Below are 115,343 nucleotides of genomic sequence, written 5' to 3' on the forward strand. Positions count from 1 at the left end.
GCACCGGATTGTGGTTCCGGCATTCGTGGGTTCGATTCCCATCAGTCGCCCCATTCTTTATCTAAAATCAAATAATATAATGGCGATTGTGGCGAAGTGGTTAACGCACCGGATTGTGGTTCCGGCATTCGTGGGTTCGATTCCCATCAGTCGCCCCATTATAAAATTAATTAGATTATCATATTTTTGGGGTATAGCCAAGCGGTAAGGCAACGGATTTTGATTCCGTCATGCCTAGGTTCGAATCCTAGTACCCCAGCCATACGCGGAAGTAGTTCAGTGGTAGAACACCACCTTGCCAAGGTGGGGGTCGCGAGTTCGAACCTCGTCTTCCGCTCCAATGTTTCGGCGGCATAGCCAAGTGGTAAGGCACAGGTCTGCAACACCTTTATCACCGGTTCAAATCCGGTTGCCGCCTCCAGATATTTATCAAAATCGGGTATCCGGTTTTTTTTATTTTAATTTGCGGAAGTAGTTCAGTGGTAGAACACCACCTTGCCAAGGTGGGGGTCGCGGGTTCGAACCCCGTCTTCCGCTCCAATTATACTATGCCGGTATGGCGGAATTGGCAGACGCGCACGACTCAAAATCGTGTTCCTCTGGAGTGTCGGTTCGACCCCGACTACCGGTATCATAAGGTTCTTTTGGGTTAAGATAAGAAAATTTTGAAGGTCCATAAACGTTGATATAACAACGTTTATGGACTTTTTCCATTTTAAGGGTTGCGATAGAAAACGATACGAATTGAATTTGTTTTACACAGATTTTACACAAGCTATTATTCAAAAGGATTTGTGAGATAGATTCATCTCTGGATAAGATTCCATGTGAATCCAGAATATTATCCAGGTAAGTTGATGGATACAGTAAATACAGAGGCTTGGTATTCTGGTTGTCTTCCTGGTGGATATATTTGGTGTGGTGAAGGATGTGGCGGTAGTACGGCATGTACGTCATCTAAAGCTGGCATTAATACATCAGATAATTACTGTAAAACTCATGATTGTTGTTACCATAGGAGAAATGTAAGTTATAAGGACTGCACATGTGATGCTCCATTATGTAATTGCGCTAAATCTGTGCTTGGTTCTCCATTTGCAAATAGTACAGTGCAATTGGCAAGGTGTAGTAGCTGTTAAATAACAAAAGGTCGATAATTCAAAATTATCGACCTTTTATTTTTATTGAAATAATTACCAGCTGAATATATAATCTCGATAAAAGAAGGGAGGTTTTACGATGGATTTGTTTATTATAATTTCTTTGGGCATTTTGCTTTTTGTTGTTACGAATGTCTTTGTATTTTTCTTTGCAAGAGGAAGAACTAAAAGAATGATAGCAACAGGTTTAATTATTTTACTACTCTCACCACTTATTTTATATGGATCTTTAGAATTCACAGGTATGTATGACAAGGGAAGTGGTTTTGGTGCGGCATTATTCGCATTAATTTATGGAGGACTTTACTTTCTTAATGGGATAGTAGTTATTTCATTATCATGGATGAAATCAAGCACATTATGAATTTCAATCCGCTTTTAAAAATTCCAATTTGTTTTTAAAAGCTTGTAAAAAAGGACATAACCCTTTCTTTATTCTATATAGAAAGAAAAATAAACCTTTCTATATTTCAACTAACTAGTATTAGGTTGAAAACCAAAAAGGAGGAAAAAGAAAATGGTTATTTCTAAGACAACATCGAAAAATTTCTATTGGGCAAGTATTTTGATGATGTTGATGGCACTTTTCATTGCAGGTACATCAACAGCAATTAAACAATCTGGTGTAGTTAAAGCAGATGGAAATAAACCCAATATTCACTGGGGTTCTGCCACAATGACAGTAACTCAAAACTCTGGTGCTGTAGATATTTATGGATACGCTAAAAAACACAGTTTATTAATTGGTACAACAGTACACGGCAGTTATGCAGCAAGAGGACAACGAGTTGTCACATCATTTAGTCCAGCTGCATCTACGTACTACGCTCAAGCTTATGGCGAGTATCAATCTATAGAAGTTACGGGGCGCGTTGAAATCAGCGGTTCTTAATTACACTAAATGGAGGTCTTTTATAGGTCCTCTATTTTTTAATTATGGGGGGACACGAATTGGGAGTGAACAATATATATATAACTATTTCATTTTATTTTTTAAACAAGTAATCAGGAATCCTATCTATATTCTTTCTTTCGGAGTGGGGATGTTTTACTTAGCATTAATCGTCTATTCATATTCATCGACTGATCTAATCCAGCCAATGTGCTACAGTTATCCACTTATTTAGTTCAGGGCGGGATGTTAGTCTTTATGTTTTTAGGTTTCTATGCCATAAATAATATTTATGCTAATCCGCTCTATGATCTTTATAAAAATAGGCATGGAAACACATATATGCAAATTGTCAGCTAGGAAATATAGAAAAAAGGCGCGAGTGTTGTTTAAACAATATTTTACTGCTATTTCTATGAACATTATTGCTACGGCTTATTACAATGTATACTATGATCATGCCCAGCCATTCTTATCGTAACTAGTTTCAAAACGCTATATTTTTTCATAGCATCTCGAAAAGAATTCGTATAAAATTAACACATACATGTCACGTTCAAGGAATCTATTAAAAGGTTGATATACCAGTAAATCTAAAGAGTTTATCTTGTATTGAAAATTGACAAATAAAAGGTAGGAAATTACATGACAAATATGAAATGGATTGAGGCAGCAAGCTACGAGGAAATGAGTATTATTGCAGCAAATATTTTTACAGCACAGTTAAAGCAAAATCCGACAAGTGTATTTGGAATGGCCACAGGTGGTACGCCTGAGGGTTTTTATAAGGAGCTTGTTAGTAGTTATCAAGCTGGGGAGATTTCGTTTGCTGAGGCTAAATCATTTAACTTAGATGAATATATTGGTATAGCTCCGGAAAATAAGGTAAGTTATCACTATTATATGGACGAGAATTTATTTAACCATATTGACATGAAACGTGAAAATATTCATGTACCGACTGGTGATAGTACAGATTTACAGGCTTCAGCAGTACAGTATGATGAAGCAATCGAGGGAGCAGGCGGGATAGATATTCAACTACTAGGAATTGGTGTGAATGGTCATATTGGTTTTAATGAACCTGGCTCTTCTTTTTCAGCGGGAACAAACATAGTTGAGTTAACAGAGTCTACACGTGAGGCAAATCAAATTTACTTTGATAAGCTTGAGGATGTGCCAAGTCATGCTATTACTATGGGGATTTCAACGATCCTTCAATCAAAGAAGATTGTATTACTAATTTCAGGAGCTTCAAAGCAGGAGGCAATGGATCGCTTACGTTCGGGTGAGATAACAGAAGATTTTCCTGCAAGTGCATTACATCAGCATAATGATGTAACGGTGATTTATACAGGTGTGAAATAAAATTGAGGAGCTGTTTGAAAACAGCTCCTTTATTTTTTTCTATTGGAGATTACAACGCCGCATATGACTGCAATGCCACCGATAATTTGTGAAAGAAGTAACTCCTCGTTTAGAAAAATAACGGCAAATATCGCAGAGAATAAAGGGATAAAGTTTAAGTAAATACTTGCTTTATTTGCACCTAATGCAACTACGCCGGTATTCCAGCTTAGGAAGGCAATAATCGAAGCTACAATTCCAACATACAAAATTGCACAGATTGTAGATGGTGACCATACAATAGCAACAGATGTCGTGAGGAGCTCATAAATTGTAAATGGTAGAAGCATCAAGGCTCCAAGTGCAATTGTTACAAGGAACGTAGAGTAGCCAGGAAGCTGTCCAGCAAACTGTTTGACAAGTAGGGAATAGACAGCCCAACAAAATACAGCAAACAACACGATTAAATCCCCTTTGTTGAAGGAGAAACTCAGGAGCGACTGTATTGAGCCCCCTGAAATAATAAAGAGCACACCAGTCAATGACAGCGCTGTACCGACAATTTGAAATTTTGATAAGCGCTCCTTTAAAAAGACAAAGGACAGTATGTAAATAATAATAGGTGTTGATGAGTTCATTAAGGACGCATTTATTGATGTCGTATAATGAAGACCGATATAAACAAGTGTATTAAAGCATGCAACGCCTGTGAGAGCCATTATAATGACAGCGGGCCAATTGTTCTTAATCATATGCCATTCACGCTTTGTTCGACTGTACGCAAGTGGTAAAAAGACAATAAAGGCAACACACCAACGAAGGAATGCTAGCGTAATTGGTGGGATATCGCCAGCAACAGCACGACCAATGACGAAGTTACCGCCCCAAAGAAGTGTGGCAAGTATAAGTAAAAACTGTGGAGGGAATTTCATAAGGAATCTCCTTTAATATTATTAGAAATAATGGCATCTAGATGGGGTGCAAGGTATAATACTTCCCAACCTTTACCTAATTAAGTTTCATACTATTATAGGTACATAATGTCTACTTTTGCAATGTGTGTTGTATGCTACAATAGCGTCAAGAAGAAATAGGGGGATGTAACCGATGAAAATTAGACCAAATCGATTGAAAAAAGGTGACTTAGTAGGGCTTGTTACGTTAAGTAGTGCACTAAACATGGAGCAGCTGGCACCAAAGCTTGATTTAATAGAGAGGCTCGGATTGCGCTATAAGCTAGGGCAAACAATTGGGCTGCCTGAGGGAATGCTTGCAGGATCAGATGAGCTTCGTGTTGAAGAGCTACATGCAATGGTGAAAGATCCAGAGGTAAAAGCAATACTATGTGTACGTGGTGGTTATGGCATAGGACGACTGGCAGATAAAATTGACTATGGGCTGCTAGAAGAAAATCCAAAAATCATATGGGGCTTCTCGGATGTGACCTATTTACATGTAGCCGTGAATGAATTTTCTAATTTAGTGACATTCCATGGCGCGATGCTTTCTAACCGAGAGGAACCGTTAGATGAGCTATCACAAAAAATGTTCCAACAGCTATTTACACCGATCGAAATCGAATATACCGAGGCGATTTCTCCTCTTACAACGATTACAAGGGGTGTTGTTCGAGGTGAGCTTACAGGGGGCAATATGAACCGTTTGGTAAGTACCCTTGGAACAAAATATGAGTTCGATGCACACGGGAAAATTATTCTATTCGAGGATGTAAATGAATCGATTGAACGTATTGATAATATGCTTAACCAGTTGAGACTCGCAAGAAAGCTAGAGCAGGCAGCTGGATTTGTGATAGGTAGCTTTACAGAATTAGGAGAAGAGTCAACATACGAGGATGTGCTAGCGGTGATGCGAGAATATCTAGAGCCACTAGGAAAGCCAGTGGTAGCAGGATTCAATATTGGACATTGTAGACCAAATATTAGTATTCCATTAGGCGTAGATGCGCTTTTAGATGGAAATGAAAAAGTGCTACGTATATTACCAGGCGTACAATAAGAAAGGGAGGTTGGCATAAAGCCAGCCTCCCTTTTAACGAGTGTGACAAATACTAATAAAAGTTTGGTTGCTTTAGCCATAGTTGGTCATTGGTTAAAGGTAACCGGAGTAACTAGTAATAGGTCATTGGATTGCAGTCCATGAAGTTAAATGCTTGTCAGGCACAGTTTTACACTCGTTAAGTCTCGGTTTGGAGTCTCACCGCCCCGAGCTTAGAAGTAATTTGAATCATCAAATTCGATTTGTACCTGATAGTTTTTAGCATTAATCGCATTTGATAGACGATGAGCTTCCTTTTCAAGCTCATTTGCCTGATTGCGGTATTCGGTCGGATCGTATAATGCAATACGATACAGAATGGCCTCTCCTGAGCTATGGTAAAATTCTTCTTTGTCTGAACGCCCTAAATCCTGATATAGGCTTACTTGAGAACGTAGCTGAATGGCTAACTCAATCGCCTCGACAAGTGTTAATTGCTCATCTTTAAATTGTATCGTATTTTCAATATTTGCTTTATAGATTAATTTATCAAGTAAGCGTGCATCCTTACGTACTCTAACTAGTTCAGCTTCAATGATTGAAAGCGTTCGGTCAGGCTGTTTTGGTTGCTCCCCTTTTTCTACAATAGAGTGTGAGTTACTGTGAATTTCAGAAATTAACTCCTGTGTTTTTTTATTTAAAATACTTTTTAGCTTTACTGCTTCTGCTAGTGAAATCATAAAAACCCCTCCTTATGAAATGGTTACTCTTGGATTGCTAGCTGTTAATAGTGCTACCTCAGAATCCCCACCATTTACTCTAGTAAACATTTTAGCGGCAGATTGAAGAAGTGCATGCCCATCATTTTCTGAGATGGAAGGACGTAAATAAAAGATGTGAAGCGCCTCAGTTGTCAGTTCCGATACAGCGGTCCTTGCTGAGTCGACGAATGGACTTCCAAATGCTCCGTTATCATCCTTTGAAACAATAATGTTATTAAGAGAATTATAGCGACCATTTATGCCAACATAGCCGGTCTCTTCATTGCCCTGTTCAATAATAACATCACCAGAAATATTTTCCAAATCATAAATCCCAATCGGAATCTCGTATTGAAGCGAGAAAAAATTGTTTAGATCCGCGGCTGAATGAATAGGTGTTAAATAATTTTGCTTAGCAATACGTCTCATTAAGCTTTCTGCAGAATGACGATAACGATTTGGATCTGATCCAAGCGCCTTCCAAATCTTACGCCATTCCTTAATTCCTTGACGTTCCGTTACAGGTACCTCCTGCATTTCAAAAAATAAGTTTTCCTGATATAGTCTCGTTCTTCCTTTAATCATTTGAGGAGAGTCTGATACAACAATTTTGGTATAATGGATAATGCCGATTTTTAATTCGGTGTAATTGAGTGATGGATGGAGAATGATATTCATAAAATCACCTACTATTTGTTTTGGATAATTGTATCATAAGGAGCGTGCAGAGATGAAAGTAGCCGAACTACAATCAGAATTAACGGAATATGCAAAGTCTATCGGTGTTGATAAAATCGGCTTTACAACTGCCTCGCCGTTTCACGAATTAAAAAATAGATTACGCCGTCAGCAGGAGCTCGGCTTTCAATCAGGCTTTGAGGAATCAGATGTTGAATTACGAACGGAGCCATTAAAGCTATTAGATGGTGCGGAAAGTATTATTGCTATCGCCCTTGCATACCCATCTCGTATGGAGAATGCTCCTATAGGTAAAAAAGGAGCACGTCGTGGCATTTTTTGTCGTGCGTCATGGGGTGTTGATTATCATGTAGCTGTTCGTGAGCGTTTACAGTTAATCGAGGAATGGTTAATCGCTCGAGTACCCGATGTGAAAATCAAATCTATGGTGGATACTGGAGAGCTTGTAGACCGAGCTGTTGCAGAGCGGGCTGGCATAGGCTGGAGTGGGAAAAATTGCTCCATTATTACGCCAGAATTTGGATCTTATATTTATTTAGGAGAGCTTATTACGAATATCCCATTTATCCCGGACGAGCCAATAGAGGATGAGTGTGGCGATTGTACCCTATGTATTGATGTTTGTCCAACAGGTGCAATTGTCGAGGCAGGGCAGTTAAATTCTCAGCGCTGTATTGCATTTTTGACACAAACGAAGGGCTTTTTGCCGGATGAGTTTCGGAGTAAAATAGGGAATAGAATATACGGGTGTGATACGTGCCAAACGGTGTGCCCGAAAAATAAAGGAAAGATCAACTGGCTTCATGAAGAATTTAAGCCTGATCCGGAGCTTGCAAAGCCGTTGCTACAGCCGTTACTAACGATTTCAAATAAGGAATTTAAAGCGAAATTTGGACATGTATCAGGCTCCTGGCGCGGCAAAAAGCCAATTCAACGAAATGCCATTTTAGCTCTTGCTCATTTTAAGGAAGAAGCGGCAGTGCCAGATTTGATTGATATTATGAAAAGGGATGAGCGGCCTGTTATTCGAGGCACAGCTGCATGGGCCCTTGGCAAAATTGGTGGGGATGAGGCTGCCCAAGCACTTCGAGCAGCAAAAGTTAGAGAGCAGGATCCCGAAGTACTTTTAGAAATCCAAAAAGGAATCGCATTATTATAAGAAAGAGGTCATTATTTTGCCTTTACATGTAGTTTTATATCAACCAGAAATTCCAGCAAATACAGGAAATATTGCACGTACTTGTGCAGGTACGAATACGAGCCTTCATTTAATTCGCCCACTAGGTTTTTCAACAGATGATAAGATGTTAAAGCGCGCGGGACTTGATTATTGGGAGCATGTAAATGTGGTATATCACGATTCGCTAGAGGATTTTGTAAAGTATTCTGAAGGCGGGGACGTTTATTTGATCGAAACGTATAGTGACGAGCCATTTACTACTCATGATTTTAGTGATTCAGAGCGTGATATTTACTTTATTTTTGGGAAGGAAACGACAGGTCTGCCAAAGGATTTTGCACATGAGCGCCGAGATATGTGCCTCCGTATTCCTCAAAGTGAGCACATTCGTTCATTGAATCTATCAAATACAGCAGCCATTGTTATTTATGAGGCATTACGACAGCAAAACTATCCTGGATTGAAATAGGATGAGTAGTTAATTAGATATAAATTTCCATTTAGTAGTGAATTCAAATATATACTGCGACGAGTAAGCGCAGGAGCAAACTATCCAGGGTTTTAATAGAACGAAAGAAAGTGTCTCATACGTGAGACACTTTTTTTATGGAAAGATTATTGTCGATATTAGAATGTTTTGTATAGATAATAGACTAAATTCTTGTATTAATAGAAAGTCTTCAAGACATAACAAAAACACAACTTATCAGAGAGTTGTGTTTTTAAATAGTATTATTCCCCTTCAACAGTGAAAACGATACGAATACCATTTGGATCGATTGTTGAAAATACTTGCTTGCCTCCATAACCAGGTGCTTCATCAAAGTACTCGACTACTGCTCCTGAGTTTTGCAAGGCTGCTTTCACTTCATCAGCGTAGTCTGTGTCTTTTAGAACAATTGTGTAGTATTTTAAGCCAACCGCTTCAGCAGGGGCAGGAGTGCCACCACCACTTTGCCAAGTATTTAAGCCGATATGATGATGATATTTGCCAGTAGAAATAAATAATGCTTGTGCACCGTAACGAGCAACAGCTTCATAATCCAATATATTTGTATAAAAAACTTCTGTTGCCCCTAAATCTCTTACCGATAAATGAATATGTCCCATGACAGTACCCTTAGGTAAGCCATTCCACTCCCCATCCGCTTCAGCTAAAATAGGCTGGAAATTTAGTTGCTCTGTCAACATATGCACATAGCCCTCTTTGCTCCAAGTCCATTCGTTTTCCGGGCGATCTACATAAATTTCGATTCCGTTTCCATCTGGATCGCTTAAATATAGCGCTTCACTTACATCATGGTTAGAGGCACCTAGACGAACATTATGTTGAACAAAATGCTGCACGATATTTCCTAAATCCTTTCGAGAAGGTAATAATAATGCAAAATGATAAAGACCGGTATGTCCCATACTTAGTGGCTGTGCATTTGTCACTTCGACTAATGAAACAAGACTCCTCTTTCCGTCCGTTGTTAAGTAAACCGTGTTATTTCTTTGCTCTAAAATATCAAAGCCGATAATCGTAGTATAGTATTCAATCGAGCGAGCTAAGTTAGACACCTTTAGTTGAACATGTGATGTATATAAATTTGGTTTTTGGTGAAAGTGAGTAGACAAATTAAAATCTCCTTTTTAAATTATTATTTATAAGCAACTTACTTTGTGTAACTTATTTTAATTTTTATAGCTAAAAAAGTCAAGAAAAAAAGACAACCGCCATTGGGACGATTGCCTTTTCTTAGCCGAAGCTAGTATTAGTTTTCTTTTGAAAATGGTTTACCTTCGTAACCAGCAGTGAAGATTGCAGTTAAGAATGCTGCACACACACCAAGAATTAATAATAATTTCATGGAAGCGCCCTCCTCAAGTATTAAAGAATCTCTTCTACAAGTATATCCTAAATATTAGTACTTTACTATAGATTTTTGTGGCAGAAATGGTTCAAATATAAGTTATCGGGAATACTATATAAAGGAGAAGGGGGATTGCTATGGCGAAAGATAAAGGGAAAATAATAAATGGGAACATGACGAATAATATGGAAGATGTAATTTGGCTAGGCAAGCAGATGGAAAATTTGCGAGATGGTCAAGAGCTAGCAGAGGATGATCGTATAGCAGATCCAGTACAGTTTGATCAATATGATTCCTCACCAATACAACAGGATAATCAATAAAAAAAGCCGTGATTGCTATAATTTGCAGTCACGGCTTTCAAAAATTAATTTGTTACTTTATATTCCTTTAAATCATCACGCAGCTTCGCCTTTAAAAACTTCCCTACAGAAGTTTTCGGTATTTCTTTGAGGAAAATAACATCATCTGGAATCCACCACTTAGCAAATTGTCCCTCAAGGGAAGAGATTAGATCCTCCTTCGTTGCATTTGCTCCTTCCTTTAACACAACGCATGCTAGAGGGCGCTCCTGCCACTTTTCATGTGGAATTGCGATAACAGCAGCCTCAAATACTGCAGGATGTGTCATTAATGCATTTTCTAAATCAACGGAAGAAATCCACTCACCACCAGATTTTATTAAGTCCTTCGTACGGTCAGTAATTTTTATATAACCTTCCTTTGTTAGCACCGCGATATCTCCGGTATAAAGCCAGCCATCTCGGAATGCTTCTGCAGTACGCTCATCTTTATAATACTCACTTGCAATCCACGGTCCACGTATACGCAGCTCGCCCATTGTTTTGCCATCCATAGGTACAAGACCGTTTTCATTAACGACTTCTGTTTCGATTAAAGAGACTGTTAGACCTTGTGAGGCACGTATATCAAGCAGCTCTTCTTTACTGTAATCGTCCATTTCGGTTGTATAGTTTGACATTGATACAAGTGGTGATGTTTCTGTCATACCGTAACCAACAATGTATGGTACACCTAATTTCTCTTCGTATGCTTGAATGAGTCCTTTTGGTGAAGCTGAGCCACCCGAAATAACTAAACGTAATGACGACAAGTCACGTGGGTTTTTCTCTTGCTCTGCAAGTACCCCAAGCCAAATAGTAGGAACACCAGCTGAAACTGTTACCTTTTCCTGTTCGACTAAATCTAGTAATAGCGATGGTGTAAACATCGGTCCTGGTAACACTATTTTTACACCATAATTAATAGCAGCAAATGGTAGACCCCAAGCATTTACATGGAACATTGGTACAATCGGCAGGCTAACATCACGTTCTGAAACACCGAATGATTCTGCAAGCCCAAGCCCTAGTGTATGCAATACAATACTACGATGATTATAAACAACACCTTTAGGCATGCCAGTCGTTGCGGATGTATAGCACATACCGGCTGGTAGAGTTTCTTCTAAGTCATCAGGGAATTCAAAATTTTCATCTGCCTCTGCTAATAATGCCTCATATGAATGAACATTTTCGAAGCTAGATTGCGGTGCAACCTTATCATCGTTCATCACAATAATATGCTTTACCGTTTTTAAATAGGGAATTGCAGGTTCTACTAATGGGAACAAATCACCATCAATTAATAGAATTTCATCTTCAGCATGATTAATAATATAGATAATATGTTCGGGCGCTAGACGAATATTAATCGTATGAAGGATAGCACCCGCACAAGGAATTGCAAAATATGCCTCTAAATGGCGGTGATGATTCCATGCAAAGGTACCTACTTTAGTGCCACGTGTCATCCCGAGGTTTGTTAAAGCGCTTCCAAGACGACGCGTACGCTTTGCATATTCTGCAAATGTAATGCGATGTGTCATTGTCTCACTTGTTCGAGAAACGATTAATTTATTAGGAAAATATCGCTCTGCTCGTTTTAAAAAACCGTTTAATACTAATTGTGTGTCCATCATTTCTACTCATCCCCTTTAGAAAAAATGCGTACAAGAGATAAATATTCTACATTTATTAGAATATTCCTTCTGGAAATGAGGGTTAAAAAATTAAATAATTGAAAAAGGGATGAGGCTGGGACATAAGTAAAGATTTTATAGAAATCGAGGAACACCTATAGTAAGAATTTGCTACTTCATAAATTGATTGTAGAGAAAGGGCGAGTGTAGCTGTCGGCTGCGCCTTTCGCTACAGAGCAATATTTTGTGCGACGTAAGCGTAGCGGCAGGAGCAGAGCTTCCTGGGGGAACAGCAATGTTTATTGCGACGAAAGCATAGCGACAGTCGCACGACGCCTGAGACTACAGGCTCAGGCCGTGCCCCCGGAAAGCGTCCCCGGAACGGAAATCAATTTTCTCCATACTAAGAAAACACCATTTTTCGTTGAGAAAAATGGTGTTTTCGGGTTTTGTCCCAGCCTCATCCCAAATAACCCTATATTAATGAGGTAAGTAAACAAGTTGAACGACAAATAATAGTGCAAATAAATAAAGTAACGGATGTACTTCACGTGCGCGTCCTTTTACAACCTTCATAATAGGATAAGAGATAAAACCTAACGCAATCCCGGTTGCAATGCTTGATGTTAATGGCATTGTAAGGATGATTAGAAACGCAGGGAACGCTTCATCAAACTTGTCCCATTCAATGTTTTTTACAGCTCCGATCATTAAGCTTCCAACGATAATCAGTGCTGGTGACGTAATCGCTGCAACACTTGATAGAGAAGCGACTAAAGGTCCGAAGAAGGATGCAACCAAAAATAATCCTGCAACTGTTAATGTTGTTAATCCCGTACGTCCGCCGGCAGCAACACCAGCAGAAGATTCAACAAATGCACTAGTAGGACTTGTACCAAACATAGAACCAACTGTAGTTGCTACAGAATCTGCTAAGAGCGCATGACGTGCTCTTGGTAATGTTTCACCCTTCATTAATCCAGCTTGTTTTGCTACGCCAATCATTGTTCCTGTCGTATCAAATAATGTAACTAAAATGAAGGAAAAAACGACACCATACAAGCCATAAGAAATAACATCTCCAATAGCAGTTATAGGATTCCATACTAAAATACCTTCAGGTAAGTGAGGTGGTGCAATAATACCTTCTATTTTTAGGTGCCCTGTAAGAATTGCAACAACCGATGTCGCAACCATTCCTAAAAATAATGCACCGTTCACATTTATTGCCATTAAAATAATTGTGATAGCTAATCCGAAAAGAGTTAATAGAACAGCTGGATCTGATAAATCCCCGAGCCCTACTAAGTTTGATTCATTTGCTACAACGATTTTTGACATACGTAAGCCGATAAAGGCAATGAAAAGACCAATACCAGATGTAATAGCTAGCTTTAGGTTTGTTGGAATAGCCAAAATTAATTTTTCACGGAAAGATGTTAGGCTTAGACAGATAAAAATCAAACCTGCAACAAATACAGCAGCAAATGCTGTCATATAATCAATCGTACCGTTTGAGCCTAAGACGACAGCATAGGTGAAATATGCATTCAGCCCCATCCCCGGTGCAATGGCAATTGGATAGTTTGCCATTAAGGCCATCCAAAGTGTACCGACGATTGCAGAAAGTATTGTTGCCATAAATACTTGATCGATGGGAACGCCAGCATCAGCTAAAATTATTGGATTTACTACAACAATATAAACCATCGTTAAAAAAGTTGTTAAACCTGCTAACATTTCAGTTTTTACTGTCGTATTATTTTCTTTAAGTTTAAACATAGGTGCCTCCTGTAAATACGAACATTTTTAAAAACATTTAATATAATATTCGTTTTTATGTTAGAATGCAATAGTTTTTGATAAATTTTTGCTGTTCAGTAAAAGTTGTTATAATAGAAATAGTTAGAAAAAAGGAGTGAGAGGTTTGAATTTACAATCAGTTAAAAAATTGGCTAATGGAGTAGAAATGCCTGTTTTCGGCCTTGGTGTTTATAAAATGACGGATAGCGAGGAAACGGTTAGAGCGATTACAAAGGCGCTTCAAGTAGGCTACCGTGCGATTGATACAGCATCTCTATATTATAATGAAAGAGAAGTTGGGGAGGCTATCCGCATTTCTGATATTCCACGAGAAGATATTTTCGTCACAACAAAGGTTTGGAATGCTGATCAGGGCTATGATGAAACGCTTCGAGCTTTTGAAACATCACTAAAAAAGCTTAGCATGGATTATGTGGATTTATATTTAACGCACTGGCCAGTAGAGGGGAAATATACGGAAACGTACCGAGCAATTGAACGTTTATACGACGAAAAGCTTATTCGTGTACCAGGTGTATCGAATCATCATGAGCAGCATTTACAGGAAGTACTGAAAATAGCTAATACGCCTCCAATGGTAAATCAAATTGAGGCGCATCCTTATTTATCTCAAGAGCCCTTACGTGAATTTTGTACTGAACAAGGTATAGCCTTTACAGCTTGGTCACCACTAGGGCGAGGAAATGTGCTAGCGGACTCAACATTACTGAATATCGGAGCCAAGTACGGAAAGTCAGCAGCGCAAGTGGTGCTACGATGGCATATACAAAATGATATTATCGTTATTCCAAAGTCGGTAACACCTTCTCGTATTGAAGAAAATGCAAATATTTTTGATTTTGAGCTAACAAATGAAGAAATGGAAACGATTAATGGATGTAATCGCAATCAACGCTTCGGTAAAAATCCGGATAATTTTCATTTTGATTTTTAATTCGATAGTCGAAATTTAAGGGGATAGTCGTTATAATAGTAGTCAGAAATTAGAAGGGAGATGGAATAATGACGGTATCAAAAACAATCTTATTAGAGAATGGAGTAGAAATGCCACGTATCGGATACGGTGTATTTCGTATGAAGGAGCATGAAGTTGCTTTCAACGGTGTAAAAGAAGCATTAAAGGCAGGCTACCGAGCAGTTGATACAGCAGCAATCTATCAAAATGAGGAAGCGGTAGGCGAGGCGATTAAAGCATCAGGCATCGCGCGTGAGGATCTTTTCATCACTACGAAGGTTTGGAATACGGACCAAGGCTACGATAATACATTACGAGCCTTTGAAACATCTTTAAAAAAGCTAGATTTAGATTATATCGATTTATATTTAACACATTGGCCAAAGCCAACTTTAGCCGATACATATAAGGCGATTGAACGCTTATATGACGAGAAATTAATTCGTGTGCCAGGTGTTTCGAATCATCATCAGCATCATTTAGAGGAAGTATTTGCGATAGCGAATGTGAAGCCAATGGTCAATCAAATTGAATGTCACCCGTCACTATCACAGGATTCCTTGCGTGCATTTTGTGCCGAGCATAAAATTAAATTGACAGCATGGGCTCCACTAGGAACGGGAATTGTATTTACACATCCGATTGTTCGTCAATTAGCCCAAAAATATGGCAAAACTCCAGCACAAATTGTCCTTCGTTGGCATTTAGAAATTGGTAATATCGCCATTCCAAAATCGGTAACGCCTGAACGTATAGCTGAAAACATAGATATTTATGATTTCAGCTTAGCATCTGATGAAGTAGCAGCAATTACAGCCTTAAATACATTCCACCGTACAAGCGCTGACCCTGATAATTTTGATTTTTAGGCGGGTACGCGAAGCAGGAAGAATCCAATGTGATTCTATCCTGCTTTTTTAAATATTTAAAAAGCATATGAAATCAACTGGTGATTTCATATGCTATAACGGTTACTGGTCTTTCACGACGATTTGTTTGTTTAAAAACGGATGTGTAAATGCGAGCTGAATGGCATGGAGCTCGTAGTCTCCACTTGGGGTTTGGCGTGCATTGTATAATGTATCGCCGACAATTGGATGCCCTAAATGTGCCATATGCACACGAATTTGATGCGTGCGTCCAGTTTCTAATACAAGATGTACGAGGCAAGTTCCTTTAAATCGCTTCACTACCTCGAAATGTGTCACGGCATGCTGACCGGAAGCCGACACAACTCGTCGTGTATTATGATGGCGGTCCTTGCCGATAGGTGCGTTGATCACACCGCTCTCCTGACGAATATTTCCTTGTACCTCTGCAGCATACGTACGAATAATCGATTTTTCTTCAATCATCCGGTCAAAAATCGATTTCGCGATAGGGTGCTTGGCAACTAACAGTAGCCCCTTTGTTCCTTGATCTAAACGATGGACGTGCTCTGCATATTGTCCGCCCTTCTCCTGAATATGAGCCATCACATGATTCATACATGTGTCACGGTCACCTGCTTCATTAGGATGTGTCGACATTCCTTTAGGCTTAGACACAATTAGGCAATGCTCGTCCTCGTAGCGGATTTCGACGCTACATTTGGCAGTTGGAGTATAGCTTGAAGAGGGAATAGCAAACGTAAATTGCAGCTTCGTACCAGCCGGGAGTGAATCCTTCCAATTAACTGGCGTGCCATCAAGAAGTGTAACAGCCTTCGCCATCCGTAGCTCGTGGACAATTTTCTTTCCAAGGCGCCAAGACTCCCGCAATAGCTCCTCTACAGTAATGCCCTCTTGAACAATTTCATATTGAAACATTGATAATTCCTCCATAAAATAATCGTGCCCACAATAGCGGAGCACGATTTTAAAATTAATCTAAGTTAAGACTTGCAAAAAATTGATGAATGGATTGTTTGTCGTAGTCACCAACTAATCGGTTTACTTCAGCCCCACCATTAAAATAAAGTAATGTAGGTGTTGCTTCAATACTATATTCATTAAAGCCTTGTTGATATTCTAGAACATTTAGTTGGTCGATTCTAATGTCCAGTTCCTTAGCAACAGACATTAATTTTGGTGTCATATTTTTGCAGTGTTCACATGTTGGGCTAAATAAATACGCGAATACTGGCTCACCTGATTCAATTTTTTCTTGAAGTGCGCCTGGTGTAATAATGTTTTGGTAGTTTTTATCCTCTAATAAATCAATTGTAGGCTGCTGCAAATTGTCCGTACCGTATGGGTTGTCCTTTAGTTTATCTTCATTTGACATATTTGTTAAAACAATAATAGCTACAAAAAGAACAACAACAATCCCACCGATAATTCCTAATTTCTTCAACTTACTTTTCCTCCTTTAAAACCTTTAGCATAGAAAAGCTAAAGCCCGCAATAATAATAAAAGCTGTTAACGCTAAAAATGGAATGGTAATAAAGCCGAGCCAATTAATATATTGACCAGTACATGGTACGATTCCACATGAGGGGGCACTGTCACTTAAAAAATCTAATTTTTGAATGCCATAATGATACAATGAAATGGAACCACCTATGCAAGCAAAAACCGCTGTCGTAAGTGCTATACGAGCATTTTTTTGTATGTATGCAACTGTAGACATAAGAACAATTGGATACATAAGAATCCGTTGATACCAACACATTTCACACGGTTCATATCCTCTTATCTCGGAAAAATAAAGGGAACCTAACGTTGCGATTAGGGAAACAACCCAAATAATAAGTAAACTGTTTTCGAGTTTTTTATTCATGTAATAACCCCTTGAATCCAAAGTAATTGTACTTTCTTGATTATAGAGGGTTATGAAAGATAAGTAAATTATTTAGATTAATCGGGTATAATAACAGATAATGCTAACGGAGGGAGTTTAGTATGAAGGATCATTCGAATATTACAATCTTAAAAGAAATTGCCGAGCTGTTAAATGAAGAAACAGAAATGATTCCAATGCTAAAGGGCGCATTAAGTAAATTTTTAAGCGGCACTAAATTCGATGCAGGCTGGATTTTTTTTATCGGTAAAAAGGGGAAGGCCGAGCTAGTCGTTCATGAAAATTTACCAGAGGCACTACGCTATAATCAATGTGATCATCTCCGTAAAGGTGGCTGCTGGTGTGTATCTCGTTATCGTAATGATGAATTGAAAAAGGCTTCTAATATTATAGAATGTCAGCGAATTGAAAGCGCCATTGAGGCCAATATCGGTGACCATGAGGGAATTACACATCATGCTACGGTCCCATTACAATCGGGACAAGAACGCTTTGGTCTATTAAATGTAGCATCAAAGCATACGATTCGTTTTACAGACGAAGAGCTTGAATTACTAGAATCTGTTGCATTTCAAATGGGCTCAGCGATAAAACGCATTCACTTAACGAACGAGCAGCAGGAAATCGCACTTGTGCAGGAGAGAAATAGACTAGCACGAGATTTGCATGACTCTGTGAATCAATTATTATTTTCTGTTACATTAACTTCACGGGCAGGTATTGAGATGAGTGAAGACCCTGATGTGAAGGAAACGTTCAAAGAAATTCAGCAGCTGACACAGGAAGCGTTGAATGAGATGAGGGCACTCATTTGGCAGCTTCGTCCTAGAGGTCTTGAAAGTGGACTAATGGAGGCAATCAAAGTGTATGCTGAAATGCTTGGGTTGAGGCTAACAGTAAATGTAGCGGGAGTCATTCAGTTTCCTTCTCGAATTGAGGAGACGCTATTTCGGATTGTTCAAGAGGCGCTCAATAATATTCGTCGCCATTCAGGTGTAATGGAGGCAGCTATTTATTTAACAATTACAGCAACAGGGGTGTTACTTGTCGTGAAGGATGAAGGGCGCGGCTTTGTTATTGATCACAATGTAGAAATTCCGTCCATTGGCTTACAGTCTATTAGGGACCGGGCAGAGTCGGTAGGTGGAACGGCAGATTGGGTAAGTGAGATCGGGAAAGGAACGGAACTGCTGATTCGTTTACCATACTAGGAGGGGTTATATTATATGATTCGAGTATTGATTGCTGATGATCATCATGTTGTGCGTAGAGGGTTATTATTCTTCTTAAAAACACAAAAGGATATAGAAGTAGTAGGTGAGGCGAAAAATGGTCTTGAAGCAATACAACTTGTAGAGACCTTAAAACCTGATATTGTTTTAATGGATTTAGTTATGCCGGAAATGGACGGTATTCAAGCTACGAAACGGATAAAAGAGCGATGGCCACATATTTTCGTGCTAATGCTTACAAGCTTTTCAGATCGAGATCATGTCATACCAGCTATAGAGGCAGGTGCTTCCGGCTATCAATTAAAGGATATCGAGCCTGATGAGCTAGTAGAATCCATTCGAACAATCATGCGTGGAGAAAATATGCTTCATCCAGATGCCACGTCCACGCTAGAGGAAGGACTTCGCGAGGAGGAAATGAAGCCACATATTCAAAATCCTTTAACTCCACGTGAGCAGGATGTTTTAGCAGAGTTAACAAAAGGGAAGAGTAATAGAGAAATTGCCTCTTCTTTATTTGTAACAGAAAAGACGGTTAAAACACATATTTCTAATATATTTACAAAACTAAGTGTACAAGACCGCACACAGGCAGCGCTCTATGCAGTGAAACATGGATTAACGGAAGGTAGTGGAAAGTAAACGGTGTACAGCATAGGGTAAATACTATGTATAATAGAGCTAGTATATAATTTTCATTGAGGTGTTAGAATGAGCTTAGTAATGGCAGGGATGCTTGTTTCTGTTTCTGGTATGGCTGTAATTGCAGCCGCAATTTTCGGTGTAATCCCACCTGAAAACAAATCGCTGCAATATGCATTTATTGCAATTGGCTGGGTGTTTGTCATAATCGGCATCATTATCCGCTATAAAGGTTTAAAACTAGAACGCGAGCAAGAAAAACGAAAATGAAGAAAGCATGCAAATCTTGAAAAAAGATTGCATGCTTTTATTTTCTTGGCAGATAAGATAGTTCAAAGCGAAATGTACTTTTCAAACTCACCTTAAAAATGATAATCATCCTCTACAGGTGTTGAAATTTCATGTGGTTCGATGTGAACGAGCACGGTACAGTAAGGATTAAAACGTTTGACGGTTGCTTCAATTTTTTCTGTAATACGGTGGCTCTCAATTACATTTAAATTAGGGTTGACTGTGACGGTTACATCAATAAAGCTCATATTACCATGAGTGCGACCCTTTAAATCCTCAAGCACGATAACCTCATCGACATTGGAAATTAGCTTTTTTAATGTCTCTGTCTCCTCCAAATTAAAGCCATCCGTTAATGTATGAACAGCTTCCCAAAAAATTTCGATTGCGGTTTTAATAATAATGATGCCGACAATTAATGCCGTAAGCGTATCGATAATCGGGTAGCCAAAAATAGCACCGAATATACCGATAGCTGTACCGATACTTACTAGTGCATCCGAACGGTTGTCATAGGCAGCAGCTCTTACAGCAGAGCTTTTAATTTTATTTGCTAGCGCTAAGTTATAGCGATATACAGCATACATAATGACTGCACTTACAATAGCAACGATAGCTGTTAATAAGGATGGTGTTTCGTGTACTGGATTAAAAATCCCTTTTATAGAAGTTGTTAGCACCTGTAATCCGACCACCATCATAATAAAGGAAGCAATTAGAGAAGCAACAGTTTCAGCTCGTAAATGACCGTACTGGTGATCAGAATCAGGTGGCTTTTGAGAAATTTTTAATCCAATAAGAACAGCTATAGAAGCAATAATATCAGTCGTATTATTAAGTCCATCTGCCTTTAGTGCAGCACTCATTCCGATATAACCAATAATGAGCTTCATCGCACTTAAAATTATGTACGTAATAATGGAAAGCCAAGCGCCTCTTTCCCCAGCACGTAAATTTGTATAAAGCTCCACAATGTTTCCCCCTTACAAAAGTTCTGAACATGATAAAACGACCCTCTACTTAGTAGAGAGTCGTCCTTCATATAAAAATTTATTCTTCTGTTGCTAGTTCTTCTTGTTTTTCAGTTTCAGTTAATTTTGTTACTTCGAGATACAGGATATGATGTCCTTCTACTTCTTTAATTTTAAACTCGTACCCATAAGCTCTAATTGAGTCACCTTCAACTGCATCGAAATGCTGTGTCATAAACCAGCCACCAATTGTATCGATATCCTCATCTTCGATATCAATACCTAAAAGGTCATTTATTTCTTGGAGTAGCATTTTTGCATCTAGAATGTAATGCTGACCTTCTTTGATTTCCTGTATTTCAGGAATTTCATCCTGATCAAATTCATCCTGGATATCTCCAACGATTTCTTCAATAATGTCCTCAATCGTCACTAAACCAGACGTACCGCCGTACTCATCCATTAAGATGGCCATATGAATACGTTCTTGCTGAATTTTTAAAAGTAGGTCACTAATTGGAATCGTTTCAATTACACGAATTATAGGCTGCATATAGTCAACGATAGATTTTTCACCATTTGCAGGATCTTTAATGTACGCTGTCAATAAATGCTTCATGTTTACTAAACCGATAACATGATCTTTATCTCCATCTGTAATAGGGTAACGTGTATATTGCTCTACACCCATTACTTCAAAGACTTCACGTAAAGTTAAGTCTTTATCAATACTAATAATTTCAGTTCGAGGTACCATAATCTCCTTCGCAATACGGTCAGAGAATTCGAAAATACTGTTTACATATTCGTATTCAGAGTGGTTAATTTCGCCACCCTTTAAACTGTCCGATAAAATCATGCGAAGCTCTTCTTCAGAGTGCGCTTCTTCAGATTCAGAAACCATTTTCAAACCAAAAAGTCCTGTTAATCCACGAGCTGCACCGTTTAAAATACGGATAAACGGATACATAATATTATGGAATAAAATAAGTGGACCTGCTAAGTGCAAAGTGACGGCTTCTGCCTTTTGAATTGCGAGAGTTTTCGGTGATAATTCCCCTACGACAACATGTAAAAACGTTACGAGTGCGAATGCAATAATGAATGAAAGAAGTGACGTAACACGACCTTCCAATCCGATCATATCAAATAATGGATGTAGGATTAGCTCAAACGTTGGTTCTCCTAACCACCCTAGTCCAAGCGCTGTAATGGTAATACCTAGCTGACAAGCAGATAAGTATTCATCCAAGTTTGAAATAACTTTTTTTGCTTTAATAGCTTTTTTGTTTCCTTCAGCTACAAGCTGGTCAATACGAGTCGTTCTTACTTTAACTATTGCAAACTCAGTTGCAACGAAAAATGCCGTAGCGGCAATTAATAGAGCAAATGCTCCAAACCTAATGGTTAGCTCAACTATGTCTACGTCCAAATATGTTCTTCACTTACGGCGCGAATGGGCGAGATAAGTAAAGAGTACACCTCCTATGAGAAAAATTGTTAGATGATATAATCATAAAATATTTTTTGAAAAAAAACAAATCATGTATTTTCTTTTTAACAGTAATATTTCTTTAGGGTTACAATATAGATAGTTTGTGTATCAAAAGTGTTTTTATGTAATATTTTTCAAAAAGTCACTGAAAAGATTTTTTGAAAAATATTGACAATTAAAAATTCATTGTGCTAATCTTAAGGGGCACTAAATAAATTAAAGGAAATGGAGGTAACGATTATGATGATTAACAAGAAAAATTCGCCAGTAATTAAAAATCCTAATCCGAGCCTACATAAATCTTTTATTTTATTTGCTTAAGAACGCGCATAAAATAAATAGTATTGGTGCAGGTGATGAATCTTTGCACCTTTTTTAGACACTTATTCTACAAAAGGGGATAGGTGTCTTTTTTTATTGTTCAAAAGTGAGTGCAATGAAAAAAAGGAGGATTTATTATGCTAATTCGATTTCAAACAAAAATTTTACAGAAGGAATCTATAGATAGTGGATAGTGAACTTAAACAGAGAGAAAGAAGGTTGAAATATGTTTAGTGTGTTATTTAAATTGAAATGGTTTTTTAAAGAATATAGGAGGCAATATACTGTTGCAATTGTATTATTAATCCTAGCGAGTATTATCGAAGTACTTCCGCCGTGGATTCTAGGCGAAGCAATTGACGATATGACAGATGGCAACTTCACGAGTGGGCTGCTATGGAAATATATCGGTGTTGTTTTACTGGCGCTCGTTGTCAGTTATGCCATGAATTTCGTTTGGCAGTATCGATTGTTTGGCGGAGCTATAACGCTTGACCGAATTTTAAGAAAACGTCTAATGCACCAATTTTTAAAAATGACGCCTACGTTTTACGAGAAAAACCGTACAGGTGATTTAATGGCGCGTGCAACAAATGATTTGAATGCTGTTTCCTTAACGGCTGGCTTCGGGATTATGACCCTTATTGATTCGACAGCGTATATGGCAGCGATCATTGTTGCAATGGGCTTTTTTATTTCATGGAAGCTCACGTTTTTTGCGATGCTACCTATCCCGTTTATGGCAATATTAATTCAGTACTTAGGAAAAATTGTGCACGAGCGCTATATGACTGCGCAAGAATCGTTTGGTGAATTAAATGACAGCGTGCTTGAATCGGTGGCGGGTGTACGTGTAATTCGAGCGTATGTACAAGAAAAGAAGGATGAAGAGCGCTTTGCAGATATGAGTGAGGATGTTTACGAGAAAAATATGCGTGTAGCATTTATTAATGGTCTATTTATGCCGATTACAAAAGCTGGTACGGCGATTTGTTATGTAGTGGCATTAGGCTACGGTGCAGTTCTCGTATCAAATGGTGAATTAACAGTAGGTCAGCTTGTATCGTTTAACGTTTATCTAGGCTTAGCTGTATGGCCAATGTTTGCCATTGGTGAATTGATTAATGTTATGCAGCAAGGAAGTGCTTCTCTAGATCGTGTGCAAGAAACATTAGAGTATGCACCAGATGTGCAAAATCCAGCATCCCCAAAAGCTGTGGAAGTGCCAAGCTCTATTGGCTTTGCTAACTTTACATTCCAATATCCGATGTCACAGGTGAAAAACCTGCAGCAAATTTCCTTGAACCTAAAAAAGGGGCAAACGTTAGGCATCGTAGGGAAAACGGGTGCTGGAAAAACGACATTTATTCGCCAGCTCTTAATGGAATATCCATTAGGTGAAGGGCAAATTGTTATAGGAGATGTGGATATATCCAAGCTAACAAAGGAGCAAGTGCTTGACTGGATTGGTTATGTGCCTCAGGATCACGTACTATTCTCTCGTACTATTCGTGAAAACATTTTATTCGGTAAAGAAGATGGTACAGAGGTAGATATAAGAGATGCTATTCGCTTAGCTTATTTTGAGAAGGATTTAGCACATTTACCGATGGGCTTAGAAACACTTGTGGGTGAAAAAGGTGTATCGCTATCAGGTGGTCAAAAGCAGCGTGTATCGATTGCTCGTGCACTAATAAAAAATCCAGAAGTTTTAATTTTAGATGATTCTCTTTCTGCTGTAGATGCAAAAACAGAATCAAAAATTATCGAAAATATTCAAACAGAGCGTGCTGGGAAGACAACGATTATTTCAACACACCGTTTGTCTGGCATTCAACATGCGGATGAAATACTTGTGCTTGATGAAGGGCTAATTGTGGAGCGCGGTACACATGAGGCATTACTTGCTTTAGGTGGCTGGTATAAAGAGCAATATGACCGCCAGCAGCTAGAGGAGGTGAGCGAATGAGTACATCAAAAAGACTGTACCGTTACGCTTTAAATTTTAAAAAACCAATATCTATTGGGTTGTTTTTATTAACGATAGCGGTATTTACAGATATTGCAGGACCGTTTATTGCGGCTCATATAATAGATAACTATATGGAGCCAGGGAATTTGCAAGCGAAGCCAATCATTTGGCTACTTGTACTGTTTTTTGTGTTATCACTACTAACAGCGATTTTCCGTTATTTTATGTTTTTAAAATTACAGGAAGGCTCAAATCGAGTCGTACAGCAAATGAGAAAGGATGTATTCGGTCATATTCAAAAGCTACCGATTCAATACTTTGATAATTTGCCTGCGGGTAAGGTTGTTGCCCGTGTAACAAATGATACAGAAGCGATTCGAAACCTTTATGTTACAGTGCTCTCGCAGTTTGCAACGAGTCTTATATCGATTGCCGGTGTATATGTTGCGCTATTTATTTTAAATTGGAAAATGGCTTCGGTTGCCCTGCTATTAATTCCGATTGTGTATATTTGGATGGTTTTATACCGTAAATATGCATCACAATACAATTATGTGATTCGTACAAAAATTGCCGATATTAATGCGATGATTAATGAATCAATTAATGGAATGACAATTATTCAGGCGTTCCGTCGTGAAGATCAAATGAAAAAAGAATTTGCCCAAATGAATGATGAGCATTATGAGTATAATCGTAAGTTACTTGTGTTAGACTCGGCTACCTCTCATAATTTAGTGAATGTTTTCCGTTTAATCATGTTTGCGATTTTTATATATTATTTTGGTACGCAATCAATGACAGTTCCTGATGCAATAACAGCAGGTACACTTTACGCTTTTGTTGATTATATTACGCGATTATTTAATCCGATAGTTAATATCGTTAACCAGTTTTCGCAGCTTGAGCGTTCATTAGTGGCAGGTTCTCGTGTGTTTGAGCTACTTGATCAGGCTGGAGAGCCGGTGAAAGAAGAACGAGTGAACCGTTACGACGGGAATGTGACGTTCAATGATGTTTCATTTGCCTATAAGGGCGAGGATTATGTGCTGAAAAACTTAAACTTTGAGGCGAAAAAAGGTGAAACAGTGGCACTGGTCGGTCACACAGGTTCTGGGAAAAGCTCGATTATGAATTTACTGTTCCGATTTTATGATCCTCAAAAAGGTCGTATTACGATTGATGGTCAGGATATTGTATCCCTACCTCGTCAGGCAATTCGGGAGCATATGGGCATCGTTCTACAGGATCCTTACTTATTTACCGGAACAATTGCCTCGAATGTCAGCTTAAATGATGAACGCATTTCAAGAAAAACGGTTGAAGATGCGTTAAAGGCAGTAGGCGGGGAACGTGTGCTGAAGAACCTCGAAAAAGGTATTGATGAGCCTGTGATCGAAAAGGGTAGCACGCTATCATCAGGACAGCGTCAGCTTATATCATTTGCACGTGCTTTAGCATTCGACCCGGCTATCTTAATTCTTGATGAAGCAACCTCGAATATTGATTCAGAAACAGAAGAAATTATTCAGCATGCAATGGATGTATTAAAGGAAGGGCGTACAACGTTCATCATCGCACACCGATTATCAACGATTAAAAATGCAGATAAAATCCTAGTGCTAGACCGTGGTGAAATTGTGGAGCAGGGTACACATGATGAGTTGATTGCTCTTGGTGGAAGATATGAAACAATGTATCGTCTACAAGCAAACTCGTTGAATGCATAATATTTTACAAAGCTGCTAGAAGTGGAGTTAATTCGCTTTTAGCAGTTTTTTTAAGGAGTGAATGGAAATGGAGTTAGTTGATATCACAAAGGATAATTGGCTTGATGTTGTTTTTTTATCAACGACTGATAAAATGCCGATGATTTGCGAGGAGTTTGTAGCATCAAACGCACTTTCGCTTGTGCAGGCACAGTATGAAAAGAACTGGATAACGAAAGCCATTGAAGTCGATACGGTTTTAGTCGGATTTACGATGTATGGAAAGGAGCCGGACGAAGAGCAATATACGATTTGCCGTTTAATGATTGATTATAAATATCAAGGGAAAGGTTACGGTCGCAAAGCAATGGAAATCATACTTGCTGCATTGAAAAGTAAACAGGATGGACTCGACATTTATTTATCAGTAGAGCCACAAAATATAGTTGCGAAAAAATTGTACGAAAGCTGTGGGTTTATAAGTACTAATAGGATTGTTGATGGTGAGGAAGAGTTTGTATTAAAGAACAACTAGTCGTTTACATGCAGGCGAAGGGTAATTTTCACCTGTTATTTATTTTTTACCGGAAGTAGTTGCTTATTTAATACGAAAAACTTATATTTAGTGTATCGAAATAAAAAGAAAGCGACGTGCACGCATTGTCTAAATTGCTTCGTGATTGGTTAAAAAATTTAAAATCATTTAATCGAAATATTAGGTTGTTCATAGTAGCAAATGTGCTTATTCAAATAGGCATGGGTGTTTTTAGTGTCATGTACAATTTGTATATTCGTGAACTGGGCTTACCAGAAGCAGTAAACGGCAGCGTAATTTCAGTTACTTCACTTGCAACAGCGATTATGTTAGTACCAGCTGGGATATTAAGTGATAGATTCGGTCGTAAATGGATTCTGATTCTAGGTACTTTACTTACAGCCTTCATGCTCCTTGGACGAAGCTTAGTCACAGCTGAGCAGCCTATGCTTGTATTAGGATTTGCGACAGGTATTGTCTGGGCGTTGACTCAAGTATCGGGTGTTCCTTTCTTGGCAGAAAATTCAAAGCCAAGCGAACGTATGCATTTATTTAGTATCCATTTTGCTCTTGTTACTGTAGCCAATGTAATTGGTAGTTTACTAGGTGGAGTTATTGCCGATGTGGCAATGTGGTTAGGGGCAAGTGGAGTTAGTAGTATCCAAATATCGTTAATTGCAGGTGTAGCAATTTTCATAGTAGGGATATTCCCACTCTTTTCCCTTAAGCCGGTGAGAAAGCTTGAAGAAGTAAAGACAAATTTAGCATTAGAAGAGGAAGAGGTTAAAACAGAAGCCGGTTTTAAAGCAAACCTCAAGATGATTGTATTATTTGGTTTTGCCAATCTTTTAATAGGTACGGGGTCAGGTCTTGTAATTCCATATTTGAACTTATATTTTGCGAATCGCTTCGATGCTTCAAACACCTATATTGGATTAATACTAGCTTTAGGCTCTGCTATGACAGCCATAGCGATGCTAATAGGCCCATTGCTTGTAAAGCGAGTAGGAAAAGTAAGGGCACTTGTGATATTTCAGCTCATGTCGATACCGTTTTTATTTTTAACTGCATATACGAATTCATTGTTTTTCGCTTCGGTAGGGTTTTTATTAAGGCAGGCATTAATGAATGCTGGAAACCCTATTCAAAGTGCGATTGCTATGGATGTTGTGCACGATAAGTATAAGGGGCTTGCGAATTCTGTAAACCAAATGGTATTTAATGTAGGATGGGCAACGATGGGCCTACCTGCAGCGTGGCTTGTGACAACGTTTGGCTCGTATTGGGGCTATGCCTATGCTTTTTCGATTACAGGCTGTTTATATTTAATTGCATCCACTTATTTTTACTTACTTTTTGGTCGACGATATACTCGAACGAAGTAAGTAACTCGTGTAAAAACCACCTTTTAAACAAGAGGGGTGGGACAAAACGAATCCTGAAAATGCAAAGCCTCGAAAAGTTTACAAATCGTAAATTTTTGAGGCTTTGCATGATTATCCACGAATAAAACGGTTAGTAGCACTTATCAATCATAAACATGGAATAGGATTAGCTCATGAATCATTTTTTCAACTTGGGCTAACTCATCGGCTGCTGGTGGTTCGCCAATGTATTGTATAGCTCCATCTTTTTTATACTCGGCTTGATATTTCCTTTGCTTATAAAAAAAAGAAAGTGTCCAGCCTGGTAGCTGTGTATTTTCGTATAACGGCTTAAAACTAAAATGTTGAATCATTTGAAACTCCCTCCCCTCTTTAATCGTACTAAATAGTGATTGTATATTGCAAACGAGAATAGGGAAGATATGTTAGAAACAATGTTATAATTTGAAGGAAAATGATTTGAAATAGAAATGAGAGGGTTCAATGGATAATTTCTTTATACTAATGTTATTTTTAGCAGGAGTGGGAGCTGTTATTGGGGCAACAACAAATTATATAGCCATTAAAATGCTATTCCGGCCATATAAGCCAATTTATTTTAAGAAATGGCGGCTGCCTTTTACACCGGGGCTTATACCGAAACGTCGAGATGTATTAGCTGTTCAATTAGGAAAAACGGTTTCAGAATATTTATTAACACCGGATACGATTAAAAAGAAATTTCTATCAAAAGAAATACAGAATAATGTATTATCCTTTGCACAAAGAAAAGTATCTGAGGAAATCTTTACGCCAAATAAGAGTATTAAGCACTGGCTTGATATTGCAGGGTTTAGTTCTTTACCTCAAACGGTTGAGGGGAAGATCGATGTAGTTATTTACAATCAGTTTGAATCGATGAAGCATGTGTTATCGACGAAAACGATTCAAGAAATATTGCCGCAGGATTTAGAGCTGGTGATAGATCAAAAAGTCGATGAGGCAGTACTTCAAATATTGAAAAAGGGGGAGGATTATTTTCTTTCTCCGGAGGGCTCATTAACGATAAAAAATATGATTGATGATTTTTTAAATTCCAAAGGCTCCTTTGGTGGCATGATTCAAATGTTTATGGGGGACTCGTTGTCGCTCGTTGATAAGGTACAACGAGAACTTATAAAGTTTCTACAGGCACCAGGTACAAGAGAATTACTACAGCGGATTTTTGCAACAGAATGGGAAAAAATCAAAAAGCGACAGGCAATGGACTTTATGAAAGATGTAAACTTTGATACGATTGTAGGAAGCATTCAAGCTTATACAAAGGAACAATTATCAATACATTCACGTATAGATAAAACGATAAGCGATTATTGGCCACAGGGTGAAGCATGGGCTAATGATGAGCTGCTACCGAAAATGATCGACAAAGTATTTTTAGCGGCAGAAGGCAAAATTGAAGATGTACTTAAGCGTTTGAATTTAGCAGAAGTCGTTCGTGAACAAGTAGACTCGTTCCCAATTGCTAAACTTGAAGAGCTTGTCCTTGGCATCATTAGCCGTGAATTACGTATGATTACATGGTTAGGCGGTATTATTGGTGGTCTAGTTGGTGTTATTCAAGCAGTTATCGTCTATATGACGAACTAAAAAAGAGAGTAGGCAAAATAATGATTAATATTTATGACGACATTAATAAGTTAGAAGCTACATTCCGTAAAACAAATGAGTACAAAGCATTACAGGAAGCTGTTGAAGCTGTTCGCAGTGACGAAGAAGCGAAAACTTTATTTACAAATTTCCGAGACATTCAATTAAAGCTACAGCAAAAGCAAGTGGCTGGTGAAGAGCTTCTAGAAGATGAGTACAATTATTTACAAAAAACTGCCCAGCTTGCACAGCAAAATGTAAAGATATTAGCGATGCTAGAAGCAGAAATGGCACTAAGCCAAATTATCGAAGAAGTGAATCGTATTATCGTAAAACCGATTCAATCTCTATACGACGGACTATAATAAAGTAAGGATCGCACAATGGTGTGGTCCTTTTTTATTTGAAAAATTTCGGTTGAACATATTTCGGATAGATGGAAGAATATTGTCTTAAACAACGGTTAAAATCATGCGACTGACTAATGATCTTAGCCAAGTTTTGTTCATCAGAGTATAGCAGGTTGTATCCAAAATGATTTTTAAAGAAGCTACGTGCAAAATCATATTTTTCATTCAATGAGATAGCGCCGTATAAATCACTTTTGTCGATTAAATAAATTAAGTCACAAATTACTTTTGTTCCATTGTAGGATAGTGAAATCGTGATGTAAAATGTACGTTCATCGCACCGATCCAAGCTAAATTCATAAAATTGCACATTCACCCGGTCTAACACTTCTCGAAATGATACTGTACTAAGCTCAATAGTTTTAACCATAAAGACACCTCCAAAATTCAGAATATTTATAAAATTATACTATATAAAATATTAGCAGTCTATAATAACTTGAAAATTGTATTACTAGAATAATATTTCTACTGTGTCCGTAGTGTAAAATTGTTATATTAGCTTTTCTAAATTAATTATATCAATTATTTTTAAACTGTCATTGGTATTTTTGTAAAAAAATATTAATTTTGATTAACGAAGCTTTACATATATTAAAATGCCCTTTTTTTGATACAATGAAAGGGATGTTTGGATCAATAACAGAGATAAATTGAATTAATTGAAAGTAGAGAAGAAAAATGAAAACGATACACATACATGAGCAATTTAAGGAAGACTGGAATCGTGTGTTAAACCATATTGCTAATTTATTTTATGAAGATTCGGTTATCCAATTTACGCAAGATGGTGCAGATATGTCGATTTCTTTTACTCATAAGATAGATCCCGACTTTACAATTCGAACTTCTGCAGAATTAATAGTAGAGGGTCAGCTTTACAGAAGTAACTATGCTATCGGCTATGGGACGGAAGGTACGGAAAAAGAACAAAGTATTCGAATGAAGCGCGCATTATCTCACGTAATGCTGGATGTTTTAGAGCAATATACAGGTATGACACAGCAATGGGGCATTTTAACAGGTGTTCGCCCGACAAAGCTATATCATAAGTTTCGAAAAGAGGGGCTTTCCGAGAAGCAAATTTTCGATAAGCTAAAAACGGATTTTCGATTGTCCGATGGGAAAATTCAACTATTGAAAGCGATAGTTGCACGCCAGTTACATGTAATTCCTGATTTAGATGAAATAGGTCGAGAAATTTCTATATATATTGGTGTACCGTTTTGTCCGACGATGTGTGCCTACTGTACGTTTCCGGCATATGCCATTCAGTCGAACCGAAAAGCAGGTCGTGTCGAGAAGTTTATCGATGGCCTTCATATAGAGCTAAGAGAACTAGGGAAATGGCTAACAGAGAAAAATATGCGCATAACGTCGATTTACTGGGGTGGAGGAACACCGACATCGATTGAAGCCGATGAAATGGATGCGCTCTATGCAACGATGTTCGAATCATTCCCAAATAAGGATTCAATCCGTGAAATTACGGTTGAAGCAGGACGTCCTGATACGATTACACCTGAAAAAATCGAAGTGCTAAAAAAATGGGGCATTGATCGGATTTCAGTTAATCCGCAAAGCTACACGCAGGAAACGTTAAAAGCGATTGGTCGTCACCATACTGTTCAAGAAACGATTGATAAGTTTTGGCTATCTCGCAATATGGGCATGAACAATATTAATATGGACTTAATTATCGGATTACCAAACGAGGGAATCGAGGAATTCCAGCATTCATTAGAGGAATCGGCGAAAATGCAGCCGGAGTCGTTAACCGTTCATACACTAAGCTTTAAACGTGCTTCAGAAATGACGCGTAATAGAGATAAATATAAAGTGGCGGACCGTGATACGGTATCAGAAATGATGAGAATGGCAAGTAATTGGACGGAAGAGAATGGCTATGTTCCATATTATTTATATCGACAAAAAAATATTTTAGGGAATTTAGAGAACGTAGGCTACTGTAAGCCAGGTGAAGAATCGATATACAATATCGTTATTATGGAAGAGGTACAAACGATCCTAGGTATTGGCTGTGGAGCATCTTCAAAATTTGTTCATCCTGAAACGGGTAAAATTACGCAATTCCATAATCCAAAAGATCCTGCGGCATATATTATGACATTCCAAGAAGCCATCCAAAAGAAAATAGAAATTTTAAACGAGTTATATCGTTAAATTATAGGAGGGGAGAATAGCGAGATGCGTTCTCCTTTCTTTTTATACAATAAAATGGTTCATCAACAAAACTTGGTGCTGATTACCTGGGAACGTTCGATGCGCCTTCTCACTGCCTGTGAGTGAGCTCGAATAAGTATACACTTGATTTTTCCGAAGGTGAGTATGCAATTTTTTAAGAGGGCAGATGAGATAGAGCAATTGTTCATGCATTGCTTAGCGTTAGGGGCGAACTTGAACAAGGTGATATTGTTGAAATAACTAACCACGACCATGGATATATGGTACAAGTTCTTCGGGAAGAAAAGTAGCAAGCAGAAGATCGAATAAAAGCATTAAGACAAAGGTTAAATAAAAAATAAGGATAAGAGTTTAGTCATAAATATTCTAAAAAATACGAGAACTTGTCATAAAGAGGGGCATGTTGGAGCGCCTAATATGCTAAAATAAATAGGTACATATTTTTAAATAGGAGCGAAACCGATGACGATTAAAACAATCATTTTCGATTTAGATGATACATTATTATGGGACCAAAAATCTGTTAAAACAGCATTTGAAAAAACTTGTGAATATGCATCGACAAAATATGAAGTAGAGCCTGAGCAATTTGAAGAAGCAGTACGTGCCGCTGCTCGTGAGCTGTATCAGAGCTATGAAACTTATGATTATACAGTAATGATCGGTATTAACCCATTTGAAGGCTTATGGGGGACATTCGACGACCCGACAGATTCCTTCCAAAAGATGAAGGGGCTTGTACCGGGGTATCGTGCAAATGCATGGACAAAAGCATTAGGGGCATTTGGTATTGATGATGTGGAATTCGGTAAGGAGCTAGGAGAACGCTTTGTTGAGGAGCGTAAAAAAGCGCCTTTCTTGTATGAGGATACTTTTGCCGTACTAGACGAGCTAAAAGGGAACTATCAGCTAGTGCTATTAACAAATGGTGCACCAAGCCTACAAAATTTAAAGCTTGAAATTACACCAGAAATTGCCCCGTATTTTGACCATATCATCATTTCTGGTGACTTTGGTAAAGGGAAGCCAGACCCATCGATTTTTGAGCATGTAATGGAAGTAGCGGGTGTGACGGCTGAAGATGGGATTATGGTTGGTGACAACCTTATGACAGATATATTAGGCTCGTCACGTGTAGGTATGCGTAATGTATGGATTAACCGTGAGAATAAACCGCAAAACCCAGATGTAATACCAACTTATGAAGTAACATCATTAACAGAGTTTTTAGAGCTTGTACAAAAGCTTTAAAATATAATTGCAGCTATAGTGTTGCAGCACAATATTCCACAGAAAAAGCATTTGAGACCCGAGCTCGAATGCTTTTTTCCATATTAGTGGCCAGTGAAACGATAGATTGGCGAGTAACTTAGGGATTTTGCTAGAATTTAAGACGTGAATTTTCACATTGGCTAGTAAATTTAAAAAAGTGGCTAGTATTTTTGAAAATGTGGCTAGTATTTCGAAAAAGTCGGCTAGTATTTTTGAATTTTTGGCTAGTAAATGATTTTTTGTAATGTATATACTATAATACATTGAAATAAGTGAATTATCAGATTATTAATGCTATGATAATATAATCACCCAAGTTGGAAAGGGGTTTACGTATGAACATGTGTCATTGTGAAAATTGTGGGCGTACCAATAGCGTTGCTGAAATTATCTGTATGTCGATTCAGGGTCATGTAGCTGAGCTATGTGTTACATGTACACATATTTTATCGCAAGCATCCAATCAGGATAGATTCCTTTCAATCGTTCGTCAAAAAACAGCACAGCAATCGAATGCTGAAATGAAGCGTGTGCATCGACTGTTAACAGGATTGATTGCTGTAGGTATGTTAGCGATAGTAGTTATTGCAGGGGTGGTAGGTGCTGCAGAAAATCTAGGAACAGTTGTAGATCAATCAAAAGATCACTCTAACATAGAGTACTTGTCATTTGCTATATTAAATCAATTTAAATAAAAGAGGCATTCCACTAAATGGAATGCCTCTTTATCTTTAAATACTCAGTGAAGTAAGAAAAGCTAAGGCTTAACTGCATTATAGCGTAATTGCTTTTACTTCGTCGATATTCTCAAGAGTAGCTACTACAGCTAAATCTTGCTGAGTTACATTATTATCAATTCCAAGCATCATAACAGCAGAACCGCCGATATTGTCGCGACCAACTTGCATCGTTGCGATATTGATTTGGCTTTCAGCTAATTTTGTAGCTACGCGGCCGATTGAGCCTGGCTTATCTTGGTTTTTAATGTATAGGAAGTTGCCAGTAGGAACAACGTCTACTACGAAGCCTTCTACTTTTACGATACGAGCGCCAAGACCGTTTAGTAATGTACCAGCTACAGAGTGAGTTTCCTTCTCTGTTTTCACTTCAACCGTTACTAAGTTTGTAAAGCCTTTTGCAGTCGTTGTTTTGTGCTCGTTGATTTTAATACCAACGCGCTCCGCTAAGTAACGAGCGTTTACGTCATTTACATGTGTACCATGGTTAGTTGATAATAACCCTTTAATTGCGTTCGCAGTTAATGGACGTACATCATAGTTTGCTACTTCACCAGCGTAAGAGATGTTTAATTCTTTTACAGTACCTTCAGAAACTTGGATTAAGAATTTACCAAGCTTTTCAGCTAGTGAGAAGAATGGTTCAACTTCAGCAAGCTTTTCTTTTGGAATAGAAGGCATGTTAACTGGGTTCGTAACTGTACCTGTTTTAAAGAATTTAATAATGTCATTAGATACGTCAACTGCTACAGACTCTTGCGCTTCTACAGTAGATGCACCTAAGTGAGGTGTTGCGATAACTTGTGGTAAAGTAAGTAGTTTGTGATCAGTTGCTGGCTCTTCCACGAATACGTCAAGAGCAGCACCTGCTACTTTACCTTCTACGATTGCATCATATAAATCGTCCTCGTTAATAATACCGCCACGTGCACAGTTGATAATGCGTACGCCGTCTTTCATCATCGCGAATTTTTCTTTGTTAAGTAGGTTACGTGTTTCTGGTAATAGTGGTGTGTGTACTGTGATGAAATCAGCTCCCTGGCAAATTTCTTCAACAGTTGCTTTTGTTACACCTAGCTCTTGTGCGCGTTCTTCAGATAAGAATGGGTCATATGCCATTACGTTCATACGAGAGCCTTTTGCACGGTACGCAACTTCAACACCGATACGCCCAAAGCCAACAACGCCTAAAGTTTTGTTTTTAAGCTCAACACCTACGTATGATTTACGGTCCCATTTCCCATTTTTTAAAGTGTTGAAGGCTTGTGGAATGTGACGTGCTAAAGATGTCATCATTGCAATTGTATGCTCTGCAGCAGAGTTTGTGTTACCGTCTGGTGCGTTAACAACGATAATACCGTGTTCTGTTGCAGCAGTTAGGTCGATGTTATCTACACCAACACCAGCGCGTCCAATTAATTTTAAGTTTTTAGCCGCTTCGATTACTTCGCGAGTAACAGTCGTTTGGCTTCGAACTAATAGTACATCAACGTCACCAATTTTTGAGATTAATTCCTCTGGTTGAAGACCAGTATCGATAATAATGTTTAAGTCTAAATCTGTTGCTTGACGCAGTGGTTGAATGCCGTCCTCGCTTAGTGGATCTGCGATGAATACGTTAATTGTAGCTGTTGCTTTTGTTTTTTCAATTGTTTCAGTTGCCATGGTTTTTTTCGCTCCTCTAAATTTAAAAGTAAAATAAAAAGCCTTCCATCCCTTACATATACATGTAAGGGACGAAAGGCTGTTAGATAACAAACTTCCGCGGTGCCACCCTTGTTCGTTACACGTACAGTTTTTCAATACATGCAACCTTAATTAAATGCGTAACGTGCATAGTACGGATAAGCTTACTAACAATTTCGGCCTATCTATTCGGGAGTTGAACTCTTTCGATCCATACGCTGATTCTCACCAACCATCAGCTCTCTTAAGTATAGAGGTCGAGGAGCATGTCTCCGTCGTTATATTTTGCAGTGATTAAATTTGTTAACATCATAATCCCGATTGTTCACTTTTGTCAACATATTTTATGAAAAAAATTAAAATTAAGTGGTGATTTACTTCTGTATATAAACAGTTTACGAATGAAAGATGTTGTTTTTATTGTTAATGTTCGTGTTTTGGTTAGTTTATTGAAAGCGTTACCGATTATTGCAATGATTGATATAGTTGAATTTTCTTTAAATTTAAATTGGGGAGTAGCGAAATATTATCTTTACTTTAATAAAGTAAAACGAACAATTTTTATGACACAGTTTTGTCAAGAATCCATCGTTATCAAATATTAGAATATCTATGAGTCAAAGGCAGGGGAATAAATACTAGTGCTCGAATGTAGAATGTTAAGAATACAAAGGGGGAGTTTGTATTGAAATACGATGTAATTATTGTTGGTGCAGGATTAGCAGGATTAACAGCCGTCTGTGAGTTGCTAGACAGTGGGAAGCGTGTACTCTTAGTCGATCAGGAGCCTGCCGATTCAATGGGGGGACAAGCATATTGGTCGTTTGGTGGATTATTCCTTGTAGACTCACCTGAACAGAGAAGGTTAGGTATTAAAGATAGCAAGGAGCTTGCTTGGCAGGATTGGTTAGGAACAGCAGGCTTTGATCGCCTAGAGGATGAGGACTCCTGGAGCTATAAATGGGCAAAGGCTTATGTTGATTTTGCGGCTGGGGAAAAATATGAATGGTTAAAATCAAAGGGAATTCGTTTCTTTCCAGTAGTTGGTTGGGCAGAGCGAGGTGGTAGCTTAGCAGGAGGACATGGTAATTCGGTTCCTCGTTTTCATATCGTCTGGGGAACAGGTCCTGGAATTGTGGAGCCGTTTGCTAACAAAGCACTTGAGGCAACCCGTGCTGGCAAGCTTGATTTTAAAGCGCGCCATAAAGTAACCGAACTCATTACAGAAAACGGTGCCGTCGTTGGTATTAGAGGTAAAGAGCTAGAGGATAGCTTTGTAGAGAGAGGACAGGAAAGCTCGCGTATTGCAATTGCTGATTTTGAATATTTTGCAGACGCGATTATTGTTGCAAGTGGTGGAATAGGGGCTAATTTGGAGCTTGTAAAGAAAAACTGGCCAGCAAGACTCGGGACACCACCGAATTTTATGGTACAAGGTGTTCCATCCTATGTTGACGGAAGCATGCTTGAAATTGCAGAGAGTGCTGGTGGAAGAATCGTGAATCGAGATCGGATGTGGCATTATGCGGAAGGCTTAAGAAATTGGAATCCGGTATGGAAAAATCACGGCATTCGTATTTTACCGGGCCCCTCCTCAATGTGGTTTGATGCTGAAGGCAACCGCTTTACTGCACCAAACTTTCCAGGCTTTGATACGCTAAGTACACTAGAAGCGATTCAAAGAACAGGGTACGACTATTCATGGTTTATATTGACGGAAAAAATTATCGAAAAGGAATTTGCTTTATCCGGTTCCGAGCAAAACCCGGATTTAACAAATAGAAGCATTAGGGAAGTATTGAAGCGTGCTTTACCTGGGCCACCTGCACCTGTACAAGCCTTTAAGGATAACGGAGCGGATTTTATTGTGTCAGATAATTTAATGGATTTAGTAGCTCGTATGAATAAATTAGCAGGTAATGAGCTACTTAACTTTTTGCATATAAAGGAGCAAATATTAGCTCGTGATCGAGAAATCGATAATAAGTTTACAAAGGATGCACAGGTGACAGCGATCCGTGGTGCACGGAATTTTGTAGGAGATAAATTGATAAGGGTAGCAAAGCCCCATAAGCTATTAGATCCAAAAAATGGACCACTTATTGCTGTGAAGCTCAATATTCTAACACGAAAAACATTAGGTGGACTACAAACAAATTTAAACGGGCAAGTATTAAATGAGCAGGGAGAGTCAGTAACGGGTCTATTTGCTGCTGGTGAAGTAAGTGGCTTCGGTGGTGGGGGTGTTCATGGTTATCGTTCGTTAGAAGGAACGTTTGTAGGTGGTTGTTTATTTTCTGGCTTACAAGTTGGAAAATATTTAAGTAAATAAAGGATTATTCGAGCAAATGTCGAAATTAATGAATGAATGTTCATTTTTGATAAAGGGGTGTTTGAATTGGCATACGAAACAATTGGGTTAGAGATTTTAGAAAGAAAAGCAACATTAACGCTTAACCGACCTAATGCTATGAATTCGATGGATTACACGATGATGCAGGAGCTTGCAAATTGCTTTGAGGCTTTGCATCAAGAAAAAGATGTTCAGTTATTAGTAATTAAAGGAGCAGGAAAGGTGTTTTCTGCTGGTGGCGATGTAAAGGCGATGGTTACTTCGGAAGAGTTTTCGGATTTTGGTAGCATTATGGCCGATATTACACGCCTTGTTCGTGCCTACTATACGCTGCCAATGATTACGGTGGCACAGGTGCATGGTGCAGCAGCAGGTCTGGGCTTTAGCTTAGCACTTGGTAGTGATATTATTGTGGCAGAGGAAGATAGTAAACTAGCAATGAACTTTATAGGAATTGGTTTAGTACCTGATGGCGGAGGGCATTTCTTTATGAAGGAACGCTTAGGTACGCAAAAGGCGAAGCAAATGATTTGGGAAGGCAAAGTAATAAACGGTCTAGAGGCTTTAAAGCTTGGATTAATCGATTATAATGTGCCAAATGGAATGGCTGCGGCAACAGTAGATCAAATTGTAGGGAAAATTTTAGCTTCACCTGTAGCTGCTATGCTTGCAACGAAAAAGATTTTGCATAAAGAGAAATTACCGGAGCTTGAACGCATTTTAGCTTCTGAAGCAGAGGCGCAGGCAGCAATGCGCGAAACAAAGGATCATCGCGAGGGTATTCGTGCATTTGTAGAAAAAAGAGTACCAGAATTTCAAGGGATTTAGTGTAGGTTCTTTGTAAGAATAGGGCTACTATACAAAAAAGGAGCAGTCTCGTCATGAGGCTGCCTTTTATCGTATAGTAGGATACTGATGTATGTAGCCTTATACGTGGAATAAAATTAATTTACCTGTTGTATTTACTAAGCGGTGTGTTTTTTCTGCAACACCTTTTTCTTCAATTTGCTTTTGTCCTTCGATTTTAGCCTTTTCATCACTTTCAAATGTCCATACTTCATCAAATAATGTTTCCCCAGTTTTCTCAAAAGCTGTAAATCTATAATTCTCCATACTAACCACCCTTTATATGAAAGATAATCTCATTATACATGAAATTGTTAGATAATTCACGAAACGGGTTGCTGTTAACGAGAATTTATGAAATTTTTTCGAGAATATGTATATTAATTCGAGATTTTTTCAAAATGCCACCCTTTGAAATAGTAGTAAGTCATTAAATTACTAGCCATTTCAATCGAAAGGAAAGTACTGACATGGTACAATAAATAAGAATAAATGTTTAACGACGAATATCGTTAGAAAAGGAGTGATTCTTTGTGAAGGGAATTACAAAACTCCAAGTTGGGGAACAGGTGGATCAATTTTTGCTTATTAAGCAAGCAACAAAAGGTGTAACCACAGTAGGGAAACCGTTTATGTCACTTATATTGCAAGATAGAAGCGGTGATATTGAAGCAAAGCTATGGGATACAAATGAAGAGCATGAAACAACTTATCGCGCAGAAGCAATTGTTCGTGTAGGCGGTGAAATACATGATTATCGAGGTAAAAATCAGCTTCGTATTAAGCAAATTCGTCTGGCACGAGGAGACGAAGGTATACAAATAAGCGATCTTTTGCCATCAGCGACTACACCAAAGGAAGAGCTTTTTGAGGAGCTAACACAGTTTTTCTTTGAGATAAAAAATCCAAATATTTCACGCATTACACGTCATTTAATAAAGAAGCATCAAGATCGATTACTCGTTTTTCCAGCGGCATCCAAAAATCATCATGATTATGCTTCTGGTTTAATTGACCATGTTGTTTCAATGCTTCGTTTAAGCAAGGCGATATGTGAGCTGTATCCAACGTTAAATAAAGATTTAATGTATTCGGGGATTATTTTACATGATATCGGTAAAGTAGTTGAATTAACAGGACCTGTTGGCACAGCCTACACAGTTGAGGGGAACTTGCTTGGGCATATTTCGATTATGGTGAATGAAATCGGGCAAGCAGCAACTGAGCTGAAAATTGAGGGTGAGGAAGTAATGCTGTTGCAACATTTGGTCTTATCTCACCATGGAAAAGAAGAATGGGGTAGCCCGAAAAAGCCAATGATTCAAGAAGCTGAAATGATTCACTATATCGATAACATTGATGCGAAAATGAATATGCTAACGCGAGCACTAGATAAAACGAAGCCAGGGGAATTTACAGAACGACTATTCCCGCTGGATAACCGTTCGTTTTATAAGCCGACGTTCTAAAGAAACAGAAGGTGTCCTAAATTTTGGAACACCTTCTGTTTTAGGTTCTTTGAGAGGCTAACTTGAATTTTTCAAAAACCGCTAAGGCATCCCAATATTCTTGTTGGCTCATAAACTTTTTTTGGAATTCAAGCTCTTCTAGCATTAGATCCGCTAGTTTAGCATACGAAAAGTTAGGTTGATTTAAAATGCTAACATATCCAGGCTCACCATGCCGGCGAACTCTCCAATGACCTTGTGCATCCTGATAGGCATTTGCTTTAATTTCCTGAATTAAATAGCCTGCAAATAAAGTGATTCGTTCTTTCATAGACATATTTTCATATGCATCAAGTACCTCTTGAGGAGCATCATTACCAGGAAAAGCAAAAACTTTAGCTTTACCAATATCGTACAATCCGTCCTTATTTATATCCACTTCATATCCTGGAGGTGTGAGTAAATTTCGCATGCCCTCTTCTGATAATCCATAAATATTCAACTCGACAAATTTATGTACAGCAATTAAACTGTCGATTTCCTCCTCGTTTAACGTAGAAAGAAATGCAGCATCATTTTGTTTAGATGCCATCCGCTTTTCTAAAATAGCGGCGAATGTATCCTGATCCTCCTTTGATACTTGTCTTGTTTCAAATATCTTCATTGTTCGGCTTGAAAATTCGATTCCTTTAGTAGTAATCATGACTATTTATCACTCCCTTTAAAAATACTATCGGAAAATATTGGATTATTTTTACTTGTAATACATAAAAAACCTCAAAGGATTAGTCCTTTGAGGCTTTGAGCGATAATTATTGATTTTCTTGTTGGAATTTTACCATGAAGTCTGCTAATGCTTGGCAAGCTTCGCGTGGCACTGCGTTGTATGCTGATGCACGGCAACCGCCTACAGAACGGTGTCCGTTTAAGCCAACGAAACCTGCTGCTTTTGCTTCAGCTAAGAATTTTTTCTCTAATTCTTCATTGGCAACGCGGAATGTAATATTCATTAAAGAACGAGAGTCTTTTTCAGCATGGCCGTAGTAGAAGCCATTAGAATTGTCAATTGCATCGTAAATTAGTGCCGCTTTTTCTTCGTTATTCTTCGCAATTTGCTCAAGACCACCTTGATTTTCAACCCATTTTAATACTTCACCTAACATATAAATGCCGAATGTTGGTGGTGTGTTGTATAAAGAGTTGTTATCAGCATGTGTTGTGTATTTTAACATTGTTGGAATGTCTGTATTTGCTTTTTCAAGTAAATCTTTACGAATAATAACAACTGTCACACCTGATGGACCAAGGTTTTTTTGAGCACCAGCATAAATAATGCCAAATTTTGATACATCAACAGGCTTTGATAGAATATCAGAAGACATATCTGCCACTAAAGGTACTTCGCCAGTGTTCGGGAATTCCTTCCACTGTGTACCATAAATCGTGTTGTTTGATGTGATGTGTAAGTATGCATCATCACCATTGAACGTAATATCCTCTAAGGCAGGGATATTTTTATATTTATTAGCTTTTGTCGAAGCTGCTTCAACAGGTGTACCGAAGAATTTTGCCTCTTTTATTGCTTTTTCAGACCAAGAACCTGTTTGAACATAGCTAGCCTTTGCACCTTCTTGTAAGAAGTTCATTGGAATCATTGTGAATTGAAGGCTTGCTCCTCCTTGAAGGAATAAGACCTCATAATTTTCTGGAATGTTATAAATTTTACGTAAACGAGCGATTGCACCGTTATGTACTTCTTCAAATGTTGCAGAACGATGACTCATTTCCATAAGTGACATGCCGTTATTTTGGAAATCTAATAATTCTTTTTGTGCAACCTCTAATACTTGGAGTGGTAAAGCAGATGGACCAGCGTTGAAATTGTAAGCTCGATTAACAGTTGTATTCAAAGTGAACACTCCTTAAAATTTTATTTAACCATTATAATATACTGTTTTATAAGATAAATGGCAAAATGATATTAATTTTTAGTGAAATAGACAAAATTGAGAAAAATCCGTACTAATAGCGCTTTCATATGCATGAACGTTCGTTTCTACATAGTTTTTTTCACATTTATAAACAAGAATGTTCACGTAATTGTTATAATTATAAAAGGAAAATAGTGAAAGGATGGATACAATGCACGAAACATTTCAGGCAATTAGCCTAGCCGCAAAAAATAAAATAACAACATATAACGAAAGTAAAATTAGTTACTTAATGCTTACATTACTTGGCGGCATATTTGTTGGCTTTGGTGTGTTAATTTTAGTTACCATTGGAGGATTACTAGATCCAGCAGGCGTACCGAGCATGAAAATTATTCAAGGTGTGGCTTTCGGTGTGGCGTTAAGCATGGTCATAATGGGCGGAGCAGATTTATTTACTGGGAATAATTTAGTGATGACGATAGGGGCGCTTGAGAAAAAAACTACATGGCTGGATTTGACGAAGGTGTGGACATTCAGCTGGGGAGGGAATTTCCTAGGCTCGCTCTTATGTGCTGCACTCTTTTTTATGTCAGGCTTAGCAATAGGGGACACGGCACAATATATTGAAAAATTAGCAGGTATTAAAATGAATGCAACCTTTATTGAACTAGTTATGAGAGGAATCCTATGTAATCTATTAGTTTGTACAGCCGTTTGGTGTGCATATAAGTTAAAGAATGAGTCTGCTAAACTAATTATGATTTTTTGCTGTATTTTTCCTTTTGTAACTTCAGGTTTTGAACATAGCGTAGCGAATATGACGTTATTTTCGCTGGCATTAATGATTCCCCATGGTGAACTCGTTTCATTTTCTGGAATGGTACATAATTTAGTTGCTGTTTCTATTGGTAATGCAATCGGCGGATCTGTTTTTGTAGGTGCAATTTTTTGGCATAGTAGTGTACAAAAACGAACGGACACTGTTTAAGTGAGCTGACTATGATATAATCAAGACATTTAAAATACCTTTGTTGAGGTGAAAATTTTGGCTAGGATTAGAAAGTTTTCGACGATGGAAATTTTCAGAGAAACAGAGAGGTTATTATTAACTGTTGGCTACGAGGCATATAATATCAGCTTATTAGCAGAAAGCTTAAATGTATCACGAGCGGCAATTTATAAGTACTATACAAATAAAGAAGATCTTGTCGTCGATTTTATGCTAGACAGGATGGCAAAGATGATTGACGCTTTTGAAGAAATTGACGAAACAAAGCCGTTTATTGAAGGGCTAGATGAACTGCTACAAGTTATCTTTGAATCAAAAGATATTCATCATATTTTGACGATGGTGCATTGGATTGATTTACGTGGGAAAGATGAAATTATTCAAAAAATGACAAAGCTAGATGTGTTGCATAAGGAAATGTACGCCCCATTACAGGCAATGATTCAAAAGGGAAAAGAGGAAGGGCTTTTAAATGAAGTGATTCCGAATGCATTAATTTTGGCCTTTATATTCCAAAGTATTGCCATCCCGAATCATACTAACATCCCTAAAGAAACATTTTTACAGTCCATTAAAATGTTAATAAGTACCGGTATTTATAAGCAAAAATAAAGGATCGATATGTAATGAATGCTATTTATTGCATATGGATTTTTTGCTATTTGTAACAAGGCTTGTCTTTCGTCATCGAATATGACAGTATAGTAGGGAATAATGCTAGGAGGTTGAACGATGGCAAACTTACCAAACTGCCCAAAATGTAATTCGGAATATACGTACGAGGATGGCATCAATTTTGTATGTCCAGAGTGTGCGCATGAATGGTCACAAGAAGAGGAAGTACAAGAGGATGGCATGATCATAAAGGATGCAAACGGTAATTTACTTCAGGATGGAGACACTGTTACGGTTATCAAAGATTTAAAGGTTAAAGGGAGTTCTTCGACTTTAAAGCAAGGTACGAAAGTAAAAGGTATTCGTTTAGTTGAAGGCGATCATAATATTGACTGCAAAATCGATGGCTTCGGTGCAATGAAGTTAAAATCTGAGTTCGTGAAAAAAATATAAGAAAAACCGCGCTTTTGCGCGGTTTTTATATTATTTGCTTGAGAAAGCGCCCTTGAAATCGTCGCCTTTTACTTCAACTTTTGCTTCTTTTACTAGGTCAGCAAACACTGTTTCCCATTGAGATTTTGTTGCAAAAATGGCATCTTCAATCTCTTGTTTTTTCTCTTCTAGCGTGCCGTAGCCTTCTACTTCACGCTTGTCTGTCACTTCAATAATATGGTAGCCGAAATCAGATTTTACAGGCTCAGAAACTTTATTTAGTTCTAATGCATACGCTGCATCATTAAATTCAGGTACCATTTGTCCTACTGTGAACCAGCCTAAATCTCCGCCATTTGCAGCTGAGCCATCTGATGATTCTTCTTTCGCTAATTCAGCAAAATCTGCACCATCTTTTAGCTTTTTTACTAGTTCTTTTGCTTTTTTCTCGTCTTTTACTAAAATATGACGAGCGTTTAATTCGTACTTCGCTTGATCATAGTAAGCTTGGATTTCTTTATCCGTCACTTTAATATCTTCTGTCGCTTTTTGTTTTAAAAGATCGAAACGAAGGTTTGTTTTAAAGTCCTCTTTTGTTACATTACTTTGAGCTAATAATGCTTCAAACTGCTTCTCGCCGCCGTATTGCGCTACATAATTATCATATTCTGCCTGAATATCTTCTTCTTTTAGAGAATATTTATCACTTAGAATTTTTTCAGCCATAATTTGCTCTAACAGCTGTATACCTGCTATGTCAACCATTTCGTTATAAACGTCCTCTTTTGTTAAATCACCTACAGATGACGATACAACGACCTCTTCACCAGGGTTACTACAAGCGGCAAGTCCAACTGATGCTGCTATTGTTAATGCTAAAAATGATTTTTTCATAAATTAATAACTCTCCTAACTTTCAAATATATGCCATTGATACTATAACATAAACGTTTGAAAAACTAAATGGTTCCATGCGTCAATTGCCTACCTTTTATAAACATGCATGCATAGCATAGAAAATAGTAAGGGAGGTGGCAATATGAGCGGTGGAGGTTACAATGGCGGAGGCTATGGTTCAGGCTTCGCATTGATTGTCGTTTTATTCATTCTTTTAATCATCGTGGGTGCAGCGTTCCTTTACTAATGTAAAATGAGCGTGCACGACTCATTTGTATGAAAAAAAAGACGAAATCCCGCCTTGAGCAGATTTCGTCTTTTATAATGCAAATAATACTTCTACATAAAATGACACTAATAAAATTGTAATAAGCACATTGATCGTACGAAAAATTTTAGGTTGCTTTTCTTCAGGGATTTCACGGCGTATACAAAGTGCATATGTCATACGATTAATTTGGAATAAATAAAATACTGAGAATAGCACTACGATTAAAAGTAGCATTTCTATTCCTCCCCTCTATCACTTCTTCAAGAATATCAAATGTCTCATCTCTGAGACAAGTTTGAAGAACTATTCATTATCGTTGGGACTAAAATTTCATAGCCCTTGGGTGTTTCTTCGATTATAGCATTTTTAGGTGCTTTCCATAAATTTTTCACAAATAAAATATCAAGTAAACAAATACTACAATGCAAAGCCAATAGTATGCAAAAATAATGTGAGAATTGTGGATAAGAAAAAGCTAGTCCGAGCAAAATGGAATTTAAAAAAAAGAAAGGTGCTAAAAGCGTAAAGATGTAACGGTTTTTAGGTATGGTTTCGTTTAGTCGCATTTGAATTATTGGAATAAACCTTTTTTTAATTTTGAAACGAAACGACAGCGCCTTCTTATAATTAAACAGTGCAATATAATGGGTTAGTTTATGAATCGGATAAATAATAGTCAAGACTAAGCAAAAATAAATAAATCCATCATCGTTATGTGGATACCCATAATTATAGCTTGTTGCAACATATGAAAAGCAAAAAACAATGATAAAAGTGATGCCTGTTAATAATGTAAGCCGAGTTGTTCCATATTCGTGTTCTACATTAATCGTTCTTAAACAATGCAATTGAGTGTCCCTCCAAAAAAAATAGAGTGTATTTCTACACTCTGTATTTCCCTTTTATTGTGAAATCGATGCGGGTGCATGTATATCATCGAATGTTTCTTTAAAGTTTTTGAATGAATGCTCGAAAATTTCGATAAAATCATCTCCGTAAATATTACGGATGACTGCCATGACATCTAAAAATTCAGGGAAGCGACCGTATAATTCTTTTAATGGTAGAGAGCCTTCTAAAATCGAATGCTCAGTATTGTGATAGTTTTCATTCATTAGTACGATCAATTCGCAGCCTTCCTCCGTAAGCTCAACATACGTATTACGCTTATCGTCATCGCGCTTTGAAAATTTCAATAAACCACGTTCTTCTAGCTTTTTTGAGAAGTTAAAGGCTGTGGAGACATGCATTACGCCAAACTTGGCAACATCAGAAATCGAAGCACCCTTTAAGTGATAGGAAATCCATAGTATATGATGCTCGTTTATGTTTAAATCATATGGTTTGATCCAAGTTTGCCAATCTTTTTCTACAGCTTTCCAAAGAGCTTTTGATAGTTGAGCAACTCGTTGGCTAAATAACATAGCTTCTTTCATCGTGTACAATCCCTCAGACATTGCAGTCACCTTCTTCTTTCATAGCGTTTTAAAAATATTATAGCAATAAAAGAAAAAAGTTTAAAGTTAGAAAAATTAAATAATTGAATTGTGATTTAATAATAATAAAAATTAGTATAAAAATAATAAGAAAATCAGATTTTTGCGTTCGGGTTAAGGTATAAATGCCTACAATAATTACTCTTCAAACTCTTGCTGTTTTTTAGGTTGAGGTAAATTTTTCTCGATTTCGCTTATAGATTTCTGTAAAGTTTCAATTTCTTGTTGTAGTTTTAAAGCGTCAGGCTCAATTTCTTGTTTGAAGCGTGAGATTGTCTCTTTTAATTCATTTGTTATTAGAGGTATATTATTTTTCGCTTCGTTTGTAGCAGTTAAAATGGATTGTTTAACCTTACTTAATTGAGACTGCACATCTGTAATTTGCTCTTTTGCAACCGCAGCATTTTGACCTAAATTTCTACGTAGCTGCTGACCTGATTGAGGAGCTGTGGCAATTGCTGCTACAATCCCTGCAACTAGTCCGACAGTTACTCCAGTAAAAAATGTTTTTGCCTTCATCTCAACATCCCCTTTATTCTTATGGTGACTATTATAGGAAGTTTTCAGGTGTAATTTATATCATTACCTACCTATACCTTCATTAAACCATGAATTATTAAAATACTAAACGAAAAAAGAAAAACCTTTAAATTCAAACCTACTCTTTTATTTCACATTATCAATTTGAGCAATTCTACCCGTAAGCTTCAAATAGTGAGGGAAATACTAAGAAAATATTAAGAATTGAAACCTTAGTTTGTTAAGATTTACATTGTATCATATCCTTATAAGAGTGTTATAGGAGTGATAGCATAGCCATCAATTCTTTAGGAGTGAAGATGATTGAACATTTTAATTTGTGATGATGATAAAGAAATTGTAAAAGCAATTAGCATTTACTTAGAAAATGAAGGTTATAAAGTATTCAAAGCATACAACGGTATCGAAGCGATCGAAATTGTTCAATATCAAACCGTTCATCTTATTATTATGGATATTATGATGCCTAAAATGGATGGAATTACAGCGACGATGAAAATTCGACAAGATCATATGATTCCATTAATTATGTTATCTGCTAAATCAGAGGATCACGATAAAATACTTGGATTAAATATTGGGGCAGATGATTATTTGGCTAAACCATTTAATCCGTTGGAGCTAGTGGCCCGTGTTAAATCACAATTAAGACGATATACAACATTTGGGAGCTCTGTAGTGAACAAGAGTGTATTTCAAACTGGAGGGCTTATGATCGATGACGAGCAACGGCAAATTACAGTAGACAAAGAAGTGGTTCATTTAACACCTGTTCAGTATAAAATACTACATCTTCTAACAGTGAATGCTGGGAGGGTGTTCACAATTGAAGATATTTATGAAAGGGTATGGAACGAAAGAGCTGTGAATCCAGAAAATACGATTGCAGTACATATTCGAAAAATCCGAGAAAAAATCGAAATTAACCCGAAAGAGCCGAAGTATTTAAAAGTAGTATGGGGAGTTGGATATAAAGTTGAAAAATATTAGTCATTCAATGATCACGAAAGTAGTTGCTTTATTTATAGCAATTGTATGTTTAACAGGTGCAATAAAAGCAATTGTCGATACTGTCATCGTCTATGAGGCGGATTTTAGTAATATAAATAAAGATCATTATTTTCAGAGCTTGGATTTTGCTGACGAGAGTGCAAGCCTAGTTAGTGATTTGGCTCAATTAATAGGTCATTATAAAAATGAAGAGAATATTTTGAAGGGCCATACACTGACTGCACAGGATATAAGAAATATTGAGCAAGATTTATATTATAGGATTAAATATTCCTCTGATAGCTATAATCCAAATTTGAATGAGTCAGAAAATAGTCTTATTTTTAATGAACGATATAAGGACGAAATTAAGCTTGAAAAAGAGAAAATGATTAGAAGCCATGTAAGAGAATATTATAGAATACTTGAGAAGCTCAAACAAACAAACGGAATTATCTATTGGGCAAGCAATGGAGAAAATATATTTTCTAATAGTGAGTTCACGAAGAAAGAGCAATTTGAATCATATCCTAGCTATATGTTATTTGATAATTATCAACAAAAGGTTTACCCAAATGAAGTGAACGACAGTAATTATTTGGAGCACATTACTGTTTATGCAGAGCAGCTAAACCCTGAAAAGGATGTAATATACATTGGTTTTACAGATTCCTTCTTAAATGAAAAAAAGGCGGCCTGGGCAAAGGAAAAAGAAATTGTATCAAATAATTTATATAGATTCATTGGTTTCTTTATAGCATTCCTCGTAGCCTTTGTGTATTTAGTGAGTGTCATTGGAAGAAAATCCTTTAAGGATTCAGAGATTGGTTTCCATTTTATAGATAAACTATATACCGATATTAATCTTGCCCTAGTTATTTTTGTAATTGCTTTTTGGGCTGCATTTACTGATTCGGTGATTAATGAAGGCATGAATGATCTGTTTTTATTAGTTACGGTACCTATTATGTTTGTAAGTATACTGTTAATCTTATCGCTGATTAAGCATTTTAAAAACAAAACACTACTAAAACATACATTCATTTTTAATGTTTTCTATGTAATTTATCGAGTTGTGAAACATATTTTTGATAGTGGAAGTACAGGAGTTAAGGTTGTTGTGCTTGTTATTGGTTATCCATTACTAGTAGCCTCTACGTTTTTTATGTTTCCGGTCACAATTGGTTTAGTGGTTTGGTTTGCTATGAAAAAGGTTAAATCGTTTAATCGTATTAAAGAAGGTGTGGAACAAATTAAAGATGGTCACTTGCACCATCGAATTGAAGTAGCTGGAAAAGGTGAGTTTGGGCAACTAGCAGAAAATATTAATCGAATTACGGAAGGTTTAGAAAAATCGGTAGATAGTGAGATAAAGAGTGAACGTTTAAAAACGGAGCTTATTACGAATGTTTCTCATGATATAAGAACCCCGTTAACATCCATTATCACGTATATCGATTTGTTGAAAATAGAAAAAGATCCAGAAAAGATTGAAGAATATGTGGAAATATTAGATCAAAAATCTAAAAGATTAAAGTTATTGACAGATGATTTATTTGAAGCGGCAAAAGCTACGAGTGGCAATATTCCTGTGCAGTTAGAGCGAATCGATGTTCTCTCATTACTTACGCAGGGAATCGGTGAAATGGATGAAAAAATTGAGGCGTCCGCATTAGAGATGAAGCTAAGCTATCCTGAAGAAAAGGTTTATGTGAAGGCGGATGGGAAATTATTATGGAGAGCAATTGAAAACTTATTTTCTAATATTTTTAAATATGCCCTACCCTCATCAAGGGTATATATTGATATCGAGGATTTAGAGAATGAAGTAAAGGTTACATTTAAAAATATTTCCGCATACGAGTTAAATATTTCAGCCGATGAATTATTAGAACGCTTTAAACGAGGCGATGAATCTAGAGCAACTCAAGGTAGTGGATTAGGTTTATCAATTGCAGAAAGCCTTGTTCATATTCAACACGGGAAGTTCATTGTAGAAGTGGATGGAGATTTATTTAAAGTCACAATAACCTTACCCAAATTTGCTAATGATGTTATGGGCAAGAGCTAACAAAGAAAAAAGGCGCTTTTCAGTCAATTATGATTGAAAGTGCCTTGTTCTCTTTTAAGTGATATTTACTTTTTTAGTGCGAGTTTTCCATCGCGCAAAGAATGTTGCGTTTATGTTAATGAAGTTTTAAAGTTAGAACGCTTTACTAAACCAGTGATTATTGGATAAATAAGCATGAATGCTACTGCATTTAATGCAACGGCAGGTAATACGACTGTTACAAAAAGAAATTTAAAATCGATAGGAACCTCTGTTAGGAGTAATGCCATCGATAAAAATACTGATCCTGATAACAATGTACCTAATCCAACAAGAACAGTAGATACTGCAAGTTTTTGTGCAAAGTGACGAATTGCCACCGCGATAGCTAAAAAGACAAAGGCTGATACTGCCTTATCGATAATATTTGGAACAAACCCTCCTGGGAAGGTTGAAAATAGACCAGATATTACGCCGGTAGAAACTGCGAGTAAAAATGTATCTTTTACAGTCGGGAATAATAGAATACCAATAAACATCATTGTAAGCATGAAGTCAATTTTCATACCACCACTAAATCCAGGGATTACTAAATAAAGAGCAGCCCCTACACCAACTAAAAGCGCCATTAAAACTAAATTTTTCGTATTCATTTGTCTCGTCTCCTCTAACTTTACTAATCTTTGTTCTCCTAATGTGCTCTCATTGCCATTAGCGAAAACTTATTCATGATTGTACGCCCACATTACGTAAAAAGCAATAACTAATAATTGTATATTGTTTTTTTACAGGTTTGCTTTAATTTGCTCTGCTGTTTCTGCTAACTCAGACATTTCGAAATTTTTCGTTTCCCAGCCAACCTTTAAACCATCCGTCTCGTCATAGCGAGGGATTAAATGCAGGTGGTAGTGGAATACTGTTTGACCAGCGGCTGCACCGTTATTATTTACTGTATTTAATCCAACTGGTTCGAATGCAGCTTTAATGGCATTTGCAACTTTTGGTGCTGCCCTATAAAGATTACTTGCAACATCCTCAGACATTTCGAATAAATCTTTGCAATGCTTCTTTGGGATAAGCAGTGTATGACCTTTCGTTAGTGGCATAATGTCCATGAATGCATACACATGCTCGTCCTCATATACCTTTGTGCTCGGAATATCTCCGTTAATAATTTTACAAAATAGGCAATCGTTCATTCTAAACCATCCTCTCTATTCTATTTATTTATATTTTAGCATATACGGACTGAATATTTTGCCACTTTTTGATAAACTAAGGACAAGAATAGGAGTGACAGTATGACAATTTTACAGTTAACAAATGTGACAGGCGGCTACACACGTAAGCCTGTTATTAAAAACTTATCTTTTTCCATTGGGAAGGGAGAACTTGTAGGGTTAATTGGACTTAACGGGGCAGGGAAAAGTACGACGATTAAGCATATTATTGGCACACTATTACATCGTGAAGGTGAAATTCGTTTAAATGGTGTAACGTTGCAGGAGGATATCGATACGTATCGATCTGCCTTTTCATACATTCCAGAAACACCGGTTTTATACGATGAATTAACATTAAAGGAGCATCTGGAGCTAACAGCTATGGCATACGGCTTAGATGAAGCAACTTTAGCGCAGCGTTCGGAAATGTTATTGAAGGAATTTCGGATGGAGAAGCGTTTAAACTGGTTCCCTTCTCATTTTTCAAAGGGGATGCGTCAAAAGGTTATGATAATGTGTGCATTTCTTATTAATCCGAGTCTTTATATAATTGATGAGCCATTTGTTGGTTTAGACCCACTTGGTATTCAGTCCTTATTAGACCAAATGGCCGAAAAAAAACGTGATGGAGCGTCGATTTTAATGTCCACGCATATTTTATCAACAGCTGAAAAATATTGTGATCGTATAATTTTATTACATGAAGGAAAAGTCAGAGCACAAGGAACGATGGATGATTTACGAAAGAGCTTTAATATGCCCCATGCGACATTAGATGATTTATACATTGCGATGACGAAGGAGCAAGAGGGTGAGCAGCATGGGTAACATTTGGTCAAAGCGTTTTCTTCATTACATCAATGAAGTGCAAAAATATATGCGCTTTGTTTTTACAGGCCATATCGCTATCGTATTTGTATTTGTAATAGGTGCAGGTGGCTATCAATATAGCGAATGGCTAAAGGTAGCTCCGGCAAGCTTTCCAGCAGAATGGCTAGTAGCTATTATAGTTGGGCTTATTTTAGCTTTTAGCTCACCAACGACGTTAATTCGTGAACCCGACCAAGTGTACCTATTGCCATTAGAATCAAAAATGTCTCTTTATTTTAAAAAGGCATTAAATTGGACATTTTCTTCACAAATTGCATTACCCGCTATTGCGTATATTGTGGCGATTCCGTTACTAAGAGCAGTAACTGACCTTACAGGTAGTCAAATTTGGATGGGCTTTGGTGTAGTGGCGGTTATGAAATACTTCAATGTGCAAATAGAGTTCAACTATCGTTATGCAAACCGTGGGCGTTTAATTTGGATTGATCGACTTACAAGAATGCTTATTTCAATTTTAACAGTTCAGACTGTGTTAACGACTGGTCTAGGTATTGCGGCCATCTATGTAATTATTTTGATTGCCTACAATATGTCTCTTTCTAAGAGGGTAGTAGAGCAACCGGTACCGTATGAGCATTTTGTAAAGCTCGAGCAAAATCGAATGATGCGCTTTTATCGTTTTGCCAATTACTTTACAGATGTTCCGCATTTACGCGGTTCGATTCGTCGTCGTGCTTGGTTAGATTTTGTTTATCGCTGGATTCCGTTTAAAAAGGATAGTACGCAAGCCTATCTTGTATTTCGAACATTTATTCGTACAGATGATCATTTTTATTTATGGGTTCGGTTAACGGCCATATCTGCTGTCATTGCAGCTATTGTAAATATCCCTGTTGTGACATGGACAGTGTCTGGGGCATTGGCGTTTGCCACGACGATTCAATTAAAATATGCACTGCTCTCTTCAGGTGAGTTCCGAATGGACATGCTCTATCCAGTTTCGTCGGCTCAGCGTCCTCTAGCTGTGGCGACTTTGCTGCGATTTATGATGTTTGTACAGGCGATTATTGTGACAATTTGCAGCATTAAGCAGCCACAGTTCTTTATCATACCTATCATTATTATTGCAATTAGTGAATTAACATTACGAATGACAAAGAATCCTAGTACAAATTAATGTGCTAGGATTTTCTTTTCATCTCACATATTTTTGATTGATCATGAAAGACTATATAATAGTGTTAGGATAAAGAAAAGTGGTGAAAATTGATGAGTGGAAATCGATGGAATTTTGATAATAGTTATTTACAGCTTCCTTCTGTTTTTTATAGTACTGTGACCTTAAATAAAGTAAAGAATCCTCGGCTAGTCATTTTAAATGAGGCGTTAGCCAAAAGATTAAATCTAAATATAGAGGATTTAAAAACTTCTGCTGCAATCGCGATGTTTGCAGGAAACGAACTACCGGAGGAGGCAGCAAGGATTGCGCAAGCATATGCGGGGCATCAGTTTGGTCATTTTACAATGCTTGGTGATGGTAGAGCATTATTAATAGGAGAGCATGTGACGCCCCATAATGAACGCGTTGATATTCAATTAAAGGGCTCTGGTCGAACACCATTTTCCAGAGGTGGTGACGGACGTGCAGCTCTTGGACCAATGCTACGTGAGTATATTATTAGCGAAGCTATGTATGCATTGGGTATCCCAACAACGCGTAGCTTAGCTGTTGTAACGACAGGAGAAGAAGTTTACCGTCAAAAGGCACTGCAAGGCGCTATTTTAACACGTGTAGCCTCAAGTCATATCCGTGTAGGGACCTTTCAATATGGAGCAAGGTTTACGGAGTTAGAGGATTTAAAGGCTTTAGCGGATTATACAATTTTGCGCCATTATCCGCATGTAACGGATAAGGAAAATCCGTACCTATCCCTGCTAGAAGAAGTTATAAAAGCGCAGGCGAAGCTTATTGCAAGCTGGCAATCCATTGGCTTTATACATGGAGTTATGAATACAGATAACATGACGATTTCAGGGGAAACAATCGATTATGGTCCATGTGCATTTATGGATGTGTATGACCCAGATACCGTGTTTAGCTCGATCGACTCGGCAGGACGGTATGCTTATGGCAATCAACCAAGCATAGCGGGTTGGAATTTAGCTCGGTTTGCTGAGTGTTTACTGCCATTAATCCATGAAGATGCCGATAGTGCCATTGAAGAGGCGGAGAAGGTGCTTCAACAATTCCGAGGCTATTTTATGGACTACTTTTATGAAGGAATGCGGCGGAAGCTTGGTCTAGTAGAAGAGGAGGATATGGATAGAGAATTAATCCAAGAGTTACTTAGCTTAATGGAGCAATATCGAGTAGATTATACGAATACATTCCGTGCCCTTGCTGATAATCAATATCCGTGTGCACCATTATTCCAATCAACCGAATTTCAGAAGTGGGAGAAACGCTGGAAAGCTAGGCTGGCATCACAGTCGATATCGGTAGAAGCGGCATTGAAGCTTATGCAGGAAACGAATCCGGCAGTTATTCCAAGAAATCATCGTGTAGAAGAGGCAATTGAGGCTGCCCAGCGAGGAGATTTTAAGGTTATTCACGAGCTCCTTCGTGTCCTATCAACGCCATTTTCACTGGGCGAGGGAGACGTGAAATATGCAGAGCCGATGGAAGATGGGGATCGACCATATCAAACATATTGTGGGACTTAATTTAAAAAGAGTTATAAATAGTAGGTAGAGAGTGATGAACGTTTATTCTCTGCCTACTTTTTTTATTGATCGAAGGGATTTTTTATTAAATTACTCTATTTGCAAATTCTTGTATTCTAGTATTTCACTAATGGATAAGCGAGTTATAAAGTTTGCTAAATAATAAATCGAATATGGAGTATTCTTTGTTAACCATTCTAAAATTGTTCCAACAGATCCATATGCAATATGGTTTGTCATAATTCGAGGTAAGGCGTTGCCGTTATATATCATGTCAGAAATAAGATTCGCGAATTGTGCTTGAAAATCTTTTTGCTTTATAAGAATGGAATAAATGTCTGCATTTTCGTGAATATGCTCTAAAAATACAACCGCACTATCCAGTGGTTTATTCTGATGATAATAGTCGTTTAAAAGTGTTTTAAAGGGATACTTGTTAGCCTGCTCTAATGTTGTAGACAACTCTAATAAAATTTCCGTCACAATGGAATCATATAAATGATATTTATCCTTGTAATGAAGGTAAAAGGTTGAGCGGTTAATCATAGCTTTTTCAACAATTTCTTGCACCGTAATTTCTTCGATATTTTTCTCATCTAATAGAGAAATGAATGCAGTCCGGAGTAGTGGCTTTGTTATAGTCTTTTTCTGCATATTTTTTCTCGACATCAAATCCCCCCAAAACGTTTAAGTTTCTAGAATATATAAACATTAATATAAATTATGTCTATAAATAGACAGATATACACGTAATGTATTTCATATGAAAAATTATCGCTGAATATAATAATCGTAACGTAATAAATATGACATTTTATCTAACAACTGGAGGGATCAATATGTGGGATTTATCAGGGAAATATGCAATTGTCGGCGTAGGAGAGAGTGAGCGCTCTAAAAATTCAGGTACAACTCCACTTCATTTAGCCTTACATGCAGCGCGTAATGCGATTAATGATGCAGGGTTAGAAGCAAAAGATATCGATGCCTTTATGAGTTTCTCGGAGCATGATTCTTGTACATCTCATCAGCTATCCACTTATTTAGGTGTCAGACCTCGATATGTAAAAGATATTATTGGTGGCGGTAGTAGTACAGAGCTGTTAATAGGAGATGCCATTTCATTAATAGAGTCTGGTCAAGCGAATACAGTGTTGATTTTCCGCTCGATGAATGGTCGTTCTGGTATGCGTATGGGTGGTGGCGGATGGAGTACGGATCTTCTGCAAGCTGGCATTGACGGCGGGAGTTTTATTATTCCGTATGGGATGGGCAGTCCATCACAATGGTTTGGCATGTTTGCGACACGCCATATGCATGAAGCAGGTATTACACAAGAGCATTTAGGTCATGTTTGTGTGAGCTTCTATGAGCATGCACAACGTAATCCAAAAGCAATGCTACATGGGAAGCCGTTGACAATGGAGCATTATATGGAAACTCCGCTTTTAAGCTATCCATTTACAAAGCATGATTTTTGCCTAGAAACCGACGAGGCGAATGCTATTATTGTTACCTCTGCGGAACGAGCAAAGGATTGTAAAACGAAGCCAGTATATATTAAAGGGCTAGTCTCACGAGAAATGCACCCGAATTCACATTATTGGACAGATTTATCTCAAGTTGCAGCGGATTATGTTGGGGAGCGTATATACGAAAGCGCAGGTATACAACCAGAGGATCTAGATGTGGCTTCAATTTATGATTGCTATAGCTGGGTAGTCCTTCGACAGCTTGAAGCATATAAAATCGTACCGCGTGAAGAGATAGGGGAATTTGTAGCACAAGGGAATTTGAAAATGGGTGGCAAGCTTCCTACTAACACTGCAGGTGGTATGCTATCGGAAGGGTATACACATGGGATGAATAATGTATTAGAAATCGTTCGTCAACTGCGCCATGAATTTAAAGGGACAGATCGACAAGTAGAAGATTGCAAGGTAGGACTATGCACGGGCTGGTTAGGACCAGATGGCGCAGGTGCATTAATTTTAAATAATTAAGGGGGAAAAGCAATGAGTATTGAAAAAACAAGCATCAAATATGAAAAACCGATACCACTAAAAACAATTGATAATAAACCTTACTGGGATGCAGCTGATAATCATGAACTATCACTTCAAAACTGTGAAGCATGTAAAAAAGCCATTCATCCACCTGGACCTGCTTGTCCCCGTTGTGGCTCTCCCGAAATAGGTTGGGTTAATTATGGAAGTGAAATTACAGGGAAAATTTATTCTTTTGTAACAACTTATATACCAATGCTACCAGGTTTTCAGCATGATCTGCCGACAATTATTGCGCAAGTAGAGGTGGATGGAGTAGAAGGTGTACGGATTATGGCTAATATTATCAATGCGAAGCCTGAGGATATTGAAATCGGTAAGGCGGTAAAAATGACGTGGATAGATATTACAGAGGAACGAGCTCTACCACAATGGGAAGTTATTTAAGGGAGAGGGGGGTTTTTCATGGATTTTACTTTTACTGAAAAAGAAGAAGCATTCCGATTAGAAATTCGAACGTGGCTTAACAATAACTTGCCACAAGGGTGGCTTGATGGTACGTATCAACAACCAGAAACTGAAGAAGAGCGGATTCAATTTTTAAAGGATTGGCAGCGCAAACTTTATGAGGGTGGTTTAGCTGCTATTGCTTGGCCGGATCAATACGGTGGACGAAATGCAACATTAATGGAAGAAATTATTTTCCAACAAGAGATGGCAAGTGTAAAAGCCCCACCCATTATAAATTATGTAGGAACACATATGGTTGGGCCAACATTGATGGGGCTAGGTACAGAGCAGCAAAAGCAGGAGCATATTCAAAAAATCCTAACGGGTGAAACGATTTGGTGTCAGGGCTATTCTGAACCGAATGCGGGCTCTGATTTATCCGCCATTCAAACACGTGCAGTCAAACATGGAGATAAATGGCTCATTAATGGTCAAAAAATTTGGACGAGCTTTGGACATGTTGCAGATTATTGCTTCCTACTTGCTCGAACAAATACTATACCTGAGAAAAAACATAAAGGTATTACGGTCTTTTTAGTAGATATGCACCAGCCTGGTATAGAAGTAGTGCCTATCTTATCGATGAACGGAGAACATGATTTTAATGAAGTATTCTTTACAGATGTTGAAGCGTACGATCATCAAATAGTAGGTAATGTAGATGAAGGCTGGGGGGTAACCATGTCCCTTTTAATGCATGAGCGAACAGGTATTGGCGGACAGCTGTTCACTTTACAGCAACAATTTGAGGATTTTGTAAAGCTCGCAAAAACAAATGAAGAGATCCTTGGAAATCCGATTGTTCGTCAAAAAATGGTTGAACTATATGCAAAATCAAAGGGTGCCTTATTTGGCTACTATAAAAACTTAACGAAGCAATTAAAACAGGGGTATCCAGGAGCAGAGAGTTCGATTGACAAGCTAATGGTGGCAGAGTTAACAAAGGAATTGTTTAGCTTTATTCAATCAGTGCAAGGGCCGGAATCTATCCTATGGAAGGAAGATTCTCTCTATGATACGTACTGGCAAAATAATTACCTGACTTCGTTTGGACTAACAATAGGCGGCGGTACGAGTGAAATTCAGCGCAACACTATTGGAGAGCGAATTCTAGGTTTACCAAAAGATATAAGCAGAGAAAAATCGACCAATCAGGTTGGATAGGGGGGGCATCTACTATGGATTTTTCATTAACAGAGCAGCAAGAAGAATTTCGTAGCTATATTCGTAAGGTATTATCTCAAGATGGTGTAACCCGGATTGCACGTGAAACTGCCGTGGGAAATGAGTCAGAGCTTACAAAAGTGCATGAAAAATTAGCGGAGCTTGGTGTAACGGGCATATCAATTCCAGAGAAATACGGTGGGATCGAACTTGGTGAGATTGACTTAATCCCGATTATGGAGGAGTTTGGTCGTGCAGTAATGCCAGATATATATGCAGAAACACTCGCTTTTGTCGTACCTATTTTACTAGAGCAGGGAAATGAGCAACAAAAGCAAGAGTATCTTTCAGCCATTGCATCGGGTGACAGCTTACTAGCTGTTGCATGGTGTGAGCCACACGGGGACTATTCCTATGATTCGATTGGAACTACAGCGACAAAAACAATAGATGGATACCTTTTAAATGGAACTAAGTCACTTGTTCGCCATACATCGCAAGTAACGCATTTCCTTCTACTTGCGAAGGATTCGAGTGGAGATTTGTGTTTGTTTATCGTTCCGAAAGACAAGGTGACAAAAATTGAAGAGCAAAAGAGTTTTGATGCAACACAACCGTTTGGTCTGTTATCCCTTGAAAATGTGGAGGTTACATCAGAATGCCGATTGGCAGTAAATGATATAGAAGAAGTTCTTGAAAGGGCGATGCTGAAATTAATTGTAGCACTTAATTCCACAATGATTGGGAGTATGGATCGATTAGTAGAAATGTCTACGGAGTACGCTAAGATTCGTGAGCAATTTGGCCAACCAATTGGCCGCTTCCAAGCGATAAAACATCGGCTAGCGGATTTAAAAGTCACACTGGAAACAGCGCGCGCACTTAGTCACTATGCTACATGGACTGTGCAACATAAAAGCAATGACCTTATTGAAACGGTTTATAGTGCAAAGGCACTTTTAGTAGATAGCTATATTAAAATTGCAGCTGAAAGTGTGCAAATACATGGCGGTATAGGCTTTACAGAAGAGCTTGATTGTCATTTGTATGTAAAGCGCTCGCGTGTGTATGAAAATTATTTCGGTTCTCCCTACGATGTCAGAGAACGCGCGGCAATCGCTATGGGCTGGTAGGTCGGATATACATTTTGCTTCATCTGTTTTTTAGAAAAATTTCTAATGAAAATGGAGTGGATATAATGGTTGATCAAAAAAATCCGAAGTTCTTTAATAATGCACTTCCAGAAAAAATTGATATACCCCAAGTACCGATTGGTAACATGTTAAAAGGAGCTGCTAATAAATATCCTAATAATAGTGCCCTAATTTTTCATGATTTACGAATTTCCTATAAAAATCTATATGAAGAGTCGTTAAAACTAGCGAACGCTTTACATGATTTAGGTTATGGGAAAGGGGACGTTATTTCGACATATTTACCAAATAGTATTCAATATGTCATTGCATATTACGGAATATTGCTTTCGGGTGCAACTTATTCTGCCATAAATCCATTTAGTCCAGTAAACGAAGTAGTATATCAAATACAAAATACGAATACAGTAGCGGTGATTGCACATGAGACTTGCGCGAAAAACCTGCTAGATAAATCAGGAGAATTAGAATTAAAAGATGTGATTGTCACGGGAATTGATGAAATAGATGGTGTGAATGGTCGGACAGATAGTAGTCAATTCTGTTCTAATTGGTACAGCTTAAATACATTAAAATCTCAGTACGAGCCACGTGAATTATCAATTGAAATTAATCCAAAAGAAGATATTGCCCATATATCGTTTACAGGTGGAACGACAGGAAAATCAAAAGGAGTATTAAGTACGCACTACAACTTTGTGAGTAATTGCTTAGCATCAAGTGCGACAATGGGGATGCTACCGGATATTGATGAAGTAGGAGGAGTAACTGCAAAGGCGTATACCTCAGACGAACAGTTTTTAGAAGAGTATGCATTTTTACCAGGAACAGGCGTTATTATGAGCCCAGCTCCCCTATATCATATTTCAGGATTAATGGGTTCTGTCGGTGTTGGAACTGTGCAAGGTAATACTCTGTTATTAATCGACAAGTTTAATCCAGTAACATTTATAGAGAATATTGAAAAATATCAAGTTACTATGCTTGCAGGTGCTCCACAGCTTTATAGTTCATTATTATTTATGCCACAGCTACAAACTACAAATTTATCATCCATCAAAATTGTGGGTTCAGGTGCAGCGCCGATGTCTGCTGAGATGCAACGTAAACTACAAAAATTATTCCCAAATGCTATCGTCTCTGAGGGATATGGGTTAACAGAGGCTACTGGTGCTTGTGTTCAAACGGTGGCCTTTAAATCGGGTATTCGTAAACCGGGATCGATTGGTCTACCAATATATAATACTGAAGTAAAGCTTGTGTCAGTAGATGGAAGTAGTGAAGAAGAAGTGCCACTAGGAGAGAAAGGTGAGCTTTGGGTTCGGGGACCGCAAATCGCAAAAAGCTATTTGCAGGATCCTGAAGCAACGAGAGAAATGTTTAACAATGGCTGGCTGCGGACAGGTGATATTGCTGTTCGTGATGAGGACGGTATTTTGACAATTGTCGATCGGAAAAAAGATATGCTTATTTATAATGGCTACAATATTTATCCTCGCCAATTAGAAGAGTTACTGTACGAACATGAAGCGGTTCAAAGCTGCATAGTTATGGGAGTGCCAGATGATCAAGTCGGTGATCGTACTAAAGCATATGTTGTACTAAAGCCAGGTGCAACAGCTTCACTTATAGAAATCCAAGAATTTGTTAATAACCGTGTCGTCCACTATGCAAAAATCCGTGAAATTGAAAGATTAGATGAACTTCCGATGACAGCAGCTGGGAAAATTTCTCGAATTGCCCTACAAAAGCTAGAAGCGTCGAAGCCGAATTAAGGAGGAGCTAATATGGAAGTAACGAAGGAACACATTGGTCTGACAACTGATACTTTTAAAGTAGATGTTGAACAGGGTCATATTCGACGATTTTGTCAGGCAATTGGTGATACGAATCCATTGTTTTTAAATGAGGAGATAGCTTCACAAAGTACCTATGGTGGTACGATTGCACCTCTAACATTTCCGATTGCACTTAGTGATGAATCAGTAAAGTTTCCTCTCCAACTAGATATGCGCCGTATGCTCCACGGGGAACAAGAATTTATTTATTATAAACCTTTACGCCCTGGAAAATCATACATGGCCCAAATGAAAGTAGCGGATATTTATGACCGTGAAGGGAAAAGTGGAAACATGCAGTTTATCGTAATCGACACAGAATTGCGTGATGAAGACGGTGAACTGGCGGTTATATGCCGAATGAATATTATTTATCGCTAGGGTAAGGGGGAGAAGAAATGTCAGTTACAGATCAATTTATTCATGCTATTGAGTTTGAAGGTTTAGAAGTAAACCAAACGTTACCAAGTTATACAAAGCCGCCTATTACAAAGATTGGGCTTGTCAAATATGCAGGCGCTTCCGGTGATTTTAATCCCTTGCACACAGACGATGAGTTTGCGCAAAAAATAGGTATGAAGGGCGTGATTGCACACGGAATGCTTATTATGGGTTTTTTAGGCGAATATGTGATGAAACTTGCTGGAGATCTAGCAGGAGTAAAACAGTTTTCAATGCGCTTTGGTGCAATGACCTTTCCAGGAGATACTATTACATGTTGGGCTAAAATTAAGGAGATTCAAGGCTGTGAAGTCCAATTGGAGTTAACAGCCAAAAAGCAAGACGAGACCATCGTTGGATCAGGTAAAGCGATTCTCTGCTACACATAATTAAAAGAAGATGGAACATCGCGCGGTTGTGACTAATATTAAAATAATCACAACTGCGTTTTCTATTGAATACCTAATGAATTTTGCTGGAATAAATAATTACTTATTTTTAATTTCCTCTAATAGCGAAATAATTTTCTCGTTTTGTTCAATTATCTTTTCATTTTGTGATCTGAATTTCATAAAGTCGAATAGGAATACTATTAGAATGATAAATATAAAAATGCCCACAGGGATTCCTCCAAATAATTACATTTCTAATAAGTATAAAGGATGGGGAAACTAGTTTTCAATGAAATGTCTTGATAGATCAATTAGCAAGAGGCTGGGACAAAACCCGAAAACACCATTTTTCTCAACGAGAAAAATGGTGTTTTCTTAGTATGGAGAAAATTGATTTCCGTTCCGGGGACGCTTTCCGGGGGCACGGCCTGAGCCTGTAGTCTCAGGCGTCGTGCTGTTCCCCCAGGAGTCGCCCCTTCTCTACAATCAATTTATGAAGTAGCAAATTCTTACTATAGGTGTTCCTTGATTTCTATAAAATCTTTACTTATGTCCCAGCCTCTTCTTATGCTTCAGGTTGTGGCGCTGTGTATGTTGATAAATATGTTTTGGCATTAAATAGATTTTGTGTAGGAGAGCTTGAGGAATCTAACAGTGGTGCCAATCCATTAGTAAAGCTTTCAGATTTTGTCCAAACTTCAAAAGAAGCAGGTCCAGCCCATTGAGTAATCACGATATAAATTTCCGATTTAATTGGGCGTAGAACTCGGTAAGCAATGAGTGCATCATTCGATTTTAATGGTGCAATCGCTTGTTCGATCCGATTTTCGAATAGTGGACGAGACTCATCCATAACAGGCACATTATGAAACGCCCAAAATCCTCGCTGCTCGAAAGATCCCTCACCGTCAATAACCTCAAATTTTCGGGGTGTAGCGAAGACCGATTTTTTATTTGATTCATGTAGTGCAACAGAATTTCCTTGACCGTGTAATAAAAACATCGTTTCATTCTGATGTTTTCTCGTAAGTTTTTCCATAAACTCTGGTGTGCCAGATGTTAAATATAAATTCATATGGATTCCCTCCCTTGTATACTTTACTATTTCCATTTAAGCATAAGTAAAACGTATTTATTAAAAACGTTCAATAGAAAGAACAATTTTATGACATTTTGGTAAGAAAACTATACAATATGGGAGGGAAAGTTTATATTGAAAACGGATATCAATACGTTACAGAGAAAATACAATTATTTTTTGAGGGGAAGGTACTATTTTCATGAGAACGATTAACGATACATTGCTGCGTGCTGCACGTGGTGAAAGTACGGACTACACACCAGTTTGGTATATGCGTCAGGCAGGCCGTTCACAGCCTGAATACCGTGAAATTAAAGAAAAATATTCGCTAGAAGAAATTACAATGAGGCCAGAGCTATGTGCGTATGTTACTCGATTGCCAGTAGAGCAATATGATGTGGATGCAGCGATACTGTACAAGGATATCGTAACACCTCTTCCAGGAATCGGTGTAGATGTGAAAATTAAAGCAGGTGTAGGTCCTGTTATTTCTAATCCAATACGCTCAGCAGCAGATGTTGCCGCTTTAGGTGAATTTAATGCACAGGAGCATACACCTTATGTTTTGGAAACAATTAAAATCCTAACAGAAGAGCAATTAAATGTACCTTTAATCGGATTTGGTGGAGCACCATTTACATTAGCTAGCTATATGATTGAAGGCGGCCCTTCTCGCAACTATGCTAAAACAAAATCATTTATGGTATCACAGCCACAAGCATGGTTCGCATTAATGGACAAGCTTGCAGATATGATTATTGTTGATATTACAGCGCAAGTCGGGGCAGGAGCAAAGGCAATACAAATTTTTGACTCCTGGGTAGGCGCTTTAAATGTGGAAGACTATCGTATATTTATTAAACCTATAATGACTCGAATTTTTACAGAGCTTCGTCAATTAAACATCCCACTAATTCAGTTTGGTGTTGGGGCAAGCCATTTAGTAAATGAATGGCACGATTTACCGATTGATGTGGTTGGCTTAGACTGGCGCCTACCTATTCGTGAGGCGGGGGAGAAAGGAATTACGAAGCCCGTGCAAGGAAATCTAGATCCAACTCTTTTAATATCTGATTGGTCAGTGCTTGAGGCAAAAGCGAAGGATATTATTGACCAAGGCTTACAGCATTCAGGAGGTCATATTTTCAACTTAGGGCATGGTGTGTTCCCGGAGGTCGATCCTGCGGTATTAAAACGCTTAACAGCATTTATTCATGAATATAGTCGAGAACAAAAGGCGAAGCAGAAATAATTAATCGAACATTTAAATTATAATAACGATTAAATATTATTAGAGGTGATAGGGATGAAACCAGTACGTGGGTTATTAGTTATGGCATATGGAACGCCGTATAAAGAGGAAGATATTGAACGTTATTATACACATATTCGTCATGGACGTAAGCCATCTCAAGAGAGTATTGATGACTTAACAGAGCGTTATCGTGCAATTGGTGGCATTTCGCCGCTTGCTAAAATGACACAAGCTCAAGCAGAAGCGCTATGTGCACGTCTAAATGAAGTACAGGATGAAGTGGAGTACAAATTATTCATCGGCTTAAAGCATATTGAACCATTTGTAGAGGATGCAGTAGAGGCAATGGTAAATGAGGGAATTAAAGAAGCGGTATCAATCGTACTAGCTCCTCACTTCTCAACATTCTCAATCAAATCTTACAACGGTCGTGCACAAGCTCATATTGAAAAATTAGACGCTGAGCTTCAATTAACATCAGTAGAATCTTGGTATAAACAGCCGAAGTTTATTGAGTTCTGGAAAAATGCAGTGAACGGTGAATTAGCAAAAATGAGCGAGGAAGAACGCGCGGCAGCTTGCTTAATCGTTTCGAACCACTCATTACCAGAGAAGATTAAACTAGCAGGCGATCCGTATGAGGAGCAATTAGTTGAAACAGCACGTTTAATTGAGGAAGCTTCTGATATTGAAAACATAGAAATTGGTTGGCAATCCGCTGGTCAGACGCCAGAGCCTTGGCTAGGACCAGATGTACAGGATTTAACACGTGAATTATATGAGGAAAAAGGATATAAGGCATTTATTTATACACCAGTGGGCTTCGTTACAGAGCATTTAGAGGTCCTTTATGATAACGATATTGAGTGTAAGGTTGTTTGTGATGAAATTGGCGCTAGCTATTATCGTCCTGTAATGCCAAATGTCCATCCTTTATTCATTGATGCAATGGTAGATGCTATTAATGATAAATTAGTGAATTAATAAAGAGAGTGATGATGAGGGTGACATTAAAAAGACGAAAGGTCGTCGTGATTGGCGGTGGAATAACTGGCTTAACGGCAGCATTTTATTTACAACAAAATGCAAAAGAGCATAACTTGCCATTAGATGTAGTACTAGTAGAATCAACGCTACGTTTAGGTGGTAAAATTCAGACGCTACGTAAAAATGGTTTTATTATCGAGCGTGGTCCCGAATCGTTTTTCGATCAATGTGGGAGTGTTCGCCGTTTAGCTAGTGATCTAGGAATTGCGCACGAGTTAGTACACAATAATAGTGGACAAACCTATGTAGCAGTAGGTAGTGAGCTATATCCTCTACCGAACAATTTTATGTTTGGTGGATCGCCAAAAGTCTCCTCGATTATTACTACGGGTTTAATTTCTTTAAGTGGTAAAATTCGCGCTGCTGGTGATTTATTCTTACCAAAATCAACAGATGAAAAAGATGAGCCTATTGGTGATTTTTTTAGAAGGCGATTTGGCAAGGAAGTTGTGGAAAATCTAGTTGAGCCATTACTCGCTGGTACGTTTGCAGGTGATATCGATCATTTAAGCTTACGTGCAATGTTTCCACAGTTTTACCAGTTAGAGAAAGATTATCGTAGTTTAATTTTAGGGATGAAGAAAAAAGGAACAAGTATCTATGCATTTGATCAGTTAGATGGTGAGAGAATGTTTTACGGTACGTTCCATAATGGTCTTGAAACGTTAGTAGAATCGTTAGAGGAGCAGTTAGCCCCCAGTACGGTTTTAAAAGGCGCTAAAGTAGAGGGCATCGATAAATTGGCAGATGGCTCAATGAAAATTCATTTAAATAATGTATCACCGATTCAGGCTGATGCTGTTATCATGACGACACCATTTAATGTGGCAAAAGGAATACTTCATAAGTATGATGTTATGCAAAGTTTGCCCAATATGAATTCAGCCACAATTGCTACTGTTACGATGGCATTTAAAAAGCAGCAGATGAAAAAGTATAAGGATGCGATGAACTTCTTTGTATCTCGAAATAGTGATTTTGCTATTACATCCTGTACATGGAGCAATCGAAAATGGGATGATGTTGTACCAGATGGCTATGAATTACTACGTGTATATATTGGTCGTGTTGGAGACGAGGCAATTGTCGAGCTGTCAGATAGTGAAATCGAAAAAACGGTGCTACAAGATTTGCAAAAGGCAATTGGATTACAGGATGCACCGCTATTTACGGTCGTTACACGCTGGAAGCAATCTATGCCCCAATATACGGTAGGTCATGAAGAGCGTCTAGATCATCTAAAGCAAGAGCTAGAGAAGCAGTTCCCTCATATAAAGCTTAGCGGGAGCTCATATGAAGGTATTAGTGTGCCAGATTGTGTCGTGCAAGGGAAAAATGCTGCCTCTGAAGTTCTAGCAACCATTTTTGAAGAGCAATATGAAACTGTGTAGAGGATTAATTTGAAATCTTCTACACAGTTTTTTTATCATTTTTACGGTCTTGTAAACTTGTTCACAATATTTCCGTAGTAACTTCATTACAATTTCACAATTGTGAAGTACGATTAGGAGGGGGTGAAATCTATTGAAAAAGCTCTATATTACAGTGTTTGTATGTTGTTTATTGTTAGTAGGCTGCTCAGGTGATCGATTTACGGCAATTAATCCGCATCAGAATTTTATTGCGTCTATCAATATTTTACAACCCTCTATTACGTTCTTTGATCAGCAAGGGGAGGAACTAACAACTTGGAGCTTTGAACGTGCATATACAGGGGGAACATTAATTCAAAAGGATCGCATCTTACTGTATGGTCATCAATTGTCAGAAGCACATCTTTATGAACTATCCACTGGAAAGAAAGTCGCCACAATTGAGACAGGTATAGGAACAACTAATGCTTATTACGATAAGAGTGAGAAGAAGTTTTTTTTAACAAATAGCAAATCGAATAAAATTACGAGCTATGATTTGCAGGGCAACAAATTACATGATCAAAAACTACATAATTATCCAATGTCGATGACAGCCTCCAATGGACTTCTCTATGTAGTGAATTATAAAGATACTGTACTATCGGTTGTTTCGATGGAAGATTTGCAGGTAGTCGATGAATGGTCCATAGAAAAATCCTCCCATGGCATATTAATTCTTGAGGATAAAGGTGTAGCATGGATTGGTGGTCATGGAGAAGGAAATCGCCCAAATGAAACAATTGATGTGTATAATCTGGAAAGTGGAGAAAAGACGGTAGAAATTGCATTGCCTCTAATGCCCGTTGGAATCGCACAAAATGGTAAGGAAGTAGCTGTCATTAGTCACGGGGAAAATAAACTGTATGTGACAAACGAAGATGGTGATATACAGTGGCAAGCAAAAATAGGCGCAAATCCATTTTCCGTTGTCTATTTTCAGGAGTATATCGCTGTAGCTGGCTATGACGATGGAATGGTTTATTTTGTAAAGGATGGGAGAGTCGTGAAGAAAATGACTACAAGTGAAGGTCCGTTTCAACTGATTGTGAGGGAGGATTAAACATGACAACTGTATTAATTGTAGACGATGAGCAGGATATGCGAAATCTTATAGAAGTAATGCTAGTAAAATCGAATTTCCAAGCAATAACAGCGGGAAATGGTGCAGAGGCTTTTGCCCAATTAAGTAACCAATCCGTTGACCTTATTTTATTAGATGTGATGATGCCTGGCGAGGATGGGTTCCAAGTATGTAAAAAAATTAGAGAAACGTCATCGGTACCAATCATTTTTTTAACGGCAAGAGATGCCAATGAGGATAAAGTAAAGGGCCTTACAATTGGCGGAGATGATTATATTATTAAGCCATTTACAGTCAGTGAGCTAGTAGCGCGGATTAATGCGGTGCTACGTCGTACAGGTGCTATTACACTTGAGGTGGAGCAAAAGTTTTTAGTGCGCGGTCTTATTAAGCTAGATGAGGTGTCTCGCAAAGTACTCGTAAATGATGTACATGTACCGCTCACATTGAAGGAATTTGAGCTGCTTCATCTATTTATGCAAAATCCAGATAATGTATACTCTCGTGAGCAACTGCTAGAGCGTATTTGGGATATTGATTATGCAGGTGGTACACGAACAGTTGATACACATATAAAAACGTTGCGCTTAAAGCTAGGAAAGCCAGCAAAGGAAGTAAGCGATTATATTCAAACCGTCTGGGGCATAGGCTATCGCTTCGAGAAATGTAAATGAAAACATTTGGAAGTAAAATTTGGGCACTCATCTTATGTTTTTTAATACTTACAATTGCTTTTATGTATTTATTTACAGATTTTCTATACGATCAGCTCTATGTTGAAGACTCAGAAAGATCAATGATTGAAATAGGAGAAAAGCTCCAAACGATATATAAGGGTGGAGAAGTAACGGATGAGCTCATTGTAAAGATTGAGGATTATAACAGCTATTCAAATATCAATGTATTTGCAGTGCGTAATCCACGAGAGTTAAGTGCCTGTGTACCATTTGATATTGATTATGATTCATTAATCGGTCCGGATGAGCGGCATAAGTTACTAGCAGGCGAAGCAATAACGAAAATCGGATATGAGGAACGTTTTGGTCGCCAAATTATTTCTGTTATTTTACCTTTTACAGATGAAAATAGACTAGAGGGTATTTTATATTTGTACTATCCGCTTGCAAAAATAAGTGAACTTGCGAATAAAGAGGTCGTTCTTCTCATTGCGGGAGCATTTGTATTTATCCTAATTGCTGGCTATTTTGTTTTTAAAGGCTTACGTCATATTATGCGCCCGCTGCATTTATTGCAGGAGGCTGTTGAGCAAATGTCCAAGGGGGATTATAGCGCAAGGGTAGCCGTTGCGTCGAAAGATGAGATCGGTCAGCTATCAAATGCCTTTAATCGGATGGCCGAGGCGATTCAGCACGAGGATGAGGTTCAAAAAACATTTTTAGCAACCGTTTCACATGAGCTACGAACGCCGATTAGCTATGTAAAAGGCTATAGTGAGGCCATTCAAAATTCTTTTCTTGAAGAGGACAAAAAAGATGAGGCGATTGCGTTAATTGCGCGAGAGGCGAATCGAATGGAGCGTTTAACAAATGAACTGCTACAGCTTGTTCGAATTGATAATGAGCTTCAAGAGGTTGTACTCTATCCAATTGTTCTTGCAGAAACAATTCGAGATGTGACGAATTTATTGGCCGCTGAGGCATTGAAAAAGGAAATAACATTAAATACTAGGCTTGATGAAGAGTTAATTGTAGAAGCAGATGAGGAAAAGCTAAAACAAGTGTTTATTAATCTTATTGAAAATGCAATCCGATATTCTAATGATGGAACATGTATTACAATAGAAACGAGTAAGGTTGGCAAGTTTGCTCGGATACAGGTAATCGATAAAGGGATCGGGATACCTGCTGCCGATTTGCCGAAAATTACAGAGCGCTTTTATCGAGTGAATAAAGCAAGAAGCCGGGCAGATGGTGGAAGTGGACTCGGTCTTTCTATTGTCGATAAGCTAGTAAGGCAGCATTTCGGTCAATTAACAATTGAAAGTGAACTAGAGAAAGGGACGACTGTCACAGTACAGCTCCCATTAATGGAGGAATAGTGATGAAAAAGTGGTTATTAAGCTTAGCTGCAACAGCTGTTATTGCTGTCGGTTGTACACAGGAGCCTGAGGTTGATACGGTTGGTGCTGTACCTGAGGAGATCATTGTAGAAATTTTAACACCTACCGAGACGAATGCCAATGAAACGTTATCTCTAGAGGCACATGTAACTCAAGGTGGAGAAAATGTAAATGATGTAGATAGTGTGCAATTTGAGATATGGGAATCTGGCTTACGAGAAGAAGGGCAAATGCTTGATGGTGAGTTAACGAAGGATGGTGTTTATAAAGCTGATGTCGTATTAGATCGCGATGGAGTGTATTATATGTATGCGCATACGACTGCGCGCGGATTACATGTAATGCCAAAGCATAAAATTGTAGTCGGTCATCCTGACATGAGTAAGGTGCTGGAAGATAATAGCACAGATTCGATGAACCATTTTAATGAGGATGCTAGTGGTGAAGAGGAAGAAGAAGGCCATGACCAATAATTAGTTGAAGGGCACTCTCATAGAGTGTCTTTTTTCAATGAAGACAGAAAAAATCCCGAGTATTGAGCGTACTCGGGATTTTTTAAAGTTGTAAGCTTTATATAATTATAGTTCACCAAATTATAAGATGAAGTATTCGCTAGTAATAAAACGGAGTATTAAAGAGAGTTACATTTTTCACAATTGTTGCTGTAGCACTCACTTTGTTCTTCGATTTTGTCACCGCATTGAACACAAACTTTATCTGGTAAGTTCTTGAAAAATTCAACTACATTTTCTAACATTGTGGAAAGCCTCCTTTTCATAAACTGTTATATTACTGTTTCGATATTAGTCATTGTATTATAACAGTTTATTTTCGTCAACACAAAACGCCTAATTTAGGGTAAAATAATTATGGACATTTTGTGAAGGAGTGAAATGGATGTATTTCATCGACAATAAAGGTATTACAGATCCACGTATTAACCTAGCTATAGAAGAATACGTGCTGAAAAATATGGACATAGAAAAAGACGACTATTTACTTTTTTACATTAATCAGCCTTCCATTATTATCGGAAAAAATCAAAATACAATCGAAGAAATTAATACAGATTATGTTGAGGATAATGGAGTGATCGTTGTACGTCGCTTATCTGGTGGTGGGGCGGTGTATCATGATTTAGGAAACTTGAATTTTAGCTTTTTAACGAAGGATGACGGAAACAGCTTCCATAACTACAAAAAATTCACGCAGCCAGTAGTAGATGCACTTGCAAAATTAGGCGTCAATGCAGAATTATCGGGACGTAATGATATTTTAGCAGAAGGTCGTAAAGTTTCAGGAAATGCACAGTATGCAACTCGTGGACGTATGTTTAGTCATGGTACACTAATGTTTGATACAGAGATTGATGCGGTAGTATCTGCACTTAAAGTGAAAAAGGACAAGATTGAATCGAAAGGTATCAAATCTGTACGCTCACGTGTGGCAAATATTGCTGAATTTTTAACAGAGCCAATGACTGTGGAGCAATTCCGTATGGAAATATTAAAATCTATTTTTGGTGGCGAAGAAGAGATTCAATACTATGAGTTAACTGAACAGGATTGGGAAAATATTCATAAGCTTTCGAAAGAGCGTTATCAGCAGTGGGATTGGAACTATGGAAAATCTCCACGCTTTAATATTCAAAAAACACATCGCTTCCCATCTGGGTCCATCGATATTCGCCTTGAAGTCAATCGCGGGAAGATTGAAGAAGCGAAGATCTTTGGTGATTTCTTTGGAGTCGGTGAAGTAGCAGAGGTGGAGGAGCTGCTTGGTGGCTGTAAATATGATCGTAGTGCCATTGCAGAAGTGCTTCAATCCATCGACATTTCCAAGTATTTTGGCGGAGTAACGAAGGAAGAGTTCCTACAGTTAATTTATTAATACAGTTTGGAGTGTGCTCAAGAGGATTTTTTGAGCGTACTCCTTTTTTAGTGTAAAATTATTGACAGTATCAATTTAAATGGATTTGAGAGGTGATAGGAATGGAAAAGCACCGAATTTACATTGTTGAAGACGATATGAAAATCGCTTCGTTATTAGCAGAAACATTAAGAAAATATCAATATGAGGTTGCGACTGTACAATGCTTTGATAACATCATCGAAGAGTGCACAAGCTTCAATCCTCATCTTGTGTTATTAGATATTAATTTACCTACGTATGATGGTTACTATTGGTGCCGTCAGCTTCGTCAGCATACGACGTGTCCAATTTTATTTATTTCAGCACGGTCTGGCGAGATGGATCAAATTTTTGCACTTGAAAACGGTGGCGATGATTTTATTACAAAGCCGTTTAATTATGAGATCGTGTTAGCTAAAATTCGTAGTCACCTTCGCCGTACATATGGCGAATATTCAGCGCGGCAGGAAGAACGAACAATAAAGCAAGGACAGCTTACATTATATTTAGAAAGAATGGAGCTGCAATTAAAAGATTGTGTTATTCCGTTACAGAAAAAGGAGTGCATTATTTTAGATTTGCTTATGGGCAATGCACCAAAAGTTGTAACGCGTGACCAATTGCTAGAGCAGCTCTGGGATGACCAAGCGTTTGTCGATGAAAATACACTTAATGTGAATATGACACGTGTTCGGAAAAAGCTTAGCGATTACGGTGTCCTGTCGTTTATTGAAACGATGCGTGGGGCAGGCTATCGTTTCGTGCTCAGCGCGGAGGAAGCTTGATGGGCTTAAAATTATTTATAAAAGAACATTTTACATTATTACTGATGCAAGTTTTAATTACCTTAATCATGTTGTTTCTTTATTGGCTTGATGGTTTTCGAAATATAGAAACGGCCCTGTACTCAATTTTTATGAGTATAATGCTGATCACTTCTTATTTAGTTATTCGGTATATGTTGCGTCGCAGGTACTTAGAAAAAATCACCAGTCTACCGAAAGTGATGGATGATGCGCTACAAAAGAGTGCAAAAACAGCTGAATATTTTGAAACAGAAAAATACATGCACGAGCTGTATCGACTGTATCAGCAAGAAGTTCAATCGCTTTATGTAAGCCAAACGAGACAATACAAGTTTATGAACCAATGGATTCATCAAATGAAAACACCTATTTCAGTGCTAGAGCTCTTACTACAAGAAGAATCACTTGATAAAAAAAGTGTTCAGGAGGAGGTAGAGCGAATTAAGGGTGGCCTCGAAATGGTTTTAATGCAAGCAAGGCTAGAAAATTTCCAGGATGATTTACAAGTAGAACGAGTAAACCTAAAAGGGATTGTAACGTCTACTATTAATGAAAATAAGCGACTATTCATTACAAACCGTGTATTTCCAGAGATAAGTATTGACGAGGAGCTTGTTGTAATGAGTGATTCAAAGTGGCTGAAATTCGTAATTGTTCAGTTCATTACAAATGCTGTTAAATATACTTTTGAAGAAAATAAGAAAATATTTATAGAGGCGAATCTGATCGAGCAAGGTATTAGCTTGCGTGTAGTAGATGAAGGAATTGGCATACCGAAATCAGATTTATCCCGTGTGACGAAGGCATTCTTTACTGGGGAAAATGGACGTAAAACAGGTGAATCTACAGGGATGGGTCTTTATATAGCCCAAGAGATTTGTCGTAGGTTAGGTCACGAGCTACATATTTCATCTGAAATTGGCATCGGTACGACTGTAAGCATTATTTTTCATCAGTAACCATTAATGGGAGTGATTAGATTGGAGAGGCTTCAATTTGAAGAATGGGTTTTAAAGGTAGATATATCTAAAACAAAGGAAGTATATAGCACTATTCATTTCAATAATGAAGTGCTCGAATGGTTAAACTATATACAGGTTATTAGCTTGAGTGAACCAGAGTTGTTTGATTTTTTTAATCGGTTTGGCATGGATATGCTAAAGCCAAGCCAGCTTTCATACCATAGGGTGGATGAAAATACGATGATGATGTACTCAGGTAGCTACCATGTTTGTGGAGAACTACTAGTAGGAGAAATAGATGGCTGGGATGTTGTGATCGGCAACCATTGTTTTTCGATTACTGAGGACTTTGAAGCCATTCCAAATCAAATGCAAGGTTCTGTAGTGGAAATTAGCTTTGAAGCGGTTTTACCATGGATATTAGATATACCAATACACGCTAAATGAGGAGAACGCATGTCAATACTACAAATACATGAAGTAACGAAGGTTTATGAAGGAAAGGTAACAACTCGTGCCCTAAATCAATTAAGCTTTGAAGTAGAAAAGGGCGAATTTTTAGCGGTTATGGGTCCTTCTGGTAGCGGCAAAACGACATTGCTTAACTTAATTTCAACGATAGATATGCCAACAAGTGGGGATGTCGTTTTTGATGGAATACGGCCCCAGAGCTTAAACAGTACCGAGTTAGCGTATTTTAGGAGACGTCAGCTCGGTTTCGTCTTTCAGGACTTTAATCTGTTGCCCATGCTTACGGTCGAGGAAAATGTAATATTACCATTAACGTTAGATGAGCAACCGATAGCTGTTATGGAAGAGCGATTAAATAATTTAGTGGATAAGCTGGATTTAAGGCCCATTTTAAATAAACGACCAAATGAAATTTCTGGTGGACAAGCGCAGCGAACGGCTATTGCACGAGCCTTAATTCATGAGCCCTCAATCATATTAGCAGATGAACCGACAGGGAATTTAGACTCAAATGCTTCACGAGAGGTTCTGGAACTACTAGCTCAAATAAATAAGGAAAGACAAGCAACAATCGTGATGGTCACACATGATCCGATAGCTGCTAGCTATTGCAACCGTGTGCTGTTTATAAAAGACGGTGAATTTTTCAATGAAATATACAGGGATGATCGTAGGCAGACATTTTTCCAACGTATATTAAATGTTTTAAGTTTGTTAGGGGGACAAGTAGGTGACTTTTCAGCAATTCGCTTACCGTAATGTCTTTCGAAACTTCCGAAATTATGCGGCTTTTTTTATGGCAACTTTTTTTTCAGTATTTGTATTCTTCTTGTACTCTATGCTGATGTTTCATCCTGAGATAGAAGATGGATTCCTAGGAGAAATGTCGCTTGTAGGCATGGTGTTTGCAGAAATTGTTCTTGTATTGTTTTCATGGTTTTTTATTTTTTATTCAATGAAGGCTTTTTTAGAGGCTAGATCGAAGGAATTTGCCATCCTCCTTCATTTAGGAATGGAAAAGCGGCAGCTAGGCAAGCTGTTATTTTTAGAAACGATGATAATCGGTACGCTTTCCAGTGTAGTCGGTATCATATTTGGGTTTGCCTTTTCAAAATTATTTTTTATGATTGTGCGTGAAATTTTAAGCTTAGAGGATTTACCGTTATACATTTCATGGGAGCCGTTCGTACTGACGCTATCAGTATTTATGAGTGCATTCGTTATCATTTCAATCGGCAGTGTTATGTATCGACCAGAGCTGAAGCTAAATTATTTATTAAAAGGCCGACGCTATGTGGAGGTAACGGACAATTATTCACGGTTTAGTGCAATACTAGGCATTGTGTTGATTGTAGTGGGTTATATACTTGCGTTAATTACGACAAGAACAACCTTATTTACATTTACGCTGTTCATCCCGGTTTTGGTGACATTTGGAACCTATTACTTTTTTACAGATTCAATATTTTTTATACTATCGCTTTTAAAGGGCAGAAAAAAATTATATTGGCATAAGTCTCGAATGCTTTCAATAGCTGAACAAGCGTTTACCATGCGGCAAAACTCTAAAATGTTTTTTGTCGTTTCGATGGTTTCTACACTCGCTTTTTTATGTGTTGTGTTGTTATCAGCACTCTCTTCCTATACAACTCAATATGATAAGCTCAATCCTTTAGGCATCATATATAAAGGGCATGTTGATAACCCTTATGAGGCGACACATGTTTCTTCATTAATACAGGAGTTGGAGGAAAAGGGGTTTTCATATCATATCACGAGATTTGAAGTGAAAAAGCAAACATCGCTCCAAACATCAAACGAAGTAGAGGTTTTTCGTGAGACCGATATAAATCGCCTCTTATTTTCATATGGCTATCCACTTATTCGGATTGATTCTGGAGTTGGGTTATTTATTCCGTACTCTGAGGATTCTATAAAGTCACTCTCGGATATAGAAGTAGAAACCGTACTAGTAGAAAATGATGTGCCGATTACGATAGATGGTGTGTATCCAGAAATTATTTTCCCAGCGTCTATTATTAGCCGAAACTCGATCATTATTAGCGATGAGGATTTTGCACTTTTGACTGAACCACTCAATCCGGAAATGAAAGAAGTGCCAAGCTATCATTTATTTGCATTTGATATCCCCCATTGGGTGGAAGCAAAAAATATAGGAATTGAAATACAGCATGCAGTAACAGATGAGTATGTGTCGAGTGGACATTATTCACTACCGTTTTATTTTGAGAATGCAGGTTTAAATTATTCTTATATACTAGCAACATACTCGTTATTTACACTAGTAGGACTTTTAGTGGTGGCTGTATTTCTACTCGCTGCTGGGAGCTTTGTGTACTTTAAGCTCTATACGAATTTAGAGAGAGAGAAGAAGCAATTTGATGTATTAAAAAGAATGGGCTTAACAGATGTAGAGCAAAAACGCCTTATTAGTCGCCACTTATTTCCGCAGTTTTTCATGCCTTGGGTTGTAGCAATTAGTCATAGTGTGTTTGCGTTTATTGCCCTGCAGTCCATTTTGAAAGATATGATGAATTTATCAATTGTGAAAGAAATAGTATTCGCTTTTTGCTTTTTCTTTTTAGTGCAATTCGTCTATTATTATTTAATTCGTTGGCGTTATATCGCTCATGTACGTAATTAGTTCCTTGTGCATAAAGCAGATAAAAATATCATTTTCGAATGATAAAAAGTAATAAGTTACAATTCACCCATTGTTTTCTTAATATATTTAATTTATAATATTAAGAAAATGAATAGTAGTTCATTTTCATGCAAAGGGGATGGGTGTATTGAATTTAGTTGAAAAAGTAAGACAACAAGCTTTCGAACAACCAGAAAAAACTGCGTATCATTTTATGGGCAAGGACACGAGCTATGCTGAATTTGAAGGAACGGTGGGACGTTTCGCATCAGCTCTGCAAAATTTAGGTGTTCAAAAAGGGGATAATGTTGCGTTTTTACTCGGCAATACGCCACATTTTTTAATCTCACTGTACGCAACGATGCGAATTGGGGCAACAGCAGTCCCAATCAATCCGATTTATACGGCGGATGAAATTTCATACATCATTAAAAATGGTGATGTAAAGGCTGTAATAGCACTCGACATGCTATTGCCCCTTGTGGAAGCAGGCGTTAAAGTTTTCCCTCAGGTGGAGGCCTATATTGTTTGCGAAACGACACCGAATATTGGGGAGAAGTATGCGGCGTTAAGTGATGAAGCAAAAGCTAAAACAAAATTATTCTCGCATGTATTAGCAAGCACTGCTACATCGATTGAACCTGTTCCTGTTGAAACGGATGATACGGCAGTAATTTTGTATACATCCGGTACAACAGGACATCCGAAGGGCGCTATGTTAACACACGAGAACTTATATTCAAATGCTCGAGATGTAGGTGATTACCTACAAATGTCGTCGACAGATCGTGTCATTACAACGTTACCAGTATTCCATGTATTTGCACTAACAGTTGTAGTGAATGCACCGTTAACAAAAGGGGCAACATTATTGATTGCACCACGCTTTAGCCCTGCAGAAATTTATGAGCTAGCAGAGCAGCATAAGGCGACTGTATTCGCAGGTGTACCGACGATGTTTAACTTCCTGTATCAATTTGAAGAAGGCGACGCTAGCGCGTTTTCTCATTTACGTTTAGCAATTTCTGGCGGTGCATCACTCCCAGTGTCGTTGCTGCATAACTTTGAAAATAAGTTTAATGTACGAGTTTCAGAGGGGTACGGTTTATCAGAAGCTTCACCTGTTACTTGCTTCAACCCACTTGATCGTGATCGTAAGCCTGGCTCTATCGGTCAGTCAATTATTAACGTAGAAAATAAAGTAGTAGATGAAGAGGGTAATGAAGTTCCAATTGGTGAAGTTGGCGAGCTCATTGTTCGTGGGCCGAATGTAATGAAGGGTTATTATAAGCAGCCAGAGGAAACGGCAACTGCCATTCGTAATGGCTGGTTATATACGGGTGACCTGGCGAGAAAGGATGAGGAGGATTACTTCTATATCGTTGATCGCAAAAAGGATATGATTATTGTTGGTGGCTATAATGTGTATCCACGTGAAGTGGAGGAAGTATTATATGCACATCCGAACGTCATCGAAGCTGCAGTAATTGGATTACCAGATACTGATTTTGGTGAATCGATTCATGCTTACGTAGTATTGAAGGACAAGTCTATGGCACCTGAGGAATTACAGGCATATTGTGCCCAGCATATTGTAAAGTATAAAGTGCCAAAATCAATTGAGCTATTAGATGAGCTACCGAAAAATTCGACGGGCAAGATACTACGACGCTCATTAAAAGAATCTACACCAGTTAGTTAAATAGAATGAAAAGCGAGGCTGAGACATAAGTAAGGATTTTATAGAAATCGAGGAACACCTATAGTAAGAATTTGCTACTTCTTAAATTGATTGTAGAGAAGGGGCGACTCCTGGGGGAACAGCACGACGCCTGAGACTACAGGCTCAGGCCGTGCCCCCGGAAAGCGTCCCCGGAACGGAAATCAATTTTCTCCATACTAAGAAAACACCATTTTTCTCGTTGAGAAAAATGGTGTTTTCGGGTTTTGTCCCACCCTCGTTTTCTTATTTATTACGAATACTTAAAACATATTTTCCATTAATAATAAGTAAAATAATCGTCATAAGTGCAATGGAAAAGATTTGATTCGAGCCGGTAGCGATTGAATAGAAAAGTGCCAAAATAATCGCTACAAAAATATAGGCATTTGCACTATTGTACGCCTTGAATAATCCATGGAGGATAATATGACGTTCGCCCTCGTCTGACATATTTAATAGTTTATCTGCGTAATCTGGATCAGAGGTAGAGGGCATTTCACGATCTGGATATACTTGCTTCATTAGCGATGTATTTGAAATTGATATTAAGAAGGAACTAGCAAATCCAATGATAGCGGCGATTAAAATTTCATTCGGTAAATCCATAATAAGGACCATACAAACAACGAATAAGCTAATCGTTATTCCAGCAGTCGTAAAGTAAGAAAAGTCGTAAAACTTATTATTTATTAGTTCATCAACACGATCCTCTTCTTCCCCAGCAAAGGTTTGTTTGCTTAGTAGTTTAATTTGATTGCGGTATTGTAGACTGAATGCACATAAACCGAAAACGACAACTACTAATAATAACGCAATGCTATTTGCATAAAGGTCAAAATTTAAGCTTAAATTAAAATTTGATTTAAAATGATCCGTCCCTAATAGTACTCCATATGTAATTGCAAACCCAACTATAGCTCCGATTAAAAATTTCAATATAATTTTCATAATTCATCCTCCTCGAAAATAAATATGTTTTCTACTGATTCATTAAAAATATGAGCGATTCGAATGGCGATTAGTAATGAAGGAATAAATTCTTCCCGTTCGATTAAGCTAATCGTTTGCCGAGATACCTTTGCGAGCTTTGCGAGCTGCGTTTGATTTAAGCCATCTCTCGCACGTAATTCCTTTAAACGTGTTTTCAATTGCATCACCTCTTAAGATCAATATAAAGTATCTTAGTCAATTTGACAAGTATATTTGTCAAAAAGAAAAATAAAGTTGTCATACTTCTTTTCGTTTTGGCATATTGTCGTAAAGGTGCTACACTAATGCTACGAAACTCGAAATATTTACAAGAAATGAGGAATGAGTATGTCAACAGTCTTAACAACAGATCATTTATTGGCCTTACAGTCGGTGGCAAGTCCAGTATTGTCGCCATCAAATGAAGAAGCGGTATTTATTCGAACACTTATCGATAAAGAGGATAACAAATATTATGCGCATCTTTTCCATATTGAACTCGAATCCGATGCAATTACACAATGGACGTTTGGCAAGGAACGTGTTTCAAGTCCGAAATGGTCGCCAAATGGGAAGCAAGTTGCCTTCCTATCTGATCGTAAGGATAAGAAGCAATTATATGTTGTCAATGTGCGCGGAGGCGAAGCGAAGAGAATAACAGACTTTGCCTTTGGTGTAAGCAGCTTTGAGTGGTCACCATGTGGAGAAAAGCTTTGGGTGGCTGGTGCTGTAAAGGAAGGCAAAAAGATCACAGACAAAATAGAAGAGGAAGCTAATAAACAGCCTCAAGCGTATGTTGTACAAGGAATGAAATACAAAATGGACGGGCTTGGTGGAGGTGGCTTACGCTCACAAGATGTATTTACACAGATTGCCTCTATTAGTCTCGTAGATGAAGTAGTAGAGCAGTTTACAGAAGGGAATTACAATCATTCTTTAAGTGGTATTTCTCGAGATGGTAAGAGCCTAATCATAAGTGTAAATCGTGCGGAAAACTTAGATTTCGATTTCAGTCAGCCACTATTCATTGTCGATGTAGAAACGAAAAAAGAGACTGTTCTTGTTCATGAGGAAGGCTATTACGGTGGTGCAGCATTTTCTTTTGATAACCGTTATATCGCTTATGTTGGCAGTGATTCAGCTTATAAAAATGCATCACATGCTAATGTATATATCTATGATACGGAAACAGGAATAACGCAAAATGTAACGGAAGCGATTGATGCGCCAGTAGGAGATTATGCTGTAGCCGATGTACAACAAGGTGTAAATGCACCAGCTGTCGTTTGGACAGAAACAAATGCATTATATTTCCAACTGTCAACAATGGGAGATGTACGCCTTTATTATGGAGATTTAGAAGGAAGTATTTTCCCTGCATCAGCCGAGGGAGAGCATATTTACGACTACTCTATTGCAAATAACGGTAATTGGGCCCTCATTGCTGTGTCGAACTCAACCTTCCCAGGCGAACTATTTTATTTTGATATAACGACAAGCACTCGTCGTCCTTTAACAAGCTTCAATGAGGCTGTTGTACAAGAAGTGACATTCTCAGAGCCAGAGCCGATTGTCTATAAAACGTCAGCTGGAGATGTACACGGCTGGATTATGAAGCCTACCCAGTTTAAAGAGGGCGAAAAATACCCATTAATAGTAGAAGTGCATGGAGGACCACATACAATGTATGCGAACTCGTTTTTCCATGAGTTGCAGTTGCTTGCCTCACAAGGCTATGGGGTGCTGTATGTGAATCCTCGCGGTAGTCATAGCTATAGCCAAGCCTTTGTAGATGGTGTACGCGGTGATTACGGTGGTGGGGATTATGAGGATATTATGATAGGATTAGATTATGCATTAGCTCATTACGAGTGGATTGATGAAAGTAGATTAGGCGTAACAGGTGGAAGCTATGGCGGATTTATGACAAACTGGATTGTTGGTCATACAGATCGCTTTAAAGCGGCTGTGACGCAGCGTTCGATTTCGAACTGGATTAGCTTCTTTGGCGTATCGGACATTGGTTATTACTTTAGTGAGTGGCAAATTTTATCCGATATGAAATCACCTGATAAGCTTTGGGACCATTCTCCGTTAAAATATGCAGAAAATGTTAGTACGCCGCTGCTTATTTTGCATAGTGAAAAGGATTTCCGCTGTCCAATTGAGCAGGCAGAGCAGCTGTATATTACACTAAAATCGCAAGGGAAGGAAGTTGGCTTTGTTCGTTTCCCAGACAGTGATCATAACTTATCAAGAACAGGATTGCCGAATTTACGAATAGAGCGTCTAGAACAAATTGTAAGCTGGTTTAAAAAATTCCTTTAATATAGGGAACATGTGACAAAGGTGTGCGTCATATATATACATTGTTGCATTTAATATTGGTTTAAGAAAAAATATCAATAAAGATAGATAAGTGTTTTTCTTAATTCGGTTATGCTAAAATAATGTAGGGAATTTTAGTTGAAAGTGAGTACAGCTATGTCGATAATTCAAGGTTTGATTGATTTTATTTTGCATATTGATGAACATCTCGTCGAAATTATTGGGCGATTCGGTGCTTGGTCATACGGTATTTTATTTGCCATCGTCTTTGTAGAAACTGGCATTGTTATTATGCCATTCCTACCAGGAGATTCGCTGCTGTTTGCAGCTGGTACACTGGCAGCTTTGGGAGCATTTAATATTTATACTTTATTAATTGTGTTCTTTATTGCTGCTGTCATTGGAGATACAGTAAACTACCATATTGGGAAAAAGGTAGGTATGGCGATTCCACCACAAAGCTTTTTAGGTCGTGTAGTAAACAAAGAACGTATGGAAACTGCACAGGCGTTTTTCAATAAGCACGGTGGTAAAACGATTGTTATTGCACGTTTTATGCCGTTTATACGTACATTTATCCCATTCGTAGCTGGGGCAAGTCGTATGAATTATAAATATTTTATTTTTTATAATGTGGTTGGTGCTTTCCTATGGGTAATGAGCTGTACGCTTGCGGGTTATTTCTTTGGCAACATTCCGATTGTAAAAAATAACTTTTCAACAGTATTAATATTAATTATTGTAATCTCTGTACTACCAGCAATTATCGGTGCAATTCGAGCACGTAAAAAGTAAAGGGTGACGAGAAGTTCGGTTTTTCGACGATCTTCTTGTCACCTTTATTTTAATTTCCTTTAAAGTTAGGTTTTCTTTTTTCTGAAAATGCATGCAGTGCCTCGATACGATCCTTTGTAGGAATGGTCATTTCATATGCTTTTCGTTCGATTTGTAGACCAGTACTAATATCTACCTTCATGCCCTGCTTAATAGCAAATTTTGCTTGCTGCACAGCAATCGGGGCATTTTTTAAAAGCTCATTTGAAAATGCCTCAACAGTCTCTTGTAGTTCATCTGTAGGGGCAACTTTTGTGAGCAGACCACATTGGTTGGCTTCTGCTGCAGAAATACGTTTTGCAGTTAGTATATATTCGAGTGCCTTCGCTTCACCAATAAGTCGTGGTAATCGCTGTGTTCCCCCCGCTCCAGGAATAATCCCAAGTCCAGTTTCAGTTAAGCCAACAACGACATTGTCTGAGGCAATCCGAAAATCACAGGAGAGTGCTAATTCTAGCCCTCCACCAAAAGCATAGCCTTGTAATACACAAATCGTTGGCTGAGGCAATTGTTCTATAGCATTAAACACCTCACCGAATTTATTGAGGTTTCGTCGTACTAGAGACTCGGGTAAGGATATACGTTCCTTTAAATCAGCGCCAACCGAAAATGCTTTTTCCCCCGCACTAGAAATGACAACTAAACGTATGTCAGGATGAATTCGAATCGATTCAATAATTGTGCCTAGCTCACATAGCATGTCGTAGTTAAAGGCATTTAAAGATTCAGGTCTGTTTAATGTAATATGGGCAGTAAACTGTTTTTGTTCATACTTTACGGTATCCAAAAAATAACCCCCTTATTTCATTTTTCTCTATTATAGTACTATGTTATTAATTGTTGGTGCAAATTTTACAAGGATAAAGCTTGCTGTAATAAGAAAGTAACGTCGTTATGGTATAATATATAAAAAGTTAATCGTAAAGCGAGGCACTCCAAATGGAAGTTTTTATTGGAAGACAACCTATCTTCAATCTTCATGAACGGGTTGTTGCGTATGAGTTATTATATCGAAATAAAAATAATAATTCCTTCCCACTTGTTGATTCGGATGCTGCTACAGTGGATGTATTAGTGAATTCTTTTTTATCAATAGGTATAGATGAAGTAGGGAATGGACGACCGTGTTTTGTTAATTTTACTGAAAATCTATTAATGGGTCCGTTAACTGACTATTTAGATCCAGCGAATATTGTTATTGAAATACTAGAAGATGTTCCTATTACAAAAAAACTGATTAGTAAGGTGGCAGAATTAAAGGAAAAAGGCTTTAAAATTGCGCTAGATGATTTTATTCTTGATGAAAGTGTACAAATTTACGATGAATTATTCACGTACATTGATTATATAAAGGTCGACTTTTTATTCTCCCCTCTACTTGAGCGGATGGAAATCGAATCAAAGGTGAAGAGTAATTTTCCACATATTAAACTATTAGCAGAAAAGGTGGAAACGCGTAATCAATTTGACGTGGCAAAGCATTCAGGCTATTCCTTATTTCAAGGCTATTTCTTTGAACAACCTCAGATATTAAAATCTACGGACATACCGGCAAATACAATTCAATATTTTCAAATTATGTCGTTACTTCGGGATAATGAGCCGAATATTAATGAACTAGCAGAAAGTATTGAACGAGATATTTCTTTATCGTTAAAATTGTTACAGCTTATCAATAACTCAACAAAGCGCTCTAAATCAAAGGTTCGATCAATTAAGCAGGCGATACTAATGCTTGGACTGTCCGAATTGCGAAGATACATTTATTTATTAGCAATGAGAGATATGCAAAATAAGGATAATAATGATTTATTTATAGAGCTTATGCGTCGTTCCTTATTCAGAGCTAAAGTATGTGAAAAGCTAGCAAAGTTAAATTATAAGAAAAACTTTTCAGAATATTTTTTAGTTGGCCTTTTTTCTCTAATCGATTCATTATTAAATCGACCATTAAATTTAATCCTAAAGCAGCTCCCATTTTCAGAGGAAATTGCAGAAACAATTAGTGGTGGAAATACTGAAATGACACCTTATTTTAATTTTAGTATTGCTTTAAGTAAAGCAGATTGGGAAACTGTAGATCAGCTTGGAAGTCAGCTTAAATTATCGAAAGATGCCATTATGCAAATTTATAGTGATGCAAATGACTGGGTAGAAGAAACATTCCATACGTATTAATAGATTGTCCTATAAGTTATAAAAGCTTATGGGGCTTATTTTTTAGAACCTACTATCAATTTTCAGAAACTTCATCAAGATGAAGTTCTCTTTTAAAGGATCATTTGCTATAATCATGGCTGAAATAGGAGAAATCCAACAAATAAAGGAAGGTAAAAAAGTGAATAACGAACAAATTTCTGCAAAAGATACGATTATGGAATATTTACTTGTCATTGCAGGCGCCGCAGTTATTGCAATTGGCTTTAATGCATTCCTATTTCCAAATCAGGTCGCATCTGGTGGTGTAAGCGGCATAAGTACGATTTTGCACGGACTTTTTGGGTGGAATGCAGGGATTGTGCAATATGCCTTTAATATTCCATTATTTATAGCTGGTGTATTTATATTAGGAAAGAAGTTTGGTCTCAAATCATTTATCGGTACAATAGCGCTACCGTTTTTTGTTATTGTAACAGAGAAGTGGGATGCATGGACGCTTAATCCGCTACTCGGTGCTATTTTTGGCGGAATATTTGTAGGTTTCGGAATAGGTCTTGTTTTTAAAGGGAAGGCCTCTACAGGTGGAACAGATTTACTTGCGCAAATAATTACAAAATATTTAGGGTTTACACTCGGCACAAGCGTACTTTTAATTGATGGTATTATCGCAATAAGTGCAGCTATTGTGTTTGATTTAGAGAAGGGGTTATACGCCCTAATCGGTTTATATGTTACGACAAAAACGATCGATATTGTACAGCTCGGTTTAAGTCAATCCAAAATGGTTTATATTATTACTACTAAGCAGGACGAGCTCCGTGATGCGATTTATCAGGAAGTTAACCGTGGTGTCACAAAGATTCCAGCAGTCGGAGGCTATACTGGAACGGATAAGCCGGTCCTTATGGTAGTAGTCTATCAAACAGAGTTCACAAAGCTGAAACAAGTTGTCAAAAGAATTGATCCAACAGCGTTTGTAATTGTTTCGGATGCCTATGAGGTACTCGGTGAAGGTTTCAAACGTGCATAAATTTGCTATAATAGGTTTTGTAATACAATTCATTTTTGGAGGGGCAAGAAAATGAAAAAGAAATGGTTAGCAACATTCGTATTTGGTTCGGCGCTATTTTTAGTAGCATGTGGTGGCGGAGATAAAGAAGATAACAACGACAATGCAAATAATGAATCGCCATCGAACGAAACAACACAAGTTGAGATTGAAAAAGTAGCACAACAAAAATGTGGAACTTGTCACGGCGGTAATTTACAAGGTATGGGGAACTATCCAGCCTTAAATGATGTTGGCTCTCGCCTAAGTCAAGATGAAATTCTTGATATTATCGAGAATGGTAAGAATAATATGCCTGCTGGACTCGTTAAAGGTGAAGAAGCAGAGGCAATGGCTAAATGGTTAGCTGAACAGAAATAATGAAGATATAGAACGAGGATGGGGCTCTGTGCCCTGTCCTCGTTTCTTTATGAGGTAAATTCATAGCAAAATGATGTAGGCATGTTAAAATAGTACAATATGGGAGTCCAATGATTGGAGAGTATAACATGATTCAAGTTACAGTAAGAGATGTAATGGAAAAGTTTGATTTGCAGCTTGTCAGTGGGCATGAAGGAATTGGAAGGTACATTACAATGAGCGATATTTCTCGCCCAGGTTTAGAAATGGCAGGCTATTTTACACATTATCCTGCTGAGCGTGTACAGCTTCTTGGAAAGACAGAGTTATCCTTTTTTGAAATGTTACCAGCGGATGAAAAATTAGATCGGATGATGCGCCTATGCTCTCAAAATACCCCAGCCATCTTTATTTCAAGGGAGCTTGAAGTACCCCAGGAGTTAATACATGCATCAGAAGAAAATTCTGTGCCAGTACTGATTACGAAGCTTACAACAACACGCTTCTCAAGCCGACTTACAAACTTTTTAGAAAGTAAGCTAGCACCGAAAACGGCTATTCACGGAGTGCTAGTAGATGTCTATGGTATCGGTGTCCTTTTAATGGGGAAAAGTGGTGTCGGAAAAAGTGAAACGGCACTAGAGCTTGTAAAAAAAGGGCATCGACTAGTTGCGGATGATTGTGTAGAAATTCGTCAGGAGTCGGATAATTTATTAATTGGGAGTCCACCACCTTTACTTGAGCACTTGTTGGAAATTCGTGGAATAGGAATTATTGATATTATGACCCTTTTTGGTGCCAGTGCTGTTCGCCCATACAAGCGTATTACGTTGATTGTCGAACTTGAAACTTGGGATCCTGAGAAGGCGTATGATCGTCTAGGATTAGATGAAGAAAAAATGCGAATTATTGATACGGACGTGACGAAGCTAACAATTCCTGTTCAACCAGGGCGAAATGTGTCGGTAATTATTGAAGTAGCTGCCATGAATTATCGCCTCAAAAAAATGGGCGTAAATGCAGCTGAGGAGTTTTCACGTCGACTAGATGAAATGATTGCATCAAATGATGAGATGGATGATTTCTAAAAATTGAAGGGAGAAAAAGATGGATTTAACACTTTTAGCCATAGACCCTGTTGCCTTTCACTTAGGACCAATTCCAGTACGTTGGTATGGAATTTTGATAGCATCAGGGATTGTACTGGCATATTTATTAGCACAGCGTGAGGCAGTTCGATTAGGTATTCATGAAGATTTTTTAAGTGATATGCTGATTTGGGCTGTTCCTATTTCGATTTTAAGTGCTCGAATCTATTATGTAAGTATGCGCTGGGATTATTACGGCGAAAACCCAGGGAAAATTATTGAAATTTGGACGGGTGGTATTGCCATTCATGGTGCCTTAATAGGTGCCTTTATTACAGCCTATGTATTTACGAAAAAGCGAAATGTGAGCTTTTTACGTATTGCAGATATTGCAGCACCAAGTCTTTTAGTTGGACAAATTATTGGTCGCTGGGGGAACTTTATTAATCAGGAGGCTTATGGTGGTCCTGTTAGTAGAAGCTTTTTAGAAGGTTTAATGCTTCCGAATTGGATTATTGAGCAAATGTATATTGAAAAGGATGGGACGTATGTACATCCGACGTTTTTATATGAATCGGTATGGAATATTATCGGTTTAGTTATTTTACTCTTCGCTAGAAAGCTAAATTGGCGTCGAGGAGAAATGTTCTTCTTCTATATAATTTGGTATTCATTCGGTCGATTCTTCATTGAGGGGTTACGTACAGATAGCCTTTATTTAGTAGGAGATTTACGCTCTGCACAAGTTGTATCAATCATTGGAATTGTAGTCGGTATAGTAGCTATCGTATATCGTCGTATGAAGGTACGCCCAGTAGTTCATTATTTAGATAAGAAATAAGAGAGTAACTAAAAACTAAAGGGGTATCACAGTGATGATTAAAGCAATCTTATTTGATTTTGATGGAACTTTACTAGATACAAATGAGTTGATTATTGAAACATTCATGTATGTTCTTGGCGAAAGATTTCCTGGGCAATATTCGACAGAAGACTGCCTGAAATTCATTGGACCTTCCTTAAAGGAGACCTTTGAAGAGCTTGCGCCTGGTGAATCTGATAAGCTTGAATCGAAATATCGGGAATGGAATATTGCCCATCATGATACGCTTGTTAAGCAATATGACGCGGTTGTCGAAACTTTAGAAGAATTAAACAGTATCGGTATCCGTTTAGTAATTGTATCGACAAAGCAGCGTGCTGGTATTGAAAGAGGGCTACGTGTTTTAGGGGCAGAGCATTCTTTTGAGTTTTATATCGGCGAGGATGATGTAACGTACGTCAAGCCACATCCCGAGCCTATTCTACTTGCCTTAAATAAGCTGGGGCTAAAAAAACAAGAGGTGATTATGGTAGGAGATAACTCACATGATATTGAAGGGGGCAAAAACGCAGGTGTACGAACTGCCGGTGTTGCATGGTCAATAAAGGGTGAGGCATTCCTACAGAAATTCGAGCCGGATTATATGCTGCAGCATATGTCGGATTTACTCACTATTGTGAAAGGGTCGTAGCGATGAGAAAAACTGAGCGTTATCGTGTTGAAGGCGCAAACTCATTATGGAATATTTATAAAACAGTTTCCTTTTGGAAGGTGATGAAATGCTTTATCATTATTCAAATCGGGCGTTTTATGCCTTTTCTTCGTATTAAAAATTGGCTATACCGATCATTTTTAAAAATGAACATTGGTGAGCAAACATCCTTAGCCCTAATGGTGATGCCAGACACGATGTTTCCAGAGCGTATTACGATTGGAAATAACTCTGTTATCGGCTTTAATACGACAATTTTAGCGCATGAGTATTTAATAGACGAATACCGATTAGGTGATGTAATAATCGGGAGCAATGTAATGATCGGTGCCAATTCAACTATTTTACCTGGTGTAGAAATTGGTGATGGTGCTATTGTATCCGCTGCAACGCTAGTACATAAGGATGTGCCAGCTGGCTGTATGGCAGGAGGCAATCCAATGCAAATTATTTTTACGGCGGAAGAAATGGAAAAGCGAAAGGGTTTAGATAATCCTAAATGGCAAAATTAAAAAGGATCGACGAAACTCAAAGTGTTGAGTTTCGTCGATTTTTTTTCATGAAGCAGATCCTTACACCTTATTTTTTGCTCGGGATGTGTTTTTCTAATGTATTTTATTCGTGTATAATTGACAGAAAAGTCTGTTACAGAAAATTTGGAATGTTATTTTCTGTAGAAAGATTGACGAAGGAGCGTTATAAAGATAGAATAACTTTTATACATTAGTAATTTATCACTCTAGTACGTTAAAGTAAATTGTTTAGGATGTGTCAAAATGTCATCGATAAAATTGTTTGAAAAGCCGCTTGGGATGCGCGATACATTCCCTCAAATTTATGGGAAATTAGAAACAGTTCGTAAAATAGGAAGCGAGCTGCTTCGCAAGCGTGGATTTGAATTTATTAAAACTCCATCAGTCGAGTATTATGATACGGTAGGTAAAGCATCAGCCATTCATGATGCAACTTTATTTAAATTAGTTGATAGTCAAGGGAACACTTTAGTTTTACGACCAGATATGACAACACCGATTGCTCGCGTGGCTACGTCGAAATTATTAAAAGAAAAAATCCCACAACGCCTTGCTTATTTTGAAAATGTATTTCGTGCACAACAGCAAGAAGGAGGACGGCCAGCAGAGTTTGAGCAAATGGGCATCGAACTAATTGGAGATTTTTCGGTGTTTGCAGATGCAGAGGTTATTATTACTGCAATCGAATTAGTAAAGGCTTATAAGATCGAGTCCTTCAAGATTACGATTGGACATGCTGGTGTACTGAGCTGTATTTTGAAGGATTATACAGAAAGTGCCGAGCAAGCAGGGACATTAAATGAGCTCCTTGTACAACGAAATTATGTAGGATTTGAAGAAGCTGTGCTCACTTTCGATTTACCACAAACAAAGTCAGATGCATTGTTTACTTTTATTGAGGAAGCGATGAAGCTCTCTTCAATTGAAGGGATTGAGAAATATGTGCGTAAAAATGACGCATTAGAATATATGCGAAAGCTATGGGAGCTACTTGTTTTAGCAGGCTATGAGGAATATATTGCATACGATTTTACCCTATCTAGTCATATGAATTATTATACTGGCATGTTATTCGAAGTGTTTGCTTCAGGTAGCGGATTCCCATTAGGTAATGGTGGTCGCTATGATGGATTACTCGAGCATTTCGGATCAAATGTTGGGGCAACAGGGTTTGGTCTTCGTGTGGACCGTTTATTAGAAGCGATGCCTCGCCAAGAAGTCGAACAGGAAAATGTGTTAGTTTTATTTTCACAGGATCGATTCCAGGAGGCACTGTCACAAGCTCAGTTGTTACGAGAACAGCAAAAGCGAGTAACGTTCCAATCCATAGAAGGATTACAAAATGTTGCAGGGTTTAAAGCACAATTCCAACAAGTAAATGAATTTGTAGGCGAGGAGGCGTAAGCAATGAATGAATTAACAATTGCAATGCCAAAGGGACGGATTTTTGAAGAGGCTTACGAAATGCTACTTCAAGCTGGGTTTAATCTACCTGAGGAAGTTGAGATGTCTCGAAAGTTGATGATTGAAATTCCGGAAGAGAAAATCCGCTTTATTTTAGCGAAGCCAATGGATGTGCCGGTATATGTTGAGCATGGAGTAGCCGATATCGGCATCGCGGGCAAAGATGTATTGCTTGAGCAACGCCGTACTGTTCATGAGCTGTTAGATTTGAAAATTAGTGAGTGCTACATAGCCTCAGCTGGCTTACCTAATACAGCAATGGATGAAATTGCGCCTAGAATTGCTACGAAATATCCGAATATTGCAACGAAATATTATAAAGGAATTGGCGAGCAGGTAGAGATTATCGAATTGAATGGTTCGATCGAGCTGGCACCAATGATCGGCTTAGCGGATAGAATAGTAGATATTGTGTCCACAGGGCGTACATTAAAGGAAAACGGATTAGTGGAATATGAACATATTTCGGATGTTTCATCTCGATTGATCGCGAACCCTGTTAGCTATCGAATGAAGAGTGCTCGTATTCAGGATTTAGTATCTCGATTAAAAAAATGTGTACAGTAGAAGGAAGGTTGTTTAAATGAAAATCACAACATTAACGCAAGAAATTTCATTAAAACGTCCTTTAGATAGGGGCAATGAGGAGCAGCTGCGGGTCGTACGCCAAGTATTAGCGGATGTCCGTGAGCAAGGTGACGAGGCCCTTCGTAAGTATAGTGAGAAATGGGACGGCTTTTCACCAGATAGCTTTCGTGTAACGCAGGCTGAAATCGAGGAGGCAATAGCAGACTTTGATCCACAGGTATACAAGGATTTACAGGAGGCTGCTGCGAATATTCGTCTATACCATGAGCAACAAAAGCGTACAGGCTATAGAATGCCTCTTGATAACGGATCATGGCTAGCACAGCGTATTTTACCCCTCGAATCTGTTGGATTATATGTGCCAGGTGGTTTAGCTGCATATCCGTCCTCGGTGTTGATGAATGTTATTCCAGCACAGGAGGCTGGAGTTAAGCGCATTGTAGTGACTTCACCTGCAGGAAAAGACGGGAAATTACCAGCGGGAGTGCTTGCTGCAGTGCATATTTTAGGTGTTACTGAAATTTATAAAGTAGGTGGTGCTCAGGCTATTGCAGCACTTGCATATGGAACAGAAACAATCGCTCCGGTGGATAAAATCACAGGACCAGGTAATATTTTTGTTGCCCTAGCTAAACGTGAAGTGTTTGGAGAAGTAGCAATAGATATGATTGCAGGACCATCTGAAATTTGTGTACTTGCAGATGATACAGCTTATGCAGATGAAGTAGCAGCAGATCTTCTTTCTCAAGCAGAGCACGATACACTAGCTTGTGCCATTCTCATTACGACTAGTGATGCATTAGCGGAGGAAGTGGCGCTTGAAGTAGAGAAGCAATTAAATGAGCTGCCAAAAGAGGCTATTGCACGTAAATCAATTGAAAATTTTGGGCATATATATGTTGCGGAATCGTTAGAAGATGCCATTCTTGCAGTGAATTCACTAGCTCCTGAGCATTTAGAAATTGTCACTGAAAATGCAGTTGAGGTATCAGAACAAATCGAGCATGCTGGCGCCATTTTTATAGGTCGTTATAGCTCAGAGCCTGTTGGAGACTATTTTGCAGGCACAAATCATGTACTACCGACAAACAGTACAGCACGTTTTGCAAGTGGCCTTAATGTAGATGATTTTATTAAACGGACGAGCGTTGTTTATTATAGTGAAAAAACATGGGCACAAAATGCACCAAAAATTGCCCGACTTGCTAGATTAGAAGGATTAGAAGGTCACGCAAGAGCAGTAGAATCACGTGGATGGAATAAAGGAGAAGAATAACATGGCAGAGCGTTATGCAAAAATTGATCGGAATACGAACGAAACTAAAATTAGTGTCGAATTAAATTTAGACGGAAGTGGACAAGCTGAAATAGAAACAGGTATCGGATTTATAGATCATATGCTCGATCTATTCCTAAAACACGGATTATTTGATGGCAAAATTATCGCGAATGGTGATACTTGGATTGACGATCATCATACGACAGAGGATATTGGCATTGTCCTTGGGCAGGCATTCCGTCAGGCACTTGGTGATAAAAAGGGAATAAAGCGCTACGGCAACGCCTTTGTGCCAATGGATGAGTCCCTTGCCCAAGTTGTTGTTGATTTATCTGATCGCCCTGCATTTGTTTATCGGGTTGAACCAGCCCTAAATGAAAAAGTAGGCACATTTGATACGGAGCTTGTTTATGAGTTCTTTTGGAAATTTGCGTTAGAGGCACGCATTAATTTACACATACTTGTACCTTATGGCAGTAATACGCATCATATTATTGAAGCGATGTTTAAAGCAGTAGCGCGTGCATTAGATGCAGCGATAGGTTTAGATCCACGTGTTAAAGGCGTACCGTCAACGAAAGGACTGTTAGGATAAGTGAAAATCGGAGTCATTGATTACGGAATGGGAAACTTATTTAGTGTTGAACAGGCGCTCCTACGATTAAAGGCAGATGTTGTAGTAACATCGAATGTCAACGAGCTTCGCAAGGCGGACGCACTCGTGTTACCAGGGGTAGGAGCATTTCCAGATGCGATGAAGCGTCTAAAGGAAACAGGTTTAATTGAGTTTATTTTTGAAATGAAGGAAGCGAACAAGCCGTTATTAGGGATTTGCTTAGGAATGCAGCTGCTGTTTGAGGAAAGTGATGAAGTGATAGCTACGAGTGGTCTCGGCATTTTTAAAGGTCGTATTGAGCGTTTCCAAGATGTGTCTCGTATTCCGCATATGGGATGGAATGAACTCGAATTAGCACAGATTCCAGATTGGCTGGCTGAAAAAGAGCTACCACAGGATCGTCATGTATATTTTGTACACTCGTTTTATGCAACTGCTATGGATAAATCACAGCTTGTTGCCTCAGCAGATTATGAGGGAGTTCTTGTACCAGGTATTGTGGCAAATGGCAGCTTTACAGGTATGCAGTTTCATCCAGAAAAATCGGGTCAATTCGGCGTGTACCTATTAAGAGAGTGGCTGAACGGAGTGGAGGTTGCAGTATGTTAACAAAGCGTATTATTCCTTGTCTTGATGTAAAGGACGGACGAGTCGTTAAGGGCATCCAATTTGTCCAAATACGAGATGCTGGTGATCCAGTCGAGCTGGCAAAGTTTTATGATGAGCAAGGTGCAGATGAGCTTGTATTTCTTGATATCTCGGCTTCACATGAAGGGCGCGAAACGATGGCAGATGTTGTACGTCAAACAGCAGCCACACTAGCCATTCCATTTACGGTTGGTGGTGGCATTCGCACGCTTGACGATATGAAACGAATTTTACGTGCTGGTGCAGATAAAGTATCCGTCAATACATCTGCTTTAGAGCGACCAGAGCTTATTAAAGAAGGTTCTGACTATTTCGGTGCACAATGTATTGTTTGTGCGATTGATGCGCGATACAGTGAAGAGGATGGTACTTGGATGGTGTATACGCACGGTGGACGAAATAAAACAGCTTGGAAGGCTATTGACTGGGCAAAGGAAGCAGTTCGACTTGGTGCAGGAGAAATTCTTTTAACGAGTATGAATCAGGATGGTGAAAAATCCGGGTTTGATTTAGAGCTGACAAAAGCAGTTCGTGATGCTGTCACTGTTCCAGTCATTGCAAGTGGTGGTGCAGGAAATGCAGAGCACTTTAGAGAGGTTTTACAGGATGTTGATACAGATGCCGCATTAGCCGCATCGATTTTCCATTATAAAGAGACAAGCGTAGCAGAAGTGAAAACTTACTTGCGGAATAAAGGAGTTCGTGTCAGATGATTGAAGGGTTAAAATTTAATGAGCAAGGCTTAATTACAGCTGTTGTTCAAGATGCAAGATCAAAAGAAGTATTAACGGTAGCCTATATGAACGAGGAATCTTTAGTTAAAACTATTGAAACGAATGAAACATGGTTCTACTCACGTTCGCGTCAGGAGCTTTGGCATAAAGGAGCAACGAGTGGTAATACACAAAAGGTTGTATGTATTAAAGGGGATTGTGACGGGGATGCATTAGTTGTTGAAGTCTTGCCAGCCGGTCCAGCCTGTCATACTGGCACAACATCTTGCTTTACTAAAGAGCTAGTAGAGAATGATAAACCAGGATCAGTCGGAATTCTGCCACAGCTTGTGGAGGTTATTCGTCAACGTGAAATCGATATGCCTGAAGGGGCATACACTACATATTTATTCGATAAAGGGATCGATAAAATTTGTAAAAAAGTCGGTGAAGAAGCAACGGAGGTTGTCATCGGGGCTAAAAACCGTGATAAAGAAGAAGTAAAATGGGAAGCAGCCGATCTACTATACCACCTTCTAGTCCTTCTACAAGAGCAAAAAATTGATGTATATGAAGTTCTAGATGTACTTCAAAAGCGTCATGAAGGAAAAAAATAAGCAGAAAATATTCATGTTTTCTGCGTCGAAAGGCGACAGCCGGCAGACGCAAAAAATTGATGTATACGAAGTTCTAGATGTTCTTCAAAAGCGTCATGAGGGTAAAAAATAAGAAGGCAGTACTCCTGTTTTCTGCGTCGAAAGGCGACAGCCGGCAGACGCAAAAAATTGATGTATACGAAGTTCTAGATGTACTTCAAAAGCGTCATGAAGGAAAAAAATAAGAAGGCAGTACTCCTGTTTTCTGCGTCGAAAGGCGACAGCTTCAGAATGCGTCCGCCTGTAGCGTAACGGTGCGAATAGTCATATTTTATAAGAAAATATGAACTATGTAATTAATGCCATAATAATTGTTTAAAAATCGTCATGAACAGATGTAGCGGTTTCTTAGGCTGTTTGTGCTATAATAGGTACTATTGTGAGGAACGTGTTCTAGCGTTCCTTATTTATTGTTTCGGAGGAAATATTTTTGGAAAATAAACGTCAAATAAAAAAGAACACTAACGTCGTATCGTTTATTCCGAACGGTGACTATTACTACCAAAAAGCACTTACAGCATTGGAACGCGAACAAATGGATAAGGCGTATAAATATATTAAACGTGCAGCAGAACTAAGCCCAGACGATGCGCTTATTCTTTTGCAATATGGCATTTTAGAAATGGAAGCCCAAAACTTTGACCATGCATATGAACTTATACATACAGCCTATAGCCTAGATCCAAATGAGCCAGAGCTTATATTCATGCTAGCTGAAGTGTCAGGCTGCATCGGGTTGATGCATGATGCCAAAAAGTATGCGGAAAAATATTTAGAACTAGAGCCAAATGGGATGTACGCCATGGAAGCTAGTGAAATTTTAGATTTTGTGGAATATGAGCGAGACTCTTTGGAAGAGCTAGATGAGCAGGATTCTGAGAAATTGCTTTCACAGGAAAAAGCACGACGATTTATGGAAAAAGGAGACTTCGAGCAAGCGATAGCGGTGCTAGAAGACTTGATTGAGCAATTCCCAGATACATGGCCGGCCTATAACAATTTATCGCTTGCCTATTTTTATATCGGAGAGCCAGAACAGGCAAAGGCATTATTAAATCATGTGCTTCGAGAAAATCATGGCAATCTCCATGCCCTATGTAATCTAGCTGTGTTTGCTTATTATGAAAAAAATGACACTGAGCTAAACTCTTTGCTAGAGGTGCTAACAAAAATTCAGCCATATGAATGGGATAATCGCTATAAATTAGGGGCTACATTAGCACTAATCGGTGAATATGAAACAGCATTTAAATGGCTTCGTTCAATGAGTAGACGTGGTTTTGAAGGGGATCCTGGTTTTTATTTTTGGCTTGCCCAATCAGCTTATTTTTCAGGACATGAAGGTATTGCGAAATCAGCCTGGAATAACCTACTTGAACTGGATCCATCGAAGGAAGGCTATGAGCCATGGTTAGGAGTAGACAATAAAAACAATTCACTTGAAAATAGTCGAGAAATTATTATCGACAAAATCAATAGCAGCTTTACATCCGACCGATTATTTGGCTTTTTCCTTTTAAAGCGCTCTGCCTATAAGCAAGAGATTATTGCGCATCCAAAATGGTTGGATGTATCAAAATATAATGAACTAGAAAAGCTATGTTTGGCATATGGGCTTGGTCATCAATTTAATGAAAAAAATAAAGCAGAGCTCCACTTTATACGAGCTATGTCAGTTGCTGAAGTTATTGCAGATCAATATGGTAGCATTCGACAAGAGGTAGCTCATGTATTACAGCTATGGTTTGCGCTATTTGATATAGCAATAAAGGAAAGCTATCCGTTCAAAAATGTTAATGCATTAGCTGCTGCCGTAGATTATATGTTCCATTCTGCAATGGATGAAAAAGTAACGAAAAAGAGATTTGCAGGGCAGTATGGAGTATCTGTAGCAACACTTACAAAGTATTGTGATGAGCTAATCGATTTCGTACCAACCCAATTATCATAAGCATAAAAGTTGAAAAGAGTAATTACATCGCATACGATATAATTACTTACTTGGCACATAAGAAAGTATAAAATAAAGTGAATATCCGCAAAAGAATAGACAGTATCACGCCTTGTTTTGAACGAGATGTGTTTTTCTAATCAGAGGAGGAAGTTACAATGACGGAAGAAAAAATTTATGATGTAGTAATTATTGGAGCAGGCCCAGCAGGTATGACAGCGGCGGTTTATACTTCACGTGCAAACCTTTCAACATTAATGATTGAGCGCGGTATTCCTGGTGGTCAAATGGCTAGTACAGAGGAAGTAGAAAACTACCCTGGCTTTGATACAATTTTAGGACCAGAATTATCAACGAAAATGTTCGATCATGCGAAAAAATTTGGTGCAGAGTATGCTTATGGCGATGTATCAGAAATCATCGATGGTGAGCAGTACAAAACGATTAAATCTGGAAATAAAGAATATAAAACACGTTCTATCATTATTTCAACGGGTGCTGAATATAAAAAAATGGGTGTGCCAGGTGAAGCAGAGCTTGGTGGTCGTGGTGTCAGCTACTGTGCAGTATGTGACGGTGCATTCTTTAAAGGGAAAAATTTAGTCGTTGTTGGCGGTGGTGACTCTGCAGTTGAAGAGGGTGTATACTTAACACGCTTTGCTGAAAAAGTAACAATTGTTCATCGTCGTGATCAATTACGCGCACAGAAAATTTTACAAGACCGTGCATTTGCAAATGAAAAAGTCGACTTTATTTGGAATTCTACTGTAAAGGAAATTAATGAAGTAGATGGCAAAGTAGGAAGTGTTACACTTCAATCGACAGTAGATGGGACAGAATCTGAATTTAAAGCAGATGGCGTATTCATCTACATCGGGATGGACCCACTAACAGCACCATTTAAAGAGCTTAACATTTTAAATGAAAACGGCTATGTTGTAACGAACGAAAAGATGGAGACAGCAGTGCCAGGTATTTTTGCTGCTGGTGACGTACGTGATAAAATGCTGCGTCAAATCGTTACAGCAACAGGTGATGGCAGTATTGCCGCACAAGCAGCACAGCATTTCGTAGAAGAGCTAAAAGAAAAGTTTGAGCAATAATTTTACGTGGATTTAATGCTACTGTAACCTTAATGAAACAAATATTGGGTAAAATGGATTTATAGTAAGATTGTTGATTAGGCAATCTGACGAAGTTTACCCCCTTTTTTATACTTTATATTTAGGTTGTTTCCGAAGCAAAAAGCGGAGGCAGCCTCTTTTTTTATGAGAAAGGATTGTATACTTTTGTAACGATGCGCCCTAACAAGTTATAATGGAGAAAAGTGAAAGAATAGATTTGAGGTGTTTTTGTTATGCAAAGAATTGCCAACCTGTTAGCGATAAAGGACAACAAAGTATTACTATTGCAAAAGCCACGACGAGGGTGGTTCGTCGCGCCTGGCGGAAAGATGGAAAGTGGCGAATCCATTTACGAGGCGGCCATTCGAGAGTTTCAAGAGGAAACAAATGTAATACCACATGATATTCATTTAAAGGGTGTTTTTACAATGGTTATTAAAAGCGGAGACAGAGTTGTCGATGAATGGATGCTATATACCTTTGTCGCAAAAGGTGTTGAAGGCACACCTTTTGAGGAAACACGAGAAGGCAAGCTAGCATGGCATACTATTGAAAGCTTAAAAACACTTCCGATGGCGCAGGGAGATCGTACAAATCTAGTATTTGCCTCTACTAAACAAGGAATACAATATGGCACATTTGAGTATACACAGGATTTTGAGCTAATTAGTGAAACTATACAAATGTCAATTGAACAATAGAAGGGAAGCGAATCTAAAGTGGCTATAAGTCAGCACTATACACATGAATTAGTAATCATTACAGGTATGTCGGGTGCAGGGAAAACGGTTGCTGTACAAAGCTTTGAGGATTTAGGCTATTATTGTGTGGATAATTTACCTCCTGAACTACTAACTACATTTTTAGCTTTGATGAAAGAATCAGAGAAAAAAATTACACGTATTGCCGCTGTTATGGACTTACGAGGGAGAGAATTTTTTGATTCATTAATTGATGCGCTGGATGCCCTAGTGAAGGAAGAGGATATTTCGCCGCAAATACTATTTTTAGATGCAGATAATGAAACGCTTGTACGTCGTTATAAAGAATCACGTCGCTCTCATCCACTCTCACCACTTGGATCACCGCTAGAAGGAATCCAGCAGGAGCGTCAGATGCTATCGGAGTTAAAGGGGCGTGCCAAGAAGATTTTTAATACGTCTCAAATGAAGCCACGTGAACTACGAGAGCGCATCACATTTGAGTTTTCTAATACGAGTGCACCGATATTCTCCATAAATGTGATGTCCTTTGGATTTAAGCATGGGATACCGATTGATGCAGATTTAGTGTTTGATGTTCGTTTTTTAAAAAATCCTTACTACGTAGAGGAGCTTCGTCATAAAACGGGGCTACAAACAGAAGTATCGTCCTACGTTTTGGCGACAGATGAAACACAACAGCTCATTGCAAAGCTAACAGACTTGTTCCATTTTATGATTCCACAATATAAAACGGAGGGGAAATCTCAGCTTGTTATTGCATTTGGCTGTACTGGAGGTCAGCATCGCTCTGTAACGCTGGCAGAATATTTTGGAAAGCTGTTAAGTCATACGCAACAAACCGTAATTACTCATAGAGATATCGATCAACATCATCGAAAGGATTGATGTAATGGGCATTAAGAAAAAGCGCATAGTAGTAATTGGCGGCGGTACAGGTTTATCGACTTTAGTACGCGGCTTAAAAACACATAATTTTGATATTACTGCAATCGTTACAGTAGCAGATGATGGTGGCTCGTCGGGAAGGCTACGTGATGATTATGATATCCCGCCACCAGGCGATGTACGAAATGTCATCGCTGCTCTATCGGATGTAGAGCCATTAGTAGAGCAGATGTTTCAGTATCGCTTTACGAATTCCAATGATTTAGGTGGTCATTCATTAGGAAATCTAATGCTAACCGCTTTAACCGAAATAACAGGTGATTTTAGCCATGCCATTGCAGAAATGAGTAAAGTATTAAATGTACATGGTAAGGTAATTCCAGCAGCTAATAAAAAGGTTACACTACACGCAGAGTTACAAGATGGTACGTATATTCAGGGGGAATCAAAAATCTCTGATGCGACCAAGCCTATAAAGCGTGTTTTTTTAACGCCGCCAAATACGCAACCGTTACCAGCGGCGATTCGAGCGATTAATCGAGCAGATTATATTTTAATCGGTCCAGGAAGCTTATATACGAGCATTATTCCCAATTTAATTGTGAAAGATATTGGAGAGGCAGTCGTACGAGCTAGGGCTAAAAAAATCTATATTTGCAATTTAATGACCCAAAAGGGAGAAACGATTGGCTACAGTGCTGCTGATCATGTAGCGGCTATTCATCTCCATGTTGGCAAGACGTTTCTTGAGTCGATATTGATTAATAACGAAGACCTACCACAGCCAATCAAGGAAAGCTATAAAGAGGAAAATGCTGAACCAGTTCATTTTGATATTGAGCGCTTACAAGAGCTAGGATTAGAAATCAATAAAAGAGAAATAGCGCTTATTACAAAAGGAGTCGTTCGTCATGATGCGATTAGTGTAGCAGATTGGCTTTGTGAATATACACAACTCCAGGAAAAAGAAAGAACGAGTTTATCGTAACGATATGGTATGATAAAACATACATATTGTGATGGAAAGGGGGTTAATTCTATGTCATTTGCCTCAGAGACAAAAAAGGAGTTAACGCAAGTCGATGCAGATGATCTAAGCTTGAAGGCAGAAGTATCCGCCCTCATTCGAATGAACGGCTCTCTTAGCTTTGCAAACCGTCAACTAAGCTTAGATGTTCAGACTGAAAATGCCGCCATTGCAAGGCGTCTTTATACAATTGTCAAAAAATTATATCCTTATAATGTTGAGTTGCTCGTTCGAAAAAAGATGCGTTTAAAAAAGAATAATGTTTATATTTGTCGTGTTCGCGACGGCGCTCGAGAATTGCTAACAGATTTACAAATTATTTCTGACGAGTTTCAATTTCATCATACAATTTCGAAGTCGCTTATACCGAAAAATAATCATAAGCGAGCGTACTTGCGCGGCGCATTCCTCGCTGGGGGCTCTGTTAATAATCCTGAAACATCTGCATATCATCTTGAAGTATATTCTCTTTATAAGGAGCATGGAGAAGCCCTTGCAGATTTAATGAATCAATTTCAGCTGAACGCTAAAACAATCGAGCGGAAAAAGGGCTTTGTTACGTACTTAAAGGAAGCGGAAAAGATTTCAGATTTTTTAAGCTTAGTTGGAGCGCATCAGGCGATGTTAAAATTCGAGGACGTGCGAATTGTACGAGATATGCGTAATAGCGTAAATCGCATCGTCAATTGTGAGACAGCAAACTTAAATAAAACAATTGGTGCAGCCCTAAGACAAGTCGATAATATTCGATTTATCGAGAATGCAATTGGGCTCGATCAGTTGCCGGAAAAGCTTCGCGAAATTGCACGTCTACGTGTCGAATATCAGGACGTAACATTAAAGGAGCTAGGAGAAATGGTATCGACTGGAGTTGTTAGTAAGTCAGGTGTAAATCATCGACTACGAAAAATCGACGAAATTGCTGATGCACTTCGCAGAGGCGAGCAAATTAATTCATAGCCTTGTAAAATAAAATGGTAACGATTTCATAATCAGACATTGTTCTTTTTGTGCTATTTCGTTAAGATAAACTATAGGTAGATGTACGGTAAGGAAAGGGAGTTTTGCGAATGGTTGAAAACCAAGTAGAAGTAAAATTAAAAACTGGCTTACAGGCGCGCCAAGCTGCACTTTTCGTGCAAGAAGCAAACCGCTTTAAGGCAGATATATACCTACAAAAGGACGACAAAAAAGTAAATGCCAAATCGATTATGGGCATTATGAGCTTAGCAATTGCTCAAGGAACAGTCGTTACGTTAATGGCTGAAGGCGACGATGCAGAAAAAGCCGTTACTGCATTAACAGCTATAATCCAACATGAAGATTAATGAATCAACACATAACCTGGACCGATCCTAGGTTATGTGTTTTTACGTTGTCGGATAATTAAAAGATAGGATAAATAACGTTGAAGATAAATAAAACCGAAAATAGGTTAATTAATCTTCCGGATGCAAAACAAAAAACGCACCGCTTTTATAGCGATGCGCTGGACAAAAATTATTTCTTGTCAGTGTTACGGTCGAAAATTTTGTCGATTAGGCCGTATGATTTAGCTTGCTCTGCTGTCATGAAGTTATCACGATCTGTGTCACGAGCTAATGTTTCGTAATCTTGACCAGTATTTTTAGCCATAATTGTATTTAATTTTTCACGTAAGAATAAAATGCGTTTTGCAGCAATTTCGATTTCAGTTGCCTGACCTTGAGCGCCGCCTAGTGGTTGATGAATCATTACTTCCGCATTTGGTAAGGCATAGCGTTTTCCTGGCTCACCCGCAGAAAGTAGGAATGCGCCCATAGAAGCAGCCATACCGATACAAATTGTTTGTACTTGTGGCTTAATGAAATTCATCGTGTCGTAAATTGCCATCCCCGCTGTAATGGATCCGCCCGGAGAGTTAATGTAAAGGAAAATATCTTTATCTGGGTCTTCTGCTTCTAAGAAAAGTAACTGCGCTACGATTGAGTTGGCAACATTGTCGTCAATCGCGCTTCCTAATAAAATGATACGGTCTTTTAATAGGCGTGAATAGATGTCGTATGCACGTTCACCGCGGTTTGTTTGCTCAATAACTGTAGGTATTAAATTCATTGTAAAAATCCTCCTTTTAAAAAGGTTAATTCGAATACTTAATGCTGAAAAAAGGAATGGTTTTCAGCTGTACCAATATCATACACATTATAGTCAAGGAAGGTCAAATATAAACTCCGACTTTCATAGTTGAAATGTGCAGGATACACTTGTATAATGGGTAGGTCGTCATATTATTGGCGATATTATCTTGTATTTTTAATGCACTATATTAGTGTGCAAAAGTATAGGAGTCGTTAACTGTTTTTATTTTAATTATATTGTCCTCGTGGTGTAATGGATAACACTGAAGATTCCGGTTCTTCCGCTGGGGGTTCGATTCCCTCCGAGGGCGCCATTTTACTGTTTCAATTATATAAGTGTAATAGCAATACCCAATTGTGCCCGGATAGTTTAGCAGCCTAATCGGACACAGGGGAATGAAAAAAAGTGGGGTAAATTGAAAACAACTGTACCTATTCATTTTATCCCAAGTTCATTCTTCTTAAACTAATTCAACAAAAAACTTCTGCAGTTTTATATAATGGTTAATCTCCGGACTACATAACAGTATGAAGGTCCGATCATCAGTCGTCACAAAAAAGTGACGGCTTTTTTTAATTCTTTGATACCGGAGAATTGTGTAAAGATGAATAATTATTTGCTTTTAGTATATTTTTTTCATCAAAAACGTTATAAAAATTCAACAAAGTGAAATATTAATCATTTTTTATAAAATTTTATGTTGTATATAAATTCCGAAATTACTATAATGGTAAATATCATTTAATCATCAACTCACAGATAATTGATAATAAGAGGAGGAGTTTATTATGTTCAAAAAGAGTATTTTTAAAATAATCGCACCTTTCGCAGCGGCTTCAATGATTCTTGCTGCTTGTGGTTCGGATGATGTAAAAACAGGTGCCGATGGAGAAATTACAAAAATCGTTGCCGGTACAGAAGCAACGTACGCACCATTCGAATATTTAGATGAAAAAGGGAATGTAGTTGGTATAGATGCTGAAATTTTAGCGGCAATTGGTGAAGAGATGGGCGTTGAAACTGAAATTAAAAATGTTGGCTGGGATCCAATGCTTGCGCAAGTAACAACAGGCGAGATCGATATGGGTGCAGCTGCAATTACTATTACAGAAGATCGTAAGAAAGCTTATGACTTTACAGAGCCGTATTATGAAGCTTCATTATTAATCGTAACAAAGGAAGATTCAAAGATTGAGTCTTTAAAAGATTTAAAGGATGAAAAAGTAGCTGTTCAATTAAATACAACGGGCCATATAGCGGCACAGGACCTACAAGGTAAAGGAAGTACAAAAATTCTAGCTTATGAAAACTTCTCAGTAGCTTTAACGGAAGTTTTAAATGGATCAGCTCAAGCGGCAATTGGTGATAATGCTGTAATTCTAGAATATATTAAAAATAACCCGGATGCAGGCTTGAAAACAATTGAGGATAAATCGTTTGAACTTGATTATTTCGGTTATATGGTTAAAAAAGGGAACGGGGAACTGTTAGATCTATTAGATGAGGGTCTTCAAAAAATTAAAGACAACGGTAAGCTTGATGAGATTATCATGAAATATACTGGGGTTACACAAGAATTAAAATAATTTATACGTGGAGGTGTTTCAGATGGAGGTATTTGATTTTTTCCAATGGGATATAATCTGGAACTACCGTGAGCTTTATTTTAAAGGTATTCTGGCAACAATTCTTTTAACATTAAGTGGCTATGTCGGTGGGGTAATTCTCGGTCTATTCCTTGGACTGGGACAAGTATCAAAAAACAAACTTATCTATTGGCCATGTAAAATTTATGTAGACATATTCCGTGGTACACCGATGCTTGTGCAATTATTATTAATTCACTTAGCATTAATTCCAACGATCTTTGGTCAGGCGATGGGTTGGTGGGTATCTGGTATTCTAGGTTTAATATTAAATAGTGCGGCGTACAATGCGGAAATTTTCCGTGCCGGTATTCAATCAATCGATAAAGGGCAAATGGAGGCGGCACGATCGCTTGGGTTAACACATACGCAGGCGATGCGTAAAGTAATCCTACCGCAAGCGTTTCGACGTATGATTCCGCCACTTGGTAATGAATTTATTGCCTTACTAAAGGATTCTTCACTTGTTACAGTTATTGCGGGTGCAGAAATTTTATATGTTAGTAAGGTTGTAGCAGGGACGTATCAGCGCTTCTGGGAGCCATATCTGTTTGCAGCATTCCTATATCTCGTTTTAACGTATTTAGTAACGAAGCTGATTGCGATTGTGGAAAAACGAGTTAGCATTGATTATAACCCTCGAAAGCAGAAAAAGGAGCGTGCTGAGATATGATTAAAGTAGAAAACCTACACAAATATTTCGGTAAGCTTGAAGTGTTAAAGGGAATCGATTACGAAATTCATGAAAAAGAAGTAGTTTGTGTAATTGGTCCATCCGGATCAGGGAAAAGTACATTCCTACGTTGTATCAACCTTCTTGAGGAAGTGACAGAGGGAGCTATTTATATTAATGGCGTAAAAATAAACGATCCGAAAACAAATATTAATGATATCCGTACAGAGGTAGGGATGGTATTTCAGCAATTTAATCTGTTTCCACATATGACGGTATTAGAAAATATTACGATGGCACCGATGCAAATTCGCAAAATGGCTAAATCGGATGCGGAGGCACTAGCACTAGAGCTACTAGATAAGGTTGGCTTACGAGCGAAGGCTGATAATTTCCCGCAGCAGCTTTCCGGTGGGCAGCAGCAGCGTGTTGCGATTGCACGTGCACTAGCTATGAAGCCGAAAGTGATGTTATTTGATGAACCAACTTCAGCTCTAGATCCTGAAATGGTCAATGAAGTGCTTGATGTAATGAAGAGGCTTGCTCAGGAAGGCATGACGATGGTTGTCGTAACACATGAAATGGGCTTTGCTCGTGAAATGGGTGATCGTGTGCTATTTATGGATGGCGGCTATATTGTTGAAGAAGGGCATCCAGATGAAGTATTTGGTCATCCGAAAAATGAACGTACAAAGGCATTTTTAGGTAAAGTATTATAGTGGAAAATCCATTCAGGCGGGGGTGCTTGAATGGATTTTTTTAATTTTACGTATAAACTTTTGGAGATCGGGATGTGTCTAGCTCCAGCGCCCCAGCCCCTCGAGGTCGCACCATCCCCTCGATCGAAAGCGGAAGAGATGCTTTCGATTTGGGGCTGCAAGCAGCTGTCGGGGCTAACCGTGGCGCTTGCGCTTTTCTGATGTGGAGTTAGTTTGGCATGTTTTTTGCTCGCTGTGCTTGACCGTACATATTAAGCATGGTTTGTGTATCTGCTGTAGATAGCTGTGGCACCTGATAATCACCCTTCTTGTTTTGGTAAAGGGAAACCTCATACGCCATTTCAATGCAGTTCGGTACAGAATCCTGAAGTACTCGACGAACGACAGGGTTTGTAGCTTCTAGTGCAGCAGCTGTTTTGCCGGTTGCTAGTGCTTTATGCATGCTGAGTAAAGAGCCAGAAATAATCGAGTCATCAATTTCATTTGCTGACTGAATCGGTTTTTTAGGCTCCCCAGGGGAAATGCCGTATTTAAATTGATTGTCTATTTGCATTTTATAGACGCGTGTTGGATGCTGAGGGTCATGCCCCGTTTTGTACGATTCGGCTGTAATATTGTATTCATCCAGCATAAATGCGTATTGTCTGTCCAAAATAGCTAATAGTTCTGGATCTTGAATTTGGTCACGCATTAATACGCATTGGTTGAGGGCACCAATAGATGCACTTAATACTTCGTGTACATCAAACATCTCATGCCCGCCGTGATTCATCGATAAAGGCGTATTACTGTTATTTTGCTCTGATGGTTGCGAAAACATTGTTACTCCTCCATTCAAAATAGATTACGTTCATTATTGTGCGGAGTTTTAAAGATATTATGCATGTGACGTTCGAAGATTTTTCGCAGTACACAGCCTGTGAAAATTGCTTATAATACATACAAAGGAGGGAATGTGATGGGGAAAATTCAATATTATTCACGACCAGGCTGTCATCTATGCCAAGAAGGATTAATCCTGTTAAAGCTTGTGCAGGAGGACGTTCATTTTGAAATTGAAACGATCAACATTGAGGAGGATGAAAACATTCATGAGAAGTATATGTTTATGATTCCTGTTGTTGAAAAGAATGGTAGTATCATACAGTATGGTACGCTCGATTACATAACATTACTGGAAGCACTTAATGATTAATTGTTAAGTGCTTATGAATTTTGTAAAAATTGAAAATTTGGATTGCATGTAAAAATTATTAGTAATATAATAAACGTAAGTAATAAATTTTTTTACCACAAGTGGGACATAATTTAAAAGGTCGGGACAAAAAGTGCCCAACTATATTGCAGGTGATTTTTTTGGACGAATTTTCATTTTATGAAGCAGAGCGCAAATTAATACCTGAAATAGGTATACTTCTTCAAAAGCGCTTCAGAATACTACAAGCGATAGATGCAGCAGGACCGATTGGACGACGTGCCTTAGCGGATGTTCTTGGGCTTACAGAGCGTGAGGTACGAAAGGAGACCACACTCCTTTTTGAGCAAAAATTAATCAGCATAAAGCAACAGGGTATGGTTTGTACAGATACAGGTTTGCAAATACTAGAACAATTAAGAGATAGCTTTTATGAGCTATCTGGAATCGCTCAAAAAGAAAAGGAACTAGCACTCCGGTTAGGAATTGAAAAGGTCATCATTATTCCAGGTGATTTTTCAGAGGAAGCCTCTCGAATATTACTTGGAAAAGAGGGAAGTAAGCTCCTAACACAGCTTGCTAAGCCAAATAGCTTAATTGCCATTACAGGTGGAAGCTCTGTTGCTGCATTAGGCCCTTTTCTAACAGAAATGAAATCGCTTAATACAGCTAGCTTTATTGCAGCACGAGGCAGTATTGGGGAAGAGATGAATCTACAAGCAAATACTCTTGTTGCCAGTTTTGCGAAACAGTGCAATGCTTCCTATCGAACCCTTTTCCTGCCAGAGTTTTCAAGCGAGGAAGCGTATGTTGCCATGAAGGCCGAGCCAAGTGTACAAGAAATGATCCGGCTATATGAGCGTGTAAATATTGTTGTGCATGGTATTGGCGCAGCGGAGGATATGGCAGAGCGACGACGTAGTTCCACAGAGGAAAAGAGGCTTCTTCAAGAAAAAGGAGCAGTTGGTGAGGCATTTGGCTACTACTTTAATGAGCAAGGACAGATTGTGCATCAAATTCGAACAATCTGTATCCAGCCAGAGCATGTAAAAAACAGTGATCATATATTGGTTATTGCAGGTGGTAAAAGGAAGGCAAAGGCTATCGATGCCTACTTTAAGCGCGCGGTAGATCATACTTTTTTTATAACTGATGAAGCTGCCGCAAATGAAATTTTAACTCTGTAGTAATAGCATTGAGCTATTTTTATAAAAAATTAACTAATGGAGGAATAAAACATGGTATTACAATTAGCAATTAACGGGTTTGGTCGTATAGGACGTTTAGTGTTCCGCGAGGCAATGAAGCATGACGAGTTCGAGGTTGTAGCTGTAAATGATTTAACAGATGCTGGTCAATTAGCGCATTTACTTAAATATGATTCAGTGCATGGTGTATATGATGCAGATGTACAGGCTGAGGAAAATGCATTTATCGTTAATGGTAAGCGAGTACGTGTTTTTTCAGAAAAGGATCCATTAAATTTACCTTGGGGTGAGCTAGGGGTAGATGTTGTATTAGAATGTACAGGGAAATTCCGTTCAATGGAGGACGTGTCTAAGCATGTTCAGGCGGGGGCAAAAAAAGCGATTCTTTCAGCGCCAGCGAAAGGAGAAATGCCGACATTTGTAATGGGTGTAAATCATACAGAATACGATCCTTCGATGGACGTCATTTCAAACGCGTCTTGTACAACAAACTGTTTAGCGCCGCTTGCTAAGGTGTTAGATGAACAGTTTGGCATTAAGCGCGGGATGATGACGACGATTCACTCGTATACAAACGACCAACGTATTTTAGATTTCCCACACTCAGATCCACGACGTGCTCGTGCTGGTGCGGTATCAATGATTCCAACAACGACTGGTGCTGCAGTAGCAGTATCAAAAGTTTTACCAAAGCTTAAAGGGAAGCTGGATGGTTTCTCGATGCGTGTGCCTACACCAAACGTTTCTTGTGTAGATTTAGTTGTTGAGGTAGAGAAGGATGTAACAGTCGAAGAGGTAAATGCAGCGTTACGAAATGCATCTCAAGGAGAATTAAAAGGTATTTTAGACTATAACGAGCTTCCATTAGTATCGATTGACTATAATGGAAACGAGGCTTCATCTACAATCGATGGCTTATCAACAATGGTTATGGAAAATCGTATGGTGAAGGTTGTAGCCTGGTATGACAACGAAATCGGCTACTCCACTCGTTTAATGGACTTAGCACAGTATGTAGTTCAGCGTGGATTAGAATAATTGTGACATACTTTTGGAGAATCGACGAAAAAGTGTGACACAATACTAGAAATTGTCGTTTAAAAGTATAGCCTTTATGAGTACGAACAATTATAATATTTAAAGGTAAAGGGGCGAGCGGTTTACCGACTCGCTCTTTCTTTGGCAGATAAAATAGTTCGGAATTATTAAATATCTGCATAAGAAAATCCATCATCTCGCCTTTGTTATAAGTCGAGATGTGTTTTTCTAATAATTGACGGGGGAGTCGCCCTGTCTTTACAAGACATAACTATCGACTTTTGTTACTATTTTATTGAATAGAGAAAGTCTACTATAAAAGGTTAGCGCCTTTTTCTAAAATTGAAGGAGGGTTTTCTTCATGTTTTTAAAGAAGACGATGAAAGATGTAGATGTAAAAGGGAAGCGCGTATTTGTACGCGTTGATTTTAATGTGCCAATGGAAGATGGAAAGATTACGGATGATACACGAATCCGAGCTGCTATTCCTACAATCGAGCAATTAGTAAATGAGGGTGCAAAAGTAATTTTAGCTTCTCACCTTGGTCGTCCAAAGGGTGAAGTAAAAGAAGAGATGCGCTTAACGGCTGTTGGGGAACGCTTAGCCCAGCTAATGAATCACTCAGTTAAAAAGCTAGACGAGTCAATTGGTGAAGAGGTAGAAGCCGCTGTTGCCCAGATGCAGGACGGCGATATCGTATTATTAGAAAATGTTCGCTTCCATAAAGGCGAGGAGAAAAATGACGAGGAGCTTTCAAAGGCATTTGCAAAGCTAGCTGATCTTTATGTTAACGATGCATTTGGCGCGGCTCACCGTGCACACGCTTCAACAGAGGGCATTGCCAAGCATATCCCAGCCGTATCCGGTTTACTTATGGAAAAAGAGCTAGATGTATTAGGAAAAGCAATCTCTACTCCAGAGCGTCCATTCACAGCGATTATTGGTGGGGCGAAGGTAAAAGATAAAATCGGCGTAATCGAAAACCTACTTGATAAGGTAGACCATTTAATTATTGGTGGAGGTCTTTCCTTTACATTTATTAAAGCGCAAGGGCACGATATCGGTAAATCTCTATTAGAGGAAGATAAAATCGAGCTTGCCAAAGTCTTTATCGAAAAAGCAAAAGAAAAAGGCGTAGCGCTACATATGCCAGTGGATGCTGTTGTAGCAAATGAATTTTCAAAGGATGCTGAAACGAAGGTAGTCGGAGTTGATGCAATCCCTGCTGATTGGATGGGTCTAGATATTGGGCCAAAAACAGCTGCAAACTATGCAGAGGTTATTAAAAATTCAAAGCTTATCATTTGGAACGGTCCAATGGGCGTTTTCGAAATGGAAAAGTTCGCAAATGGTACGAAAACAGTGGCCGATGCAATGGCAGAAACAGCAGGCTATACTGTAATCGGTGGCGGCGACTCAGCAGCAGCAGTTGAAAAATTCGAAGTAGCCTCTAAAATGGATCACATCTCAACAGGTGGCGGTGCATCTCTAGAGCTAATGGAAGGCAAAGAGCTTCCAGGAATTGTAGCATTAAACGATAAGTAATGGAGGGGAACCCTATGCGTAAACCTATACTAGCAGGCAACTGGAAAATGTATAAATCATTTGATGAAGCAGTTGAGTTTGTCGAGGCAGTTCGTCATGCTATTCCTTCAGAGGAAAAAGTAGATGCAGTTGTATGTGCACCTGCCATCTTCTTACCAACTTTAGTTGATATAGCTACCGAAACGGATTTAGCAATCGGAGCCCAAAATATGCATTTTGAGCAGGAAGGTGCCTTTACAGGTGAAATTAGCCCAGCACAATTGGCAAGCATTCATGTTGATTATGTCATTTTAGGACACTCAGAGCGTCGTGAAATGTTTAATGAAACGGACGAGGCAGTAAATAAAAAAGTAAAAGCAGCATTAGCTCACGGTATCGTGCCAATCATTTGCTGTGGTGAAACGTTAGAAGAGCGTGAAGCAGGTAGCACAGAAGCTAAAGTGGCAGGTCAAATTCGTGCGGCACTAGAAGGATTCACAGCGGACAAAGTAGCACATATGGTTCTTGCTTATGAACCGATTTGGGCGATTGGAACAGGGAAAACAGCAACAGCTGATGATGCCAATGCAGTGTGTGGTGCTATTCGTGAAGTAGTGAAAGAGCTATTCGGCGAAGAAACAGCCCAGGCGATTCGCATTCAGTATGGTGGCAGTGTGAAGCCTGATAATGTCGTCGAGCTCCTATCAAAAGAGCATATTGACGGTGCACTAGTCGGCGGTGCTAGCTTAGATACAGCATCTTATTTGAAATTATTGGAGGCGGCAGAGAATGCCTAAAAAGCCAGTTGCATTAATTATTTTAGACGGTTTTGCCTTTCGTGATGAAGTGAAGGGAAATGCCGTTGCACAAAGTAAAAAACCGAATTTTGATCGTTACTGGAACAACTTCCCGCACGCTACGTTAACAGCGAGCGGGGAAGCGGTAGGTCTTCCAGATGGTCAAATGGGAAATTCAGAGGTAGGTCACTTAAATATTGGTGCTGGTCGTATTGTGTACCAAAGCTTAACACGTATTCATAAATCGATTCGTGATGGTGACTTCTTCCGCAACGAGCAATTTTTAGCGGCGGTTGAGCATGCAAAAGCAAACAACTCAAAGCTACATTTAATGGGGCTACTTTCTGACGGTGGTGTACATAGCCATTATGAGCACTTATTTGCCTTATTAAAATTAGCAAAGGAGAATGGTCTCGAGGAAGTTTATGTTCATGGCTTCTTAGATGGTCGTGATGTTGGTCCGACAACAGCACTCGGGTATATAGAGGAAACGGAAAGCAGAATGTCAGAAATCGGTGTCGGAAAGTTTGCATCAATTCACGGACGTTATTATGCAATGGACCGCGATAAGCGCTGGGATCGTGTAGGATTAACGTATAATGCACTAGTAGACGGAAATGGTCAAACAGCCTCTTCAGCCATTGCAGGGGTAGAATCGTCTTACTCACGTGAGGTTGTAGATGAATTCGTAATTCCATTTGTAATAACAGAGGAAGGAAAGCCAGTTGCAACGATTGATACGGATGATGCCGTTGTCTTCTTTAATTTCCGTCCTGACCGTGCAATTCAGCTTTCTACCGTATTTACAAACGATAGCTTTGATGGTTTTGCGCTTTCTGAAAAGCATCCATCAAACTTGAAATTTGTTTCGTTCACACATTATAGTGTCGAAGTAAATGCACTTGTTGCGTTTGAGAATAGGGATTTAGTTAATACTGTAGGGGAAGTTATTGCTGACAACGGTTTAACACAGTTACGTATTGCAGAAACAGAAAAATATCCACATGTGACGTTCTTTATGAGTGGCGGTCGTGAAGCAACATTCCCAGGAGAAGAGCGCATACTAATCGCTTCTCCAAAGGTAGCAACGTATGACCTAAAGCCTGAGATGAGTGCTTATGAGGTAACGGACGCATTGCTTGAGTCGATTGAAGCCGATAAATTCGACGCAATTCTTTTAAACTATGCAAATCCTGATATGGTTGGTCATAGCGGTATGCTAGAGCCAACGATAAAGGCCATTGAAACAGTGGATGAATGCTTAGGAAAAGTAGTGGACGCTATTCTTGCAAAGGGTGGCACAGCAATTATTACAGCTGACCACGGAAACTCTGATGAAGTGATTACATTAGAGGGAGAGCCAATGACAGCTCATACTACAAATCCTGTGCCAGTCATTGTGACAAAGCCAGGTTTAGAGCTTGCAGAGGACGGAATCTTAGCCGATCTTGCACCTACAATGCTTACCCTTTTAGGTGTGGCACAGCCTGCTGAAATGACAGGTAAATCACTAATTATTAATAGTGAAAAATAAAATTTAAAATTTGAGGAGAATAAAAAAATGCCATTTATTACACAAGTTTACGCTCGCGAAGTATTAGACTCTCGTGGTAACCCAACAGTTGAGGTTGAAGTATTTACAGAATCAGGTGCATTCGGTCGTGCAATCGTGCCATCAGGTGCATCAACGGGTGAATACGAAGCAGTAGAATTACGTGACGGCGACAAAGGTCGTTATTTAGGTAAAGGTGTTCTTAAAGCGGTAGACAACGTGAACACAATTATTGCTGAAGAATTAGAAGGTAGCTACTCTGTACTTGATCAAGTGGTAATCGACAAAGCGTTAATCGAGCTTGACGGTACAGAAAACAAAGGTAAATTAGGTGCGAACGCAATCCTTGGCGTATCAATGGCGGTAGCTCATGCAGCAGCTGACTATTTAGATGTACCACTTTACCAATACCTTGGTGGATTCAATGCAAAGCAATTACCAGTACCAATGATGAACATCATCAACGGTGGTGAGCACGCTGACAACAACGTGGACGTACAAGAGTTCATGATCATGCCAGTAGGTGCTGAAAACTTCCGTCATGCTTTACGTATGGGTGCTGAAATTTTCCATCATTTAAAAGCAGTTCTAAAGGACAAAGGCTACAACACAGCTGTAGGTGATGAAGGTGGTTTCGCTCCAAACCTTGGTTCAAACGAGGAAGCAATCACTGTAATCCTTGAAGCAATCGAAAAAGCTGGCTACAAACCAGGCGAAGAAGTGAAATTAGCAATGGACGTAGCTTCTTCTGAG

122 protein-coding genes, 7 tRNA genes and 1 other annotated feature (1 of these 130 running past the window's edge) are annotated in these 115,343 nt (G+C 38.4%); of the genes, 95 read left to right on the plus strand and 34 right to left on the minus strand.

All coding sequences use genetic code 11. The features are described from left to right. The first annotated feature begins 82 nt into the window (after positions 1–82). The 6 genes from V4T18_RS07900 (at position 83) to V4T18_RS07925 (ending at position 631) form a co-directional block, all read left to right on the plus strand. A tRNA-His gene (locus V4T18_RS07900) sits at positions 83–158 on the plus strand. A gap of 29 nt (positions 159–187) precedes the next feature. Continuing rightward, positions 188–262, plus strand: a tRNA-Gln gene (locus V4T18_RS07905). 3 nt (positions 263–265) lie between these two features. Then, positions 266–340, plus strand: a tRNA-Gly gene (locus tag V4T18_RS07910). A 7-nt stretch (positions 341–347) separates the two neighbouring features. Then, positions 348–421 (plus strand) — tRNA-Cys (locus tag V4T18_RS07915). Positions 422–465: 44 nt separating this feature from the next. Further along, positions 466–540, plus strand: a tRNA-Gly gene (locus tag V4T18_RS07920). A gap of 10 nt (positions 541–550) precedes the next feature. Further along, positions 551–631: transfer RNA gene (locus V4T18_RS07925), tRNA-Leu, on the plus strand. A 210-nt stretch (positions 632–841) separates the two neighbouring features. On the opposite strand, the gene V4T18_RS07930 is transcribed toward V4T18_RS07925, so the two are convergent. Continuing rightward, positions 842–970, minus strand: coding sequence for a hypothetical protein (locus V4T18_RS07930; RefSeq protein ID WP_332648466.1), 129 nt, complete (start codon positions 968–970; stop codon positions 842–844). Between the two features lie 269 nt (positions 971–1,239). Here V4T18_RS07930 and V4T18_RS07935 point away from each other — a divergent pair, with 269 nt between their 5' ends. The 3 genes from V4T18_RS07935 to nagB all read left to right on the plus strand — a co-directional run bounded on the left by V4T18_RS07935 (position 1,240) and on the right by nagB (position 3,420). Further along, on the plus strand, positions 1,240–1,524 hold the full coding sequence (locus V4T18_RS07935; protein ID WP_332648468.1) for a hypothetical protein: 285 nt from the start codon (positions 1,240–1,242) through the stop codon (positions 1,522–1,524). A 153-nt stretch (positions 1,525–1,677) separates the two neighbouring features. Beyond that, on the plus strand, positions 1,678–2,052 hold the full coding sequence (locus tag V4T18_RS07940) for a hypothetical protein (protein ID WP_332648469.1): 375 nt from the start codon (positions 1,678–1,680) through the stop codon (positions 2,050–2,052). Between the two features lie 654 nt (positions 2,053–2,706). Next, the gene (gene nagB / locus V4T18_RS07945; RefSeq protein ID WP_332648721.1) at positions 2,707–3,420 is read left to right on the plus strand and encodes a glucosamine-6-phosphate deaminase; all 714 of its coding nucleotides are present in this window, start codon (positions 2,707–2,709) and stop codon (positions 3,418–3,420) included. 29 nt (positions 3,421–3,449) lie between these two features. Here nagB and V4T18_RS07950 read toward each other — a convergent pair whose 3' ends face one another. Continuing rightward, entirely contained in the window at positions 3,450–4,331 is an 882-nt protein-coding gene (locus V4T18_RS07950) for a DMT family transporter (RefSeq protein ID WP_332648470.1), read from the minus strand. Between the two features lie 175 nt (positions 4,332–4,506). On the opposite strand from V4T18_RS07950, the gene V4T18_RS07955 reads away from it, so the two are divergent. Next, entirely contained in the window at positions 4,507–5,418 is a 912-nt protein-coding gene (locus V4T18_RS07955; protein ID WP_332648472.1) for a S66 peptidase family protein, read from the plus strand. Between the two features lie 212 nt (positions 5,419–5,630). Here V4T18_RS07955 and V4T18_RS07960 read toward each other — a convergent pair whose 3' ends face one another. Then, the gene (locus V4T18_RS07960) at positions 5,631–6,137 is read right to left on the minus strand and encodes a DIP1984 family protein (RefSeq protein WP_332648473.1); all 507 of its coding nucleotides are present in this window, start codon (positions 6,135–6,137) and stop codon (positions 5,631–5,633) included. 12 nt (positions 6,138–6,149) lie between these two features. Next, positions 6,150–6,836 (minus strand): B3/B4 domain-containing protein, encoded by a 687-nt coding sequence (locus V4T18_RS07965; protein ID WP_332648474.1) that lies wholly within the window; start codon positions 6,834–6,836, stop codon positions 6,150–6,152. 52 nt (positions 6,837–6,888) lie between these two features. Here V4T18_RS07965 and queG point away from each other — a divergent pair, with 52 nt between their 5' ends. Beyond that, positions 6,889–8,016: a tRNA epoxyqueuosine(34) reductase QueG gene (gene queG, locus V4T18_RS07970; protein ID WP_332648476.1), complete on the plus strand. Its 1,128-nt coding sequence runs from the start codon at positions 6,889–6,891 to the stop codon at positions 8,014–8,016. A gap of 13 nt (positions 8,017–8,029) precedes the next feature. Continuing rightward, positions 8,030–8,506 (plus strand): tRNA (uridine(34)/cytosine(34)/5-carboxymethylaminomethyluridine(34)-2'-O)-methyltransferase TrmL, encoded by a 477-nt coding sequence (gene trmL, locus V4T18_RS07975; RefSeq protein WP_442916919.1) that lies wholly within the window; start codon positions 8,030–8,032, stop codon positions 8,504–8,506. A gap of 263 nt (positions 8,507–8,769) precedes the next feature. Here the strand turns inward: trmL and V4T18_RS07980 are convergent, their stop codons facing one another. Further along, positions 8,770–9,657 (minus strand): VOC family protein, encoded by an 888-nt coding sequence (locus V4T18_RS07980; RefSeq protein ID WP_332648479.1) that lies wholly within the window; start codon positions 9,655–9,657, stop codon positions 8,770–8,772. Between the two features lie 373 nt (positions 9,658–10,030). Between V4T18_RS07980 and V4T18_RS07985 the strand changes: the two genes are divergently transcribed. Beyond that, a complete protein-coding gene (locus V4T18_RS07985) occupies positions 10,031–10,216 on the plus strand; it encodes a multidrug ABC transporter ATPase (RefSeq protein WP_332648480.1) in 186 nt (61 codons plus the stop codon). A 44-nt stretch (positions 10,217–10,260) separates the two neighbouring features. Here the strand turns inward: V4T18_RS07985 and V4T18_RS07990 are convergent, their stop codons facing one another. Then, positions 10,261–11,874: a long-chain fatty acid--CoA ligase gene (locus V4T18_RS07990; protein WP_332648481.1), complete on the minus strand. Its 1,614-nt coding sequence runs from the start codon at positions 11,872–11,874 to the stop codon at positions 10,261–10,263. Between the two features lie 480 nt (positions 11,875–12,354). After that, complete coding sequence (locus tag V4T18_RS07995; RefSeq protein ID WP_332648483.1) at positions 12,355–13,656, minus strand: NCS2 family permease; 1,302 nt, start codon at positions 13,654–13,656, stop codon at positions 12,355–12,357. Between the two features lie 145 nt (positions 13,657–13,801). Here V4T18_RS07995 and V4T18_RS08000 point away from each other — a divergent pair, with 145 nt between their 5' ends. Together V4T18_RS08000 and V4T18_RS08005 are read left to right on the plus strand one after the other, a co-directional pair. Continuing rightward, positions 13,802–14,632, plus strand: coding sequence for an aldo/keto reductase (locus V4T18_RS08000; protein ID WP_332648485.1), 831 nt, complete (start codon positions 13,802–13,804; stop codon positions 14,630–14,632). Between the two features lie 68 nt (positions 14,633–14,700). Then, on the plus strand, positions 14,701–15,522 hold the full coding sequence (locus tag V4T18_RS08005) for an aldo/keto reductase (RefSeq protein ID WP_332648487.1): 822 nt from the start codon (positions 14,701–14,703) through the stop codon (positions 15,520–15,522). A 102-nt stretch (positions 15,523–15,624) separates the two neighbouring features. On the opposite strand, the gene V4T18_RS08010 is transcribed toward V4T18_RS08005, so the two are convergent. Genes V4T18_RS08010 through V4T18_RS08020 form a run of 3 tightly spaced genes read right to left on the minus strand, consistent with a single transcriptional unit; the run spans position 15,625 to position 17,414 of the window. Further along, entirely contained in the window at positions 15,625–16,461 is an 837-nt protein-coding gene (locus V4T18_RS08010; protein ID WP_332648489.1) for an RluA family pseudouridine synthase, read from the minus strand. A gap of 55 nt (positions 16,462–16,516) precedes the next feature. After that, the gene (locus tag V4T18_RS08015) at positions 16,517–16,987 is read right to left on the minus strand and encodes a thioredoxin family protein (RefSeq protein ID WP_332648490.1); all 471 of its coding nucleotides are present in this window, start codon (positions 16,985–16,987) and stop codon (positions 16,517–16,519) included. Between the two features lies 1 nt (position 16,988). Continuing rightward, complete coding sequence (locus V4T18_RS08020; protein WP_332648491.1) at positions 16,989–17,414, minus strand: disulfide oxidoreductase; 426 nt, start codon at positions 17,412–17,414, stop codon at positions 16,989–16,991. A gap of 122 nt (positions 17,415–17,536) precedes the next feature. Between V4T18_RS08020 and V4T18_RS08025 the strand changes: the two genes are divergently transcribed. From V4T18_RS08025 to V4T18_RS08035, 3 genes are all read left to right on the plus strand, one after another. After that, positions 17,537–18,646, plus strand: coding sequence for a GAF domain-containing sensor histidine kinase (locus tag V4T18_RS08025; protein WP_332648493.1), 1,110 nt, complete (start codon positions 17,537–17,539; stop codon positions 18,644–18,646). Positions 18,647–18,661: 15 nt separating this feature from the next. Continuing rightward, entirely contained in the window at positions 18,662–19,309 is a 648-nt protein-coding gene (locus V4T18_RS08030) for a response regulator transcription factor (RefSeq protein ID WP_332648494.1), read from the plus strand. Positions 19,310–19,378: 69 nt separating this feature from the next. After that, complete coding sequence (locus V4T18_RS08035; protein ID WP_332648496.1) at positions 19,379–19,579, plus strand: hypothetical protein; 201 nt, start codon at positions 19,379–19,381, stop codon at positions 19,577–19,579. Positions 19,580–19,671: 92 nt separating this feature from the next. On the opposite strand, the gene V4T18_RS08040 is transcribed toward V4T18_RS08035, so the two are convergent. Both V4T18_RS08040 and V4T18_RS08045 read right to left on the minus strand, forming a co-directional pair. Then, positions 19,672–20,571 carry a cation diffusion facilitator family transporter gene (locus V4T18_RS08040; protein WP_332648498.1) on the minus strand — a complete coding sequence of 300 codons (900 nt, stop codon included), beginning with the start codon at positions 20,569–20,571 and terminating at the stop codon, positions 19,672–19,674. Between the two features lie 79 nt (positions 20,572–20,650). Further along, entirely contained in the window at positions 20,651–22,003 is a 1,353-nt protein-coding gene (locus tag V4T18_RS08045; RefSeq protein WP_332648500.1) for a hemolysin family protein, read from the minus strand. Between the two features lie 610 nt (positions 22,004–22,613). Here V4T18_RS08045 and V4T18_RS08050 point away from each other — a divergent pair. The 4 genes from V4T18_RS08050 (at position 22,614) to V4T18_RS08065 (ending at position 27,988) form a co-directional block, all read left to right on the plus strand. After that, on the plus strand, positions 22,614–24,356 hold the full coding sequence (locus V4T18_RS08050) for an ABC transporter ATP-binding protein (RefSeq protein ID WP_332648502.1): 1,743 nt from the start codon (positions 22,614–22,616) through the stop codon (positions 24,354–24,356). Further along, a complete protein-coding gene (locus V4T18_RS08055; RefSeq protein WP_332648503.1) occupies positions 24,353–26,089 on the plus strand; it encodes an ABC transporter ATP-binding protein in 1,737 nt (578 codons plus the stop codon). The genes V4T18_RS08050 and V4T18_RS08055 overlap by 4 nt, the downstream gene beginning before the upstream one ends. 67 nt (positions 26,090–26,156) lie before the next feature. After that, positions 26,157–26,603 (plus strand): GNAT family N-acetyltransferase, encoded by a 447-nt coding sequence (locus V4T18_RS08060; RefSeq protein WP_332648504.1) that lies wholly within the window; start codon positions 26,157–26,159, stop codon positions 26,601–26,603. Between the two features lie 125 nt (positions 26,604–26,728). Further along, positions 26,729–27,988, plus strand: a complete 1,260-nt coding sequence (locus V4T18_RS08065) for an MFS transporter (protein WP_332648506.1) — start codon at positions 26,729–26,731, stop codon at positions 27,986–27,988. 143 nt (positions 27,989–28,131) lie between these two features. Here V4T18_RS08065 and V4T18_RS08070 read toward each other — a convergent pair whose 3' ends face one another. Further along, positions 28,132–28,341: a YheE family protein gene (locus V4T18_RS08070; protein WP_332648507.1), complete on the minus strand. Its 210-nt coding sequence runs from the start codon at positions 28,339–28,341 to the stop codon at positions 28,132–28,134. Positions 28,342–28,471: 130 nt separating this feature from the next. Between V4T18_RS08070 and V4T18_RS08075 the strand changes: the two genes are divergently transcribed. Both V4T18_RS08075 and V4T18_RS08080 read left to right on the plus strand, forming a co-directional pair. Continuing rightward, positions 28,472–29,617: a DUF445 domain-containing protein gene (locus V4T18_RS08075; protein WP_332648509.1), complete on the plus strand. Its 1,146-nt coding sequence runs from the start codon at positions 28,472–28,474 to the stop codon at positions 29,615–29,617. A gap of 20 nt (positions 29,618–29,637) precedes the next feature. Further along, the gene (locus tag V4T18_RS08080) at positions 29,638–29,982 is read left to right on the plus strand and encodes a YlbF family regulator (RefSeq protein ID WP_332648510.1); all 345 of its coding nucleotides are present in this window, start codon (positions 29,638–29,640) and stop codon (positions 29,980–29,982) included. A gap of 34 nt (positions 29,983–30,016) precedes the next feature. On the opposite strand, the gene V4T18_RS08085 is transcribed toward V4T18_RS08080, so the two are convergent. After that, positions 30,017–30,397: a hypothetical protein gene (locus tag V4T18_RS08085; RefSeq protein WP_332648512.1), complete on the minus strand. Its 381-nt coding sequence runs from the start codon at positions 30,395–30,397 to the stop codon at positions 30,017–30,019. Positions 30,398–30,708: 311 nt separating this feature from the next. Between V4T18_RS08085 and V4T18_RS08090 the strand changes: the two genes are divergently transcribed. The 3 genes from V4T18_RS08090 to V4T18_RS08100 all read left to right on the plus strand — a co-directional run bounded on the left by V4T18_RS08090 (position 30,709) and on the right by V4T18_RS08100 (position 34,199). After that, the gene (locus V4T18_RS08090) at positions 30,709–32,211 is read left to right on the plus strand and encodes a coproporphyrinogen III oxidase (RefSeq protein ID WP_332648513.1); all 1,503 of its coding nucleotides are present in this window, start codon (positions 30,709–30,711) and stop codon (positions 32,209–32,211) included. 483 nt (positions 32,212–32,694) lie between these two features. After that, positions 32,695–33,483, plus strand: coding sequence for an HAD family hydrolase (locus V4T18_RS08095; RefSeq protein ID WP_332648515.1), 789 nt, complete (start codon positions 32,695–32,697; stop codon positions 33,481–33,483). A gap of 356 nt (positions 33,484–33,839) precedes the next feature. Next, complete coding sequence (locus V4T18_RS08100) at positions 33,840–34,199, plus strand: DNA polymerase III subunit delta (RefSeq protein ID WP_332648516.1); 360 nt, start codon at positions 33,840–33,842, stop codon at positions 34,197–34,199. 78 nt (positions 34,200–34,277) lie between these two features. Here V4T18_RS08100 and serA read toward each other — a convergent pair whose 3' ends face one another. Beyond that, positions 34,278–35,906, minus strand: coding sequence for a phosphoglycerate dehydrogenase (gene serA / locus V4T18_RS08105; protein ID WP_332648519.1), 1,629 nt, complete (start codon positions 35,904–35,906; stop codon positions 34,278–34,280). Between the two features lie 64 nt (positions 35,907–35,970). Further along, positions 35,971–36,215: a binding site (T-box leader), on the minus strand. A 113-nt stretch (positions 36,216–36,328) separates the two neighbouring features. Between serA and V4T18_RS08110 the strand changes: the two genes are divergently transcribed. The 3 genes from V4T18_RS08110 to V4T18_RS08120 all read left to right on the plus strand — a co-directional run bounded on the left by V4T18_RS08110 (position 36,329) and on the right by V4T18_RS08120 (position 39,108). Then, positions 36,329–36,532 carry a hypothetical protein gene (locus V4T18_RS08110; RefSeq protein WP_332648521.1) on the plus strand — a complete coding sequence of 68 codons (204 nt, stop codon included), beginning with the start codon at positions 36,329–36,331 and terminating at the stop codon, positions 36,530–36,532. Between the two features lie 80 nt (positions 36,533–36,612). Further along, positions 36,613–38,259 (plus strand): FAD-binding dehydrogenase, encoded by a 1,647-nt coding sequence (locus V4T18_RS08115; protein ID WP_332648522.1) that lies wholly within the window; start codon positions 36,613–36,615, stop codon positions 38,257–38,259. Positions 38,260–38,325: 66 nt separating this feature from the next. After that, the gene (locus tag V4T18_RS08120; RefSeq protein WP_332648523.1) at positions 38,326–39,108 is read left to right on the plus strand and encodes an enoyl-CoA hydratase; all 783 of its coding nucleotides are present in this window, start codon (positions 38,326–38,328) and stop codon (positions 39,106–39,108) included. Between the two features lie 99 nt (positions 39,109–39,207). Here V4T18_RS08120 and V4T18_RS08125 read toward each other — a convergent pair whose 3' ends face one another. Beyond that, entirely contained in the window at positions 39,208–39,393 is a 186-nt protein-coding gene (locus V4T18_RS08125) for a YhzD family protein (RefSeq protein WP_332648525.1), read from the minus strand. A gap of 266 nt (positions 39,394–39,659) precedes the next feature. On the opposite strand from V4T18_RS08125, the gene yhaM reads away from it, so the two are divergent. Beyond that, positions 39,660–40,595 carry a 3'-5' exoribonuclease YhaM gene (gene yhaM, locus V4T18_RS08130; protein WP_332648527.1) on the plus strand — a complete coding sequence of 312 codons (936 nt, stop codon included), beginning with the start codon at positions 39,660–39,662 and terminating at the stop codon, positions 40,593–40,595. A gap of 40 nt (positions 40,596–40,635) precedes the next feature. Here yhaM and V4T18_RS08135 read toward each other — a convergent pair whose 3' ends face one another. Beyond that, on the minus strand, positions 40,636–41,277 hold the full coding sequence (locus V4T18_RS08135; RefSeq protein ID WP_332648528.1) for a hypothetical protein: 642 nt from the start codon (positions 41,275–41,277) through the stop codon (positions 40,636–40,638). Positions 41,278–41,386: 109 nt separating this feature from the next. Next, the gene (gene serC, locus V4T18_RS08140; protein ID WP_332648530.1) at positions 41,387–42,484 is read right to left on the minus strand and encodes a 3-phosphoserine/phosphohydroxythreonine transaminase; all 1,098 of its coding nucleotides are present in this window, start codon (positions 42,482–42,484) and stop codon (positions 41,387–41,389) included. Positions 42,485–42,716: 232 nt separating this feature from the next. Here serC and V4T18_RS08145 point away from each other — a divergent pair, with 232 nt between their 5' ends. The 3 genes from V4T18_RS08145 to V4T18_RS08155 all read left to right on the plus strand — a co-directional run bounded on the left by V4T18_RS08145 (position 42,717) and on the right by V4T18_RS08155 (position 44,585). After that, on the plus strand, positions 42,717–43,496 hold the full coding sequence (locus V4T18_RS08145) for a formate/nitrite transporter family protein (protein ID WP_332648532.1): 780 nt from the start codon (positions 42,717–42,719) through the stop codon (positions 43,494–43,496). Between the two features lie 57 nt (positions 43,497–43,553). Continuing rightward, complete coding sequence (locus V4T18_RS08150; RefSeq protein ID WP_332648533.1) at positions 43,554–44,129, plus strand: TetR/AcrR family transcriptional regulator; 576 nt, start codon at positions 43,554–43,556, stop codon at positions 44,127–44,129. 120 nt (positions 44,130–44,249) lie between these two features. After that, on the plus strand, positions 44,250–44,585 hold the full coding sequence (locus V4T18_RS08155; RefSeq protein WP_332648535.1) for a zinc ribbon domain-containing protein YjdM: 336 nt from the start codon (positions 44,250–44,252) through the stop codon (positions 44,583–44,585). A 30-nt stretch (positions 44,586–44,615) separates the two neighbouring features. On the opposite strand, the gene V4T18_RS08160 is transcribed toward V4T18_RS08155, so the two are convergent. Then, a complete protein-coding gene (locus tag V4T18_RS08160; protein ID WP_332648536.1) occupies positions 44,616–45,458 on the minus strand; it encodes a peptidylprolyl isomerase in 843 nt (280 codons plus the stop codon). A gap of 145 nt (positions 45,459–45,603) precedes the next feature. On the opposite strand from V4T18_RS08160, the gene V4T18_RS08165 reads away from it, so the two are divergent. Then, positions 45,604–45,708 carry a YjcZ family sporulation protein gene (locus tag V4T18_RS08165; RefSeq protein WP_332648537.1) on the plus strand — a complete coding sequence of 35 codons (105 nt, stop codon included), beginning with the start codon at positions 45,604–45,606 and terminating at the stop codon, positions 45,706–45,708. Positions 45,709–45,780: 72 nt separating this feature from the next. On the opposite strand, the gene V4T18_RS08170 is transcribed toward V4T18_RS08165, so the two are convergent. The 4 genes from V4T18_RS08170 to V4T18_RS08185 form a co-directional block, all read right to left on the minus strand. After that, entirely contained in the window at positions 45,781–45,966 is a 186-nt protein-coding gene (locus V4T18_RS08170; RefSeq protein WP_332648539.1) for a hypothetical protein, read from the minus strand. A 44-nt stretch (positions 45,967–46,010) separates the two neighbouring features. Beyond that, on the minus strand, positions 46,011–46,580 hold the full coding sequence (locus tag V4T18_RS08175) for a DUF3267 domain-containing protein (RefSeq protein ID WP_332648541.1): 570 nt from the start codon (positions 46,578–46,580) through the stop codon (positions 46,011–46,013). Between the two features lie 54 nt (positions 46,581–46,634). After that, positions 46,635–47,189, minus strand: coding sequence for an HTH-type transcriptional regulator Hpr (locus V4T18_RS08180; RefSeq protein WP_332648542.1), 555 nt, complete (start codon positions 47,187–47,189; stop codon positions 46,635–46,637). A 177-nt stretch (positions 47,190–47,366) separates the two neighbouring features. Beyond that, positions 47,367–47,747: a YtxH domain-containing protein gene (locus V4T18_RS08185; RefSeq protein ID WP_332648543.1), complete on the minus strand. Its 381-nt coding sequence runs from the start codon at positions 47,745–47,747 to the stop codon at positions 47,367–47,369. Positions 47,748–48,071: 324 nt separating this feature from the next. Between V4T18_RS08185 and V4T18_RS08190 the strand changes: the two genes are divergently transcribed. Both V4T18_RS08190 and V4T18_RS08195 read left to right on the plus strand, forming a co-directional pair. Continuing rightward, entirely contained in the window at positions 48,072–48,758 is a 687-nt protein-coding gene (locus V4T18_RS08190) for a response regulator transcription factor (protein ID WP_332648544.1), read from the plus strand. Positions 48,759–48,765: 7 nt separating this feature from the next. Continuing rightward, a complete protein-coding gene (locus V4T18_RS08195; protein ID WP_332648545.1) occupies positions 48,766–50,829 on the plus strand; it encodes a HAMP domain-containing sensor histidine kinase in 2,064 nt (687 codons plus the stop codon). 110 nt (positions 50,830–50,939) lie between these two features. Here V4T18_RS08195 and V4T18_RS08200 read toward each other — a convergent pair whose 3' ends face one another. Further along, positions 50,940–51,461 (minus strand): tryptophan transporter, encoded by a 522-nt coding sequence (locus tag V4T18_RS08200; RefSeq protein ID WP_332648546.1) that lies wholly within the window; start codon positions 51,459–51,461, stop codon positions 50,940–50,942. A gap of 132 nt (positions 51,462–51,593) precedes the next feature. Continuing rightward, complete coding sequence (locus tag V4T18_RS08205) at positions 51,594–52,007, minus strand: HIT family protein (protein ID WP_332648548.1); 414 nt, start codon at positions 52,005–52,007, stop codon at positions 51,594–51,596. Positions 52,008–52,109: 102 nt separating this feature from the next. Here V4T18_RS08205 and V4T18_RS08210 point away from each other — a divergent pair, with 102 nt between their 5' ends. The 3 genes from V4T18_RS08210 (at position 52,110) to V4T18_RS08220 (ending at position 55,586) form a co-directional block, all read left to right on the plus strand. Beyond that, entirely contained in the window at positions 52,110–52,859 is a 750-nt protein-coding gene (locus tag V4T18_RS08210) for an ABC transporter ATP-binding protein (protein ID WP_332648550.1), read from the plus strand. Continuing rightward, entirely contained in the window at positions 52,843–54,039 is a 1,197-nt protein-coding gene (locus V4T18_RS08215; protein ID WP_332648551.1) for an ABC transporter permease, read from the plus strand. Before V4T18_RS08210 ends, V4T18_RS08215 begins: the two co-directional genes overlap by 17 nt. Positions 54,040–54,131: 92 nt before the next feature. After that, positions 54,132–55,586, plus strand: a complete 1,455-nt coding sequence (locus V4T18_RS08220) for a protein adenylyltransferase SelO (protein ID WP_332648553.1) — start codon at positions 54,132–54,134, stop codon at positions 55,584–55,586. 90 nt (positions 55,587–55,676) lie between these two features. Here V4T18_RS08220 and V4T18_RS08225 read toward each other — a convergent pair whose 3' ends face one another. Continuing rightward, complete coding sequence (locus V4T18_RS08225; RefSeq protein ID WP_332648555.1) at positions 55,677–56,255, minus strand: TetR/AcrR family transcriptional regulator; 579 nt, start codon at positions 56,253–56,255, stop codon at positions 55,677–55,679. Positions 56,256–56,425: 170 nt separating this feature from the next. On the opposite strand from V4T18_RS08225, the gene V4T18_RS08230 reads away from it, so the two are divergent. From V4T18_RS08230 to V4T18_RS08260, 7 genes are all read left to right on the plus strand, one after another. After that, on the plus strand, positions 56,426–57,589 hold the full coding sequence (locus tag V4T18_RS08230) for a thiolase C-terminal domain-containing protein (RefSeq protein ID WP_332648557.1): 1,164 nt from the start codon (positions 56,426–56,428) through the stop codon (positions 57,587–57,589). Between the two features lie 12 nt (positions 57,590–57,601). After that, positions 57,602–58,039, plus strand: a complete 438-nt coding sequence (locus V4T18_RS08235; protein WP_332648558.1) for a Zn-ribbon domain-containing OB-fold protein — start codon at positions 57,602–57,604, stop codon at positions 58,037–58,039. An 18-nt stretch (positions 58,040–58,057) separates the two neighbouring features. After that, positions 58,058–59,266 carry an acyl-CoA dehydrogenase family protein gene (locus V4T18_RS08240; protein WP_332648559.1) on the plus strand — a complete coding sequence of 403 codons (1,209 nt, stop codon included), beginning with the start codon at positions 58,058–58,060 and terminating at the stop codon, positions 59,264–59,266. Between the two features lie 14 nt (positions 59,267–59,280). After that, positions 59,281–60,399: an acyl-CoA dehydrogenase family protein gene (locus V4T18_RS08245; protein ID WP_332648561.1), complete on the plus strand. Its 1,119-nt coding sequence runs from the start codon at positions 59,281–59,283 to the stop codon at positions 60,397–60,399. A gap of 65 nt (positions 60,400–60,464) precedes the next feature. Beyond that, the gene (locus V4T18_RS08250; protein WP_332648562.1) at positions 60,465–62,195 is read left to right on the plus strand and encodes a class I adenylate-forming enzyme family protein; all 1,731 of its coding nucleotides are present in this window, start codon (positions 60,465–60,467) and stop codon (positions 62,193–62,195) included. Between the two features lie 12 nt (positions 62,196–62,207). Then, a complete protein-coding gene (locus V4T18_RS08255; RefSeq protein ID WP_332648563.1) occupies positions 62,208–62,639 on the plus strand; it encodes a MaoC family dehydratase N-terminal domain-containing protein in 432 nt (143 codons plus the stop codon). A 17-nt stretch (positions 62,640–62,656) separates the two neighbouring features. After that, the gene (locus V4T18_RS08260; protein ID WP_332648565.1) at positions 62,657–63,088 is read left to right on the plus strand and encodes a MaoC/PaaZ C-terminal domain-containing protein; all 432 of its coding nucleotides are present in this window, start codon (positions 62,657–62,659) and stop codon (positions 63,086–63,088) included. Between the two features lie 99 nt (positions 63,089–63,187). Here the strand turns inward: V4T18_RS08260 and V4T18_RS08265 are convergent, their stop codons facing one another. After that, positions 63,188–63,319: a hypothetical protein gene (locus tag V4T18_RS08265; protein WP_332648567.1), complete on the minus strand. Its 132-nt coding sequence runs from the start codon at positions 63,317–63,319 to the stop codon at positions 63,188–63,190. 337 nt (positions 63,320–63,656) lie between these two features. Beyond that, positions 63,657–64,166: an antibiotic biosynthesis monooxygenase family protein gene (locus tag V4T18_RS08270; protein WP_332648568.1), complete on the minus strand. Its 510-nt coding sequence runs from the start codon at positions 64,164–64,166 to the stop codon at positions 63,657–63,659. 205 nt (positions 64,167–64,371) lie between these two features. Between V4T18_RS08270 and hemE the strand changes: the two genes are divergently transcribed. The 7 genes from hemE (at position 64,372) to V4T18_RS08305 (ending at position 71,523) form a co-directional block, all read left to right on the plus strand. Beyond that, entirely contained in the window at positions 64,372–65,424 is a 1,053-nt protein-coding gene (gene hemE, locus V4T18_RS08275; protein WP_332648570.1) for a uroporphyrinogen decarboxylase, read from the plus strand. 54 nt (positions 65,425–65,478) lie between these two features. Continuing rightward, positions 65,479–66,411, plus strand: coding sequence for a ferrochelatase (gene hemH, locus V4T18_RS08280; protein WP_332648572.1), 933 nt, complete (start codon positions 65,479–65,481; stop codon positions 66,409–66,411). Between the two features lie 11 nt (positions 66,412–66,422). Next, positions 66,423–67,865, plus strand: a complete 1,443-nt coding sequence (hemY, locus tag V4T18_RS08285; protein WP_332648573.1) for a protoporphyrinogen oxidase — start codon at positions 66,423–66,425, stop codon at positions 67,863–67,865. Positions 67,866–67,998: 133 nt separating this feature from the next. Next, positions 67,999–68,949, plus strand: a complete 951-nt coding sequence (locus tag V4T18_RS08290) for a YncE family protein (RefSeq protein WP_332648575.1) — start codon at positions 67,999–68,001, stop codon at positions 68,947–68,949. 2 nt (positions 68,950–68,951) lie between these two features. Then, positions 68,952–69,644 carry a response regulator transcription factor gene (locus V4T18_RS08295; protein WP_332648577.1) on the plus strand — a complete coding sequence of 231 codons (693 nt, stop codon included), beginning with the start codon at positions 68,952–68,954 and terminating at the stop codon, positions 69,642–69,644. Next, on the plus strand, positions 69,641–71,029 hold the full coding sequence (locus V4T18_RS08300; RefSeq protein WP_332648579.1) for a sensor histidine kinase: 1,389 nt from the start codon (positions 69,641–69,643) through the stop codon (positions 71,027–71,029). The genes V4T18_RS08295 and V4T18_RS08300 overlap by 4 nt, the downstream gene beginning before the upstream one ends. 2 nt (positions 71,030–71,031) lie before the next feature. After that, complete coding sequence (locus tag V4T18_RS08305) at positions 71,032–71,523, plus strand: FixH family protein (protein ID WP_332648582.1); 492 nt, start codon at positions 71,032–71,034, stop codon at positions 71,521–71,523. A 158-nt stretch (positions 71,524–71,681) separates the two neighbouring features. Here the strand turns inward: V4T18_RS08305 and yhfH are convergent, their stop codons facing one another. Further along, a complete protein-coding gene (gene yhfH, locus V4T18_RS08310; RefSeq protein ID WP_332648583.1) occupies positions 71,682–71,807 on the minus strand; it encodes a protein YhfH in 126 nt (41 codons plus the stop codon). 140 nt (positions 71,808–71,947) lie between these two features. On the opposite strand from yhfH, the gene V4T18_RS08315 reads away from it, so the two are divergent. From V4T18_RS08315 to V4T18_RS08345, 7 genes are all read left to right on the plus strand, one after another. Beyond that, the gene (locus tag V4T18_RS08315) at positions 71,948–72,940 is read left to right on the plus strand and encodes a lipoate--protein ligase (RefSeq protein WP_332648585.1); all 993 of its coding nucleotides are present in this window, start codon (positions 71,948–71,950) and stop codon (positions 72,938–72,940) included. A 101-nt stretch (positions 72,941–73,041) separates the two neighbouring features. Continuing rightward, positions 73,042–73,746, plus strand: a complete 705-nt coding sequence (locus tag V4T18_RS08320) for a response regulator transcription factor (protein WP_332648587.1) — start codon at positions 73,042–73,044, stop codon at positions 73,744–73,746. After that, positions 73,746–74,726, plus strand: a complete 981-nt coding sequence (locus tag V4T18_RS08325; protein WP_332648589.1) for a sensor histidine kinase — start codon at positions 73,746–73,748, stop codon at positions 74,724–74,726. The genes V4T18_RS08320 and V4T18_RS08325 overlap by 1 nt, the downstream gene beginning before the upstream one ends. 21 nt (positions 74,727–74,747) lie before the next feature. Beyond that, complete coding sequence (locus tag V4T18_RS08330; RefSeq protein WP_332648591.1) at positions 74,748–75,176, plus strand: hypothetical protein; 429 nt, start codon at positions 74,748–74,750, stop codon at positions 75,174–75,176. A 9-nt stretch (positions 75,177–75,185) separates the two neighbouring features. Beyond that, on the plus strand, positions 75,186–75,959 hold the full coding sequence (locus tag V4T18_RS08335) for an ABC transporter ATP-binding protein (RefSeq protein ID WP_332648593.1): 774 nt from the start codon (positions 75,186–75,188) through the stop codon (positions 75,957–75,959). Beyond that, positions 75,931–77,865 (plus strand): ABC transporter permease, encoded by a 1,935-nt coding sequence (locus V4T18_RS08340; RefSeq protein ID WP_332648595.1) that lies wholly within the window; start codon positions 75,931–75,933, stop codon positions 77,863–77,865. The genes V4T18_RS08335 and V4T18_RS08340 overlap by 29 nt, the downstream gene beginning before the upstream one ends. Positions 77,866–78,013: 148 nt before the next feature. After that, positions 78,014–79,567, plus strand: coding sequence for a fatty acid--CoA ligase family protein (locus V4T18_RS08345; protein WP_332648597.1), 1,554 nt, complete (start codon positions 78,014–78,016; stop codon positions 79,565–79,567). A 264-nt stretch (positions 79,568–79,831) separates the two neighbouring features. On the opposite strand, the gene V4T18_RS08350 is transcribed toward V4T18_RS08345, so the two are convergent. Further along, the gene (locus V4T18_RS08350) at positions 79,832–80,536 is read right to left on the minus strand and encodes a DUF3169 family protein (RefSeq protein WP_332648599.1); all 705 of its coding nucleotides are present in this window, start codon (positions 80,534–80,536) and stop codon (positions 79,832–79,834) included. Continuing rightward, the gene (locus V4T18_RS08355; RefSeq protein WP_332648601.1) at positions 80,533–80,736 is read right to left on the minus strand and encodes a helix-turn-helix transcriptional regulator; all 204 of its coding nucleotides are present in this window, start codon (positions 80,734–80,736) and stop codon (positions 80,533–80,535) included. Before V4T18_RS08355 ends, V4T18_RS08350 begins: the two co-directional genes overlap by 4 nt. Before the next feature lie 169 nt (positions 80,737–80,905). On the opposite strand from V4T18_RS08355, the gene V4T18_RS08360 reads away from it, so the two are divergent. Together V4T18_RS08360 and V4T18_RS08365 are read left to right on the plus strand one after the other, a co-directional pair. Continuing rightward, on the plus strand, positions 80,906–82,885 hold the full coding sequence (locus V4T18_RS08360) for a S9 family peptidase (RefSeq protein ID WP_332648603.1): 1,980 nt from the start codon (positions 80,906–80,908) through the stop codon (positions 82,883–82,885). 156 nt (positions 82,886–83,041) lie between these two features. Continuing rightward, entirely contained in the window at positions 83,042–83,680 is a 639-nt protein-coding gene (locus V4T18_RS08365; RefSeq protein WP_332648605.1) for a DedA family protein, read from the plus strand. A 49-nt stretch (positions 83,681–83,729) separates the two neighbouring features. Here the strand turns inward: V4T18_RS08365 and V4T18_RS08370 are convergent, their stop codons facing one another. Next, positions 83,730–84,506 carry an enoyl-CoA hydratase-related protein gene (locus V4T18_RS08370; protein WP_332648607.1) on the minus strand — a complete coding sequence of 259 codons (777 nt, stop codon included), beginning with the start codon at positions 84,504–84,506 and terminating at the stop codon, positions 83,730–83,732. Positions 84,507–84,658: 152 nt separating this feature from the next. On the opposite strand from V4T18_RS08370, the gene V4T18_RS08375 reads away from it, so the two are divergent. The 21 genes from V4T18_RS08375 to V4T18_RS08475 all read left to right on the plus strand — a co-directional run bounded on the left by V4T18_RS08375 (position 84,659) and on the right by V4T18_RS08475 (position 103,447). Next, a complete protein-coding gene (locus V4T18_RS08375; protein WP_332648609.1) occupies positions 84,659–85,897 on the plus strand; it encodes an EAL and HDOD domain-containing protein in 1,239 nt (412 codons plus the stop codon). A gap of 196 nt (positions 85,898–86,093) precedes the next feature. Further along, positions 86,094–86,909: a YitT family protein gene (locus V4T18_RS08380; RefSeq protein WP_332648723.1), complete on the plus strand. Its 816-nt coding sequence runs from the start codon at positions 86,094–86,096 to the stop codon at positions 86,907–86,909. Positions 86,910–86,960: 51 nt separating this feature from the next. Continuing rightward, entirely contained in the window at positions 86,961–87,308 is a 348-nt protein-coding gene (cccB, locus tag V4T18_RS08385) for a cytochrome c551 (RefSeq protein ID WP_332648611.1), read from the plus strand. Between the two features lie 128 nt (positions 87,309–87,436). Beyond that, positions 87,437–88,375 carry an HPr(Ser) kinase/phosphatase gene (gene hprK, locus V4T18_RS08390; protein WP_332648613.1) on the plus strand — a complete coding sequence of 313 codons (939 nt, stop codon included), beginning with the start codon at positions 87,437–87,439 and terminating at the stop codon, positions 88,373–88,375. Between the two features lie 19 nt (positions 88,376–88,394). After that, on the plus strand, positions 88,395–89,216 hold the full coding sequence (gene lgt / locus V4T18_RS08395) for a prolipoprotein diacylglyceryl transferase (RefSeq protein WP_332648615.1): 822 nt from the start codon (positions 88,395–88,397) through the stop codon (positions 89,214–89,216). Positions 89,217–89,247: 31 nt separating this feature from the next. After that, positions 89,248–89,889, plus strand: a complete 642-nt coding sequence (gene ppaX, locus V4T18_RS08400; protein WP_332648617.1) for a pyrophosphatase PpaX — start codon at positions 89,248–89,250, stop codon at positions 89,887–89,889. Positions 89,890–89,891: 2 nt separating this feature from the next. After that, positions 89,892–90,422, plus strand: coding sequence for an acyltransferase (locus tag V4T18_RS08405; RefSeq protein WP_332648619.1), 531 nt, complete (start codon positions 89,892–89,894; stop codon positions 90,420–90,422). Positions 90,423–90,686: 264 nt separating this feature from the next. Then, positions 90,687–91,847 carry an ATP phosphoribosyltransferase regulatory subunit gene (locus tag V4T18_RS08410; protein WP_332648621.1) on the plus strand — a complete coding sequence of 387 codons (1,161 nt, stop codon included), beginning with the start codon at positions 90,687–90,689 and terminating at the stop codon, positions 91,845–91,847. Between the two features lie 3 nt (positions 91,848–91,850). Then, on the plus strand, positions 91,851–92,474 hold the full coding sequence (hisG, locus tag V4T18_RS08415) for an ATP phosphoribosyltransferase (RefSeq protein ID WP_332648623.1): 624 nt from the start codon (positions 91,851–91,853) through the stop codon (positions 92,472–92,474). A gap of 16 nt (positions 92,475–92,490) precedes the next feature. Then, positions 92,491–93,771: a histidinol dehydrogenase gene (gene hisD, locus V4T18_RS08420; protein ID WP_332648625.1), complete on the plus strand. Its 1,281-nt coding sequence runs from the start codon at positions 92,491–92,493 to the stop codon at positions 93,769–93,771. Between the two features lies 1 nt (position 93,772). Beyond that, positions 93,773–94,369 carry an imidazoleglycerol-phosphate dehydratase HisB gene (hisB, locus tag V4T18_RS08425; RefSeq protein WP_332648627.1) on the plus strand — a complete coding sequence of 199 codons (597 nt, stop codon included), beginning with the start codon at positions 93,773–93,775 and terminating at the stop codon, positions 94,367–94,369. Next, the gene (hisH, locus tag V4T18_RS08430; RefSeq protein WP_332648629.1) at positions 94,370–94,999 is read left to right on the plus strand and encodes an imidazole glycerol phosphate synthase subunit HisH; all 630 of its coding nucleotides are present in this window, start codon (positions 94,370–94,372) and stop codon (positions 94,997–94,999) included. Then, positions 94,993–95,751, plus strand: coding sequence for an imidazole glycerol phosphate synthase subunit HisF (hisF, locus tag V4T18_RS08435; RefSeq protein ID WP_332648632.1), 759 nt, complete (start codon positions 94,993–94,995; stop codon positions 95,749–95,751). Before hisH ends, hisF begins: the two co-directional genes overlap by 7 nt. Further along, positions 95,748–96,368 (plus strand): bifunctional phosphoribosyl-AMP cyclohydrolase/phosphoribosyl-ATP diphosphatase HisIE, encoded by a 621-nt coding sequence (gene hisIE, locus V4T18_RS08440; protein ID WP_332648634.1) that lies wholly within the window; start codon positions 95,748–95,750, stop codon positions 96,366–96,368. Before hisF ends, hisIE begins: the two co-directional genes overlap by 4 nt. 469 nt (positions 96,369–96,837) lie before the next feature. Beyond that, complete coding sequence (locus V4T18_RS08445) at positions 96,838–98,358, plus strand: tetratricopeptide repeat protein (protein WP_332648636.1); 1,521 nt, start codon at positions 96,838–96,840, stop codon at positions 98,356–98,358. A gap of 158 nt (positions 98,359–98,516) precedes the next feature. After that, positions 98,517–99,461, plus strand: coding sequence for a thioredoxin-disulfide reductase (trxB, locus tag V4T18_RS08450; RefSeq protein ID WP_332648638.1), 945 nt, complete (start codon positions 98,517–98,519; stop codon positions 99,459–99,461). Between the two features lie 254 nt (positions 99,462–99,715). Beyond that, positions 99,716–100,183 carry an NUDIX hydrolase gene (locus tag V4T18_RS08455; protein WP_332648640.1) on the plus strand — a complete coding sequence of 156 codons (468 nt, stop codon included), beginning with the start codon at positions 99,716–99,718 and terminating at the stop codon, positions 100,181–100,183. Between the two features lie 24 nt (positions 100,184–100,207). Then, complete coding sequence (gene rapZ, locus V4T18_RS08460) at positions 100,208–101,092, plus strand: RNase adapter RapZ (protein WP_332648725.1); 885 nt, start codon at positions 100,208–100,210, stop codon at positions 101,090–101,092. A gap of 4 nt (positions 101,093–101,096) precedes the next feature. Next, complete coding sequence (locus tag V4T18_RS08465) at positions 101,097–102,080, plus strand: gluconeogenesis factor YvcK family protein (RefSeq protein ID WP_332648642.1); 984 nt, start codon at positions 101,097–101,099, stop codon at positions 102,078–102,080. 51 nt (positions 102,081–102,131) lie between these two features. Next, positions 102,132–103,079, plus strand: coding sequence for a DNA-binding protein WhiA (whiA, locus tag V4T18_RS08470; protein WP_332648644.1), 948 nt, complete (start codon positions 102,132–102,134; stop codon positions 103,077–103,079). Between the two features lie 110 nt (positions 103,080–103,189). Continuing rightward, positions 103,190–103,447 carry an HPr family phosphocarrier protein gene (locus V4T18_RS08475; RefSeq protein ID WP_332648647.1) on the plus strand — a complete coding sequence of 86 codons (258 nt, stop codon included), beginning with the start codon at positions 103,190–103,192 and terminating at the stop codon, positions 103,445–103,447. A 172-nt stretch (positions 103,448–103,619) separates the two neighbouring features. Here the strand turns inward: V4T18_RS08475 and clpP are convergent, their stop codons facing one another. Then, positions 103,620–104,213, minus strand: a complete 594-nt coding sequence (gene clpP, locus V4T18_RS08480) for an ATP-dependent Clp endopeptidase proteolytic subunit ClpP (RefSeq protein WP_332648649.1) — start codon at positions 104,211–104,213, stop codon at positions 103,620–103,622. 262 nt (positions 104,214–104,475) lie between these two features. On the opposite strand from clpP, the gene V4T18_RS08485 reads away from it, so the two are divergent. From V4T18_RS08485 to V4T18_RS08500, 4 genes are all read left to right on the plus strand, one after another. Beyond that, positions 104,476–104,550 (plus strand) — tRNA-Arg (locus V4T18_RS08485). Between the two features lie 475 nt (positions 104,551–105,025). Continuing rightward, on the plus strand, positions 105,026–105,823 hold the full coding sequence (locus V4T18_RS08490) for a basic amino acid ABC transporter substrate-binding protein (RefSeq protein ID WP_332648651.1): 798 nt from the start codon (positions 105,026–105,028) through the stop codon (positions 105,821–105,823). Positions 105,824–105,845: 22 nt separating this feature from the next. Then, positions 105,846–106,556, plus strand: coding sequence for an amino acid ABC transporter permease (locus V4T18_RS08495; protein ID WP_332648653.1), 711 nt, complete (start codon positions 105,846–105,848; stop codon positions 106,554–106,556). Continuing rightward, positions 106,553–107,275: an amino acid ABC transporter ATP-binding protein gene (locus V4T18_RS08500; RefSeq protein ID WP_332648655.1), complete on the plus strand. Its 723-nt coding sequence runs from the start codon at positions 106,553–106,555 to the stop codon at positions 107,273–107,275. The genes V4T18_RS08495 and V4T18_RS08500 overlap by 4 nt, the downstream gene beginning before the upstream one ends. A gap of 208 nt (positions 107,276–107,483) precedes the next feature. On the opposite strand, the gene V4T18_RS08505 is transcribed toward V4T18_RS08500, so the two are convergent. Continuing rightward, entirely contained in the window at positions 107,484–108,095 is a 612-nt protein-coding gene (locus V4T18_RS08505) for a spore coat protein (protein ID WP_332648657.1), read from the minus strand. A gap of 138 nt (positions 108,096–108,233) precedes the next feature. Here V4T18_RS08505 and V4T18_RS08510 point away from each other — a divergent pair, with 138 nt between their 5' ends. The 7 genes from V4T18_RS08510 to eno form a co-directional block, all read left to right on the plus strand. Beyond that, on the plus strand, positions 108,234–108,470 hold the full coding sequence (locus V4T18_RS08510) for a glutaredoxin family protein (RefSeq protein WP_332648659.1): 237 nt from the start codon (positions 108,234–108,236) through the stop codon (positions 108,468–108,470). A 152-nt stretch (positions 108,471–108,622) separates the two neighbouring features. Next, entirely contained in the window at positions 108,623–109,657 is a 1,035-nt protein-coding gene (locus V4T18_RS08515; RefSeq protein WP_332648727.1) for a sugar-binding transcriptional regulator, read from the plus strand. A 51-nt stretch (positions 109,658–109,708) separates the two neighbouring features. Beyond that, positions 109,709–110,716, plus strand: coding sequence for a type I glyceraldehyde-3-phosphate dehydrogenase (gene gap, locus V4T18_RS08520; RefSeq protein WP_332648661.1), 1,008 nt, complete (start codon positions 109,709–109,711; stop codon positions 110,714–110,716). 361 nt (positions 110,717–111,077) lie between these two features. Further along, a complete protein-coding gene (locus tag V4T18_RS08525; RefSeq protein ID WP_332648663.1) occupies positions 111,078–112,262 on the plus strand; it encodes a phosphoglycerate kinase in 1,185 nt (394 codons plus the stop codon). Positions 112,263–112,276: 14 nt separating this feature from the next. After that, positions 112,277–113,038, plus strand: a complete 762-nt coding sequence (tpiA, locus tag V4T18_RS08530; RefSeq protein WP_332648665.1) for a triose-phosphate isomerase — start codon at positions 112,277–112,279, stop codon at positions 113,036–113,038. Further along, positions 113,031–114,572: a 2,3-bisphosphoglycerate-independent phosphoglycerate mutase gene (gene gpmI / locus V4T18_RS08535; protein WP_332648666.1), complete on the plus strand. Its 1,542-nt coding sequence runs from the start codon at positions 113,031–113,033 to the stop codon at positions 114,570–114,572. Before tpiA ends, gpmI begins: the two co-directional genes overlap by 8 nt. Before the next feature lie 27 nt (positions 114,573–114,599). Beyond that, positions 114,600–115,343, plus strand: the 5' portion of a protein-coding gene (gene eno / locus V4T18_RS08540) for a phosphopyruvate hydratase (RefSeq protein ID WP_332648667.1). It continues 549 nt past the right edge of the window; the window shows 744 of its 1,293 coding nt (coding positions 1–744); it begins with the start codon at positions 114,600–114,602; its stop codon lies beyond the right edge, outside the window.

Origin of the sequence: Lysinibacillus sp. 54212 (assembly GCF_036662795.1) — a bacterium.
Classification (GTDB): domain Bacteria; phylum Bacillota; class Bacilli; order Bacillales_A; family Planococcaceae; genus Lysinibacillus_B.

Excerpts from the sequence above, each read along its gene's own strand:
- V4T18_RS08295 (WP_332648577.1), top strand. The coding sequence starts at position 68,952 with ATGACAACTGTATTAATTGTAGACGATGAGCAGGATATGCGAAATCTT.
- V4T18_RS08210 (WP_332648550.1), top strand. The coding sequence starts at position 52,110 with ATGACAATTTTACAGTTAACAAATGTGACAGGCGGCTACACACGTAAG.
- V4T18_RS08035 (WP_332648496.1), top strand. The coding sequence starts at position 19,379 with ATGAGCTTAGTAATGGCAGGGATGCTTGTTTCTGTTTCTGGTATGGCT.
- V4T18_RS08455 (WP_332648640.1), top strand. The coding sequence starts at position 99,716 with ATGCAAAGAATTGCCAACCTGTTAGCGATAAAGGACAACAAAGTATTA.
- V4T18_RS08235 (WP_332648558.1), top strand. The coding sequence starts at position 57,602 with ATGAGTATTGAAAAAACAAGCATCAAATATGAAAAACCGATACCACTA.
- queG (WP_332648476.1), top strand. The coding sequence starts at position 6,889 with ATGAAAGTAGCCGAACTACAATCAGAATTAACGGAATATGCAAAGTCT.
- cccB (WP_332648611.1), top strand. The coding sequence starts at position 86,961 with ATGAAAAAGAAATGGTTAGCAACATTCGTATTTGGTTCGGCGCTATTT.
- V4T18_RS08135 (WP_332648528.1), bottom strand. The coding sequence starts at position 41,277 with ATGATTACTACTAAAGGAATCGAATTTTCAAGCCGAACAATGAAGATA.
- V4T18_RS08220 (WP_332648553.1), top strand. The coding sequence starts at position 54,132 with ATGAGTGGAAATCGATGGAATTTTGATAATAGTTATTTACAGCTTCCT.
- V4T18_RS08195 (WP_332648545.1), top strand. The coding sequence starts at position 48,766 with ATGATCACGAAAGTAGTTGCTTTATTTATAGCAATTGTATGTTTAACA.
- V4T18_RS07965 (WP_332648474.1), bottom strand. The coding sequence starts at position 6,836 with ATGAATATCATTCTCCATCCATCACTCAATTACACCGAATTAAAAATC.
- V4T18_RS08125 (WP_332648525.1), bottom strand. The coding sequence starts at position 39,393 with ATGGAGAATTATAGATTTACAGCTTTTGAGAAAACTGGGGAAACATTA.
- gpmI (WP_332648666.1), top strand. The coding sequence starts at position 113,031 with ATGCCTAAAAAGCCAGTTGCATTAATTATTTTAGACGGTTTTGCCTTT.
- V4T18_RS08155 (WP_332648535.1), top strand. The coding sequence starts at position 44,250 with ATGGCAAACTTACCAAACTGCCCAAAATGTAATTCGGAATATACGTAC.
- V4T18_RS07995 (WP_332648483.1), bottom strand. The coding sequence starts at position 13,656 with ATGTTTAAACTTAAAGAAAATAATACGACAGTAAAAACTGAAATGTTA.
- hemY (WP_332648573.1), top strand. The coding sequence starts at position 66,423 with ATGATGAGGGTGACATTAAAAAGACGAAAGGTCGTCGTGATTGGCGGT.
- V4T18_RS08200 (WP_332648546.1), bottom strand. The coding sequence starts at position 51,461 with ATGAATACGAAAAATTTAGTTTTAATGGCGCTTTTAGTTGGTGTAGGG.
- serA (WP_332648519.1), bottom strand. The coding sequence starts at position 35,906 with ATGGCAACTGAAACAATTGAAAAAACAAAAGCAACAGCTACAATTAAC.
- tpiA (WP_332648665.1), top strand. The coding sequence starts at position 112,277 with ATGCGTAAACCTATACTAGCAGGCAACTGGAAAATGTATAAATCATTT.
- hisD (WP_332648625.1), top strand. The coding sequence starts at position 92,491 with ATGAAAATCACAACATTAACGCAAGAAATTTCATTAAAACGTCCTTTA.
- V4T18_RS08525 (WP_332648663.1), top strand. The coding sequence starts at position 111,078 with ATGTTTTTAAAGAAGACGATGAAAGATGTAGATGTAAAAGGGAAGCGC.
- V4T18_RS08410 (WP_332648621.1), top strand. The coding sequence starts at position 90,687 with ATGTCATCGATAAAATTGTTTGAAAAGCCGCTTGGGATGCGCGATACA.
- V4T18_RS08100 (WP_332648516.1), top strand. The coding sequence starts at position 33,840 with ATGAACATGTGTCATTGTGAAAATTGTGGGCGTACCAATAGCGTTGCT.
- nagB (WP_332648721.1), top strand. The coding sequence starts at position 2,707 with ATGAAATGGATTGAGGCAGCAAGCTACGAGGAAATGAGTATTATTGCA.
- V4T18_RS07935 (WP_332648468.1), top strand. The coding sequence starts at position 1,240 with ATGGATTTGTTTATTATAATTTCTTTGGGCATTTTGCTTTTTGTTGTT.
- hisG (WP_332648623.1), top strand. The coding sequence starts at position 91,851 with ATGAATGAATTAACAATTGCAATGCCAAAGGGACGGATTTTTGAAGAG.
- V4T18_RS07950 (WP_332648470.1), bottom strand. The coding sequence starts at position 4,331 with ATGAAATTCCCTCCACAGTTTTTACTTATACTTGCCACACTTCTTTGG.
- V4T18_RS07985 (WP_332648480.1), top strand. The coding sequence starts at position 10,031 with ATGGCGAAAGATAAAGGGAAAATAATAAATGGGAACATGACGAATAAT.
- V4T18_RS08325 (WP_332648589.1), top strand. The coding sequence starts at position 73,746 with ATGGGCTTAAAATTATTTATAAAAGAACATTTTACATTATTACTGATG.
- V4T18_RS08180 (WP_332648542.1), bottom strand. The coding sequence starts at position 47,189 with ATGTCTGAGGGATTGTACACGATGAAAGAAGCTATGTTATTTAGCCAA.
- V4T18_RS08070 (WP_332648507.1), bottom strand. The coding sequence starts at position 28,341 with ATGATTCAACATTTTAGTTTTAAGCCGTTATACGAAAATACACAGCTA.
- V4T18_RS08405 (WP_332648619.1), top strand. The coding sequence starts at position 89,892 with ATGAGAAAAACTGAGCGTTATCGTGTTGAAGGCGCAAACTCATTATGG.
- hprK (WP_332648613.1), top strand. The coding sequence starts at position 87,437 with ATGATTCAAGTTACAGTAAGAGATGTAATGGAAAAGTTTGATTTGCAG.
- hemE (WP_332648570.1), top strand. The coding sequence starts at position 64,372 with ATGAGAACGATTAACGATACATTGCTGCGTGCTGCACGTGGTGAAAGT.
- V4T18_RS08145 (WP_332648532.1), top strand. The coding sequence starts at position 42,717 with ATGCACGAAACATTTCAGGCAATTAGCCTAGCCGCAAAAAATAAAATA.
- V4T18_RS08095 (WP_332648515.1), top strand. The coding sequence starts at position 32,695 with ATGACGATTAAAACAATCATTTTCGATTTAGATGATACATTATTATGG.
- V4T18_RS08025 (WP_332648493.1), top strand. The coding sequence starts at position 17,537 with ATGAAGGATCATTCGAATATTACAATCTTAAAAGAAATTGCCGAGCTG.
- gap (WP_332648661.1), top strand. The coding sequence starts at position 109,709 with ATGGTATTACAATTAGCAATTAACGGGTTTGGTCGTATAGGACGTTTA.
- V4T18_RS08060 (WP_332648504.1), top strand. The coding sequence starts at position 26,157 with ATGGAGTTAGTTGATATCACAAAGGATAATTGGCTTGATGTTGTTTTT.
- V4T18_RS08300 (WP_332648579.1), top strand. The coding sequence starts at position 69,641 with ATGAAAACATTTGGAAGTAAAATTTGGGCACTCATCTTATGTTTTTTA.
- V4T18_RS07940 (WP_332648469.1), top strand. The coding sequence starts at position 1,678 with ATGGTTATTTCTAAGACAACATCGAAAAATTTCTATTGGGCAAGTATT.
- whiA (WP_332648644.1), top strand. The coding sequence starts at position 102,132 with ATGTCATTTGCCTCAGAGACAAAAAAGGAGTTAACGCAAGTCGATGCA.
- V4T18_RS08090 (WP_332648513.1), top strand. The coding sequence starts at position 30,709 with ATGAAAACGATACACATACATGAGCAATTTAAGGAAGACTGGAATCGT.
- lgt (WP_332648615.1), top strand. The coding sequence starts at position 88,395 with ATGGATTTAACACTTTTAGCCATAGACCCTGTTGCCTTTCACTTAGGA.
- V4T18_RS08020 (WP_332648491.1), bottom strand. The coding sequence starts at position 17,414 with ATGAATAAAAAACTCGAAAACAGTTTACTTATTATTTGGGTTGTTTCC.
- V4T18_RS08260 (WP_332648565.1), top strand. The coding sequence starts at position 62,657 with ATGTCAGTTACAGATCAATTTATTCATGCTATTGAGTTTGAAGGTTTA.
- V4T18_RS08380 (WP_332648723.1), top strand. The coding sequence starts at position 86,094 with ATGGAATATTTACTTGTCATTGCAGGCGCCGCAGTTATTGCAATTGGC.
- V4T18_RS08245 (WP_332648561.1), top strand. The coding sequence starts at position 59,281 with ATGGATTTTTCATTAACAGAGCAGCAAGAAGAATTTCGTAGCTATATT.
- V4T18_RS08350 (WP_332648599.1), bottom strand. The coding sequence starts at position 80,536 with ATGAAAATTATATTGAAATTTTTAATCGGAGCTATAGTTGGGTTTGCA.
- V4T18_RS08360 (WP_332648603.1), top strand. The coding sequence starts at position 80,906 with ATGTCAACAGTCTTAACAACAGATCATTTATTGGCCTTACAGTCGGTG.
- V4T18_RS08170 (WP_332648539.1), bottom strand. The coding sequence starts at position 45,966 with ATGCTACTTTTAATCGTAGTGCTATTCTCAGTATTTTATTTATTCCAA.
- V4T18_RS08030 (WP_332648494.1), top strand. The coding sequence starts at position 18,662 with ATGATTCGAGTATTGATTGCTGATGATCATCATGTTGTGCGTAGAGGG.
- V4T18_RS08185 (WP_332648543.1), bottom strand. The coding sequence starts at position 47,747 with ATGAAGGCAAAAACATTTTTTACTGGAGTAACTGTCGGACTAGTTGCA.
- V4T18_RS08160 (WP_332648536.1), bottom strand. The coding sequence starts at position 45,458 with ATGAAAAAATCATTTTTAGCATTAACAATAGCAGCATCAGTTGGACTT.
- V4T18_RS08055 (WP_332648503.1), top strand. The coding sequence starts at position 24,353 with ATGAGTACATCAAAAAGACTGTACCGTTACGCTTTAAATTTTAAAAAA.
- hisB (WP_332648627.1), top strand. The coding sequence starts at position 93,773 with ATGGCAGAGCGTTATGCAAAAATTGATCGGAATACGAACGAAACTAAA.
- hisF (WP_332648632.1), top strand. The coding sequence starts at position 94,993 with ATGTTAACAAAGCGTATTATTCCTTGTCTTGATGTAAAGGACGGACGA.
- V4T18_RS08505 (WP_332648657.1), bottom strand. The coding sequence starts at position 108,095 with ATGTTTTCGCAACCATCAGAGCAAAATAACAGTAATACGCCTTTATCG.
- V4T18_RS08110 (WP_332648521.1), top strand. The coding sequence starts at position 36,329 with ATGAAAGATGTTGTTTTTATTGTTAATGTTCGTGTTTTGGTTAGTTTA.
- yhfH (WP_332648583.1), bottom strand. The coding sequence starts at position 71,807 with ATGTTAGAAAATGTAGTTGAATTTTTCAAGAACTTACCAGATAAAGTT.
- V4T18_RS08365 (WP_332648605.1), top strand. The coding sequence starts at position 83,042 with ATGTCGATAATTCAAGGTTTGATTGATTTTATTTTGCATATTGATGAA.
- V4T18_RS08005 (WP_332648487.1), top strand. The coding sequence starts at position 14,701 with ATGACGGTATCAAAAACAATCTTATTAGAGAATGGAGTAGAAATGCCA.
- V4T18_RS08270 (WP_332648568.1), bottom strand. The coding sequence starts at position 64,166 with ATGAATTTATATTTAACATCTGGCACACCAGAGTTTATGGAAAAACTT.
- V4T18_RS08165 (WP_332648537.1), top strand. The coding sequence starts at position 45,604 with ATGAGCGGTGGAGGTTACAATGGCGGAGGCTATGGTTCAGGCTTCGCA.
- V4T18_RS08375 (WP_332648609.1), top strand. The coding sequence starts at position 84,659 with ATGGAAGTTTTTATTGGAAGACAACCTATCTTCAATCTTCATGAACGG.
- V4T18_RS08495 (WP_332648653.1), top strand. The coding sequence starts at position 105,846 with ATGGAGGTATTTGATTTTTTCCAATGGGATATAATCTGGAACTACCGT.
- V4T18_RS08510 (WP_332648659.1), top strand. The coding sequence starts at position 108,234 with ATGGGGAAAATTCAATATTATTCACGACCAGGCTGTCATCTATGCCAA.
- V4T18_RS08255 (WP_332648563.1), top strand. The coding sequence starts at position 62,208 with ATGGAAGTAACGAAGGAACACATTGGTCTGACAACTGATACTTTTAAA.
- hisIE (WP_332648634.1), top strand. The coding sequence starts at position 95,748 with ATGATTGAAGGGTTAAAATTTAATGAGCAAGGCTTAATTACAGCTGTT.
- V4T18_RS08050 (WP_332648502.1), top strand. The coding sequence starts at position 22,614 with ATGTTTAGTGTGTTATTTAAATTGAAATGGTTTTTTAAAGAATATAGG.
- V4T18_RS08305 (WP_332648582.1), top strand. The coding sequence starts at position 71,032 with ATGAAAAAGTGGTTATTAAGCTTAGCTGCAACAGCTGTTATTGCTGTC.
- trxB (WP_332648638.1), top strand. The coding sequence starts at position 98,517 with ATGACGGAAGAAAAAATTTATGATGTAGTAATTATTGGAGCAGGCCCA.
- V4T18_RS08225 (WP_332648555.1), bottom strand. The coding sequence starts at position 56,255 with ATGTCGAGAAAAAATATGCAGAAAAAGACTATAACAAAGCCACTACTC.
- V4T18_RS07930 (WP_332648466.1), bottom strand. The coding sequence starts at position 970 with ATGCCAGCTTTAGATGACGTACATGCCGTACTACCGCCACATCCTTCA.
- hemH (WP_332648572.1), top strand. The coding sequence starts at position 65,479 with ATGAAACCAGTACGTGGGTTATTAGTTATGGCATATGGAACGCCGTAT.
- V4T18_RS08230 (WP_332648557.1), top strand. The coding sequence starts at position 56,426 with ATGTGGGATTTATCAGGGAAATATGCAATTGTCGGCGTAGGAGAGAGT.
- V4T18_RS08075 (WP_332648509.1), top strand. The coding sequence starts at position 28,472 with ATGGATAATTTCTTTATACTAATGTTATTTTTAGCAGGAGTGGGAGCT.
- V4T18_RS08475 (WP_332648647.1), top strand. The coding sequence starts at position 103,190 with ATGGTTGAAAACCAAGTAGAAGTAAAATTAAAAACTGGCTTACAGGCG.
- V4T18_RS08500 (WP_332648655.1), top strand. The coding sequence starts at position 106,553 with ATGATTAAAGTAGAAAACCTACACAAATATTTCGGTAAGCTTGAAGTG.
- V4T18_RS07990 (WP_332648481.1), bottom strand. The coding sequence starts at position 11,874 with ATGATGGACACACAATTAGTATTAAACGGTTTTTTAAAACGAGCAGAG.
- V4T18_RS08335 (WP_332648593.1), top strand. The coding sequence starts at position 75,186 with ATGTCAATACTACAAATACATGAAGTAACGAAGGTTTATGAAGGAAAG.
- V4T18_RS08240 (WP_332648559.1), top strand. The coding sequence starts at position 58,058 with ATGGATTTTACTTTTACTGAAAAAGAAGAAGCATTCCGATTAGAAATT.
- V4T18_RS08320 (WP_332648587.1), top strand. The coding sequence starts at position 73,042 with ATGGAAAAGCACCGAATTTACATTGTTGAAGACGATATGAAAATCGCT.
- V4T18_RS08010 (WP_332648489.1), bottom strand. The coding sequence starts at position 16,461 with ATGTTTCAATATGAAATTGTTCAAGAGGGCATTACTGTAGAGGAGCTA.
- V4T18_RS08490 (WP_332648651.1), top strand. The coding sequence starts at position 105,026 with ATGTTCAAAAAGAGTATTTTTAAAATAATCGCACCTTTCGCAGCGGCT.
- V4T18_RS08315 (WP_332648585.1), top strand. The coding sequence starts at position 71,948 with ATGTATTTCATCGACAATAAAGGTATTACAGATCCACGTATTAACCTA.
- V4T18_RS07960 (WP_332648473.1), bottom strand. The coding sequence starts at position 6,137 with ATGATTTCACTAGCAGAAGCAGTAAAGCTAAAAAGTATTTTAAATAAA.
- V4T18_RS07955 (WP_332648472.1), top strand. The coding sequence starts at position 4,507 with ATGAAAATTAGACCAAATCGATTGAAAAAAGGTGACTTAGTAGGGCTT.
- clpP (WP_332648649.1), bottom strand. The coding sequence starts at position 104,213 with ATGAATTTAATACCTACAGTTATTGAGCAAACAAACCGCGGTGAACGT.
- V4T18_RS08465 (WP_332648642.1), top strand. The coding sequence starts at position 101,097 with ATGGGCATTAAGAAAAAGCGCATAGTAGTAATTGGCGGCGGTACAGGT.
- V4T18_RS08250 (WP_332648562.1), top strand. The coding sequence starts at position 60,465 with ATGGTTGATCAAAAAAATCCGAAGTTCTTTAATAATGCACTTCCAGAA.
- V4T18_RS08080 (WP_332648510.1), top strand. The coding sequence starts at position 29,638 with ATGATTAATATTTATGACGACATTAATAAGTTAGAAGCTACATTCCGT.
- V4T18_RS08085 (WP_332648512.1), bottom strand. The coding sequence starts at position 30,397 with ATGGTTAAAACTATTGAGCTTAGTACAGTATCATTTCGAGAAGTGTTA.
- V4T18_RS08205 (WP_332648548.1), bottom strand. The coding sequence starts at position 52,007 with ATGAACGATTGCCTATTTTGTAAAATTATTAACGGAGATATTCCGAGC.